Source organism: Zafaria cholistanensis, from assembly GCF_008580665.1.
Lineage (GTDB): Bacteria > Actinomycetota > Actinomycetes > Actinomycetales > Micrococcaceae > Zafaria > Zafaria cholistanensis.
The window spans coordinates 1-115343 of the sequence record NZ_BKDJ01000004.1 but is presented as its reverse complement, the minus strand read 5'-3'; the positions used below and the strand labels follow the sequence as shown (position 1 = coordinate 115343).

Annotated in this window: 104 protein-coding genes, 3 tRNA genes, 1 pseudogene and 1 riboswitch (1 of these 109 running past the window's edge); of the genes and pseudogenes, 84 read left to right on the top strand and 24 right to left on the bottom strand. The window is 71.4% G+C overall.

Annotated elements, in window-relative coordinates; translation table 11 throughout:
* Both NCCP_RS05530 and NCCP_RS05525 read left to right on the top strand, forming a co-directional pair.
* Positions 1-543: the 3' portion of an alpha/beta hydrolase gene (locus tag NCCP_RS05530; protein WP_149956241.1), read on the top strand. It extends 519 nt beyond the left edge of the window; the window shows 543 of its 1062 coding nt (coding positions 520-1062); the start codon falls outside the window, past its left edge; it ends in the stop codon at positions 541-543.
* A gap of 59 nt (positions 544-602) precedes the next feature.
* Positions 603-1286 (top strand): alpha/beta hydrolase, encoded by a 684-nt coding sequence (locus tag NCCP_RS05525; protein WP_149956240.1) that lies wholly within the window; start codon positions 603-605, stop codon positions 1284-1286.
* A 54-nt stretch (positions 1287-1340) separates the two neighbouring features.
* Here NCCP_RS05525 and NCCP_RS05520 read toward each other — a convergent pair whose 3' ends face one another.
* Complete coding sequence (locus tag NCCP_RS05520; protein WP_216364662.1) at positions 1341-1562, bottom strand: RNA-binding S4 domain-containing protein; 222 nt, start codon at positions 1560-1562, stop codon at positions 1341-1343.
* A gap of 337 nt (positions 1563-1899) precedes the next feature.
* On the opposite strand from NCCP_RS05520, the gene NCCP_RS05515 reads away from it, so the two are divergent.
* Both NCCP_RS05515 and NCCP_RS05510 read left to right on the top strand, forming a co-directional pair.
* Positions 1900-2874 carry a DMT family transporter gene (locus NCCP_RS05515; protein WP_149956238.1) on the top strand — a complete coding sequence of 325 codons (975 nt, stop codon included), beginning with the start codon at positions 1900-1902 and terminating at the stop codon, positions 2872-2874.
* Complete coding sequence (locus NCCP_RS05510) at positions 2859-3479, top strand: nucleotidyltransferase family protein (protein WP_225873694.1); 621 nt, start codon at positions 2859-2861, stop codon at positions 3477-3479. The genes NCCP_RS05515 and NCCP_RS05510 overlap by 16 nt, the downstream gene beginning before the upstream one ends.
* Before the next feature lie 136 nt (positions 3480-3615).
* Here the strand turns inward: NCCP_RS05510 and NCCP_RS05505 are convergent, their stop codons facing one another.
* Positions 3616-4242, bottom strand: a complete 627-nt coding sequence (locus NCCP_RS05505; RefSeq protein WP_225873703.1) for a YoaK family protein — start codon at positions 4240-4242, stop codon at positions 3616-3618.
* Between the two features lie 166 nt (positions 4243-4408).
* On the opposite strand from NCCP_RS05505, the gene NCCP_RS05500 reads away from it, so the two are divergent.
* The 7 genes from NCCP_RS05500 to NCCP_RS05470 all read left to right on the top strand — a co-directional run bounded on the left by NCCP_RS05500 (position 4409) and on the right by NCCP_RS05470 (position 12846).
* Positions 4409-5497 (top strand): acetamidase/formamidase family protein, encoded by a 1089-nt coding sequence (locus tag NCCP_RS05500; RefSeq protein WP_149956236.1) that lies wholly within the window; start codon positions 4409-4411, stop codon positions 5495-5497.
* Positions 5494-7146 (top strand): AtzH-like domain-containing protein, encoded by a 1653-nt coding sequence (locus NCCP_RS05495; protein ID WP_225873693.1) that lies wholly within the window; start codon positions 5494-5496, stop codon positions 7144-7146. The genes NCCP_RS05500 and NCCP_RS05495 overlap by 4 nt, the downstream gene beginning before the upstream one ends.
* A gap of 107 nt (positions 7147-7253) precedes the next feature.
* Positions 7254-8012 (top strand): LamB/YcsF family protein, encoded by a 759-nt coding sequence (locus NCCP_RS05490; protein WP_149956234.1) that lies wholly within the window; start codon positions 7254-7256, stop codon positions 8010-8012.
* Between the two features lie 11 nt (positions 8013-8023).
* Entirely contained in the window at positions 8024-9661 is a 1638-nt protein-coding gene (locus tag NCCP_RS05485; RefSeq protein WP_149956233.1) for a 5-oxoprolinase subunit B/C family protein, read from the top strand.
* A gap of 71 nt (positions 9662-9732) precedes the next feature.
* Positions 9733-11478: an acetyl/propionyl/methylcrotonyl-CoA carboxylase subunit alpha gene (locus NCCP_RS05480; RefSeq protein WP_149956232.1), complete on the top strand. Its 1746-nt coding sequence runs from the start codon at positions 9733-9735 to the stop codon at positions 11476-11478.
* Between the two features lie 76 nt (positions 11479-11554).
* Positions 11555-12241 carry a GntR family transcriptional regulator gene (locus NCCP_RS05475; protein WP_225873692.1) on the top strand — a complete coding sequence of 229 codons (687 nt, stop codon included), beginning with the start codon at positions 11555-11557 and terminating at the stop codon, positions 12239-12241.
* Positions 12242-12342: 101 nt separating this feature from the next.
* On the top strand, positions 12343-12846 hold the full coding sequence (locus tag NCCP_RS05470) for a universal stress protein (RefSeq protein ID WP_308655500.1): 504 nt from the start codon (positions 12343-12345) through the stop codon (positions 12844-12846).
* A gap of 177 nt (positions 12847-13023) precedes the next feature.
* Here the strand turns inward: NCCP_RS05470 and NCCP_RS05465 are convergent.
* A pseudogene (locus tag NCCP_RS05465) lies at positions 13024-13638 on the bottom strand (aspartate/glutamate racemase family protein); the annotation flags it as partial.
* The gene (locus NCCP_RS05460; RefSeq protein WP_216364661.1) at positions 13635-15215 is read right to left on the bottom strand and encodes an NCS1 family nucleobase:cation symporter-1; all 1581 of its coding nucleotides are present in this window, start codon (positions 15213-15215) and stop codon (positions 13635-13637) included. The pseudogene NCCP_RS05465 and the gene NCCP_RS05460, both read right to left, overlap by 4 nt.
* A gap of 277 nt (positions 15216-15492) precedes the next feature.
* On the opposite strand from NCCP_RS05460, the gene NCCP_RS15425 reads away from it, so the two are divergent.
* The 5 genes from NCCP_RS15425 (at position 15493) to NCCP_RS05440 (ending at position 19625) form a co-directional block, all read left to right on the top strand.
* Positions 15493-15789 (top strand): 2-oxo-4-hydroxy-4-carboxy-5-ureidoimidazoline decarboxylase, encoded by a 297-nt coding sequence (locus NCCP_RS15425; protein WP_263970128.1) that lies wholly within the window; start codon positions 15493-15495, stop codon positions 15787-15789.
* Positions 15701-16030, top strand: a complete 330-nt coding sequence (locus tag NCCP_RS15420) for a 2-oxo-4-hydroxy-4-carboxy-5-ureidoimidazoline decarboxylase (RefSeq protein ID WP_263970127.1) — start codon at positions 15701-15703, stop codon at positions 16028-16030. Before NCCP_RS15425 ends, NCCP_RS15420 begins: the two co-directional genes overlap by 89 nt.
* A gap of 97 nt (positions 16031-16127) precedes the next feature.
* Entirely contained in the window at positions 16128-17372 is a 1245-nt protein-coding gene (locus tag NCCP_RS05450; RefSeq protein WP_149956229.1) for a pyridoxal-phosphate-dependent aminotransferase family protein, read from the top strand.
* Positions 17369-18673: an allantoate amidohydrolase gene (locus NCCP_RS05445; RefSeq protein ID WP_225873691.1), complete on the top strand. Its 1305-nt coding sequence runs from the start codon at positions 17369-17371 to the stop codon at positions 18671-18673. The genes NCCP_RS05450 and NCCP_RS05445 overlap by 4 nt, the downstream gene beginning before the upstream one ends.
* Before the next feature lie 52 nt (positions 18674-18725).
* Complete coding sequence (locus NCCP_RS05440) at positions 18726-19625, top strand: MurR/RpiR family transcriptional regulator (RefSeq protein WP_149956228.1); 900 nt, start codon at positions 18726-18728, stop codon at positions 19623-19625.
* A gap of 46 nt (positions 19626-19671) precedes the next feature.
* Here the strand turns inward: NCCP_RS05440 and NCCP_RS05435 are convergent, their stop codons facing one another.
* On the bottom strand, positions 19672-20910 hold the full coding sequence (locus NCCP_RS05435) for an acyl-CoA dehydrogenase family protein (RefSeq protein ID WP_149956227.1): 1239 nt from the start codon (positions 20908-20910) through the stop codon (positions 19672-19674).
* Positions 20911-21413: 503 nt separating this feature from the next.
* Here NCCP_RS05435 and NCCP_RS05430 point away from each other — a divergent pair.
* Positions 21414-22628 carry an acyl-CoA dehydrogenase family protein gene (locus tag NCCP_RS05430; protein ID WP_225873701.1) on the top strand — a complete coding sequence of 405 codons (1215 nt, stop codon included), beginning with the start codon at positions 21414-21416 and terminating at the stop codon, positions 22626-22628.
* 132 nt (positions 22629-22760) lie between these two features.
* On the opposite strand, the gene NCCP_RS05425 is transcribed toward NCCP_RS05430, so the two are convergent.
* The 6 genes from NCCP_RS05425 to NCCP_RS15085 form a co-directional block, all read right to left on the bottom strand.
* Positions 22761-23675 carry a MetQ/NlpA family ABC transporter substrate-binding protein gene (locus NCCP_RS05425; RefSeq protein WP_149956226.1) on the bottom strand — a complete coding sequence of 305 codons (915 nt, stop codon included), beginning with the start codon at positions 23673-23675 and terminating at the stop codon, positions 22761-22763.
* A 171-nt stretch (positions 23676-23846) separates the two neighbouring features.
* Positions 23847-24563, bottom strand: coding sequence for a methionine ABC transporter permease (locus NCCP_RS05420; RefSeq protein ID WP_216364660.1), 717 nt, complete (start codon positions 24561-24563; stop codon positions 23847-23849).
* Complete coding sequence (locus NCCP_RS05415; protein WP_149956225.1) at positions 24554-25624, bottom strand: methionine ABC transporter ATP-binding protein; 1071 nt, start codon at positions 25622-25624, stop codon at positions 24554-24556. The genes NCCP_RS05420 and NCCP_RS05415 overlap by 10 nt, the downstream gene beginning before the upstream one ends.
* 247 nt (positions 25625-25871) lie before the next feature.
* On the bottom strand, positions 25872-27065 hold the full coding sequence (sfnG, locus tag NCCP_RS05410) for a dimethylsulfone monooxygenase SfnG (RefSeq protein ID WP_149956224.1): 1194 nt from the start codon (positions 27063-27065) through the stop codon (positions 25872-25874).
* Positions 27066-27182: 117 nt separating this feature from the next.
* Positions 27183-27277: riboswitch (SAM riboswitch) on the bottom strand.
* Between the two features lie 205 nt (positions 27278-27482).
* Positions 27483-27617: a hypothetical protein gene (locus tag NCCP_RS15415; RefSeq protein ID WP_263970125.1), complete on the bottom strand. Its 135-nt coding sequence runs from the start codon at positions 27615-27617 to the stop codon at positions 27483-27485.
* Positions 27617-27991 carry an ABC transporter substrate-binding protein gene (locus NCCP_RS15085; protein WP_216364659.1) on the bottom strand — a complete coding sequence of 125 codons (375 nt, stop codon included), beginning with the start codon at positions 27989-27991 and terminating at the stop codon, positions 27617-27619. The genes NCCP_RS15415 and NCCP_RS15085 overlap by 1 nt, the downstream gene beginning before the upstream one ends.
* Positions 27992-28217: 226 nt before the next feature.
* Here NCCP_RS15085 and NCCP_RS05395 point away from each other — a divergent pair, with 226 nt between their 5' ends.
* From NCCP_RS05395 to NCCP_RS05385, 3 genes are all read left to right on the top strand, one after another.
* The gene (locus tag NCCP_RS05395; protein ID WP_149956222.1) at positions 28218-29603 is read left to right on the top strand and encodes a glycine--tRNA ligase; all 1386 of its coding nucleotides are present in this window, start codon (positions 28218-28220) and stop codon (positions 29601-29603) included.
* Positions 29604-29709: 106 nt separating this feature from the next.
* On the top strand, positions 29710-30630 hold the full coding sequence (locus tag NCCP_RS05390; protein WP_149956221.1) for a GNAT family N-acetyltransferase: 921 nt from the start codon (positions 29710-29712) through the stop codon (positions 30628-30630).
* 14 nt (positions 30631-30644) lie between these two features.
* Positions 30645-31991, top strand: a complete 1347-nt coding sequence (locus tag NCCP_RS05385) for a YibE/F family protein (RefSeq protein ID WP_149956220.1) — start codon at positions 30645-30647, stop codon at positions 31989-31991.
* Between the two features lie 72 nt (positions 31992-32063).
* Here the strand turns inward: NCCP_RS05385 and NCCP_RS05380 are convergent, their stop codons facing one another.
* A complete protein-coding gene (locus NCCP_RS05380) occupies positions 32064-33101 on the bottom strand; it encodes an LLM class flavin-dependent oxidoreductase (protein WP_149956219.1) in 1038 nt (345 codons plus the stop codon).
* Positions 33102-33272: 171 nt separating this feature from the next.
* Here NCCP_RS05380 and dusB point away from each other — a divergent pair, with 171 nt between their 5' ends.
* The 12 genes from dusB (at position 33273) to NCCP_RS05320 (ending at position 46033) form a co-directional block, all read left to right on the top strand.
* Positions 33273-34457, top strand: coding sequence for a tRNA dihydrouridine synthase DusB (gene dusB / locus NCCP_RS05375; RefSeq protein WP_149956218.1), 1185 nt, complete (start codon positions 33273-33275; stop codon positions 34455-34457).
* A 34-nt stretch (positions 34458-34491) separates the two neighbouring features.
* Positions 34492-35847, top strand: coding sequence for a deoxyguanosinetriphosphate triphosphohydrolase (locus NCCP_RS05370; protein WP_149956330.1), 1356 nt, complete (start codon positions 34492-34494; stop codon positions 35845-35847).
* 55 nt (positions 35848-35902) lie between these two features.
* Positions 35903-38002: a DNA primase gene (gene dnaG / locus NCCP_RS05365; protein WP_149956217.1), complete on the top strand. Its 2100-nt coding sequence runs from the start codon at positions 35903-35905 to the stop codon at positions 38000-38002.
* A gap of 53 nt (positions 38003-38055) precedes the next feature.
* A tRNA-Asn gene (locus NCCP_RS05360) sits at positions 38056-38128 on the top strand.
* 165 nt (positions 38129-38293) lie between these two features.
* Positions 38294-38369 (top strand) — tRNA-Asn (locus NCCP_RS05355).
* A gap of 241 nt (positions 38370-38610) precedes the next feature.
* Positions 38611-39396 carry a phage holin family protein gene (locus NCCP_RS05350; RefSeq protein WP_149956216.1) on the top strand — a complete coding sequence of 262 codons (786 nt, stop codon included), beginning with the start codon at positions 38611-38613 and terminating at the stop codon, positions 39394-39396.
* A gap of 100 nt (positions 39397-39496) precedes the next feature.
* Positions 39497-40117: a CDP-alcohol phosphatidyltransferase family protein gene (locus NCCP_RS05345; protein WP_149956215.1), complete on the top strand. Its 621-nt coding sequence runs from the start codon at positions 39497-39499 to the stop codon at positions 40115-40117.
* Positions 40105-41013 (top strand): DMT family transporter, encoded by a 909-nt coding sequence (locus tag NCCP_RS05340; RefSeq protein ID WP_149956214.1) that lies wholly within the window; start codon positions 40105-40107, stop codon positions 41011-41013. Before NCCP_RS05345 ends, NCCP_RS05340 begins: the two co-directional genes overlap by 13 nt.
* 68 nt (positions 41014-41081) lie before the next feature.
* The gene (locus NCCP_RS05335; RefSeq protein ID WP_149956213.1) at positions 41082-42275 is read left to right on the top strand and encodes a glycosyltransferase; all 1194 of its coding nucleotides are present in this window, start codon (positions 41082-41084) and stop codon (positions 42273-42275) included.
* A 231-nt stretch (positions 42276-42506) separates the two neighbouring features.
* Positions 42507-42580, top strand: a tRNA-Ile gene (locus NCCP_RS05330).
* A gap of 353 nt (positions 42581-42933) precedes the next feature.
* Positions 42934-44688, top strand: a complete 1755-nt coding sequence (locus NCCP_RS05325) for an SH3 domain-containing protein (RefSeq protein ID WP_149956212.1) — start codon at positions 42934-42936, stop codon at positions 44686-44688.
* A gap of 73 nt (positions 44689-44761) precedes the next feature.
* Positions 44762-46033, top strand: coding sequence for a glycosyltransferase (locus NCCP_RS05320; RefSeq protein ID WP_149956211.1), 1272 nt, complete (start codon positions 44762-44764; stop codon positions 46031-46033).
* On the opposite strand, the gene NCCP_RS05315 is transcribed toward NCCP_RS05320, so the two are convergent.
* Positions 45998-46546, bottom strand: a complete 549-nt coding sequence (locus tag NCCP_RS05315; protein ID WP_225873690.1) for a murein hydrolase activator EnvC family protein — start codon at positions 46544-46546, stop codon at positions 45998-46000. The two genes, NCCP_RS05320 and NCCP_RS05315, sit on opposite strands and share 36 nt — an antisense overlap.
* 694 nt (positions 46547-47240) lie before the next feature.
* Here NCCP_RS05315 and rpsB point away from each other — a divergent pair.
* The 6 genes from rpsB (at position 47241) to NCCP_RS05285 (ending at position 52261) form a co-directional block, all read left to right on the top strand.
* The gene (gene rpsB, locus NCCP_RS05310; RefSeq protein WP_149956209.1) at positions 47241-48080 is read left to right on the top strand and encodes a 30S ribosomal protein S2; all 840 of its coding nucleotides are present in this window, start codon (positions 47241-47243) and stop codon (positions 48078-48080) included.
* A 120-nt stretch (positions 48081-48200) separates the two neighbouring features.
* On the top strand, positions 48201-49040 hold the full coding sequence (gene tsf, locus NCCP_RS05305) for a translation elongation factor Ts (RefSeq protein WP_149956208.1): 840 nt from the start codon (positions 48201-48203) through the stop codon (positions 49038-49040).
* A 167-nt stretch (positions 49041-49207) separates the two neighbouring features.
* Entirely contained in the window at positions 49208-49960 is a 753-nt protein-coding gene (gene pyrH, locus NCCP_RS05300) for a UMP kinase (RefSeq protein WP_149956207.1), read from the top strand.
* A gap of 77 nt (positions 49961-50037) precedes the next feature.
* Positions 50038-50595, top strand: coding sequence for a ribosome recycling factor (frr, locus tag NCCP_RS05295; RefSeq protein ID WP_149956206.1), 558 nt, complete (start codon positions 50038-50040; stop codon positions 50593-50595).
* Positions 50595-51554, top strand: a complete 960-nt coding sequence (locus tag NCCP_RS05290) for a phosphatidate cytidylyltransferase (RefSeq protein ID WP_149956205.1) — start codon at positions 50595-50597, stop codon at positions 51552-51554. Before frr ends, NCCP_RS05290 begins: the two co-directional genes overlap by 1 nt.
* A 122-nt stretch (positions 51555-51676) precedes the next feature.
* Positions 51677-52261 (top strand): DivIVA domain-containing protein, encoded by a 585-nt coding sequence (locus NCCP_RS05285; protein WP_149956204.1) that lies wholly within the window; start codon positions 51677-51679, stop codon positions 52259-52261.
* Positions 52262-52380: 119 nt separating this feature from the next.
* On the opposite strand, the gene NCCP_RS05280 is transcribed toward NCCP_RS05285, so the two are convergent.
* The 4 genes from NCCP_RS05280 to NCCP_RS05265 form a co-directional block, all read right to left on the bottom strand.
* Entirely contained in the window at positions 52381-53844 is a 1464-nt protein-coding gene (locus NCCP_RS05280) for a sodium/solute symporter (RefSeq protein ID WP_149956203.1), read from the bottom strand.
* On the bottom strand, positions 53841-54161 hold the full coding sequence (locus NCCP_RS05275; protein WP_225873689.1) for a hypothetical protein: 321 nt from the start codon (positions 54159-54161) through the stop codon (positions 53841-53843). The genes NCCP_RS05280 and NCCP_RS05275 overlap by 4 nt, the downstream gene beginning before the upstream one ends.
* Positions 54162-54289: 128 nt before the next feature.
* Positions 54290-55003, bottom strand: coding sequence for a LytR/AlgR family response regulator transcription factor (locus NCCP_RS05270; RefSeq protein ID WP_149956202.1), 714 nt, complete (start codon positions 55001-55003; stop codon positions 54290-54292).
* Positions 55004-55089: 86 nt separating this feature from the next.
* Complete coding sequence (locus NCCP_RS05265) at positions 55090-56307, bottom strand: sensor histidine kinase (protein WP_414727703.1); 1218 nt, start codon at positions 56305-56307, stop codon at positions 55090-55092.
* Positions 56308-56538: 231 nt separating this feature from the next.
* On the opposite strand from NCCP_RS05265, the gene NCCP_RS05260 reads away from it, so the two are divergent.
* The 5 genes from NCCP_RS05260 (at position 56539) to NCCP_RS05240 (ending at position 62838) form a co-directional block, all read left to right on the top strand.
* The gene (locus NCCP_RS05260; protein ID WP_149956201.1) at positions 56539-56940 is read left to right on the top strand and encodes a DUF485 domain-containing protein; all 402 of its coding nucleotides are present in this window, start codon (positions 56539-56541) and stop codon (positions 56938-56940) included.
* Positions 56941-57002: 62 nt separating this feature from the next.
* Entirely contained in the window at positions 57003-58559 is a 1557-nt protein-coding gene (locus NCCP_RS05255; protein WP_216364667.1) for a solute symporter family protein, read from the top strand.
* Positions 58560-58896: 337 nt separating this feature from the next.
* Positions 58897-60156 carry a pyruvate dehydrogenase (acetyl-transferring) E1 component subunit alpha gene (gene pdhA, locus NCCP_RS05250; protein ID WP_225873688.1) on the top strand — a complete coding sequence of 420 codons (1260 nt, stop codon included), beginning with the start codon at positions 58897-58899 and terminating at the stop codon, positions 60154-60156.
* Complete coding sequence (locus NCCP_RS05245) at positions 60153-61214, top strand: alpha-ketoacid dehydrogenase subunit beta (RefSeq protein WP_149956199.1); 1062 nt, start codon at positions 60153-60155, stop codon at positions 61212-61214. Before pdhA ends, NCCP_RS05245 begins: the two co-directional genes overlap by 4 nt.
* The gene (locus NCCP_RS05240; protein WP_149956198.1) at positions 61198-62838 is read left to right on the top strand and encodes a dihydrolipoamide acetyltransferase family protein; all 1641 of its coding nucleotides are present in this window, start codon (positions 61198-61200) and stop codon (positions 62836-62838) included. Before NCCP_RS05245 ends, NCCP_RS05240 begins: the two co-directional genes overlap by 17 nt.
* Before the next feature lie 141 nt (positions 62839-62979).
* Here NCCP_RS05240 and NCCP_RS05235 read toward each other — a convergent pair whose 3' ends face one another.
* On the bottom strand, positions 62980-63444 hold the full coding sequence (locus tag NCCP_RS05235) for a GNAT family N-acetyltransferase (RefSeq protein ID WP_149956197.1): 465 nt from the start codon (positions 63442-63444) through the stop codon (positions 62980-62982).
* Between the two features lie 348 nt (positions 63445-63792).
* Between NCCP_RS05235 and NCCP_RS05230 the strand changes: the two genes are divergently transcribed.
* Genes NCCP_RS05230 through NCCP_RS05210 form a run of 5 tightly spaced genes read left to right on the top strand, consistent with a single transcriptional unit; the run spans position 63793 to position 70119 of the window.
* Entirely contained in the window at positions 63793-65400 is a 1608-nt protein-coding gene (locus NCCP_RS05230; protein WP_149956196.1) for a carboxyl transferase domain-containing protein, read from the top strand.
* Positions 65401-65402: 2 nt separating this feature from the next.
* A complete protein-coding gene (locus NCCP_RS05225; RefSeq protein ID WP_149956195.1) occupies positions 65403-67583 on the top strand; it encodes an acetyl/propionyl/methylcrotonyl-CoA carboxylase subunit alpha in 2181 nt (726 codons plus the stop codon).
* 1 nt (position 67584) lies between these two features.
* Complete coding sequence (locus NCCP_RS05220; RefSeq protein WP_149956194.1) at positions 67585-68748, top strand: acyl-CoA dehydrogenase family protein; 1164 nt, start codon at positions 67585-67587, stop codon at positions 68746-68748.
* A 13-nt stretch (positions 68749-68761) separates the two neighbouring features.
* On the top strand, positions 68762-69262 hold the full coding sequence (locus NCCP_RS05215) for a MaoC family dehydratase (protein WP_149956193.1): 501 nt from the start codon (positions 68762-68764) through the stop codon (positions 69260-69262).
* Positions 69259-70119, top strand: coding sequence for an HpcH/HpaI aldolase/citrate lyase family protein (locus NCCP_RS05210; RefSeq protein WP_149956192.1), 861 nt, complete (start codon positions 69259-69261; stop codon positions 70117-70119). The genes NCCP_RS05215 and NCCP_RS05210 overlap by 4 nt, the downstream gene beginning before the upstream one ends.
* Before the next feature lie 9 nt (positions 70120-70128).
* Here NCCP_RS05210 and NCCP_RS05205 read toward each other — a convergent pair whose 3' ends face one another.
* Complete coding sequence (locus NCCP_RS05205; RefSeq protein WP_149956191.1) at positions 70129-70851, bottom strand: TetR/AcrR family transcriptional regulator; 723 nt, start codon at positions 70849-70851, stop codon at positions 70129-70131.
* 132 nt (positions 70852-70983) lie between these two features.
* Here NCCP_RS05205 and dxr point away from each other — a divergent pair, with 132 nt between their 5' ends.
* The 8 genes from dxr (at position 70984) to NCCP_RS05165 (ending at position 80792) form a co-directional block, all read left to right on the top strand.
* The gene (gene dxr, locus NCCP_RS05200; protein WP_149956190.1) at positions 70984-72216 is read left to right on the top strand and encodes a 1-deoxy-D-xylulose-5-phosphate reductoisomerase; all 1233 of its coding nucleotides are present in this window, start codon (positions 70984-70986) and stop codon (positions 72214-72216) included.
* A complete protein-coding gene (locus NCCP_RS05195) occupies positions 72213-73565 on the top strand; it encodes a M50 family metallopeptidase (protein ID WP_149956189.1) in 1353 nt (450 codons plus the stop codon). The genes dxr and NCCP_RS05195 overlap by 4 nt, the downstream gene beginning before the upstream one ends.
* A gap of 107 nt (positions 73566-73672) precedes the next feature.
* Positions 73673-75451: a hypothetical protein gene (locus NCCP_RS15195; protein ID WP_149956188.1), complete on the top strand. Its 1779-nt coding sequence runs from the start codon at positions 73673-73675 to the stop codon at positions 75449-75451.
* A gap of 135 nt (positions 75452-75586) precedes the next feature.
* A complete protein-coding gene (locus NCCP_RS05185; RefSeq protein ID WP_149956187.1) occupies positions 75587-75886 on the top strand; it encodes a YciI family protein in 300 nt (99 codons plus the stop codon).
* Positions 75887-75994: 108 nt separating this feature from the next.
* Positions 75995-77161, top strand: coding sequence for a flavodoxin-dependent (E)-4-hydroxy-3-methylbut-2-enyl-diphosphate synthase (gene ispG, locus NCCP_RS05180; RefSeq protein ID WP_149956186.1), 1167 nt, complete (start codon positions 75995-75997; stop codon positions 77159-77161).
* Entirely contained in the window at positions 77115-78026 is a 912-nt protein-coding gene (locus NCCP_RS05175; RefSeq protein ID WP_172627307.1) for a GNAT family N-acetyltransferase, read from the top strand. Before ispG ends, NCCP_RS05175 begins: the two co-directional genes overlap by 47 nt.
* A gap of 136 nt (positions 78027-78162) precedes the next feature.
* The gene (locus NCCP_RS05170) at positions 78163-79980 is read left to right on the top strand and encodes a proline--tRNA ligase (RefSeq protein WP_149956185.1); all 1818 of its coding nucleotides are present in this window, start codon (positions 78163-78165) and stop codon (positions 79978-79980) included.
* A gap of 5 nt (positions 79981-79985) precedes the next feature.
* Complete coding sequence (locus NCCP_RS05165; protein ID WP_172627314.1) at positions 79986-80792, top strand: sulfite exporter TauE/SafE family protein; 807 nt, start codon at positions 79986-79988, stop codon at positions 80790-80792.
* Between the two features lie 10 nt (positions 80793-80802).
* Here NCCP_RS05165 and NCCP_RS05160 read toward each other — a convergent pair whose 3' ends face one another.
* Positions 80803-82077: a hypothetical protein gene (locus tag NCCP_RS05160; protein ID WP_149956184.1), complete on the bottom strand. Its 1275-nt coding sequence runs from the start codon at positions 82075-82077 to the stop codon at positions 80803-80805.
* A gap of 106 nt (positions 82078-82183) precedes the next feature.
* Between NCCP_RS05160 and rimP the strand changes: the two genes are divergently transcribed.
* From rimP to NCCP_RS05120, 8 genes are all read left to right on the top strand, one after another.
* Positions 82184-82756 carry a ribosome maturation factor RimP gene (gene rimP / locus NCCP_RS05155; protein WP_149956183.1) on the top strand — a complete coding sequence of 191 codons (573 nt, stop codon included), beginning with the start codon at positions 82184-82186 and terminating at the stop codon, positions 82754-82756.
* 1 nt (position 82757) lies between these two features.
* Positions 82758-83759 (top strand): transcription termination factor NusA, encoded by a 1002-nt coding sequence (gene nusA / locus NCCP_RS05150; RefSeq protein ID WP_149956182.1) that lies wholly within the window; start codon positions 82758-82760, stop codon positions 83757-83759.
* 216 nt (positions 83760-83975) lie between these two features.
* A complete protein-coding gene (locus tag NCCP_RS05145; protein ID WP_308655496.1) occupies positions 83976-84305 on the top strand; it encodes a YlxR family protein in 330 nt (109 codons plus the stop codon).
* A gap of 153 nt (positions 84306-84458) precedes the next feature.
* Positions 84459-87356, top strand: coding sequence for a translation initiation factor IF-2 (gene infB, locus NCCP_RS05140; protein ID WP_149956181.1), 2898 nt, complete (start codon positions 84459-84461; stop codon positions 87354-87356).
* A 166-nt stretch (positions 87357-87522) separates the two neighbouring features.
* On the top strand, positions 87523-87978 hold the full coding sequence (rbfA, locus tag NCCP_RS05135) for a 30S ribosome-binding factor RbfA (protein WP_149956180.1): 456 nt from the start codon (positions 87523-87525) through the stop codon (positions 87976-87978).
* 187 nt (positions 87979-88165) lie between these two features.
* A complete protein-coding gene (gene truB, locus NCCP_RS05130; RefSeq protein ID WP_149956179.1) occupies positions 88166-89074 on the top strand; it encodes a tRNA pseudouridine(55) synthase TruB in 909 nt (302 codons plus the stop codon).
* A gap of 55 nt (positions 89075-89129) precedes the next feature.
* Positions 89130-89504, top strand: a complete 375-nt coding sequence (locus NCCP_RS05125) for a hypothetical protein (RefSeq protein ID WP_149956178.1) — start codon at positions 89130-89132, stop codon at positions 89502-89504.
* Positions 89501-89998 carry a hypothetical protein gene (locus NCCP_RS05120; protein ID WP_225873686.1) on the top strand — a complete coding sequence of 166 codons (498 nt, stop codon included), beginning with the start codon at positions 89501-89503 and terminating at the stop codon, positions 89996-89998. The genes NCCP_RS05125 and NCCP_RS05120 overlap by 4 nt, the downstream gene beginning before the upstream one ends.
* A 30-nt stretch (positions 89999-90028) precedes the next feature.
* Here the strand turns inward: NCCP_RS05120 and NCCP_RS05115 are convergent, their stop codons facing one another.
* A complete protein-coding gene (locus NCCP_RS05115; RefSeq protein WP_149956177.1) occupies positions 90029-90589 on the bottom strand; it encodes a DUF937 domain-containing protein in 561 nt (186 codons plus the stop codon).
* 217 nt (positions 90590-90806) lie between these two features.
* On the opposite strand from NCCP_RS05115, the gene NCCP_RS05110 reads away from it, so the two are divergent.
* The 6 genes from NCCP_RS05110 (at position 90807) to NCCP_RS05085 (ending at position 98685) form a co-directional block, all read left to right on the top strand.
* Positions 90807-91754, top strand: coding sequence for a bifunctional riboflavin kinase/FAD synthetase (locus tag NCCP_RS05110; protein WP_149956176.1), 948 nt, complete (start codon positions 90807-90809; stop codon positions 91752-91754).
* 24 nt (positions 91755-91778) lie between these two features.
* On the top strand, positions 91779-92576 hold the full coding sequence (locus NCCP_RS05105) for a class I SAM-dependent methyltransferase (protein WP_225873685.1): 798 nt from the start codon (positions 91779-91781) through the stop codon (positions 92574-92576).
* 126 nt (positions 92577-92702) lie between these two features.
* Positions 92703-92972: a 30S ribosomal protein S15 gene (rpsO, locus tag NCCP_RS05100; RefSeq protein WP_149956175.1), complete on the top strand. Its 270-nt coding sequence runs from the start codon at positions 92703-92705 to the stop codon at positions 92970-92972.
* A 281-nt stretch (positions 92973-93253) separates the two neighbouring features.
* A complete protein-coding gene (locus NCCP_RS05095; protein WP_149956174.1) occupies positions 93254-95485 on the top strand; it encodes a polyribonucleotide nucleotidyltransferase in 2232 nt (743 codons plus the stop codon).
* 49 nt (positions 95486-95534) lie between these two features.
* Positions 95535-96908 (top strand): M16 family metallopeptidase, encoded by a 1374-nt coding sequence (locus NCCP_RS05090; protein WP_149956173.1) that lies wholly within the window; start codon positions 95535-95537, stop codon positions 96906-96908.
* 265 nt (positions 96909-97173) lie between these two features.
* Positions 97174-98685, top strand: a complete 1512-nt coding sequence (locus NCCP_RS05085) for an alanine/glycine:cation symporter family protein (RefSeq protein ID WP_149956172.1) — start codon at positions 97174-97176, stop codon at positions 98683-98685.
* Positions 98686-98704: 19 nt separating this feature from the next.
* Here the strand turns inward: NCCP_RS05085 and NCCP_RS05080 are convergent, their stop codons facing one another.
* Positions 98705-98992 carry a MoaD/ThiS family protein gene (locus NCCP_RS05080; protein ID WP_149956171.1) on the bottom strand — a complete coding sequence of 96 codons (288 nt, stop codon included), beginning with the start codon at positions 98990-98992 and terminating at the stop codon, positions 98705-98707.
* Positions 98993-99002: 10 nt separating this feature from the next.
* On the bottom strand, positions 99003-100136 hold the full coding sequence (gene moaA / locus NCCP_RS05075; protein WP_225873684.1) for a GTP 3',8-cyclase MoaA: 1134 nt from the start codon (positions 100134-100136) through the stop codon (positions 99003-99005).
* A 127-nt stretch (positions 100137-100263) separates the two neighbouring features.
* On the opposite strand from moaA, the gene NCCP_RS05070 reads away from it, so the two are divergent.
* The 10 genes from NCCP_RS05070 to NCCP_RS05025 all read left to right on the top strand — a co-directional run bounded on the left by NCCP_RS05070 (position 100264) and on the right by NCCP_RS05025 (position 107407).
* Positions 100264-100659, top strand: a complete 396-nt coding sequence (locus NCCP_RS05070; protein WP_149956170.1) for a TOBE domain-containing protein — start codon at positions 100264-100266, stop codon at positions 100657-100659.
* A 71-nt stretch (positions 100660-100730) separates the two neighbouring features.
* Positions 100731-101453: a substrate-binding domain-containing protein gene (locus NCCP_RS05065; RefSeq protein ID WP_149956169.1), complete on the top strand. Its 723-nt coding sequence runs from the start codon at positions 100731-100733 to the stop codon at positions 101451-101453.
* Positions 101450-102268: a molybdate ABC transporter permease subunit gene (locus NCCP_RS05060; protein ID WP_225873683.1), complete on the top strand. Its 819-nt coding sequence runs from the start codon at positions 101450-101452 to the stop codon at positions 102266-102268. The genes NCCP_RS05065 and NCCP_RS05060 overlap by 4 nt, the downstream gene beginning before the upstream one ends.
* A 176-nt stretch (positions 102269-102444) precedes the next feature.
* Positions 102445-103743: a molybdopterin molybdotransferase MoeA gene (locus NCCP_RS05055; RefSeq protein WP_149956168.1), complete on the top strand. Its 1299-nt coding sequence runs from the start codon at positions 102445-102447 to the stop codon at positions 103741-103743.
* The gene (moaC, locus tag NCCP_RS05050) at positions 103740-104321 is read left to right on the top strand and encodes a cyclic pyranopterin monophosphate synthase MoaC (protein WP_149956167.1); all 582 of its coding nucleotides are present in this window, start codon (positions 103740-103742) and stop codon (positions 104319-104321) included. The genes NCCP_RS05055 and moaC overlap by 4 nt, the downstream gene beginning before the upstream one ends.
* Positions 104318-104818, top strand: coding sequence for a MogA/MoaB family molybdenum cofactor biosynthesis protein (locus tag NCCP_RS05045; protein WP_149956166.1), 501 nt, complete (start codon positions 104318-104320; stop codon positions 104816-104818). The genes moaC and NCCP_RS05045 overlap by 4 nt, the downstream gene beginning before the upstream one ends.
* Positions 104808-105305: a molybdenum cofactor biosynthesis protein MoaE gene (locus NCCP_RS05040; protein ID WP_149956165.1), complete on the top strand. Its 498-nt coding sequence runs from the start codon at positions 104808-104810 to the stop codon at positions 105303-105305. The genes NCCP_RS05045 and NCCP_RS05040 overlap by 11 nt, the downstream gene beginning before the upstream one ends.
* Before the next feature lie 167 nt (positions 105306-105472).
* Positions 105473-106051, top strand: coding sequence for a hypothetical protein (locus NCCP_RS05035; protein ID WP_149956164.1), 579 nt, complete (start codon positions 105473-105475; stop codon positions 106049-106051).
* Positions 106052-106188: 137 nt separating this feature from the next.
* A complete protein-coding gene (dapB, locus tag NCCP_RS05030; RefSeq protein ID WP_149956163.1) occupies positions 106189-106947 on the top strand; it encodes a 4-hydroxy-tetrahydrodipicolinate reductase in 759 nt (252 codons plus the stop codon).
* Positions 106948-106951: 4 nt separating this feature from the next.
* Positions 106952-107407, top strand: a complete 456-nt coding sequence (locus NCCP_RS05025) for a hypothetical protein (protein ID WP_149956162.1) — start codon at positions 106952-106954, stop codon at positions 107405-107407.
* 57 nt (positions 107408-107464) lie between these two features.
* Here the strand turns inward: NCCP_RS05025 and NCCP_RS05020 are convergent, their stop codons facing one another.
* Positions 107465-108709 (bottom strand): heparan-alpha-glucosaminide N-acetyltransferase domain-containing protein, encoded by a 1245-nt coding sequence (locus NCCP_RS05020; RefSeq protein ID WP_149956161.1) that lies wholly within the window; start codon positions 108707-108709, stop codon positions 107465-107467.
* 93 nt (positions 108710-108802) lie between these two features.
* Between NCCP_RS05020 and dapA the strand changes: the two genes are divergently transcribed.
* The 4 genes from dapA to pgsA all read left to right on the top strand — a co-directional run bounded on the left by dapA (position 108803) and on the right by pgsA (position 115272).
* The gene (gene dapA, locus NCCP_RS05015) at positions 108803-109720 is read left to right on the top strand and encodes a 4-hydroxy-tetrahydrodipicolinate synthase (protein ID WP_149956160.1); all 918 of its coding nucleotides are present in this window, start codon (positions 108803-108805) and stop codon (positions 109718-109720) included.
* Positions 109721-109735: 15 nt separating this feature from the next.
* Positions 109736-111439 carry a ribonuclease J gene (locus NCCP_RS05010; RefSeq protein WP_149956159.1) on the top strand — a complete coding sequence of 568 codons (1704 nt, stop codon included), beginning with the start codon at positions 109736-109738 and terminating at the stop codon, positions 111437-111439.
* Between the two features lie 212 nt (positions 111440-111651).
* On the top strand, positions 111652-114597 hold the full coding sequence (locus tag NCCP_RS05005) for an FtsK/SpoIIIE family DNA translocase (RefSeq protein WP_149956158.1): 2946 nt from the start codon (positions 111652-111654) through the stop codon (positions 114595-114597).
* Positions 114598-114708: 111 nt separating this feature from the next.
* Complete coding sequence (gene pgsA, locus NCCP_RS05000) at positions 114709-115272, top strand: CDP-diacylglycerol--glycerol-3-phosphate 3-phosphatidyltransferase (RefSeq protein ID WP_225873699.1); 564 nt, start codon at positions 114709-114711, stop codon at positions 115270-115272.
* Positions 115273-115343 lie beyond the last annotated feature (71 nt).

The window sequence follows — 115343 nt, the reverse complement described above, 5'->3', positions numbered from 1 at the left end:
GGCGACCACACCGAGGAGGCGCCCACCTCTCCGCGGGCCGTCTACCGCACCCTCTACGTCCATGCCGGCTTTTCCTCCGGGCGGGAGGATGCGTGGCTTGAGGCCATGCTTTCCACCGCTACCGGAGAGGCCAACTATCCGGGCGATTCGAGGCCCTCGGAGCATTGGCCGGGCTTCGCCCCCGGCAACCGCGGGGTGCTCAATGCGCTGGCCCCGGCACACTTTAACGTCTCCCCGATCGTGGAGGTGGAACCGAAGCCGCCGATCCTGTGGATCCACGGCGACTCGGACGCCGTCGTCTCCGATGCCTCGCTCCTCGACATCAACCAGCTGGGCAGGCTCGGGGTTGCCGAAGGCTGGCCGGGGGAGGAGGAGGCGCCGCCACAGCCCATGGTGGCCCAGACCCGCGCCGTTCTCTCCCGCTACCGGGAACGCGGCGGGGCCGTGCGTGAGGTCCTGTTGCCCGGATGCGGCCATTCGCCGCACCTGGAGTTCCCCGAGGACTTCCTGGTGGCGCTGCTGTTCCACCTTGGATTGCACTAGCCGGGGCACCGGCCCCCCAAGGTTTATCCTTCAACTAACGGTGTGGTTGAATTGTGGGCATGTCTCAGACTCCCTGGAATCCCGTCGTTCTCTGGTCCCGCCCCGAAGCAGCACGGGCCGGCACCCCGCTGCTGGTCATGTTCCACGGCTACCTCTCCAACGAGCAGGACCTCATGGGGCTGGCCCCGCTGCTGCCCCAGGAATTCACCCTCGCCTCGGTCCGCGCCCCGCAGCCCCTGGGCCCCGGCCACACCTGGTTCCCGCTGATGCACGAACCGGACTTCTCCGTGGAGAAGGTCACCGCCTCCGTGGGGGACGTCTGGGCCTGGCTGGACACCGTCAAGGGCAACCACTCCTCGGTCACCCTGCTGGGGTTCTCCATGGGCATGGCCGTGGCCACCTCGGCCCTGCGCCACCGCCCGGCGGAGGTTGCCGCTGTGGTGGGCCTGTCCGGTTTCGTGATCCCCTCCGGAGGCAACCCGTTCTTCGACGACGAGGCCACCAAGGCACTCCGTCCGCCGGTCTTCTGGGGGCGCGGTGACGCCGACTTCGTGATCACCCCGGACAAGGTGGCCTTCACCCACCAGTGGCTGGACGGGCATGCGTCCGCCACCAAGGCCGAATACCCCGGCATGCAGCACAACATCAACCAGGAGGAGATGGAGGACGTCCGCTCCTTCCTGCGCGAACACGTCCTGGGACGCGCGCAGGTCCTGGACGGGGCGGCGACGCCGGACAGCTAGCGGGACCGGCAGGTGCCCGGCCGGGCGGTTCCCGCCGCCCGGCGCAGGGCACGCCTATTGGGCCTCGACCACCACGGACTCGCCGTTGACCTCAACGGTGTCGCCCGGGCGGACCTGGCGCCCGCGGCGGGTCTCGATCTCGCCATTGACCTTCACCAGGCCGTTCTCGATGAACTCCTTGGCCTGGATGCCGTCCTCGGCGAGCGAGGCGAGTTTCAGCAACTGTCCCAAGCGGATGGACTCGTCGCGGATCTGGATGGGGAACGGTGCACTCATGCCCCCCATCATCCGCCAGCCGCGGCCCGCCTCCCAATTCCGGCTGGTGTTCCAAGCCCGCCACCCTGCCGGACTTCCCGACTTTCGGGCTTCCCCACTTTCGGTGTGGGCGCCGGCCCGCGCGTCCCGGGGGTGCCCCCCGCAGGGTGTATAGATGGAAGGGCAGGTCCCGCGGTCGCGGGTCGCCCCCGAGGAAGGATCCGTCGTGAAGCCGCGCCCGCCCGCCGCCGCCGCACTGCCAGCCGCCGCACTGCCAGCCGCCGCATTGCCAGCCGCCGTTGCCGCCTCCCGGCGTACCGGCTCGCGCCCGCACCCGCACCCGCCGCAGGCCTGATCCATGGCCTCCACCACGAAGATTCCGCTGCCCCTGGGGATCGCCCTGGGACTGGTTGCCGGCATCGCCATACCGGGCCAGTCCCGGATCAACGGGCAGCTTGCGCTGGAGATGGGGGACGGCCTGGGTGCGGCCCTGCTGAGCTTCAGCGTGGGCCTGGTCCTGATGGCCGTCCTCTCCCTGGCCCTGCGCCGGGGCCGCTCGGGGCTGGCGCAGCTGCGCCACGCCGTGCGCGAGCGCCGCTTCCCGCTCTGGTATATGGCCGCCGGCTGCGTCGGCGCCTACTTCGTCCTGGGCCAGGGGTTCGCGGCCCCGTTCACCGGGCTGGCCCTGTTCACGGTCGCCAACGTCACCGGACTCACCGTCAGCGGGCTGCTGGTGGACCGGCTCGGCATCGGCCCGGGCGGGCGCAAGGACATTACCGGCATCCGTATCATCGGTTCCGTGCTCACCGTCGGGGCCGTCGTGTGGACCGTTTCCCCGCGCATGGGCGGGGAAGCCGGGGACGGCCCCCAGGGCCTGCTGCTGCTTCTGCTGCCGCTGACGGCCGGGTTCCTGATGAGTTTCCAGCAGGCCATGAACGGCACCGCCACCGTGCACTACGGCACCCCCCTCACCGCCACCCTGGTCAACTTCCTCGCCGGCTGGATCGTGCTGCTGGCCGCGTGGCTGGCCCTCGTCGCGCCCGCCGGGTGGCCCCGGGCCCTGCCGGATGCCTGGTGGTACTACCTGGGCGGGCCGTTGGGGTGCATTTTCATCGGGCTCGGGGCGGTCGTGGTCCGCCACTTGGGGGTGCTGCTGGCGGGGCTGTCCATGGTTTCCGGGCAGCTGCTCGGTTCGCTGGCGCTGGACCTGGTGTTCCCCGCGCCCGGCAGCGTGGTCACCGGGGTCACGGTGCTGGGGACCGCGCTGACGCTGCTTGCCGTCTCCGTCGCCGCGCTGCCGGCCGCCGCACGGATGCCGTGGGAGCGCCGGTAGGCCCCGGATCCGGCCGGCCCGTCACCGGGGTGCTGCTTGCCGCAGGGCCGGGAACGCGGCTGGGCCGCGGCCCGAAGGCCCTGCTGGCCAGCCGGGGCGTCCCGCTGGTGTCCAGGCTGGTGGACGAGTTGCGCGCCGGAGGGTGCGCCGGCGTCGTCGTGGTGCTGGGGGCGCGGGCCGCCCGGGTGCGCGCCGAGGCCGACCTTGCCGGCTGCACCATCGTGGAGAATCCGCTCTGGTCCGAGGGCATGGGCGGCTCGTTCCGCACCGGCATTGGGGCGGTCCCCACCGGACGCGACGTGCTGGTGGCGCTGGTGGACCAGCCGGGCCTGGACCGCGCGATGGTCCGGCGGCTGCTGCAGGCCCACGTGCCCGGCCGGGTGACCGCCGCCGGATTTGCCGGCGGCACCGAAGGCCTGCGCCGGGGCCACCCCGTCCTGTTCGCCGCGGACGCGGCGCGGACCGCAGCGGCGGCGGCGGAGGGCGACGCCGGAGCGCGGGGCTGGCTGGCACGGAACCCGGGGATCGTGGACCTGGTGGACTGCTCGGACCTGTCCGACGGCGGGGACGTCGACACCGCCGCGGACCTGTGGAGGCTGGGCTAGCTGCCAGGCCCCGTGCGCATCCGCCCGCACACCCGCCCGCACACCCGTCCGCACACCCGTCCGCACACCCGTCCGCACACCCGCCCGGGCACCCCCCCGCGTACCGCCCCCGGCGGGTTGATTCAGCGGCCGGGAACTACGCCCTGGCGTGGCGGTGTCCAATGCCCGCGCACACCAGGCATACCGCCGCCGCGGCAACCAGGCCCGCACCCAAATGGACGTTCAGCAGCACGGCTCCAACGCCCGCGCCCGCCAGGATCAGCACCACGGCCAGGACGCGCCGCCCCCACAGGTCGCCGCGGCCGCCGGCCAGGCGCGAATCCATGGACAGGCCGGTGATGGTGGAGGTGACCACCACGGTGGTGACGTCCTTGACCCCGAGCGCGCGGGCGGCGGCGGCCTGCAGGCCCATGACCGCCCCCAGAAGGGTGGTGACGGAGAGCAGCGCAGGCTCCGGAGGATCATGCCAGACCATGAGGCCCAGGCCCAGGGCCAGCACCACCGCTCCCACGGCCGCGAGCAGCCAGGTGGTCGCCCGGGTCCACTCTCCGGTGCGGCCGCGCAGGGCGCGGCCGCCGGCCACGGCGCCGGCCATGAACGCAACAAGCGCCAGGACCGGACCCAGTACAGGCAGGTCGTCGGCGCCGGCCAGGCCCATGCCGAGGATCACGACGTTGCCGGTCATGTTCGCGGTGAACACCCGGTCCAGTCCCAGGTAGCCCACGGCGTCGATGATGCCGGTGGAAAAGGTCAGGGCCAGCATCAACTGAAGATGGAGGCGGGGCAGGTCGCGCACGCGGCGCCGGGGAACGGAAATAGTTTCAGTCACCGTTTCATCGTAGGGTTGCTGATGAAACATTCATTGCACCGTTTCGTAACAGCCACGTAAAACATCCTCCCTAGGCTGGCGGGCAACCGAAGGAGAACCGATGACCACCATCCTGCAGCCGGGGGAACACCTTCCCGCCGGGGCCCCCTACCTGCCCTCCGCCGCAGGCAACGTGCTGTGGGGCAGGCTGCCGTGCGCGGCCGACGCCCCCGTGCTCAAGCTCGAGCCCGGCACCGAGGCGGTCATCGACACCATCAGCCACGAGGGCATCCTCGAGGACCAGGGCCGCGACCCGCGCGCCTTCTTCGCCACCCACGGGGTGGACGGGGAACAGGTGCTGCGCGACGCCGTGGCGCTCGCCGCCGGCGACTGTGCCCGCGACCCGGGCACCGACGGCCCGCACGTGGTCACCGGCCCCATCCACGTCGCCGGCGCCCGTCCTGGGGACCTGCTCAAGATCACCGTCGCGGGGCTGGAGCGGCGCGTGCCCTACGGCGTTGTCTCCAACCGGCACGGCCGCGGCGCGCTGCCCGGGGAGTATCCGCGCGGGCCCGGCAATGTCAGCGTCTTCGCCGGCGTCGAAGACACCCCGCGCGGGGCCTGCGGCACCATGGCCCCGTTCGCCGGCGCCGGGCGCAGCATCCGCTTCCCGCTGCGCCCGTTCCTGGGCACCATGGGCGTCGCCGTTGACGCGGACACCCGCCCGCACTCGGTTCCCCCGGGGCGGCACGGGGGCAACATCGACATCAACCTCATGGTCGAGGGCGCCTCGCTGTACCTGCCGGTGCAGGTCGAGGGCGCGCTGGCCTATGTCGGGGACCCGCACTTCGCCCAAGGCGACGGGGAAGTGGCCCTCACCGCGATGGAGGCGAGCCTGCGCGCCCGGCTCCGGTTCGACGTCGTGCCGCGCGAGGACGCGCTGCGGCTCTTCGGTGACCAGCTGGGCCCCGTGGCCGAGACCGCCGACTACCTGGTGCCCACCGGCATGGACGAGGACCTGGACCTGGCCGTGCAGGATTGCGTGCGCGCGGCGGTGGCGCTGCTGCAGGCACGCTGGGGACTGGATGCCGAGCATGCCTACGCCTACCTGAGCGCGGCGACGGACTTCAACATCTCCCAAGTGGTGGATTTGGTGAAGGGCGTGCATGCACGCATCCGCATCGAGGACTTCGCGGAGGTGGCCAAGTGAGCGCCGTCCACCCGCGCCCGGCCGCGCAGGAGGCGGGAGCCCCCGGCACCCCGACCCCCGGCACCCCGACCCCCGGCACCCCGGCTCCCGGCACCCCGACCCCAAGTACCGCGATCCCCGGCCTGATGGAGGCGTTCTGGGAGTACGAGCGCGCCCTCATGGAGAACGACCTGCCCGCGATGGACGCGCTTTTCGCACCCGGGTCGGACACGATGCGCGGGGACAGCAGCGGCCTGCTGGTGGGCCACGAGGCGATCAGCGGTTTCCGCGGCACCCGCGGCGGCGCCCCGAAGCGGCGGATCGTCGCCACCGAGGTCCGCGCGCTGGGGCCGGAGCATGCGGTGGTCGTCGCCGTCACCGAACTGCTCAGCGGCGGCCGCGGCCAGCAGACCCAGGTTTGGGTGCGGAACGGGGGCACGTGGCAGGTTGCCGTGGCGCACGTGGCTGTCAGCCCGCCGGCCTTTGACCGGCGGGTCTGGCGCGTGGTGGGGGATCCGCTGGTGCCCCCGGCCGCCCCGGGGATCCTGGACGGGGAGACGGTCGCGGTCAAGGACCTCTACGCGGTGGCCGGGCAGCGGGTGGGTGCCGGCAGTCCGGCGCACCTGGCCCAGGCCGTCCCGGAAACCACGACGGCGGCGGCGGTCGCGGCGCTGTTGGGGGCCGGAGCGTCCGTCAAGGGCATGGCCGCGACCGACGAGTTCGCGTACAGCCTGGCCGGAACCAACACGCACTACGGCACCCCGCCGAACCCGAAGGCGCCGTTCCGGATCAGCGGAGGGTCCTCCTCCGGATCCGCGTCGGCAGTGTCGCTGGGGCACGCAAGCATCGGGCTGGGCACGGACACGGGCGGGTCGGTCCGCGTGCCCTCCGCCTACCAGGGGCTGTGGGGGATCCGCACCACGCACGGAGCCGTGTCCACCGAAGGCCTGGTGCCCCTGGCACCCAGCTTCGACACGGTGGGCTGGATGGCCCGGACCCCGGAAGTGCTGGAGGCGGTGGGGCGGGTGCTGCTGCCGGCCGCCGCTCCGGCGGCCGCGTTCCCGGGGCTGCGGCTGGTGCCGGGCCTGCTGGACCTGGCGGATGGCGATGTGGCGGCCGCGATCCGGGCGGCCCTGGACCGGTGGGAAGCGGACGGCCCCGCCGGGCGGATCGAGCCGGCCGGGCCCATCGATCCGGACCGGCACCGGGCGTGGCTGAAGGCGTTCCAGGCCATCCAGGGCCGGGAAGCATGGGCCGCCCATGGGGAGTGGGTTGGGCGGCATGGGGACCGGCTGGCTCCGGATGTGGCCGGGCGGTTCCGGCTGGCGGCGGCCTGCACCGCCGAACAGGAAGCCGCCGCCCGCCAGCTTGCGGCCGAGGCGCGCGCGGCAGTACGCGCCCTGGTGGGCGACGGGATCCTCGTCGTTCCCTCGGCGGCATCCGTGGCACCGCTGGCCAGGGACTCGGCCGCCGGGGGAGAGGCCATCGAGCGCCAGCGCCAGCGCACCCTGCTGCTGACCTGCCTGGCCGGTCTCGCGGGACTGCCGGCGGTGAACGTGCCGCTGGAAACCGCGGAGGGCCTGCCGTGCGGGGTGTCCCTGGTGGGGGCGGCGGGCTCGGATACGGCACTGCTGGCCTGGGCGGGCCGGCTCCCGGGCGCCGCGCCCTGAGCAGCGGCTCCGGGGACGCCTCCGGGCGGCCCGCGCTCAATATTGTTGAACAATCCCGGTTTCTCGTGCATCCTTGAGGAACAGCACGCCACGAGACAGGGACCACCATGCCATTCATCGACCTGAACAGCGACGTCGGAGAATCCTTCGGCAACTGGAGCATGGGCGACGACGCCGCGATCTTCAGGTCCGTCTCCAGCGCCAACGTGGCCTGCGGCTTCCATGCCGGAGACCCCTCGACCATCGCCCGGACGTGCCGCGACGCGGTCGCGGCCGGCGTCGTCATCGGAGCCCACGTGGGCTACCGGGACCTGGCGGGCTTCGGGCGCCGGTTCCTGGGCTGTTCCCCCACCGAACTGGCCGACGACGTCCTGTACCAGATTGGCGCCCTCGAGGCCCTGGCCCGCGCCGCGGGAGGACAGGTGCGCTACGTCAAGCCGCACGGGGCCCTGTACAACGCCATCGTCCACCACCAGGCGCACGCCCAGGCCGTCGTTGACGCGGTGAAGGCGTTCGGGGCGGACCTGCCGCTTTTGCTCCTGCCCGGGTCGGTCGCCCTGGCCAGGGCCGAGGCCGCCGGCCTGCGCGGGGTGGCCGAGGCGTTCGCGGACCGCGCCTACAACCCCGACGGAACCCTGGTCTCCCGCCGCGAGGCCGGAGCGGTGCTGCACGACGCCGCAGAGGTCACCGCCAACATGGTCCGCCTCGCCACGGAGGGCACAATCATTGCCCGTGATGGATCGCGGATCGAGACCTCCGCCGAAAGCATCTGCCTGCACGGGGATACCCCGGGGGCGGTGGCGATGGCGGCCTCCGTGCGTGCCGGCCTGGAGGCCGCCGGCGTCGGCATCCGGAGCTTCGTATGACCCGGCTTCGTATGAGCCACCCTGTCCGCTGGGCCGGAACCCGCTCCCTGCTGGTCGAACTGCCCACGCTGGAGGCCGTGGTGGCCCTGCACGGAGCGCTGGCCGATCACCCGCTGCCGGGCCAGGTGGAAGTGCTTGCCGCCGCCAAGACGGTGCTCGTCCGCTTCGCCTCCCGCGCGGCCGCGCTCTCGGGCCGGGCGGCCATCGACCGCCTCGAGGCCGCCCCGGCACGGGCACGGGCCGGGCGCACGGTGGAGATCGACGTCGTCTACACCGGCGAGGACCTCGCCGAGGTGGGCCGCCTGACCGGCCTGGGCCCCGAGGGCGTGGTCGCCGCACACACCGGCCGGCTGTGGACCGCGGCGTTCGGCGGTTTTGCCCCGGGGTTCAGCTACCTTGCCGGGGGCGATCCCGCCCTGGAAGTCCCGCGCCGGGACACCCCCCGCACCGCAGTCCCCGCCGGCTCCGTGGCCCTTGCCGGGCGGTTTTCGGCGGTCTACCCGCGCCGTTCCCCGGGGGGCTGGCAGCTGATCGGCCATACCGGGCAGCCCATGTGGGACCTCTCCCGCGAATCCCCCGCCCTGGTCATGCCCGGGGACCGGGTCCGCTTCATCGCGGTCCGCGAGGAGATCAGCATCCCGGGGGAGGCGCCCGGGCGGGACGGCGCCGACCGCCCGGCGGAACAGGCTTCCGCCGAACAGGACCCCGCGGCGGGGACCCTGGAGGTCCTCGACGCCGGCCTGCAGTCCCTGGTCCAGGACCTCGGGCGCCCCGGACTGGGGGACCTGGGGGTCAGCGCTTCGGGCGCGGCCGACGCGGCCTCCGCGCGCCAGGCCAACCGCCTGGTCGGGAATGCCCCCGGCGCGGCGGTCATCGAAAACCTGCTCGGCTCACTTCGGCTGAAGGCGCACGGGGACCAGGTCCTGGCCGTGGCGGGGGCCCGCGTGGAACTGGAGATCGTCCCCGCGGTGGCCGGCCCGCCGCGCCACCCCGGCCAGGACGCGCCCTTTGCCCTGCTGGACGGGGAGACGCTGCGCCTCGGTCCGGCCACCACGGGGCTGCGCCCCTACATCGGCGTCCGGGGCGGCCTGGCAGTTGCCCCGGTGCTGGGCAGCCGGTCCACCGATGCCATGTCCGGGCTGGGCCCGGCCCCCCTTGCCCCGGGCATGCACCTGCCGGTGGGACCGGCCCGGCCCGGCCAGGCCGTCGGGTCTGCCGAGCCGTCCGCCCTGCGGGTCGCCCCCGGCGCCGTGGCCGTTCTCCGCGTGGTTCCGGGACCGCGCGATGACTGGTTCGGCCCGGAGGGACTGTCCCGGCTCACCGGCCAGGAGTGGCTGGCCGGCACCGAGTCCAACCGCATCGGCCTGCGCCTGGGCCTGGGCGAGGGGGCACGTCCGCTGGAACGCGTCCGTGGCGGGGAACTGCCCAGCGAGGGGGCCGTGGCCGGATCGCTCCAGGTCCCGCCGTCGGGCCTTCCCGTCGTGTTCCTCGCCGACCATCCGGTGACCGGGGGCTACCCGGTGATCGCCGCCGTCGTCCCGGAGGACCTGCCCGTAGCCGCCCAACTGCCCCCGGGCACCGCCATCCGCTTCCACCTGGTGGACCCGGACACGCTGGAACCGGTCACCACCCCCGCCACCACCCCCTGAACCTCCGCCCCCCTGAATCTGAGCCGCCCACCATTCCCGGTGGCCATCCGGCCCGTCCCGAAGGAACCCCCATGAAGAAGGTCCTCATCGCGAACCGCGGCGAAATCGCCGTCCGCATCGCCCGTGCCTGCGCCGACGCCGGCCTGCTCTCCGTCGCCGTCTACGCGGACCCCGACGCCGACGCCCTCCACGTGCGGCGGGCCGACGAGGCCTACGCACTGGGCGGCTCGGCCCCGGCCGACACCTACCTGGACATGGGCAAGATCATCGCGGCCGCCCGGCGCTCCGGCGCCGACGCCGTCCATCCCGGCTACGGCTTCCTCTCCGAGAACGCCGACTTCGCCCAGGCCGTGCTCGACGCCGGGCTCACCTGGATCGGCCCGACCCCGGAGGCCATCCGGCTGCTGGGCAACAAGGTCACCGCACGCGAGGTCGCGGTGCGGGCCGGGGCCCCGCTGGTACCGGGCTCCGACGGCCCCGTCGCCAACGCGGCCCAGGCCCGTGCCTTCGCCGAGGAGAACGGCCTCCCGGTCGCCATCAAGGCGGCCTTCGGCGGGGGAGGGCGGGGACTGAAGATTGCCCGCTCCCTGGACGACGTCGAGGACGCCTTCGAGTCGGCCGTGCGCGAGGCCACCGCCGCCTTCGGCCGGGGGGAGTGCTTCGTTGAACGCTTCCTTGACAAGCCACGCCACATTGAGGCGCAGGTCCTGGCCGACACCCACGGCAACGTGGTGGTGGTCGGCACCCGGGACTGCTCGCTGCAGCGGCGCCACCAGAAGCTCGTGGAGGAGGCGCCGGCTCCCTTCCTGACCCCCTCGCAGCGCGAACGGATCCATGCCTCCGCCAAGGCGATCTGCCGCGAAGCCGGCTACCACGGCGCGGGGACCGTCGAGTACCTGCTGGCCGCCGACGGAACGATTTCCTTCCTCGAGGTCAACACGCGCCTGCAGGTGGAGCACCCGGTGACGGAGGAGACCACCGGCGTGGACCTGGTCCAGGAGCAGTTCCGGGTCGCCGCCGGCGGGGAACTCTCCTTCACGGCGGACCCGGAACCCCGGGGCCATTCCTTTGAGTTCCGCCTCAACGCCGAGGACCCGGCCCGCGGCTTCCTTCCCGGACCGGGCACCATCACCGCTTTCGAGGCGCCCACCGGGCCTGGACTGCGCATCGATTCGGGCGTGCGCACCGGGTCGACCATCCCCGGCCACTACGATTCCCTGGCAGCCAAGCTCATCGTCACCGGCGCCACCCGCGCCCAGGCCCTGCGCCGGGCGCGGACCGCGCTCGATGAAATGGTCATCGAGGGTGTCCCCACGGTGCTTCCCTTCCACCGCGCCGTGGTCCGCGATGCCGCCTTCGCCGGGGAGGACGCGCTGGGGATCTACACCACCTGGATCGAGTCGGAGTTCGCGGAACCGCTGGCCGCCTCCCCCCAGATCGCCGCAGCCCCCGAATCCGGACGGAGCGAACTCACGATCGAGGTCGACGGCAAGGCCGTGCGGCTGGGGCTTCCGGCGAAGCTGCTCGGGGCGCTGCTCCGGGGCGGCGGCGCCGCCCCGGCCGCGGATTCCGCCCAGGATCCGTTGCTGGACCCGGCGCAGGACCCCGGCGCCCTCACATCGCCCATGAGCGGAAACATCGTCAAGTGGGTCGCGGAGGAAGGCGCGGTGGTCGAGGCGGGAGATCCGCTGCTGGTCCTGGAGGCGATGAAGATGGAGACCACCATCAGCGCACACCGTGCCGGCACGCTGGCGCGGGGCAATGTGCAGGCAGGCGCGGCGGTGGCCCGCGGCGACGTCCTGGCCGTGATCTCCTAGCGCCGGACCCGGCCTTTCCGGCCGACCGGATTCGAACGGGCCCATCGGATTGGAACGGGCGCACTAGATTGGAGCCATGCCGACCGACAGCGCATCCCAGGGCATGTCCACGCCCGAGCACGCCACCCACGCCCACACCGGGGCGTGGGTGGCCGGTGTGCTGCGCGCCCGGATCGCGGACGGCCAGCTGCTGCCGGGGGCCAAGCTTTCCGAGCAGGCGCTGTCCGAATCGCTGTCGGTTTCCCGCAACACGCTGCGCGAGGCCTTCACCGTGCTCGCGGGCGAGGCAGTGGTCACCCGCATCCCCAACCGCGGGGTCTTCGTCGCCTCGCCCGGTCCCGAGGAGATCCGCGAGATCTACCGCGTCCGGCGCATGATCGAACCCGCCGCCGCCCTGTGGTCCACGGACCTGGACCTGGAGGGGCTGGAGGGCATCGTGGGGCAGGCGCGCGCGGCCAAGGCCAGCGGGGACGTGGTGGCGATGGCCAACGCCAACCAGGAGTTCCACCAGGCCCTGGTGCGCGCCAGCGGCAGCGTCCAGCTCCAGGGCCTGATGCGGCAGGTGCTGGCACAGATGCGGCTGGTGTTCCACGCGATGGTGGACGCCCCCGACTTCCACACGCACTACGTCGAGCCCAACGCAGAGTTCGTCTCGATGCTGCGGGCCGGGGACCGGCGGGGTGCCGCTGAACACCTGAGGGCCTACCTGGACCGGGCCGAGGCCGAACTGCTGGGCCACCTGGCCGCCCGCGCCCGACCGTAGGAGCCGTTGCGGGGGGCCGGTCCGCCCGGGGTATCGAATCATCCGGGCCGGGCGGGGACAATAGGCCCAGAGGAAGGCTTCACGGGCACCGGGAGGTAGCTGTGGCGGACAGAGTGCCCCCAGAGCCCGTGCGCCGGGTGCCGGGGCCCCTGGTGGTCGGGGTCATCCCCAACCAGCACCCCGAAGTGGTGCTGGAGGCGCGGGCGCTGTCCCAGGCCCTGGGCCGGCCCATCATCTTCGCCTACGTCGAGCCCGGCAGCTACCTGGTCGAATGGAACATGGAACCGGACACCGAGTACCTGTCCCTGCATCCACGGGAGATGGACGGGGACATCGGCGCGGACGTTGCCCTGATCCTGGCCAACCTCTGGAAGGCCATGGAGGACGCTGAGCTGCCCTGGCGGCTGCGGGTCCTGGCCGGCGACCCGGCCAGGGCGCTGGCACGGCTGGCCCGCGAATCGCGTGCGTCGATGATCATCGTCGGCACCAGGGAACCCGGCGTGGGCCCGATGGTCTCGGAGTTCCTGGGCGGATCCACCGCGGCGCACCTGGCCGAGCAGCAGACCCTTCCCGTCCTGGTCGTTCCCGTGGCGGCAACCGAATAGGGCCCCCGGCCCCGGGGATGAGGTCCGGGCCCGGGGAAGGAGGTCCGGCCGGTCAGGCGAGCGTGAACCCTTCCAGCGCCCCGTGTAGCGCTTGGGCCGGGGCCGTGCGAACTCCCCGCGCTTGCCCGTGGCCAGGCGCATCCGCACCAGCGACTCCGCCAGCAGCGTCGCGGCGGCCACGCCGTCCACCACCGGTGCCCCGATCTCCTGCGACATCGCATGGCACAGGTCCGCCATGCCCGCGCAGCCCAGCACCACGGCGTCGGACCCGTCCGTCTCCAGGGCCCGCGCCGCCAGCGCCGTGATGGTCCGGGCGGCGTCCGACGCCGGATCCTCCAGGTCCAGCACGGGGATCTCGCAGGCGTGGTAGCCGGCGCAGCGCCCGGCCAGCCCGTAGTGCCCGGCCAGGTCCCTGGCCCGGCCCACGGTCCGGCCCAGCGTGGTGACCACGCTGAAACTGCGGCCCAGCAGGGAGGCGGCATGCATGGCGGCCTCGGCGATCCCGACGACCGGCCCGGAGGCGAGCTCGCGCGCGGCCTCCAGCCCCGGGTCCCCGAAGCAGGCGATGACATAGGCGTCGAATCCCCCGGCCTCCCCGGCGGCAATCTCCCGAAGCAGGCCGGGAACGGCCAGCGCCTCATCGTAGTGGCTCTCGATCGAGGCCGGGCCCATGGCGGGACTGACGGCAACCACCTCGGTGCCCGGCCCGGCCACGGCCCGCGCGCAGGCCCCGATCTTCTCCGTCATCGACCACGTGGTGTTCGGGTTGATGACCTTGATGCGGATGGTCACTGCGCGGCCGACCCGTCCACGACCGATTCCTCCGCGAGGGAAGGCACGCGGATCATCGGGTTCGCCTTCTCCAGCACCGCCAGGGCCGCGAATCCGAGCCCGCAGCCGATGAACCAGCTGTAGTCGCTGATCCAGGTGGCATCCACCGCGGTGGCGCCGGTGTCCAGCAGCAGCTTGGGCAGGATGACGGCCAGGACCGCCGGAATGCCCCCGATGGCCGTGGCCCAGAGGGCGTTCGGGTTGTAGCCTTTGGCAAACCAGTAGCTGCCGGATTCGCGCATGGTGTAGAGGTCGTCCACGACCACGCGCTGGCGGGCGGCGAGGTAGTGGCCGGCGATCAGCACGCCGAACAGCGGACCAATGAAGCCGCCCAGGATGCCCAGGGAATAGTGGATGGCGTCCGCGTTGGAGTACCAGTTCCACGGGGTCAGGACCACGGAGCCGACGGCGGCGATCATGCCACCCATGCGCCAGCTGATTTTCTGCGGGGCGACGTTCGAGAAGTCGAAGGCCGGGGCGATGAAGTTGGCGACGATGTTGATGCCCACGGTCGCGATGACGAAGGTCAGGCCGCCGAGCAGGATCGCAAACGGGGTGTCGATGCGGTTGACCGTCTCGATCGGGTCGGTGAGCAGTTCGCCGAACACCGGCACGGTGGCGGAAGCGGTGATGACGGTCAGGAGGGAGAAGAACAGGAAGTTCACCGGCAGGCCCCAGAAGTTGCCCTTCTTCACCGACCGGAAGTCCCTGGCGTAGCGGGAGAAGTCGCCGAAGTTCAGCATGGGGCCGGAGAAGTAGGAGACCACCAGCGCGACCGCGGAAACCATCACCGGGATGGAGGCGGCGAAGTCCATCGGCTCGCCGCCGGAGAGGTTCAGGTCCACGTTCTCCCAGCCGGCCTGGGTCACCAGGTACACGGCCAGCACGATCATCACCAGGTACACGGCCGGGCCGGCCCAGTCGATGAAGCGGCGGATGGACTCCATGCCGCGCCAGAACACGAACGCCTGGGCGACCCAGAGGATTCCGTAGGCAAGGTAGCCCAGGGCCGACAGGCCCAGGAAGCCGTACTGCCCGGCGTCGTAGAGCGGGGCCAGCGACGGCCAGAACTTCAGGAACACGATCACGAGCGCCTCGGAGGCGAGGTAGGTCTGCACCCCGTACCAGGCCACCGCGATCAGGCCGCGGATGATCGCCGGGATGTTCGCGCCGCGCACGCCGAAGATGGAGCGGTTGATCACCGGGTAGGGAACGCCGGTGACCTGGGAGGGCTTGGCCACCAGGTTCACGAAGACCTGCACGATCACGATGCCCGCCACCAGCGCGGCCAGCACCTGCCAGCTGGCGAGGCCCAGCGCGAACAGGCTGCCCGCCGTCACGTACCCGCCAACGCTGTGCACGTCGGACATCCAGAACGCGAAGATGTTGTACCAGTTCCACTTCTTTTCAGCCAGGGGCGCAAGGTCCTCGTTGGTCAGGCGCGGATCGTGGACGGCCGCGGATCCGAGGCCCGGTGCGGGCCGGTCCGACGACGGCGGCAGGGCGCCGCGGGATTGCTGGGCGGATGGTGCGGACATCGTGTGCTCCCAAGAACAGGGGCCGGCGGCGGTGTTGTTGGGTCCAACGCTATGGAACATTCGTTTCTCAATTGTTTCAATGCTGGAAACGATGTTTTACATCCGTCTCTTGGAACGTGAGTTACGGGGTGTTAACAGTGCGGAAACGGCGGGTTCAGCCGGTGCGCCTAGCCTGCAGGGGAGAGGGGGCGCCCGGCGTCCCGCAGCGATGCTCTGCAGTGACGCCCCGTACATGACGCCCTGCAGCGGCGTCCCGGAGGGGCAGGATGGATGGCGCATGGACCTGGAAACCTTTAACGCCGCCGGGCGCGCGGAGGTGCTGGGGCTTTTGGCCGCCTGTGCCCCGATCCCGCGCTGGTGCGCCGCGCTCGCCGATGCCCGGCCCTACGCCGGGACGGCGGCCCTGCTGGAGCGCGCGGCCCGGCTGGCCGAGGCCTGGACCGATGCCGAAGTGGACGCCGCATTGGCCCGCCACCCGCGGATTGGTGAAAGGATCCGGACCTCGGGGGCCGAGGCCGCCCTTTCCCGCAGGGAGCAGGCCGGGGCCGGGCTGGAGGGGGGGCAGGCTGGATGAGGCTTCGGCGGCCGCATGGCTGGCCGCCAACCGCCGGTATGAGGAACGCTTCGGCCGCATTTTCCTTATTCGCGCGGCAGGACGGACCGGCGCGGACATGCTCGCCCGGCTGCATGAGCGCCTGGGCAACGACCCGGCGACCGAGGCCCGGGTCCGGGCCGGACAGCTGGCCGAGATCGCGCTGCTGCGCCTGGAGGCGCAGGTGGCCGCGCCTTCTTCCGCCGCGACGTTCCAAGATTGAAATACCTTAGAAACAATCGTTTCAGTATGCTGGGGGGACCGAGGAACAGCACCACCGGGCCGGACCCCCGGCCCCCAACCCGCTGAGGGAGCATGGCATGACATTCGAGCAGATCAACCCGCCGCAGAGGCTCCTGATGGGTCCCGGACCCATCAACGCCGACCCCCGGGTGCTGCGTGCCATGTCCGCGGCCCTTGTGGGGCAGTACGACCCGGCCATGACCGGCTACATGAACCAGACCATGGAACTCTACCGGGAGGTGTTCAGGACGCGGAACCGCCAGACCTTCCTGGTCGACGGAACCTCCCGGGCCGGCATCGAGGCCGCGCTGGTGTCCCTGGTCGAGCCCGGGGACACCGTCTTGGTGCCGATCTTCGGCCGATTTGGCCACCTGCTGAAGGAGATTGCCGAACGCTGCGGGGCCCGGGTGGCCGTCCGCGAAACCGAATGGGGCCAGGTGTTCACTCCGGCCGCCATCGAGCGGGCCATCATCGAAACCAGGCCCAAGCTGCTGGCCCTGGTCCAGGGGGATACCTCCACCACCATGAACCAGCCGCTGGAGGAGATCGGCGCCCTCTGCGCCCGCCATGGGGTCCTCTTCTACACCGATGCCACCGCCTCGCTGGGCGGCAACGCCTTCGAGATGGACGCCTGGGGCGTCGACGCCGCCACCGCCGGCCTGCAGAAGTGCCTCGCCGGGCCCTCCGGCAGCGCCCCGATCAGCCTCTCGCCGCGGGCCGTGGAGGTGATCAACGGCCGCCGCCATGTCGAGGCCGGCATTGCCGACGGCACCGCCGGCGTCGGAACCCGCATCGCGTCCAACTACTTCGACCTCGCCATGGTGATGGACTACTGGGGCGAGCAGCGCCTGAACCACCACACCGAGGCCACCAGCATGCTTTATGGAGCCCGCGAATGCGCGCGCCTGCTGGTCGCCGAGGGCCTGGACAACGCCGTCGCCCGGCACAGGCTGCACGGCGACGCAATGCTCGCCGGCCTGCTCGGCATGGGGCTGGAAACCTTCGGCGACACCGCGCACAAGATGAACAACGTGGTCGCGGTCAGGATCCCCGAAGGCATCGACGGCGACGCGGCACGTACCGCCCTGCTGATGGACTACGGCATTGAGATCGGCACCAGCTTCGGCCCCCTGCGCGGCAAGGTCTGGCGCATCGGCACCATGGGCTACAACGCCCGCAAGGACGCCGTGATGCTCACCCTGGCCGCGCTGGAGCAGATGCTGCGCACCGCCGGAGCGCGGGTCGTGGCCGGCGGAGGCATCGGTGCGGCCCGCGAGGTCTACGCGGACGCGGCGGCAGTTCCTGCCGGAGCCGCCTCGTGAGCGGCCCGCGGGCGCTGGGGGCCCCGCAGGCCGGAACCGCGGCGGCGGGAGGCACCCCCGGACCCACGCCGCGGTCGCTGGAGGCGGCCGCGCGGATCATGGCCCGGTGCGAGGAACTCGCGGCCATCAGCGCCATGGACGGGGGCATTGAACGCACCTACCTGACCCCCGAGCACGCCGCCCACAACGCGCTGGCCGCCGGGTGGATGGCCGAGGCCGGCCTCGCCACCTGGCAGGACGCGGCCGGCAACCAGTGCGGGCGGCTGGAGGGCTCGGTCCCCGGGCTGCCGGCGCTGCTGCTGGCCTCCCACCTGGACACCGTCCCCGACGCCGGGAAGTACGACGGCATCCTCGGGGTGCTTATCGCCATCGAGGCCGCGGCCCGGCTGCGGGAGCGGGCCCGCGAGCTGCCGTTCGCGATCGAAACGGTGGCGTTCGGCGACGAGGAGGGCACCCGTTTCGGGGCCACCCTGCTGGGCAGCCGGGCGCTGGCCGGCACCTGGAACCCCGACTGGTTCGGACTCAAGGACGCGCACGGCACCACCCTGGAGGAGGCGTTCCGCGCCTTCGGGCTGGACCCGGGACGCGTCGGGGAGGCCGCCCGCCGGCCCGGGGACCTGGCCGGATACCTGGAGGTCCATATTGAACAGGGGCCCCGCCTGGAGGAGGCCGGCAGGGCGCTGGCCGCCGTGACCTCGATCGCCGGGGCCCGCCGCTTCCACCTGACGGTCACAGGGGAGGCCCGGCACACGGGCGGTACCCCCTACGCGAAGCGCCGCGACGCACTCATCGGGGCCAGCCGGGCCGTGCTGGACATCGTGGCGATTGCCCGGGCCGAGGGGGCCATCGCCACGGTGGGGCAGTTCCAGGCCTTCCCGGGAGCGGTCAACGTGGTCCCGGGGCGGGTCGAGTTCAGCCTGGACCTGCGCGCCCGCTCCGACGGGCTGCGCGACCGTGTATGGGGCCTGGTCCGGGAGGCGGTGCAGGCCTTCTGCCGCGGCCGCAACCTGGAGCTTTCCGTGCGGGAGATCCACTCCGCGCCCACGGTGCCGTGCGCGCCGAGGCTCATGGAGGCCGTGCGCGCCGGCATCCGCGCCACCGGGGATGCCGAACCGATGGAGCTGTACTCCAAGGCCGGGCACGACGCCATGGCGGTGGCGGCGGTGACCGACATGGCCATGCTTTTCGTCCGCTGCGAGGACGGCATCAGCCACGCCCCCGACGAGAAGGTCGCCCTCGAGGATGTGGCGGTGGCGCTGGATGCGTTCGAGGCCGCGGTGCTGGCCGCGGCCCGGGGGTGACCCGCGGCATCGCGGAAGGGCGGAGGGTCCGGAGGCGGATAGGGTTTCAGGCATGACGATTGAGACGACGGACGCGGAGCAGCAGGGCGCTGCCTCCACCCGCACCGACGCCCGGATCGACGTCCGGATCGATGCCCGGTACGCCGGGCTCTCCCCGCAGGAGCGGGTGGTGGCGGATTTCCTGCTGGAACACCTGGGAGACCTGGCCGTTTTCAGTGCGGCGGACATCAGCCGGGACACCGGAGTGTCCAAGGCCACGGTGTCCCGGCTGTTCCGCAAGCTCGGCTTTGCCGACTTCAAGGAGGTCAAGGACCACACCCGGGCCATGCGCGGCCAGGGCGTCCCGCTGGCGTCGCCCTCGCGCACCGGTGCCGCGGGAACCCCCGACGCGCTGGGCCTGCACGCGGCAAAGGAACGCGAAAACCACGAGCGGCTGGTTGCGCTCCTCGCCGACGGGCGGCTTGACGCCGCCGTCGACCTGCTCGCCGGCGCCCGGAACCTGCTGGTGGTTGGCCTGCGCAACAGCTACCCGGTGGCCCTGCACCTGCACCAGCAGCTGATCCAGATCCGCAGCGGCGTCCGCGTCGCGCCCCAGCCCGGCCAGACTTTGGGCGAGGAACTCGCCGGGGTGGGCAAGGACGACGTCGTCGTGCTGGTGGGATTCCGCCGCCGCCCGGCGCTCTTCGACCGGCTCGTGCGCCTCCTGGCCGCCTCGCAGGCCGACGTCGTCCTGGTGGGGGACGGGACGGCGCGCAGCTACGCGGCCTCCGCCTCCTGCTGGATCGAATGCCCCATCGACAGCGACGGGGCATTCGACAGCTACTCCACCGCCATGGCCCTGGTGGGCCTGCTCGCCAACGGGGTCCTCAACCGCCAGGTCTCCACCGGCCGGCGCCGGATCAGCACCATCGCGTCCGCCTACGACGGCCTGGGGGAACTCGAGGAGTCCTAGCGCCGGCGGCGTGGGGTCCGGCGGCGTGGGGTCCCGACGACGGAGCTCAGGTGTACCAGGAGGGCTCCGGCAGGCGGCCCAGCAGCTCGTACTCGCCGACCTCGCGGCGCTTGTAGGCCACCGGATCGTGCAGGGAATGGGTGCGGATGTTGCGCCAGAAGATGTCCAGGCCCACCGCGTTGGAGGTGGCCCGGGCGCCCGTGACCTCGAAGACCCGGTTGGCGGTGTCCAGCGCGGCGCTGATGGCCACCTGCTTGGAGGCGGCGATCCGCACCGCCAGCCGCCCCCGGGCCGCGGCGGAGACGGACTCCCGCGGGGCATGCAGGAGTGCGGAGAGCTCGGCATCGGCGGCGTCGGCGAGCGCCTGCGCCGCCCACAGCCTGGAGCGCAGGTCGCCGTAGGCCTCCAAAATGTAGGCCTCCTCCACGGCGGTGCCTTTCGGGTCCGTGGTGTACGGCCAGGCCCGGGTGGTGCTGCGCGTATAGCCCGCGGCCGTGGCCAGGGCGCCCTCGGCGATGCCCAGGTAGATCGCGGTGAAGATCTGCTGGACCAGCGGCACGTTCAGGGTGTTGTACACCAGGGGCCGGAACTCCTTGTCCACGAAGCCTGCCGCCGCCGACCAGTCCACTTCGACGCCGCTAATGGTGGCGCCTCCGGACTCGGACAGGCGCTGGCCCAGGTTGTCCCAGTCGCCGGGGAACCCGATGCCGGCCTGGGCGGTGGGCACGATGGCGAACACGTGCTCTCCGGTGGGCAGGGCGCCTTCGAGGACCAGCAGGTCGGAGACCCGGGCGCCGGTGGTGAACGACTTGGTGCCGTTGTAGACCAGGGTATCCCCGCGGTCCTCGATGGCCAGGTCGTTGTCGCGGGGGTTGACGGCCCCGCCGAAGAACAGGTTTTCGCGGGTGTAGAGCTCCTCGACGGCGGCGATCTGCGCATCCGTTCCCACCAGGCGGGCGGCCCATGCCCAGAGCAGGTGGTAGCCGAGCAGCTGACCGATCGAGGCGTCTCCGGCGGACACGGAACGGATAACCCGCAGCGCCGTGGTCCAGGACTGTCCGCCGCCGCCGTGGGACTCGGGGCCGAGCAGGACGGTCAGCCGGGAATCCTTCAGCAGCCGGACCTCCGGGTGGGGGACGGCGCCGGCACGGTCCCGCTCGACCGCATCCAGGGCCAGGATCGAGGCGACCTCCTCCGCGCGGGCAATCCAGGCCTCCGCGGTGGCCGGAGTGGGCTGGCCTTCCCACGGGGATGCGTGGAGGGCTTCGGTCAGGGTGATGGTCATGGCGCGTTCCTTGCACTCGGTGGCGGGTGGGTGGTGCTCGAGGAGATGTTCCTCCAGACAAGCCCGGCGGGGCCGGTTGGGAACCGAGCGTAGGGTGCCCTCCGCCGGCGGCGGAAGCGCCCGCGGCGGCAGTGACGGGTTGCGTCCGAAGGAGTCCTCCGATGACGCCGGACCCCTCCTGTGGGGACGCCGCGGACCGCGAACAGCGCAACATGGCGTCACGGGGCTTCACGGCCTGTCATGTCCGCCGGGGACGGGTGCGGCGCGGCCGGGGCCCGCCTAGCCTCGTCGAGACGGACCGGGAACGGAACCGGTCCGGCCAGACCACCCAACCCGCCGGAGGCACCGTGACCCAGCAGATCCACCCCGTGCAGCAGATCCACGCCCTACAGCAGATCCACCACGTCCCACGAAGCCAGCAGGACCCGCAGGGCACGCTCGCGCGGGAGGGCCGTGCCGCTGCCGCCGTCGCGCATACCGCCACGGAGACCCGCACCGTCCCGGTGTACGAAGAGCTGGCGGGACGGTTCCGCCCCATTTTTGACCGCATTGCCGAGGGCGCGTCCTTACGGGAACGGAACCACGTGCTGCCGGACGCGCAGATCCGCGAGCTTGCCCAGGCGGGCTTCGGGGCGCTGAGGGTCCCGGCAGGGGATGGCGGCTTCGGCGCCACGCTGCCGCAGCTGTTTGCGCTGCTGACCGAGCTGGCGGCGGCCGACTCGAACATCGCCCAGGCCCTGAGGGGCCACTTCGCGTTCGTGGAGGACCGCCTGGTCGCCGCCCCCGGCCCGGAACGGGACCGGTGGCTGGAGCGCTTCGTGCGAGGCGAGCTGGTGGGCAACTCCTGGACCGAGGTGGGCGCCGTGAAGATCGGCGAGGTCGCCACCAAGGTGGTGCCGGCCCCGGAGCTGGGCGCGGGCCGGTTCCGCATCAACGGCACCAAGTACTACTCCACCGGCAGCATCTACGCCGACTGGCTGGACACCTACGCCGAGCGCACGGACACCGGAGCCCGCGTCATCGCCGCGGTCAGCGCCCACCAGCCGGGCGTCACCCACCACGACAACTGGGACGGCTTCGGCCAGCGGACCACAGGCTCAGGCACCTCCACCTTCGTGGACGCCGTGGTGGAGGGGGAGAACCTCATCGACTTCGACACCCGCTTCAAGTACCAGACCGCCTTCTACCAGGCCGTGCTGCTGACGGTCCTGGCCGGCAGCGTCCGGGCAGCCCAGCGCGAGTTCTCCGGCGAGGTGCGGACCCGCACCCGCACGTTCAGCCACGCCGCCGCCCCGCTGTGGCGCGAGGACCCGCAAATCCTGCAGGTCGTGGGCGAGCTGGCCGCCGCGGGCTTCGCGGGGGAGGCGGTCGTGGAGCGCGTGGCCACCGCGCTGCAGGGCGCCTACGAGGGGGCGCTGGCCCTGCGCGCGGGCAGCATTGGCCCCACGGAGGAGGAACGGCTCAACGACCTCGCCGAACTGGCCTCCGCCGAGGGGCAGGTCGCCCTGACCCCGCTGGCGGTGGACGCGCTCTCGCACGCCTTCGACGCCCTGGCCGCTTCGGCCACCTCGGTGGAGAAGAACCTGGACCGGCACTGGCGCAACGCCCGCACCGCCGGAAACCACAACCCGTGGGTGTACAAGGCGCGCCTGGTCGGGGACCGCTCCGTCAACGGCACCGAGCTGCCGCGGGTATGGGCGATCGGCGCGTCCCGGTAATCCCCACCACCCGGGCAGGATTGTGCCGGGCAGGGCCCTGCTGCCCCGGCAGCGGGCCGACAACGACGGCGGCTGCGCACCCCCGAAGGGTGCGCAGCCGCCGTCGTGCATCCCGTCCCTGCCGGGTTGTCCCTACTGGGCGTCGAGCGGGATCAGCAGGTCCTTGACTGCCGGATCGGTGCGCAGGAACTCCTGCACGGCCGGATCCTGGAAGGCCCTGACCAGGTTCTTGACGTTCTCGGTGTCCTTGTACTCGGATCCGATGGTCAGCTGGCCGGCGAACTCGTCCGGTGCCGGCGGCGCGAAGATCTGCTTCTCCAGGTCTACCTTGGCCGCGACGTAGTACTCGGTGTAGCCGACGGCCGCGTCCAAATCCGGCAGCGAGCGGGACTGCGCCGCGAAGTCCAGCAGCTTGAACTGCAGGTTCTTCGGGTTCTGGGCGATGTCCTTCTGGGTCGCCTCCCACTTGTTGATGCCGTCCTTGAGCACGATCAGTCCGGCCCGCTCCAGCAGCCACAGGCCCTGGGCCTCGTTGGCCGGGTCGGAGTACAGGGAGATGGTGGCCCCATCCGGGATCTCCTCGACCGAGGCGTACTTGTCGCTCCAGATACCGAAGCCCCAGCGGAACACCGGCGTGGCGGCCTCCTCCTTGAAGTCGGGGTTGGCCTCGAGGACCTGGGCCAGCCAGAGCTTGTGCTGGTAGATGGTGCCGGCAACCTCGCCGGTGGAGACGGCGCGGTTCAGGGTGGTGGAGTCGGCCAGGCCCTTGAACTCGACCTTGATGCCGTACTTGGGGGCGACTTCCTCGGCCACGAAGTTCACCAGCGCCTGCTCGGCGTGGTTGCCCTCGGCGGTGACGACGGTGAGCGTGGCGCCCGCGACCTCGTTGGGCGACTTCGCTCCGGAGCCGGCGTTGAGGGCAACGGCGGCGGCGACCGCGGCCGCGACGGCGATCCCGCCGGCGGCCCACGGCCACTTCCGCTTCTTCCGCAGGGTGAAGCCGTGTCCTTCGGGGCCGGTGGCGGTCTTGTCCTGGGTAATGGTCATGGGGGTTCCCTTTCAGGGGTCGTTTAGGGGCAGGGCTGGTTTTTTAGGGGCAGGGCTGCTTTAGGGCAGGGCTGGTTCAGGGGCAGGGGCAGGGGCAGGGGGCGGCGGCGGCGGCAGGTGCCGCCGCGGGTTTTCCGGGGTGGGTTCGGGGAGGGGGCCGGCGGGCCGGGCCTAGCGCCGGCGCAGGTGCGGGGTGGTGGCCCTGACCAGGCCGTCTCCGAGCAGCTGGACCGCCGTCACCAGGGCGATCAGCAGGACGACCGTGGCGATCATGACGGTTTGGTCGAAGCGCTGGTAGCCGTAGGTCACCGCGACGTATCCGATGCCGCCGGCGCCGATGGTTCCGGCGATGGCCGAGTATTCGATCATGGCGATGGTGTTGATGGTCAGGCCGCCAAGGATTGCCGGGAACGCCTCGCCCAGCTGCGCGGAGCGGATGATCTGCAGCGGCGAGCCCCCGGAGGCCCGGGCGGCCTGGGTGACCGAGCGCGGCACCTCACGCAGGCAGTTCTCCACCAGCCGGGCGAAGAAGGGGATGCCGGCCAGTGACATGGGCACCACGGCGGCGGCGATGCCGATGTTGGTGCCGGTCACGAACCGGGTGAACGGCACGATCGCGGCCATCAGGACCAGGAACGGCAGCGAGCGGCCGATGTTCACGATCCAGCTGAGCACCCCGTAGACGGCCTTGTTCTCGAACAGCCCGCCCGGTGCCATGTTGTGCAGGCAGACGGCGGTGGGCGTGCCGGCGAGCACCACCACCAGCATGACGATCCCGACCATGGCGAGCGTCTCGCCCAGCGCGGGGACGAGCAGCGCGGGAAGGTCCGCGATCGGGGTGTCGGCCAGCGTGCGCACGATGACGGCGGAGGGGAGAGTTACGCCCACAGCGCTGCCTCCTTCCGGGTGGTGGTCAGGGTGGGTTCAGCAGGGGGAGTCTCCGGTGCCGTACCGCGGGTGGCGTGGTGGGTGGGGCGCAGGACCGCGCGCAGGCCGTGCCTGGCAAACGCTGCCTCGACGCGGACCGCATCGGGGGCCACCAGGCCGACCGTCGCGTTGCCGGTGCTGGTTCCGCCGATATTTTGGATGGTTGCCGCCAGCAGGGCCGCGGGTTCGCCCAGGTCCGCCGAGACGCGCTGGAGCCAGTCAGCGGGGACGGCGCGCGAATCGTACGTGACATGCCAGGCACGCGCGCCGGCCCCTGGGTCTGCCGGGCTGAGCCGGGGTTGCAGGGCACGGCCCAGCGCCGAGTCGTGGTCGGTCAGCAGGTCCACCAGGCGGCCCTGCTCCACGATCCGGCCGCGGTCCAGCCGGGCGGCTGAATCGGCCACATGCAGGACGGTGTCCATCTCGTGGGTGATGAAGACGACCGCGAGGTCCAGGTCGTCGCGCAGCTGGCGCAGCAGGGACACCACCGAGCGGGTGGTCTCCGGGTCCAGGCCGGAGGTGGCCTCGTCGGAGAGCAGCACGGAGGGGCGCAGCGCCAGCGCGCGGGCGATGCCGACGCGCTGGCGCTGCCCGCCGGAGAGCTCGAACGGGTAGTGGTGGGCGCGGTGGGACAGGCCCACGCGCTCCAGCAGTTCGGCCACGCGGGCCTTCGCCTCCGCGGGGGTGACGCCGAGGTATTCCAGCGGCAGCGCCACGTTCTCGGCCGCGGTGCGGCGGGAGAGCAGGCTCGCGGACTGGAAGACGGTGCCGATGCGGCGGCGGGCGACGCGAAGCCTGTGCTCGGGCAGGCCGGAGAGGTCCTCGCCGTTGACGACCACCTGCCCGGAGGTGGGCCGCTCCAGCAGGTTGATGCATTGGGCGAGCGTGCTCTTGCCGGCCCCGGAGGGGCCGACGACGGCGAGGATCTCGCCGCTGGCGACCTCGACGTCGAGGCGGTCCAGGACGGTGACGGCGTCCGGGCCGCGGCCGTAGACCTTGGTGAGTTGCTTGAGGCTGATCATGGGGATGCTTTCCGGTGTGGAGGGCGCGGGGCCCGGGCGTTGGAAACCGATGGGTCCGCCCCGCCCCTGCGGGAGGGCGCCCAGGGCGCGGCGGCGCAGGATAGGGCAAGGCCGGGCAGGGCGGGGCAAGGCCGGGCAGGGCAGGGCAAGGCCGGGCAGGGCAGGGCCGGGGTAGAGCAAGGGCAAAGCCAGGGCAGGGCCGGGGTAGAGCAAGGGCAGGGCAGGCGGGGCGGGGCCCGCCCGGCCGCTAGGCGGGGGACCCTTCCAGGGTGGCGGGGAGCAGGTCGGTGTTGAGTTCGGTGCCGTTCCTGCGGGCCAGGTCCGCCTCCAGTTCGCGCACGATCGGCAGCACGTCGCGGCCGAAGGCGGCTACCTCCTCCTGGAAGTGGAGGTAGCCGGTCAGGAGCAGGTTCACGCCGGTCTTCTTGAACTCGATGATGCGTTCGGCGATCTGTTCGGGGGTGCCGATCAGGCCGGTGCGGAACCCGTCGTTGTATTGGATGAGGTCCTCGAAGGTGGAGTCCTCCCACATCCCCTTGCCGTCGCGGGTGGACTGGCCGGCCTCCTTCACGGCGGCGGCGAAGCCCTCGACGGCGGGACGGTGGGCCTTGGCGATGATCTCCCGCAGGGTCTCCGTGGCCTCGGCCTCGGTGTCGCGGGCAATCACGAACCCGTTGATCCCGAAGCGCGGCCGCGCGGGGGCGGTGCGGGCCCCGGAGGCGGCCGCGGCCAGCACTCCGGAGATGTTGCCGGCGAAGCCCTCCAGGTCCCGGCCGTTGGAGAAGTACCAGTCGGCGGTGCGCCCGGCGGCGGCCTGCGCCGCGGTGGAGTTTCCGCCAAAGAAGATCTCCGGGTGTGCCCGGCCCGGCAGGTCCAGCGGGGCCGGGGAAAGGGTGAAGTCGGAGATGTCGTAGTGGCTGCCGTGGAAGGAGAAATCCTTTTCGGTGAGCAGTCCGCGCAGGATGGAGATGAATTCTTCGGTGCGCACGTAGCGTTCGTCGTGCTCCAGCCAGGGCAGGCCGAAGCCGGTGAACTCGGATTTGAGCCAGCCGGAGACGATGTTCACCGCGGCCCGGCCGCCGGAGATGTGGTCGGCGGTGATCAGCCATTTGGCCAGCACCCCGGGGTGCCACATGCCCGGGTGCACCGCGGCGATGACCTTCAGCCGTTCGGTGGCCCCGAGCAGGCCCAGCGTGAATGCGGTCGCCTCGTGCTGCTTGTCCGCGCCGTAGGACGCGGCGTAGCGGGTCTGCGAGAGCGCGTATTCGAACCCGGCGTCCTCCGCGATGCGGGCCAGCTTCCTGTTGTAGTCGAAGTCCCAGCCGGTGCGCTGCTCAATGGTGGAGACCACCAGCCCCCCGGAGACGTTGGGGACCCAGTAGGCGAACTTCAACGGCGTCTGCAGGTCGGCCGCGGGGGAGACGGGGGTGTTGGTGCTCATACTCGAATTCCTTGGGGGACGGCGCCGGAGGGCGTGGTACAGGGAATCCCGGACAACGGCGGCCGGCGGCACCGGGAGGAAACCGGCGCCACCACGGCCGAAGAAAAGCTTGCGCCTTCCCCATCGTTTCTGGCGGTAGCACCTTTCCGGCGGAGTCCGGAAGGTTGCTGCGGCGTCAGGGAGCCAGATCTCTCAGCCGCTCGGGATGGTCGCTCCAGTATGGCAACAAAGCGCCAATCCATCAAAGAATCTTTTTTCAAATGCTACGAAATGTGGAGCCCATCGAATAATCGACAGGTGTATGCCGGAAATGCCGACGGCCGTTTCCCTCGCCGCTCCCGGTTACGCCAACCCGGAGGGGAGGGCGGGTCACCGTCATCCCCTCCCGGGGATTCCTGCCCATGGCGCGGGCGAAGGCTATTTCAGGTCCGGGTTTTCCGCGTAGACCTCCTCAAGCAGGGTGGTGTCGAAAAGGTCCCCGACCGTGAGGTCGTAGCCGGCCAGCTTGAGGATCTCGACGTTGTCCGCCATGAGCTGGTCCGACATGGACATCAGGCCGTTGGCCCCGGTTCCGCGGTGGACACGAGCTTGTTCTGCTCCTGGGCCTGACGGATCTCCTTATCCATCTGCAGGCCCAGGTCGGCCCCGTACTCCTCGACGGCCAGCCGGGCGGACTCTTCGGGATCGGCCACGGCGTCCGTCCAGCACTTGATCATCGTGACCAGGAAGCCCTTGAGCGCGTCCCGGCGGGTCTGGATGTTCTCCTCGGTGGTCACCAGCGACTCGGCCATGAACGGCAGGCCGTTGTCCGCCAGCGGAAGGTTTTCGACGTCGTGTGCGCTGGCCGGGGCGCTGGTGGACCCGGTGGAGGCGTGGCTGCGTACCGGCCCGTCGCGGGCCTGGCACACACTGGTGGCCGGGCGCATGCTGGTGGAGAACGGGGAGCCCGTCGCCGCCGCGCTGCCGGAGGTGCTGCGCCGCCACCGGGCCGCCGCGGCGGCGATGCAGAACCTCGCGTGAGTGCCCGGGCCGGGCGCGGGGGCCGCCCGGACCCGGGACGGATGCGGGGCCCGCTCCGCCGCCGCGCTAGGCTGGGAGCGTATGTTTTGGCACGGACCGCAACCAGCGGCCTCGTTCACCCATGGAGTTGAAATGGCACCCCAGTCCAAGCTCGACCAGGTAATCTCCCTCGCCAAGCGGCGCGGCTTCGTTTTCCAGGCCGGTGAGATCTACGGCGGTTCCCGCTCGGCGTGGGACTACGGGCCGCTCGGCACGGAGCTGAAGGAAAACATCAAGCGCGAGTGGTGGCAGACCTTCGTGCGCGGACGCGAGGACATGGTGGGCCTGGACTCCTCCATCATCCTGCCCAAGGCCGTGTGGGAGGCCTCCGGCCACGTCGCCACCTTCACCGACCCCCTGGTCGAGTGCACCTCCTGCCACAAGCGCCACCGCCAGGACCACCTGATCGAGGCGTTCGTCGCGAAGAAGAACCGCGAGCCGCAGGACGGCATGAGCGAGATCGCGTGCCCGGACTGCGGCACCAAGGGACAGTGGACCGAGCCGCAGCTGTTCTCCGGCCTGGTCAAGACCTTCCTGGGTCCGGTGGACAACGAGGCGGGCCTGCACTACATGCGCCCGGAGACCGCCCAGGGCATCTTCGTGAACTTCAACAACGTGCTCACCGTTTCCCGCAAGAAGCCCCCGTTCGGCATCGGCCAGATCGGCAAGGCGTTCCGCAACGAGATCACCCCGGGCAACTTCATCTTCCGCACCCGCGAGTTCGAGCAGATGGAGATCGAGTTCTTCACCGCGCCCGAGGAAGCCGACCACTGGTTCAGGGACTGGGTCGAGGCCTGCTGGAACTGGTTCATCGACCTGGGCATCCGCCCGGAGAACATGCGCCGCTTCGAGGTCCCCGAGGACGAGCGCGCGCACTACTCCGCCGGCACGATCGACTTCGAGTACAAGTTCGGCTTCCAGGGCTCGGAGTGGGGCGAGCTGATGGGCGTGGCCAACCGCACCGACTACGACCTCTCTTCCCACACCAAGGCCTCCGGGACGGACCTGTCCTTCTTCAACCAGGCCACCGGCGAGCGTTTCACCCCGTACGTGATCGAGCCCTCTTTCGGCCTGACCCGCTCCATGATGGCGTTCCTGGTGGACGCCTACGTCGAGGACGAGGCCCCGAACGCGAAGGGCGGAGTGGACAAGCGCACCGTCCTGCGCCTTGACCCGCGCCTGGCCCCGGTCAAGGCCGCGGTGCTGCCGCTGAGCCGCAACGAGGAGCTTTCCCCGAAGGCCAAGGAGCTCGCCAACCGGCTGCGCAAGCACTGGAACATCGAGTTCGACGACGCAGGCGCGATCGGCCGCCGCTACCGCCGCCAGGACGAGATCGGCACGCCGTTCTGCATCACGGTGGACTTCGACACCCTGGAGGACAACGCGGTGACCATCCGCGAACGCGACTCCATGTCCCAGGAACGCGTCTCCCTGGACAAGGTCGAGTCCTACCTGGCCGCCCGCCTGGTCGGCGCCTAGCCAACCGGCGGGGGCCGCGGCCCCCACAGCACTCCCGAAGGCCGAGCCTGTCGAGACCTTCTCGGCAGGCTCGGTCCGTTCCACCCCCAACATGTTCGGAGAAGCCATGAGCAACCTGACCTACCGCCCCTGGCGGGACGGCGACGACCTCGCCCTGCTGCAGCTGTGGGGGGACCCGGCCACCCCGCAGGCGCATGTGGACCGCACCATGCTGCGTGCCTCCAGCGAGGACCCGTGGGCCCGCTGCGTGGTGGGCGAGGACCAGGGCGTGCCCGTTGCAGCCGCCGTCGTCTTCGAATCCAGCCTGCACCCGGACCGCCTCTGGTTCTACGCCGAGGTCGCGCCGGAGCACCGCCGCCAGGGTGTCGCCACCGAGATGGCGAACCTGCTGCGCGCGGAGGTTCCGCCGTCGGGCGTCACCGCGCTGAAGTCCCGGTACACCTTTGCCGCGGGCGCGGACGACGGCGGCGCGGCCGCCGGCTTCGCCGCGTCGCTGGGCCAGGTGCCGATCCAGCGCGCCCGCGACGTGGTGGTCGAACCCGAGTCGCTGAAGCTGCCGGTGTTCGACGACGACGGCCTCACCCTGGAGGCGGCGGCCACCGGCTCGGTGGAGCTGACCCGGCTGGTGGCCGACTTCTACAACGCCCTGCACGGGTGGGACCGCGCGGAAATGACCCTGGGCCGGGCCCAGACCATGCTGCTGGGCGACTCCACCGGCGCCAAGGGCGCGGTGGTGCTGCGCGACAAGCCCAAGGACAAGGGCGGGAAGATCCTCTCCTTCGCGCTCAGCTACGAGCCGGCACGCGTGGACGCCCCGGCCGACGTGCTGCTGGGCTGGGATCCGACGCTGCCGGAGGCCGAGGCGCGCGAGGCCGTCCGCGGCCTGCTGGCGATGCTGGTCCACCAGTACCCGGTCAAGCTGGAGGTGGACGACTCGATGGTTCCGCTGGCCGGGCTGGTGGACGAGCTGGTCGCCACCGGGCACGCGACGGTGGTTACCACGACCACCATCGTCGCCACCGCCTAAGGGCGGGCGCCACCATGGGACACAGCCACGCCCACGCCCACAGCCACGCCCACGCCCACAGCCACGCCCACAGCCACGCCCACGCCCACGGCCACGACGCGCCGGCGCTGGATCCGCTCCAGCGCCGGCGCGCCCGGGCCATCCTGGCCGCCATCCTGCTCCCCGTGGCCCTGGTCACCGGCGTCGGGATGGCCCTGCTCTGGCCGGCCGCGGGGGCTGACCGGGTTTCCCTGAATGATCCGTACTCGACGGCGGCCGGCGTCGTCTTCGCCACCGGCACCGTCCAGCGCACGGTGACCGAGACCTGCCCCTCCGCCGGGAACACCGCGGCCGCCGGCGGCACCCCGCAGCAGTGCGAGGTCTCCTACGTGGTGCCCTCCGCGGGAGGCACCGCGATCCCGGTGGAGGTCCCGCCGGAGATCGTCGCCTCGCGCGGGGTCCAGGCCGGGGACGCGGTGCGCTACCTGGACCTCAGCGGGGCCGACACCGGCTCGGCAGCGCCGTACGTGTTCGTTGACTTCGTGCGCACCGCCCCGATCCTGCTGCTGGCGGTGGTGTATGCGGCGGTGGTGTGCATGGTGGCGCGCTGGCGCGGCTTCCGCGCCCTGCTGGGGCTCGCCGGCGCGTACGCGGTGCTGTCCACCTTCATGCTGCCGGCCCTGGTGGAGGGCAAGCCCCCGCTGCTGGTGGGGCTGGTGGGCTCCACGGTGATCATGATCGCGGTGCTGTACTTCGCCCACGGCTTCTCCGCGCGGACCTCCACGGCCCTGATCGGCACGCTGTTCGGACTGGCTGTCACGGCCCTGCTGGCCGCATGGGCCACCGACGCCGCCTACCTGACCGGCGTCGGGGACGACACCGCCTACGCACTGATCAACGGCGTGCCCCAGCTGCAGCTGTCCGGCGTGATCCTGTGCGGGCTGCTGGTGGCCGGGCTGGGCGTGCTCAACGACGTCACCATCACACAGTCCTCCGCGGTGTGGGAACTGGCCGAACTGTCCCCGAACTCCAGCGCGGGCGAGCTGTTCACCTCCGCGATGCGCATCGGCCGGGACCACATCGCCTCCACCGTCTACACGATCGCGTTCGCCTACGCCGGTGCCGCGCTGCCGGTGCTGATCCTGGTGGGGCTGTACGACCGCTCGCTGCTGGATTCCCTCACCGCGGGGGAACTCGCCGAGGAGGTGGTGCGCACCCTGGTGGGCTCGATCGGCCTGGTGCTGGCGATCCCGGTCACCACGGCCGTGGCCGTCGCCGTGGTCAAGGCCGTCGGCCCCGGCAGCGGCAGGAGCGGTTCCGGCGGACGGCGCAGCGCCGGGCGCGCGCCGGAGGTAACGGACGGCGCACGCCACGGCGCCTGATTCCGGTGCCGCGGGACAGCCCGATGCCGGCGGGACGGGTTTCGTTGGGACGGGTTCCGGGGGGACGGCCCGCTACGGATGGCCCTTCCAACCCAGGTCGTGGGCGACATTCGCCAGCTTCTCCATCAGGTCGGTGCAGTAGTCGATGCCGAACTGGCTGGGCAGGGTGAACAGCACGTAGTCGGCCGCGCTTACGGCGTCGTCCTCGGCCAGGCGGTCCGCGACCTCCGCCGGCGGGCCGGTGAAGGACGGCCCGGAGCGCGCCGGCCCGCCGTCCAGCTGCCCCACCGCGTCCCCGGTTTCGCCCGGCCGGCCCGCCGGGCCGCCGCTGTCCCCGCCGGCCAGCGGCAACACGGTGCGCACCACCGCGGCCTGCCCGCCGGTGTCCCGCCCGGAGGCCGCGTAAGCCTCCCGGTAGGCGGCGATCTGGTCCGCCTGCTGGATGTGGAACGGGCGTCCGTCGTCCTGCAGCATGAGCGTGGAACTGACCAGGTTCATGCCCTCGGACCCGGCGTACACCCCGCCTGATCGGGACCCGGCGCCCCACCAGATCCGCCGCTCCAGTCCCGGGGACAGCGGCGCCACCGGCAGCCGGGCCGGCAGGCCGTGGGTCATCAGCGGGTTGGACACCGCCAGGCCCGCACCGGAAATGGCCTTGCGGAACAGGGCCGCCCGCTCGCGGGCCACCTCCGACCAGGTCTGCCCCTCCTCCAGGAAATACCCAAACCGTTCCTGCCCGTCCGCGGCCGGCTCCGGGGAGCCGCGTCCGATGCCCAGCTGCAGCCGGCCCCGCCCCGAGGACCCGCGGCTGAGCTGGTCGACGATGCCGGCTTCCTCGGCCATGTACAGGGGGTTTTCGTAGCGCAGGTCCACCACGGCAGTGCCCACGTCGATCCGCGTGGTCCGTGCGGCCATGGCCGCCAGCAGGGGGAACGGGGCCGAGAGCGAATGGGAGAAGTGGTGCACCCGCACCCAGGCGCCGTCGAACCCGTGCCGCTCCGCCGCGACCGCCAGCGCCACCGTCTGGCGCACCGCCTCGCCGCCGTCGGGCACCCGGGCCCGCGGGGCGTCGCTCCAGTGGCCGAAAGACAGAAAGCCGATCTTCTTCATGGCCGCACATCCTTTCCGGCTCGATCCTCCCGCACCCGGCCCCGCCGCGGTAGTGCGCGGAGGCCCCGGACCGCGCGGAGCCTCCGCCCGGGGCGCCCTGCCGGACACGCGAGGGTCCCGGTTCCCACAGGGCGCGCCCCGCGATTTGCCGACCTTTGAGACAATGGAGGGGTGACCGCTAGCGCCCCCGCCTCCTCCGCCCCTGCGAAACTCGAGCTGCCCCCGCTGAAGCTGGGCAACCTGACCATCGACGTGCCCGTGGTGCTGGCGCCGATGGCGGGCATCACCAACAAGGCCTTCCGCCGCCTGTGCCGCGAGTACGGCGGCGGCCTCTATGTGGCGGAGATGGTGACGTCCCGGGCCCTGGTGGAACGCAACAAGGAATCGATGCGCATCATCTCCCACGACGAGGACGAGCCGGTGCGTTCCGTCCAGCTCTACGGCGTGGACCCGAAGACGGTCGGCGCGGCGGTGCGCCTGCTGGTGCAGGAGGACCGCGCGGACCACATCGACCTGAACTTCGGCTGCCCGGTCCCCAAGGTCACCCGCAGGGGCGGCGGCTCGGCGCTGCCGTGGAAGACGGAACTGTTCCGCTCCATCATCAAGGCGGCCACCACCGAGGCGGCCAAGGGCGGGATTCCGCTGACCATCAAGATGCGCAAGGGCATCGACGAGGACCACCTGACCTTCCTGGACTCGGCCCGGATCGCGCGCGACTACGGGGTGGCGGCGGTGACGCTGCACGGGCGCACCACCAGCCAGTTCTACTCCGGACAGGCCGACTGGAACGCCATCGCCGAGCTGCGCGCGGCCCTGCCGGACGTGCCGGTGCTGGGCAACGGGGACATCTGGAGTGCCGAGGACGCGCTGCGCATGGTCGAACAGACCGGTGTCGACGGCGTGGTGATCGGCCGCGGCTGCCAGGGCCGCCCGTGGCTCTTCGGGGACCTGCAGGCCGCCTTCGAAGGCAGCGGGACCCGCTACCGTCCCGGCCTGGGCAAGGTCGCCGAGACCTTCTACCGGCACGCCGAGCTGCTGTGCGACTACTTCGGCGACGAGGGTCAGGCGCTGCGCGACATCCGCAAGCACGTGGCCTGGTACTTCAAGGGCTACACCGTCGGCGGCGAACTGCGCGCGGCGCTGGCCGCGGTCCCAACGCTCGCGGTGCTGCGCGAGCTGCTGGCCCAGCTGGACCACACCGCCCCCTACCCGGGCGCGGACGCGGAGGGCCCGCGCGGGCGCGCCGGTTCCCCCAAGCGCCCGGCGCTGCCGGACGGATGGCTCGCCAGCCGCGAGATGGACGAGAACCACAGGGCGATGATCGCCGCCGCCGAGCTGGATGTCTCCGGCGGATAGGGAGCCCATGAACGGATCACAGGATGGACTGCTGATGAACGGACCACTGGGCGCGTCCCGAACCGCGTCCCCGGACACCAGGGCCAAGGTGATCCCCGGCTACACCTCCTACGACGAGGAACGCTGGGTTCCGGAGCCGCCGAAGAAGCCGTACCGGACCAGCTTCGAGCGCGACCGCGCCCGCGTGCTGCACTCCTCGGCGCTGCGCCGGCTGGGGGCCAAGACGCAGGTGGTGGCCCCGTACTCGGACGACTTCGTGCGCACCCGGCTGACCCACTCGCTGGAGGTCGCGCAGGTGGGCCGTGAACTCGGCGCCACCCTGGGCTGCGACCCGGACGTGGTGGACACCGCCTGCCTCTCCCACGACCTGGGCCACCCGCCCTTTGGCCACAACGGGGAAAAGGCCCTGGACGAGCTGGCCGGGGACATCGGGGGGTTTGAGGGCAACGCGCAGACACTGCGCCTGCTGACCCGGCTGGAGACCAAGACGTTCCGGCACAACGGCAGCTCCGCGGGCCTGAACCTGACCAGGGCGACGCTGGACGCGGCCTGCAAGTACCCGTGGCTGCGCGCGGACGCCCCGCTGAACGCCACGGGCGAACCGACCAAAAAGTTCGGCGTCTACGAGGACGACCTTCCGGTGTTCTCCTGGCTCCGCTCCGGAAACCACGACGGCCGGTTTGGTCCGCGTCCGGAGGCGCGGCAGAAGTGCGTGGAGGCCCAGGTCATGGACCTGGCCGACGACATCTCCTACTCCGTCCACGACGTCGAGGACGCGATCGTGGCCGGACGCTTCCAGCTGCGCTGGATCAAGGACCCGGACCAGCGCGCCCGCGTCATCGACTGCACCCGGCGCTGGTACCTGCCGGGGGAGGCGGACGAGGCCATCGACGCGGCCCTGCGCCGGCTGGAGGCCACCGAGGAATGGGTGCCGCACGCCGACGGGTCCCGCCGGTCCATGGCTGCCCTGAAGGACATGACCAGCCAGTTCATCGGCCGGTTCTGCCAGGCGGCGCTGGACGCCACCCGCGCCGAGTACGGAACCGAGCCGCTCACCCGGTTCAACGGGAACCTGATCGTCCCGCTGGCGACCGAGCATGAGATTGCCGCCATGAAGGGCCTTGCCGCCACCTACGTCATGACCTCCGACGAGCGCCAGCCGGTCTACCAGCGCCAGCGCGACGTCCTGTCCGAGCTGGTGGCGCTGCTGGAGGAGACGGGAGACCGCTACCTGGAGCCGCTGTTCGCCGCGGACTGGCGCGACGCGCGCGACGACGCCGGCAAGCTGCGCGTGGTCATCGACCAGGTTGCCTCCCTCACCGACGCCTCCGCGCTGGAATGGCACGCCACCCTGGTCCAGGGACACTCCTTCAGCGTCAACCGCTTCTGAGCCCCGCCCCCGGCGTGCCGGGGGCGGTTTGGAGGCCGGGACTAGACTGGGGGCCATGGCCGGACTGATCAAACGCGAAGACATCGACGAGGTCCGGGCACGCACCGACATCAAGGAAGTCGTCGACGGCTACGTCACGCTGCGTTCGGCCGGCGTCGGCTCCTATAAGGGACTGTGCCCCTTCCACGACGAACGCAGCCCCTCCTTCCACGTCCGCCCGCAGGTGGGGACCTACCACTGCTTCGGCTGCGGGGAGAGCGGCGACGTCATCTCCTTCGTGCAGAAGATGGACCACGCCACGTTCAGCGAGACGGTGGAGCGCCTGGCCGCGCGCATCGGCTACGAACTGCGCTACGAGGACGGCGGCCACGGCCCCAACAAGCAGGAAGTCGGCCGGCGCCAGCGGCTGCTGGACGCGCACAAGCTCGCCGAGGAGTTCTTCCGCGGACAGCTCGCCGGTGCCGAGGCGGAGGCGGGCCGCCAGTTCCTCGCCGAGCGCGGCTTCGACGGGGACGCTTCGGCGCTTTTCGGCGTCGGCTACGCGCCCAAAGGCTGGGACGGGCTGCTCAAGCACCTGCGGAACAAGGGTTTCCGCGACGAGGAGCTCAAGCTCACCGGCATGTTCTCCGAGGGAAACCGCGGCATCTACGACCGTTTCCGCGGCCGCCTCATCTGGCCCATCCGCGACCTGACCGGGGCCACGATCGGTTTCGGGGCCCGCAAGCTGTTCGAGGACGACCAGGGCCCCAAGTACCTGAACACCCCCGAGACCCAGCTCTACAAGAAGTCGCAGGTCCTGTACGGCGTCGACCTGGCCAAGCGGGAAATCACCAAGAACCGCCAGATCATCGTGGTGGAGGGCTACACCGACGTGATGGCCTGCCACCTGTCCGGAGTGGGCACCGCCGTGGCCACCTGCGGCACCGCCTTCGGTGCGGACCATATCAAGATTGCCCGCCGGCTCCTCCAGGACGACGGTACCGGCGGGGAGGTGGTGTTCACCTTCGACGGCGACGCGGCCGGGCAGAAGGCGGCGCTGCGCGCCTTCGAGGAAGACCAGCGCTTCATCGCCCAGACCTACGTCGCGGTCGAGCCCGGCGGCGCCGACCCCTGTGAGCTGCGCCAGCACCGCGGGCCGGAGGCGGTCAAGGAACTCATTGCCGCAAAGCGTCCGCTCTTTGAGTTCGCGATCCGCGTGGGCCTGAAGAGGTTCGACCTCAACACCGTCGAGGGCCGGGTCCAGGCGCTGCGGGCCTCGGCCCCGATCATCGCCGGGATCCGCGATTCGGCCATGCGCCCGGCCTATGCCCGCGAACTCGCCGGCTGGCTGGGAATGGACATGGAGGACGTCCACCGGGCGGTGGGGGCGGCCGTCAAGCGCGCCCGCGGGGAAGCCGGCCACGGCGGCGCCCCCGGAAACGGCAGGGCCGGGGGAAACGGCCGGCCCGTTGGGAACGGCGGGGCCCCAGGCCAGGGTGCCGGGCCCGCCCAGGCCGTCCAGGCGCGCTCCGGCGGGGGCACGGGCGTGGCGCTGCGGGACGGCCACGCGGGCGACCGGCACGAAGGCGGACACAGCGGCTCTGGACACAGCGGCTCGGGGCACGGCGGCTCCGGGCACGGCGGCTCCGGGCACGGCGACGCCGCCGGCCCCGACGGCATGCAGGCCCCGCCCCGGCCCGCTTTCCAGCGTCCGGATCCGCGCGATCCGGTGGCCCGCATGGAACGCGAGTCGCTGGAGGTGGTCCTGCAGCAGCCCGGCATGCTGACGGGGGAGCAGTGGCAGGCCTTCTACGCGGCGCGGTTCGTGCATCCGGCGCACGCTGCGGTGCACGACGCCGTGCGGGCCGCCGGTGCCGGCGGCGCCACCCCGTCCCAGTGGGTGGAGGTGATCCGGCAGCAGGTGCCCGAGGAGCTGCGGGCGTTCGTGTCCGAACTGGCGGTGATGCCGCTGCCGGCCAACAGCATGGAGGCACTCACCCGCTACTGCCGGGACATCATGAACCGGCTCTTCGAACTGCAGATCAACCACCGCAAGGCGGAGAAGATGGGGCAGCTGCAGCGCATGGACCCCGCCGCGGACCCCGAACTTTTCCAGGCGATCAACCGGGAGCTGCTGGAGCTGGAGCTGCAGCGGCGGGCGCTGCGCGCGGAGTAGGGCGCCGATTTCACATTCGGGCGCCGGGTTGTGTACAGTTTCATGCGTTGCCTTCCCCCGTAGCTCAATTGGCAGAGCATTCGACTGTTAATCGAAGGGTTACTGGTTCGAGTCCAGTCGGGGGAGCTTTCGAAAGGGCCCCGCACCGCATGGTGCGGGGCCCTTTTGTCTGTGCCCCTTCGGGAAGTCCTTCCCCAGCGGCGGCGGGCAGGGGTGCCGGTGGGCAGCGGTGACGGCAGGACCCGATTTCGGGATTGGGGACCTTTCCTGATAGAGTTCTTATCGCTTCATTCCCCCGTAGCTCAATTGGCAGAGCATTCGACTGTTAATCGAAGGGTTACTGGTTCGAGTCCAGTCGGGGGAGCCAAAGCACGAATCCCGTCCCCGGTGGGGGCGGGATTCGTTGCGTTCGGGGGCGTTTTGGGCGCCTCCCGGGCCGCTCGCCCGCCCCTCCGCGCGGGGGCCGGTCCGGGGCGGCCGGGCATCCGCCGGGGAGCCGCCTTCCCGGAGTCCCTGGCGGCGCTGTGCCTGGCGGCCACGGGCGAGTCGGCGAATGGTAATTTGGGGTGTGGCGGCCCGCCCGGGCCGGCAGAAGATGGAGGCTGACCATGGCAGAAACCGGAACGGACCGGCCCACAGTGTCGACCGCGGGGGCCCCCTCGTCCCTGATCGAGCAAGTACGGCTGGCCTCCCGGCTGTTGCCCGGCCAGCTCAAGGACGAACTTCAGCTGGCCACCACCCAGCTCAAGGCCAAGGGCATCAAGGCCGGCGTCGCGGCCGCCCTGGCCGCGGGCGCCCTGGTCTTCGTGTCCTTGATGGTCGTCGCGCTGCTGGTGGCCGCCATCATGGGCCTTGCCACAGTGATGCCGGCCTGGCTGGCTGCGCTGCTCGTCGCGGCCCTGTTCCTGCTCCTCGCGGGCACCCTGGCCCTGGTGGCCGTTTCCCGCTTCAAACGCGCCCAGCCGCTGCTGCCGCAGGACGCCCTCCGCGGCCTGCGCCACGACCTGGGCGTGATCCGGGAGGGATCGTCCTTCGACCCGGCCAGCCTGGACGTGGAGAAGCCGGCGAAGCAGGCGAAGCCTGCCGGGGAGGCCGCCCGGCCCGAACCGGTGCCCTACGGCGAACTGCTCCGCCGCTCCGCCGTCCGCCGCGACCAGCTGGCCCTGCTGCGCGACGACCTCGGCGCCAAGCTCGATCTCAAGGCCCAGGCCAGGCACGGGCTGCACAGGGCTTCCACGGCCGCGGAGGCGGGCTTTGACCGCGTCGCCGCAACCTTGGGCCCGGCAGGGCAGAACGCGGGCAAGGCCCTGCGCGAGCGGTGGCAGCCGCTGGCGGTGATGGCCGCCTCGCTGGCCGCCCTCGTGGTCTTCCTGCGCAGGCTCCTGCGTCCGTAGGGCGCCGGGCCCTGCCGGCACCCGGCGGGGCCCGGCGTCGTGCACCATGGTTAATAACGGCCTGAAGGCCGCGCCCGAACGAACGGAAGGGGGGAACGTCGTGCGGATCATCGGAGCGGGACACCGCGACGACATCGAGTACCGCGTACTCGACACGTTCTGGACGGCCCCGAACCTCATCACCGTGGCGCGCTTCCTGCTGGTGCCCCTGTTCGTATGGCTGGTGTGGACCGCGCAGTACGGATGGGCAACGGCGGTGCTGGCCTTCCTCGGCTCCACCGACTGGGTCGACGGGTACGTTGCACGGCGGTTCAACCAAATCTCCACGGTCGGCAGGTGGCTCGACCCGCTGGCGGACCGGGTGTCGCTGATCGTCGTCGCCGCGACGATCGTGCTGGCCGGGCTCGCGCCCGCCTGGCTGGTGTACGCGATCGTCGTTCCGGACCTCGTGCTGATCATCAACTCCCTGGTCCTGTTCCGGGGCAGTCCGGACCTGCCCGTCACCACGCTGGGCAAGGTCCGCACCGCCATGCTGCTGGCCGGCACGCCCCTGCTGCTCTTCGGCCACGTCGAAGGCGTCGCCGGCGCACGGATCGACCTCCTGGCCACCGTGGTCCTGGCCGCGGCATGCGCGCTGCACGTCATTGCCGCCGTCCAGTACTTCATCCAGGCCCGGAAGAAGGCCAAGGTCCTGCGCGCCGGAGAAGCATGCCCTGGGTAGCGGTCGGCTGCGCCATCGCAGCCGCCTTCTTCCTGGCCTTCGGGACGCAGCGCCAGAGCAGTGCGGTACGCGCCGCGAGCGGCGGACTGAGCGTCGGTTCGCGCGGCATGATGCGGCTTTTGGGCAATCCGCGCTGGGTCTTTGGGCTGTCGCTGATGGGCATCGGGATGGCGCTGAACGTCTATGCGCTGGCGCAGGCCCCGCTGACCGTGGTCCAGCCAATCGGCGCAATCGCCCTGGTCATCACCACGGTGGTCAATGCCCGGGACCAGGACATCCGGATCAACCGTCCCACCGTGCTGGCGATCGTCGCGTGCATGGCCGGCAGCATCGGCTTCGTGGTGCTGGCCATCAATGTCACGGCCACCAACCACGAGGTGTCCCGCGGGCAGGAACTGGTGATCGTCCTGCTGCTGGCCCTCGCGGTCCTGGTCTTTGGCGGCCTGGAGGTGGTGTTCCGCCACCGCCTGAAGGCAATTTTCCACATCCTCGGTGCCGGTGTTCTGTTCGGCTTCGTGGCGGTCCTGGTGCGCACCATTTCCGTCGCCATGATGGGCCCCAACGGGCTGTCCCTGGCCAACGTGACCTGGTACACCGTCCTGGCGATCGCGGTGGCCGGGCTGCTGGGGACCTACTTCGTGCAGAACGCCTACTCCGGCGGCCCGCCGGACCTGGTGATCGCCGGGCTGACCGTCATCGACCCGATGGTGGGCATCGCGATCGGCATCGGAATCCTCGGCGAACTGCGGCCCGATGTGCACCCGGTCATCGCGATCTCCATGGCTGCCGCCGCCCTGGTTGCTATCGTGGGTGTCGTTGCCTTGTCCCGGCACCATCCCGACGTGCCGGCACGGCAGCGGGAACAGCGGCAGGACCACGAGGTCTCCGGGGGATAGGGCAGGACCCGCATCGCGGTCCGCGGCCGCCTGCGGCCACACAGACAACAACGAGGAGCCCCCAGCACGTGACCGGTGAGAGACCACTGAAGATCCTGATTGCCGCGGACACCTACCCGCCCGATGTCAATGGTGCCTCCGTTTTCTGCTACCGGCTGGCCACGGCGATGGCCAAGCGCGGCCATGAGGTCCACGTCGTGGCGGCCAGCAATGTTCCCGGACCCGGCTTCACGCTGGCGCAGCCGGAGGCCATGGTCCACCGGCTGAAGTCCCACGCTGCACCCACGCACGAGACCTACCGGGTTTGCCTCCCCCACACGGCGAAGAAGGGGGTGGCCCGCCTTCTCGATGACCTCCAGCCGGACGTGGTGCACGCCCAATGCCACTACATGGTGGGCCAGGCGGCGCTGGCCCAGGCCCGCCGCCGCGGCATCCGCACGGTCGCCACCAACCACTTCATGCCGGAGAACCTGGATCCGTTCCTGCCCTTCCCCGGCTGGCTCAAGCGGATCATTGCCCGCAACTCCTGGCGGGACATGGGCCGGATCATGGGCAAAGCCGACGTGGTCACCACCCCAACGCCCCTGGCCGCCCGCGCCATGATGAGCCACGCCCGCCTGGACAAGGTCCTGCCGCTGTCCAACGGAATCGACTCCGGCCACTACGAGCCGGTGCCGGGGGAATCCATCGACAAGCCGGACTGGCCAACCGTCCTATTTGTGGGCCGGCTGGCCGTGGAGAAGAACATCGATGTCCTGATCAAGGCACTGGGACGCATGACCGCGAGCCCCCAGGCCCACCTGGAGATCATCGGCGGCGGAGAGCAGCGCGAACCGCTCGAGCGGCTGGCCGCCGGCTTGGGCCTGGCCCATCGCGTGCACTTCCGCGGCCACGTCGACGACGACGAGCTGCGCCGCGCCTACCTGCGCAGCGACGTCTTCTGCCAGCCGGGCACCGCCGAACTGCAGTCCCTGGTCACCCTGGAGGCCCTGTCCGCCTCCAAGCCGGTGGTGCTGGCGGATGCGATGGCGTTGCCCCACCTGGTGGACGAAGGGGTCAACGGCTACCTTTTCCCGCCCGGGGACGCCGAGGTGCTGGCGCGCAGGCTGGACGCCGTGCTGGCGCTGGACGACGCCGCCAGGGCCGCCATGGGCGCCGCGGGGCACCAGAAGGCGATGTCCCACAGCCAGGACAGGACCATGGAAACCTTCGAGAAGATCTACCGCGGCGCCGCCGCGGACGATTTCCTCACGACGCACTGAATGACACGGCGCAGTGAATGACACTGCGCAGTGAATGACACTGCGCCCTGAATGTCACTGCGCGCTGAATTTCCCTGCGCACCGGTTTCGGCCTGCGCGGGTTTCCGGCGGGCTGCCGGCCTTCCGGCCGCCACCCGCGCCGCGCAACACACCGGGGACCTGCTTTTGGGCTAGGATTGCAACGCCGCCAAGGGCCGCCAGGCGCCGCCGGGTGCGGCGCGGACTGCGTGCGGGGCGATAGCTCAGTTGGTCAGAGCAGGGGACTCATAATCCCTTGGTCCCGGGTTCAAGCCCCGGTCGCCCTACAGGTGCGGAAAACCCGCCGGATCCCTCGGGACCGGCGGGTTTTCCGTTCCCGCGCACGCGCCGATTTGCGATTCCGCGTGTGTCGCCGCCGTTTTCCGCCTCCGGGAGGACCCCGGCCCCCGAGCCACCGCGCCCCGGCAGGGCGGGTCCTGCGCCGGACTTCGACACCCGTCCGGTAGGGTGAGGCGCACGGGCCCAATGTATGCCCGGGGCTGTCCGCAGCCCCACTCGACAACAGCCGTGGACTCTTTCGCTGTTCATGTGGCATGTGTGACTATTGGGGTAATTGTTGTAGTGCGGGGCCGTCGCCTGGAGACAGGGCCGCCCCCGCACGCCCATGGGGGGATAACTGATGGCTTCAAAGCCGGTTCCACTTGCCAAAATTTGGTCCACCACGCTGGCAGCCGCGGTCCTGGCGGCCTCCTGCCTTGTTGCCGCCCCGGCGGCGGCCTCGACCCGGGCCCTGGCCGCGCCGGCCGCAGTCGGGGCAGGGGCATCGGTGGCTGCCGCCGGCGGCAGCATTTCGTCGCTGCCCCTGACCACGCGGTGGGCCATGCCGCTCAAGGCCGGGTCCTACAACTATTCCTCGCCCAAGGGGCCCCGCTGCGTTCCCGTGCAGGGCGGCAGCACCGAGCACCTGGGCCAGGACCTCTCCGCGGCGGACGGCACAGCCATCTACGCGGTGGGCGACGGCGTCGTCACCCGGGTGGCCAACCCGGTCAACGGGGCCTCGGGCCAGATCGTGGTCGAGCACAACGTGGGCGGACGGCGCGTGTTTTCCGGGTACTACCACATGTGGACGGCCAGCAAGTACGTCAGGGTCGGGCAGAAAGTAAAGGCCGGCCAGAAGATTGCCCTGGTCGGCAGCTCGGGCCCGTCGACCGGGGCGCACCTGCACCTGGACATCTGGTACGACGCCTGGTACTCGAACGGCACGGCCATCGACCCGGTGCCCTTCCTGAAGTCCCGCGGGGTGGACCTCAAGGGTGGGGCGAGGGTCGTCTACAACCTCACCACTCCCTCCACCTGCACCTACTACGCGGCCACCACCCTGAACCTGCGCTCCAGCGCCAGCCTGGCCGCGCCGGTGAAGGTCGTGCTGCCGCACGGCACCAAGGTCACCAGCTGGCCGGGCGCCTACAGCAACGGGTTCGTGCGGGTAAAGGCCACGGTGAAGGGCGTGGCCTACTCCGGGTGGGCGTGGCACCCCTACGTCACCCCCTCCGATCCCACGGGCAGGCCCGTGGCCCTCACCACCGCGAACCCGACGCACAAGGCGACGGCAAACCTGAACATGAGGGACCTCGCCAGCACCTCGGGCCAGCGGCTGCTCGTCATCGCCACGGGCGGGAAGGTCAAGGTGACAGGGACCAGCGGAACCTGGAGCAAGATCACCTACGGCACCAGGACCGGCTGGGTCAGCACCGCATACCTCGCCAAACTCCCGGCCGCCTCCTCCGGATCGTCCTCGGGCTCCTCGGGTTCGTCCTCCGGTGCGGCCGACACGACCGGCTCGAACGTCGACAAACTGCCGGCCCCCACCGAAAGGAAGGCCTCGGGCACGGCGCTGGCCACCTCGAAGCAGACGATGCGGGCGTCGGCCTCCACCAGCGCCAAGGCCGTCAAGACCGTCCCGTCCGGCGCCGTCCTCTCACTGAAGGCCACCGCCGGCACCTGGTACAAAATCGCCTACGGCGGCAAGACCGGCTACCTCAGGCAGTCCGCGGCCACCAAGGTCCAGCCGGCCTCCGGCCTGGGAATGATGAAGTCCAAGCAGGTCCTGCGTTCCTACGCCTCCACCTCCGCGGCGGCGGTCCGCACTGCGTCCGCGGGCACCGCCGTCACGCTCAGGGCCGCCGCCGGGGACTGGTACCAGATCAGTCAGCGCGGCCAGGTTGGCTGGGTCAGGAAGTCCACCGTCACCAAGGGCAGCAAGTCCGCGACCACCGCCGGCGTGCACCTGCGCACGGGGGCCTCCACGTCCAGGAAGTCGCTGACGGTCCTGAAAAAGGGGACGGTGGTGTACATCGTCGGCAAGTCCGGGACATGGCGGAAAACGGTGGCCGGCAGCAGGGTCGGCTGGGTCCACGGCGACTACCTCAAGTAGGCCCGCTGGCCTGTTCCCGGCCGGACACGTGACCAGTGCCCGGCAACCCTGCCGCATGCGGCACACTGGACACGTGCATGTAGCGATGTTTCTTGACCAGCACCCGGACACCTTGGGCGGAATGCAGACCTCGGTTCGGCTGCAGCGGCAGTTCCTTGAGGCCGCCGGGCACCGGGTGACCCTGGTCTCGCCCGCCCAGCGGGGCCGGCATCCCGCGGACAAGGGAATCGTGGAACTGCCTGCGGTTCCGCTGGGGCCGGGGGAGTACTCCCTCTGCGTTCCCGGCAAGGCCACCGACCGGGCGCTCCACCGTGCCATGGCCGCCCGGCCGCCGGTGGACGTTGTGCACGTGCAGGCCGACTTCTGGCAGGCCATCATCGGATACCGCTTCGCCGCGGCGGTCAGTGCCCCGGTGGTGCACACGATGCACAACCGCCTCGACGTGGGCATCGCGGCCACCCTGCCCTTCCCCGGACTGGTCCAGAGCGGTCTCGGGGTGCTCCAGCGCCGGTTCCTGGACACGGGCCTGCCGGCGGCCCGCGACGCGTGGACGTACCTGGCCCGCTTCACCGACCGGGCTGAGAGGGTGACGGCCCCGTCCTCCCACTTCGGCCGGCTCCTGCAGGAGCGGGGGGTTTTCGACCACGTCGACGTCGTGTCAAACGGCCTTGACGACGCGATCGCCCGGGAACTGCTCGCGACACCGAAGCCCGGCCCCCGGGCCCGTCCCCGGCTGGCATGGGTGGGGCGGTTCAGCGCCGAGAAGCGCCTGCTTCCCTTCCTCGACGCGGTAAGCCGTTCCGGGATCGACGCCGAAATCCACATCTTCGGCGACGGGGGCCAGCGCCGCGCGGCTGAAGCCCGGGCCGCCGGCATCTCCCCGGCGGAGGTTGTGTTCCGGGGCAAGGTGCCCTACCGCCGGATGCTTGCCGAACTGCGCGAGGCCGATGCCCTGGTCCAAACCTCCCAAGGATTCGAGACGCAGGGCATGACGGTTTTCGAGGCGCTGGTGCTGGGAACACCGTCGCTGCTCAGCGACCACCGGATCGCCGCGGACCTGCCGGCAGGAAGCCACTGGACCACGGGGGGCGACTCTGTCGAGGCCCTGGCCGCCGCCCTGGCGCAGGCCGTCACGGAACTGCGCCAGGGGACCGGGCCGGTCCTTGGCGGCGCAGGTTCCGGGCACTTCCTGCAAAGCCGCCAAACCGCGGCCATGGTGGAGGTCTACCGGCAGGCGATGTCCGGGCACGACGCCCGTGGACGTTCCGGGGCCGGGTTCCTGTCCGCCCGCCGCCCGGCCACGAGCCACTCATCGCCCGTCCTTGGGGACCGGCAGCAACACTGACGGCCGGCGGTCGGCGACGGTGTCCAGAGGATCGATGTACACCCCCTCCAGCCGCAGCCCCCAGTGGACGCACCGGCCCCCGCAGTGGCCGCCGGCCCCGACCCTGCCTACGGCCGCGCCGGCGGGCACAGCGGTCCCGGCGGGCGGGGTCCCGTCCACCGGCTCGAAGCTGGAGAGCAGTCCGTTCCCGTGGTCGATCGTCAGCACCGGCCGGTCCACCACCGTGCCCGCAAAGGCCACGGTCCCCGCCGCCGGGGCCCGCACCGTGTCCCCGGCGGCCGCCTCCAGGTCGGCACCGCGGTGTCCCGCGAGCCAGTCATGCGCGGGGGGATCGAATGCCTTCAGGACGGCGGGCGGTGCCCCTCCCCGGTCCGCCACGGGCCACGACCACGCACCGGCGGGCCGCCGGCCGTCCCCAATCGAACCGCCCCCGCCAGGACCGGAGCCGATCGAACCGGACTCGATCGAACCGGACTCGATCGAACCGGACTCGATCGAACCGGACTCGATCAAACACGGCCCCATCGAACAGGTACCGCCCGGCCCGACCAGGGACACGCCAGCTGCCAGCGGCCCGGGCACCCGCCTTCCGCCGTCGGGCGGCGGGCCAGACACGACCGCCGCGGCCAAGGCCACTGCTGCGGACCAGGCCGCGGCCGCCCTGTACCCATGCCGGCGGCCGGCCCGACTTCCGGCCCGGCCTCCGGCCCGATCTCCGGCGCGGGTACCGGCCACCCCGCCTCCAGTTCCCGGTTCCCATGCCCCGCAGCCCCTGATCCGGTCCTTCATGGCACCATGCTGGACCGGCCCGCAGGACCGGGGCGCCGCTGCCGCGCGGGGTGTGGGCCCCGGGCCCCGCGGGCCGCGGAAACGCCGCTTGTGGAGGAGGCAAAGCCGGTCCGGGACCCGCATCTGCCTGTAGTACACTTGGTACCGCAGTTCCGTGTGTGGCTCCTCCGTGTCCGGAGTGGCCGCGGACGGAACCGACTCCGCGCATCACGCACCCACCCCGCACCCGCCTTGGCGGTTCCGCGGGCTGGGCCGCGCAGCCTTCGGTCCGGTATTACCGGTCCGGCTGCGGGGAACGGGCAACCGGCGGCGGGATGCCAGGGGCACCGTCCACAAGGGACGGAAGCCGTCAACCGACAAAAACACAGGCAGTTACCGCGGCCCGAAGGGCCGGTCCGCCACTGCCGGAAGGAGCGACATGCCCGTCGTTACCATGCGCCAGCTGCTCGACAGCGGTGTCCACTTCGGCCACCAGACCCGCCGTTGGAACCCGAAGATGAAGCGCTTCATCTTCACCGAGCGCAACGGCATCTACATCATCGACCTGCAGCAGTCGCTGTCCTACATTGACCGCGCCTTCGAGTTCGTCAAGCAGACCGTTGCCCACGGCGGCACCGTCCTGTTCGTCGGCACCAAGAAGCAGGCCCAGGAAGCGATCGCCGAGCAGGCCACCCGCGTCGGCCAGCCCTACGTGAACCAGCGCTGGCTGGGCGGTATGCTGACCAACTTCCAGACCGTCGCCAAGCGCGTCCAGCGCATGAAGGAGCTCGAGGAGATCAACTTCGAGGATGTCGCCGGTTCCGGCCACACCAAGAAGGAACTCCTCCTGCTGCAGCGCGAGCTGACCAAGCTGCAGTCCAACCTGGGCGGCATCCGCAACCTGACCAAGACCCCGTCGCTGATCTGGATCGTGGACACCAAGAAGGAGCACCTGGCGGTCGACGAGGCCAAGAAGCTGGGCATCCCGGTTGTCGCCATCCTCGACACCAACTGCGACCCGGACGAGGTCCAGTTCCCGATCCCGGGCAACGACGACGCCATCCGCTCCGTCAACCTGCTCACCCGCGTGATCGCCGACGCCGTTGCCGAGGGCCTCATCGCCCGCAGCAACAAGGCCGCCGGCAACGCCGAGGCCCCGGCCGAGCCGATGGCCGAGTGGGAGCGCGAGCTGCTTGAGGGCTCCACCGAGGCCCCGGCTGCCGCCGAGGCTCCGGCTGCCGAGGCTCCGGCCGCCGACGAGGCTCCGGCCGCCGAGTAGCAAACCCAAACCACCGTTTCGGCGGGCCGCGTGCGGCCCGCCGAAACGGCCAGACCGGGGACGTGCCGTGCGGCACGTCCCCGGCGCAGCAGCTAAGAACGACTCAGAACGGGGTTACACATGGCGAACTACACCGCCGCTGACATCAAGGCTCTCCGCGAGCGCACCGGCGCTGGCATGATGGACGTCAAGAAGGCTCTCGACGAGGCCAACGGCGACGCCGAGAAGGCCATCGAGATCATCCGCATCAAGGGCCTCAAGGGCGCCACCAAGCGCGAAGGCCGCTCCACCGCCGAGGGCCTGGTTGCCGCCAAGGTCATCGACGGCACCGTGGGCGTCATGGTTGAGGTCAACTGCGAGACCGACTTCGTGGCGAAGAACGACAAGTTCATCGCCCTGGCCGACAAGGTCCTCGAGGTTGCCGTCTCCTCCGGCGCTGCCGACCTGGAGTCCCTGCTGGCCAGCGACGTCGACGGCAAGACCCTGGGCGACTACGTCGTCGAAGAGGGCGCCGTGCTGGGCGAGAAGGTCGTGGTCCGCCGCGTCGCCCGCGTCGAGGGCACCACCGTCGACGCCTACCTGCACAAGACCTCCAAGGACCTCCCGGCTCAGGTCGGTGTCCTCGTGGCCGTTGACGGCTCCGGCGCCGAAGCCCAGACCGTCGCCCACGACGTTGCCGTGCACACCGCCGCCATGGCTCCGACCTACCTGAGCCGCGAGGAGGTGCCGGCCGAGACCGTCGAGAACGAGCGCCGCATCGCCGACGAGACCGCCCGCGCCGAAGGCAAGCCGGAAGCCGCCCTGACCAAGATCGTCGAAGGGCGCCTCACCGGCTTCTTCAAGGAGATCGTCCTGGTCGACCAGGCCTTCGCCAAGGACGCCAAGAAGACCGTCGGCAAGGTGCTCGAGGAGGCCGGCGTTCAGGCTACCGCCTTCGCCCGTTTCCGCGTAGGCTCCTAAGCGAAATACGACGGCGGGAGGCCTCGTTTCACCCGCCGTCGCAGGTTTGAGGGGGTGGCCACCAGATGGTGGCCGCCCCTTTTTCCTGCCACAGATCCCCCTCCCATCCCTGACATACAGATCCCACAGCACGACGGCGGACCGACCGGACCGCGACAGGAGGCACCATGGAAGCCACGCAACAGACCCTCGAAAACACGGTTCCGGATGAGGTCGGCGGACGCCGCCGCGTTCTGCTCAAGCTCTCCGGCGAGGTTTTCGGTGGCGGCAAGCTGGGCGTGGACCCGGTCACCGTGCGCGGGGTCGCGGAGCAGATTGCCGCGACGGTCGGCAAGGTCGAGGTCGCGATCGTCGTGGGCGGGGGCAACTTCTTCCGCGGCGCCGAGCTGAGCCAGTCCGGGATGGACCGTTCGCGGGCGGACTACATGGGCATGCTCGGCACGGTGATGAACTGCCTGGCGCTGCAGGACTTCCTGGAGCAGGCCGGCGTGGAGACCCGCGTGCAGTCGGCCATCAGCATGGCCCAGGTGGCCGAGGCCTACATCCCGCGGCGCGCGATCCGCCACATGGAAAAGGACCGCGTCGTGATCTTTGGCGCCGGCGCCGGGCTGCCTTACTTCTCCACGGACACCGTGGCCGCCCAGCGCGCGCTCGAGGTGCGCGCCGACGTCGTGCTGATGGCCAAGAGCGGGGTCGACGGCGTCTACACCGCCGACCCGAAGAAGGACCCGGACGCGGTCAAGCTGGACCGCCTGACCTACGACGAGGCCCTCCTGAAGAACATCCGCGTGATGGACCAGACCGCGATGACCATGTGCAAGGACAACAAGCTGGACATGGTGGTCTTTGGCATGGAAGGCGAGGGCAACGTGACCCGCGCGATCCTTGGCGAGACGATCGGCACGGTCGTCACGGTCTGACGGCCGTGGCATAGGATGAAGGCAGAGCCCGGAACCATCCCGGGGCACCGCGCGCCCCGGACCCTGAAGGAGACACTGTGATTGACGAAACCCTGCTGGAAGCAGCGGACAAGATGGAACGCTCCATCGAGGCGGCCAAGGAGGACATCGCGACGATCCGCACCGGCCGCGCGAACCCGGGCCTGTACGCGAAGGTGATGGTGGAGTACTACGGCACCCCCACCCCGCTGCAGCAGCTGGCGTCCTTCGCGACCCCGGATGCGCGTACCATCCTGATCACCCCGTACGACGCCACCGCGCTGCGCGACATCGAGAAGGCCCTGGGCGACTCCGAGGTTGGAGCCAACCCGTCCAACGACGGCAAGACCATCCGCGTCGTCATGCCGGAGCTGACCCAGGAGCGCCGCAAGGAGTACGTGAAGATCGTCAAGGGCAAGGGTGAGGACGCCAAGGTCGCGATCCGCAACCTGCGCCGCAAGGCCAAGGACGCGATCGACAAGCTGGTCAAGGACGGCGAGGTCGGCGAGGACGACGGCGCCCGTGCCGAGAAGGAACTCGACGCGCTGACCAAGAAGAACGTGGACACCATCGACGAGCTGCTCAAGCGCAAGGAAGCCGAGCTGCTGGAAGTCTGATGAACGGGACGACCCAACCGGAGGAGAGCCAACCGGAACCGGGCACAGCGCGGGAGGCGCCGGAGGGGAGCGGGTTCCCCACCGGCGCCTCCCGGCGTTCCCTGCGGACGTCCCGCCCCGGGGACGGGGCCGGCGGCGCCTCCTCTTCCCGGGCCGGCCGCGACCTGCCTGCCGCTATCGGCGTCGGCGTGGTGCTGATCCTGCTTGTCCTTGCCGGCCTGCTGTTCGTGCCGCTCGCCTTCGTGGCCACCGTGGCCGTCTTTGGTGTCTTCGGCTGCTGGGAGGTGTCCCGCGCGCTCTCCACCGCCAAGGCTGATGTGCCGCCGGTCCCGCTGGCCGTGGGCAGCGTGGCCCTGCCGTTCGCCGCCTACTACGGCGGCGAGGAGGCGATCGCCTTCGCACTGACCGGCACCGCCGCCCTGGTGATGCTGTGGAGGCTCTTCGAGGGGGGAGCCGGGGCGCTGCGCTCGATCCTGGCCTCCCTGTTGACCATCCTGTGGATCCCGACCCTGCTCAGCTTCGGGGTGCTGCTGTTCAACGAGCCCAACGGCGCCCTGAAGGTGGCGACCCTGCTGCTGCTGGTGGTCGCCAACGACACTTTCGGATACCTCGTGGGCGCTTCCCTGGGAAAGCACCCGATGGCGCCGAAGATCAGCCCGAAGAAGTCCTGGGAGGGCTTCGCCGGATCGGTTGCCGGAGCCGTGGTTGTCGGAGTCCTGGCCGCGGTGTTCCTGCTGCACCAGCCCTGGTGGGCCGGCCTTGTCCTTGCTGTCGCCACGGTGGCGGCCGCAACGGCGGGGGACCTGTCCGAGTCGATGCTCAAGCGCGAGCTCGGCATCAAGGACATGAGCAACATGCTTCCGGGCCATGGCGGGGTCATGGACCGGCTGGATTCGATCGTGTTCGCCACCCCGGTGGCGTACATCCTCTCGGTCCTGCTGCTGCCCGGCGCGCTTTGAGCCGCGCTGCCCGGAACGGTACCCGCCCCCGCGTATGATGGGGGCGGCGGGCCCTCCGGCCCGCCCAGTCCCAACCGCATACCCGCCCAGGCCGGAGTGCCGCCGATCCACCAAGGAAGTCAGTGAGCCAGGAGAACGCCCAGAAGACGCCGCCCCCCTTCGAACGGGTTGGCCCGCAGGAGTTTGGCTACAACGTCAAGCAGGTGGAGCACTTCCTTGCGCGGGCCCGCGCGACGTTCAACGGGACGGACGACGATTCCACGGTGGTGACCAGCCACCTGGTGCGCCGCACCGCCTTCGAACCGCAAAAGGGCGGCTACAACGCCCGCGAGGTCGACAGCGCGCTGGACCGCCTCGAGGACGTCTTCGCCCAGCGCGAGCGCGACGCGCTGATCCAGACCGAAGGCGAGGAGGCCTGGCTCCAGCAGGTCGGCCGGCTCTCGTCGATCCTCCGCGGCCGCCTGCACCGGGAGCCCGGGGAGCGCTTCCGACGCCCCAGCCGCCGCGGTGTCCCCAGCTACAACGTCGAGGACGTCGACGACCTGTGCGAGCAGCTGATCGGCTACTTCGAGGAAGACATGCCGATGAGCGTCGATGCGATCCGCCGCGTGACCTTCCGCGAGGCCAAGGGCCAGGACGGCTACGAGGAAAGCCAGGTGGACGCGTTCCTGGACCGCGTGGTCGAACTCATGGCCTCCATCGACTGACCTGCGCGCCTGCGCTGCGCCGTGCCGGTTCCCCTCCGGGAGCCGGCACCGCCTTTTTGTGCGCCGGCCGGCGGTGCGGCCCGCGGTGCCCGCCCCCGCCTGCCTGCCACCCCGCCCACCTACCGCTCAGGGGTGTGCAGCCGAGCCATGACGCGGTCGATGGCTTCCTCGCCGCGTGCCCGGGTGGCCCGGGAGACGCCGACCATCACTGCGAAGGCCAGCGGAACGGTCCAGGCGGCGGGCCTGGAGAACAGCTCTCCGGCCGGCGGCGGCAGTTGGGGGAACGCGGCGGCGCAAAGCAGCGCCGTGCCGCAGGCCAGCGCACCGGTCACCATTCCGGCCACGGCGCCGGCGGAGGTCAGCCCGCGCCACCAGATCCCCAGCAGCAGCAACGGGCACAGCGTGGAAGCGGTAAACGCGAAGACCGCGCCCACGGAGCCGGCCAGCGCGTTGCTGCCGCTGGCCAGGGCCAGCAGCAGCGGAACGGTGCAGGAAAGGACGGTGGCGATGCGGAAGCCGCGCACGGTGCCGTGGAACAGGCCCTGGCTGATCACCCCGGCCACCGAGACGACCAGGCCCGAAGACGTGGACAGGAACGACGCGAACGCCCCTCCCAGCACCAGGGCCCCCAACAGGTCCCCGGCGGTCCCGCCCAGGACGCGGGCGGGCACCAGCAGCACGGTCGCGTCGGCGGTTCCGGCCCCCGGCAGGTCGGCGGCGAAGGTCCGGCCGAGGATGCCGAACGCGATCGGAAACAGGTAGAACAGGGAAAGCAGCCCCACCACGAGCACCGTGGTGCGCCGGGCGGAGGGTCCATCCGGGTTGGTGTAGAAGCGCACCAGCACGTGGGGCAGGCCCAGCGTGCCCAGCAGCAGGGCCAAAATCAGGGAGATGGTGCCGTACAGCCCGAATCCGGTCATCATCGCGGGCCCCGGTCCGAAGGCCGCGCCGTCCGCGGTGGGGGAGATGCCCTCGGAGCCCAGGCGCAGCAGCACGAACACCAGCGGGACCGCCAGGGACACCACCTTGAGCCAGTACTGGAAGGCCTGGACAAAGGTAATCGAACGCATTCCGCCGGAGAGGACGGTCACGCACACCACGGCCATGACCAGGCCGGCTCCGGCCCAGCCCGGCGCCCCGGCGGCGATCTCCAGCGCCAGCGCGGCCCCATGCAGCTGCGGGACGATGTACAGCCAGCCCACCACGACGACGAGGGCGCCGGTGGCGGTCCGGGCGGCGCGGCCACCGAGGCGGATCTGCGCGAAGTCCGGCAGGGTATAGGCACCGGAGCGGCGCAGCGGGGCGGCCACGAAGAGCAGCAGCATCAGGTAGCCGGCGGTGTAGCCGATGGGGAACCACAGCGCGTCCTGGCCGGCGAGCACGATCAGCCCGGCGACCCCGAGGAAGCTGGCGGCGGAGAGGTATTCACCGCCGATGGCGGAGGCGTTCCACCAGGGGCGCACGGTGCGCGAGGCGACGTAGAAGTCGTCGGTGGTGCGCGAAATCCGCAGCCCGTTGATCGCGATCAGGGCCGTGGCGGCGCAGACGGCGGCAATTGCGGCCAGCGACAGCGCCGTGTTCATTGGCGGGCGATTTCCCGGTAGCGGGCCTCGTTGCGCGCCGCGGCCCGGTTGAAGAGGACGGCCGTGACCACCAGCAGCGGGTAGACGCCGATCCCCAGCGCGATCCACGGCAGCGGTACGGTGAACAGCCGCAGCCCGTGGATATCCGGCCACAGCGCCAGCAGCAGGGCCATGCCCACCAGGACCACCACGAAGCCGAGCGCGACGGACACCGCCAGCCGCAGCTGCGAGCGCACCAGCGAGCGCACGTAGAAATTGGCGGCCGGGTCCGGTGCCCTGGTCCGCGGGGGTGGCAGGGCGCCGGCCGGTGCGGTCACGCGCACCCTGGGGGGCGGGACCGGCGTCTCCGAATCCGTGGGCGTGAAGCCCTGCTGCGGCAGGGGGCGGGGCGGATGGGGGCCGGGCGGGGTGGGATCCGCCGGCGCGGGACCGTCTTCGCCGCCGGTCACAGCGGGCGCACCCGGCTGGCGTCCAGCCGTCCGCGCAGCTGGGGCAGGGCGCGCCGGCTCACGGGCAGCTCGGTGCCCTCGACGACGACGGACGCCTTGCCTCCCTGCAGCCTGACCCGGTCGATCCGGTCCATCGCCACCAGGTAGGACCGGTGGATCCGCACGAAGCCGGACGCCCACTGCCGTTCGAGGTCGTTGAGGGGAACCCGGATCAGGTAGCTCGCTCCTCCGGTGTGCAGGCGCGCATAGTCCCCCTGGGCCTGGATGTAGCGGATTTCGTCGCGCCGGATCAGCCGGGTGGTGCCACCCTGGTCGACCGTGACAAGTTCGGGTTTTTCGCTGGGCTCCTCCACCAGTTCGCAGAGCCGGCGCACCGATTCGGCGAGCCGTTCGGGCCGGACGGGCTTGAGCAGGTAGTCGACGGCGGCGAGGTCGAACGCCTCGAGCGCCTGCGCCTCGTCGGCGGTGACAAAGACGACGGCGGGGGGCCGGGTAAAACGCGAGACGGCGCGGGCGAGGTCCAGGCCGGAGAGGGCCGGCATGTGGATGTCCAGGAAGAGCGCGTCGACGGGGAATTCCTCCAGCGCACGCAGCGCCTCGGCTCCGGACATGGCCCGGTGAATCCGCCCGACCCGCCGGTCCTGGGACAGCAGGTAGGCAAGCTCCTCGACGGCGGGCGCTTCATCGTCCACAACCACCACGTTGATCATGGTTCCCAGTGTAGGAGCCGAGGGCCCCGGCCCGAGCGAAGCGAGGGGCGGGAGGCTCCGCAACGGTAGGAGCCGAGGGCCCCGCCTCAGGACTGGGGGCCCGCGGTGGGGCCGCCGTTCCCGGGACGCGTCTTGGGCACGCGCAGCGTGATGAGGGTGCCGGCGCCCGGCGCGGTGTCCACCACCAGGCCGTGGCCCTCGCCGTAGACCTGGCGCAACCGCACGTCGACGTTCCGCAGCCCCACGTGCAGGCCCTCGGTGGTTCCGGCCAGGACCGAGCGCAGGGTTTCCGGGTCCATGCCGACGCCGTCGTCCTCCACCGTGATCTCGGCGTAGTTGCCGCTGTCGTGCGCGGCGATCGTCACCAGTCCTCCGCCGTCCTTGGATTCGAGGCCGTGCCGGACGGCGTTCTCCACCAGCGGCTGCAGCGACAGGAACGGAATCTCCGTCCCCAGGACCTCCGGGGCGATCTGCAGCCGAACCCGGATCCGGTCCCCGAACCGTGCCTTCTCCAGCAGCAGGTAGCGGTCGATCGCCTGCAGTTCCTCCGCCAGGGTGGTGAAGTCCCCGTGCCGGCGGAAGGTGTAGCGGGTGAAGTCGGCGAACTCGACCACCAGGCTGCGGGCCCGTTGCGGATCGGTGTTGATGAAGGAGGCGATCGCGTTGAGGCTGTTGTAGATGAAATGCGGGCTGATCTGCGCGCGCAGGGCCCGGACCTCGGCCTCGGCCAGCTGCGTGCGGGATTCGTCCAGCTCGGCCAGCCCCACCTGCGCGGCGACCCACGCCGCGACCTCGGTGACGGCCCGGACCTGGGCGGCATCCGCCCCCGTGGTGTAGGCGCCCACGGCGCCGGCCGCACGGCCCTGGACGATGATGGGGGCGAACACCGCGTGGCCCGCATCCAGCCGGCGCACCACGGTGTGGCGCGCCGTCAGCGCCGCCGCGGCCAGGTCCATGGGGCTGGAGGGGCTGGGGCCGGAGGGATTGGGGCTGGAGGGGGCGGGGGAGAGCGGCGCGCCGTCGGTGGCCAGCACCTGCGCGGTGTCCGTGATGACGAGGGTTTCGCACCCCAACAGCCCGCGCAGGTGCCGGGCGGCCCTGGCGGCTCCTTCGGGGGTGAGCCCGTGGCGCAGGTGCGGAGCAGCCAGGGAGGCGGTGTGCAGGGCCTCGAAGGTGGCCCTTCCGGCGGCGGTCCCCAGGTCACGGCTCGAACGCACCCAGCGCGCCACCAGGAAGGCGACGACGGCGGTGCCCACCACGGCAATCGTCGCAATCAGGGTGGCCTGCACGGCCATTGGCATCATGGGGCCAGCCTAGCGAGCGGCTTTGTCCCGGGGACCCGGGAAGCACCTGTTCCCTGCCGGCGAAGCCGCCGTTCGTCGCCCGCAGCCCACCGCTCGGCGCTGCTTCCCCGCCGTCCGGCGCACCAGCGGCGCCGCCCGGCGGAGGGCTGGTGTGAAGTGCTTCACACGGCGCGGCCAAGCAGCCAAAGTGATGTGCATCACCCTTGCCGATGTCCCGTTCTAGGAGGAACCATGGGCAGCATCCCCTCTCCCGACGTCCGTCCGGAGGTCCCCCCGGGCGGCCATGGCGCGCACGCCGCCCCCGTCCCCACCGGGGAGGACTTCCGCGAGACCCAGGCGAGCCCCGAGTTCCAAGAGGTCCGCCGGACCCACCGCGGGTTCGTCTTCCCCATGACGGTGGTCTTCCTGGTCTGGTACTTCGTCTACGTCATCCTCGCCGCCTACTTCCCGGCGTTCATGTCCATCAAGCTGGCCGGCAACGTCAACGTTGGCCTGGCCCTTGGCCTGCTCCAGTTCGTGTCCACCTTCGTCATCACCGCCGCCTACGTGCATTTCGCCAACAAGAAGCTCGACCCCAAGGCCACGGCGATCCGCCTCCGCCTGGAGGGCGCGCAGGAAGGGGACGCCAAGTGAACGCCCTGATCGTCAACGCCGCGGCCACCGAAACGACCAAGGTCGGCGACCCGCTGATCAACATGCTCATCTTCGGCCTGTTCGTGGGCGTCACCCTGGTGGTGGTGCTGCGGGCCAGCCGCAACAACAAGACCGCAGCCGACTACTACGCCGGCGGGCGTTCCTTCAGCGGCGGCCAGAACGGCACCGCGATCGCCGGGGACTACCTCTCGGCCGCGTCCTTCCTGGGCATCGTCGGAGCCATCGCCATTAACGGGTACGACGGGTTCCTGTACTCGATCGGCTTCCTGGTTGCCTGGCTGGTGGCCCTGCTGCTGGTCGCCGAACTGCTGCGCAACACCGGCAAGTTCACCATGGCCGACGTCCTCTCCTTCCGCCTGAAGCAGCGCCCGGTGCGCATCGCCGCCGCCATCAGCACCCTGGCGGTGTGCCTGTTCTACCTGCTGGCCCAGATGGCCGGCGCCGGCGGATTGGTCTCCCTGCTGCTGGGCATCGATGACAGGGTGGGGCAGTCGGTGGTCATCACCGTGGTGGGCGCCCTCATGATCCTCTACGTGCTGGTTGGCGGCATGAAGGGCACCACCTGGGTGCAGATCATCAAGGCCGGCCTGTTGATCGCCGGAGCGTTCACCATGACCATCTGGGTCCTGGCCCTGTACGGGTTCAACTTCTCCGCCCTGCTGGGCGACGCCGTCGCCAGCGCCGGCACCGAGGCTATCCTGAACCCCGGCCTGCAGTACGGGGCCAACGCCACCACCAAGCTGGACTTCCTCTCCCTGGGGCTGGCCCTGGTGCTGGGCACGGCGGGCCTGCCGCACGTGCTGATGCGCTTCTACACGGTGCCCACCGCCAAGGAAGCGCGCCGTTCGGTGGTCTGGGCCATCTGGCTCATTGGCGGGTTCTACCTCTTCACCCTGGTGCTCGGCTACGGGGCCGGCGCACTGATCGGCGCGGACCGCATCAAGGCCGCCCCCGGCGGCGTCAACTCGGCCGCACCGCTGCTGGCGTTCGAGCTGGGCGGCCCGCTGCTGCTGGGCGTCATCTCCGCGGTGGCGTTCGCGACCATCCTTGCGGTGGTGGCCGGCCTGACCATCACCGCGGCCGCCTCCTTCGCGCACGACATCTATGCGAGCGTGATCGCCAAGGGAAAGACCACCCCGAAGCAGGAGGTGAAGGTCGCCCGCCGCACCGTGGTGGTGATCGGCGTCCTGTCCATCGTGGGCGGCATCGGCGCCCAGGGCCAGAACGTGGCCTTCCTGGTGGCGCTGGCCTTCGCGGTTGCCGCGTCGGCGAACCTGCCGACCATCATCTACTCCCTGTTCTGGAAGAAGTTCAGCACCCAGGGTGCAGTGTGGTCGATGTACGGAGGCCTGGCCGCGGCGCTGGTGCTGATCGTGTTCTCCCCGGTCATGTCCGGGAACCCGACCGCGATGATCCCGGACGCGAACTTCGCGATCTTCCCGCTGAAGAACCCCGGCATCGTCTCCATTCCGCTGGCGTTCTTCCTCGGCTGGCTGGGCACCGTGCTGGACAAGCGCGTCGAGGACCCCATCAAGCAGGCGGAGATGGAGGTTCGCTCCCTGACCGGCGTGGGTGCCGAGAAGGCAGTCGAACACTAGCGCACCGGACAGGCCCTCCGGTGCCGGCTTCACCGACACGGGAGGGGACCCGGGTCCCGGGCATGTCCCGCAGGCGAGGACGACGGCGGCAGGAAACTGCCGCCGTCGTCCTCTTGTGTACGCATCCCCGGTGTCCCGTCTCCGGTGTCCCCGCAGGGGCGGGACCGGACGCGCAGGCCCGGCCCAAACCGGCCCGATTCCCGCGGGGAAACGGTGGTTGTGCCGGTCCCGGCCCGTGGGTATCGTCACGGGTAGGCCGCGGCAATGGCGCCGCGGACCCGCGCGGACACCGCCCGGCCCACCGGTGGGCGGGGTCCGCGGGACAACGATGCAAAGGATGCCGACCGTGTCCCTACTCGATTCCACCCCTCCTGCCCCCGGCAGCGACGACGACGTCCTGCGACTGATCGGGCCCACCGGCGAACGGACCGCAAGCCCCGACCTCGATCCCTGGGTTTCCGACGTGGACGACGCCGCGCTGGTGCGCCTGCTGACCGACATGGCCGTGGTGCGGCGCGTGGACCTCGAGGCCACGGCCCTGCAGCGCCAGGGCCAGGTGGGCCTGTGGCCCCCCCTGCTGGGCCAGGAGGCCGCCCAGATCGGCTCCGCGCGGGCGCTGCGCACGGACGACTTCATCTTTCCCTCCTACCGCGAAACCGGGGTCGCCTACTGCCGCGGCGTGGACATGCTGGAGGTCCTGCGCCTCTGGCGCGGCGCCGCCCTGTCCGGCTGGGACCCGATGGAATTCGGCATGGGCACGGCGCAAATCGTGATCGGGGCGCAGACCCTGCATGCGGCCGGCTACGCCCTGGGGACCAGGCTGGACGGTTCGGATGCGGCCACCATCACCTACTTCGGCGATGGCGCCACCAGCCAGGGCGACGTTAACGAGGCGATGGTTTTTGCCGCCAGCTTCCAGGCCCCCGTGCTGTTCTTCTGCCAGAACAACCACTGGGCCATCTCCGAACCGGTTCGGGTGCAGGCCCACGCGCCGCTGGCCGGCCGGGCGGCCGGCTTCGGCATCCCGTCAGTGCGGGTGGACGGCAACGACGTCCTGGCCTGCCTGGCCGCGACCCGGCGCGCGCTGGACCGGGTCCGCTCCGGCAGCGGCCCCGCGTTCATCGAGGCGGTGACCTACCGCATGGGCCCGCACACGACGGCCGACGACCCCACCCGCTACCGCGACCCCAACGAACTGGACCTGTGGAAGGCCAGGGACCCGCTCGCCCGCGTGGAGGCCTACCTGGTTTCCCGAGGCCATGACCCGGAGGAGCTGCGGGCGCAACTGCAGCGGGCGGCCGACGAGGTCGCCGCACGGCTGCGCCGCGAGGTGGTGCGGCTGCCGGACCCCGGCCCGCTGGACCTTTTCGAGCACGTCTACGCGGCCCCCCACGAACAGCTCGAACGCGAGCGCCGCGAGTACGCCCTGTACCTCGCCCAATTTGAGGACCAGGCCCAATTTGGGGACCAGGCCCAATTTGGGGACCAGGCCCGCACCGGGGACGACGCCCGCACGGGGAAGAACCCCGACGGCGGCCCGGGGGCTCCGGGCGGTGCGGCACCGAGTGCGGCCCACGGCACGGAGGTGGCCCGATGAGCGGGATCACCTTCGCCAAGGCCCTGAACGAGGGCCTGCGCCGCGCCATGGAGCGGGACCCCAAGGTGGTCCTGATGGGGGAGGACATCGGCCGGCTGGGCGGGGTTTTCCGCATCACTGACGGGCTGCAGAAGGACTTCGGGGAGCACCGGGTCCTGGACACCCCGCTGGCCGAGTCCGGCATTGTGGGCACCGCCGTGGGGCTCGCCTATCGGGGATACCGGCCCGTGGTGGAGATCCAGTTCGACGGCTTCGTCTACCCCGCCTTCGACCAGATCGTCGCCCAGGTCGCCAAGCTGCACTACCGCACCCGCGGCAGGGTCGTGATGCCCCTGACCATCCGCATCCCCTTCGGCGGCGGCATCGGATCCCCGGAGCACCATTCGGAGGCTCCGGAGGCCTACTTCGCCCACACCGCGGGGCTGCGCGTGGTCAGCCCGTCCAACCCGCAGGAGGCCTTCACCATGATCCAGCAGGCCATCGCCTGCCCGGACCCGGTGGTGTTCTTCGAACCCAAGCGGCGCTACCACGACACCGCCGAGGTGGACCTGGACACCGAGCCCGCAACCGATCCCCGTGTCCTGCCCATGGGTTCGGCCCGGGTGGTGCGCCCGGGCACCGACGCCACCCTGGTCGTCTACGGGGCGATGGTCAAGACGGCCCTGGACGCCGCCGCGGCAGCCGCGGATGAGGGCACCAGCATCGAGGTCATCGACCTGCGCTCGCTGGCTCCGCTGGACTCGGCGGCCCTGGAGGCTTCGGTGCGGCGCACCGGGCGGCTGGTGATTGCCCACGAGGCCCCACGCACCGGCGGCTTGGGGGCGGAGATCGCCGCGACGGTCACCGAGCGCTGCTTCGACTACCTGGAGCATGCTCCGGTGCGGGTCACCGGCTTCGACATCCCCTACCCCCCGGCCAAATCGGAGCGCCACCACCAGCCGGACCTGGACCGGATCCTCGACGGGGTCGACCGGGTGCTCGGCCGCCCCAACTCGCTCAGCGGCGTCCCGGGGAACGTCGCGGAAGCCCAAGGAGGGGGAGATGACCACCGTGCGTAAGCTGTTCCGGCTGCCCGATCTTGGAGAAGGCCTGACCGATTCGGAAATCGTTGCCTGGCGGGTCGCGGTGGGGGACTCCGTCGCCCTGAACCAAACCCTGGCGGATGTGGAGACGGCCAAGGCCGTCGTCGAACTGCCTTCGCCCTACGCCGGTACGGTGGCCGAACTCTTCGCCGATCCGGGCGCACTGGTGGAGGTGGGCAGCCCGCTGATCGCCTTCGACGTCCCGGACGAGGCGGGCGAGCCCGGCACCGCCGCGCGTCCCGGCAGTGCCAGTCCCGGCAGTGCGGCTCCGGACAGCGCCGATCAGGGGGGTGCCGGCCAGGGCAGCGGGAGTGCCGCCGGAACAGGCCCGTCCGGTGCCGGCGGAACCGCTCCCGCCGGGCGCCGGCCCACGCTGGTCGGCTACGGGGCCGAACCCGAGCCCACCGGCCACCCGGTGCGCAGGCCCCGCCGGGGCCGGCCCGCGGCAACGGGGGCCGCCGCGGGGCAACCGCCCGCCGGGCAGGCCCACGCCGGACCACACCTCCAGGGGGACCGGGGGGCCGTCCCCGGCGGCGGGCCGGAGGGTCCGGAATCGGAAGGCGGCCCGGGCGAGCGTCCGCGGTCGACCCCGCCGGTGCGCAAGCTGGCCCACGACCTCGGCGTCGACCTCTCCACGGTCACCGGGACCGGGGACCACGGGCTGATCACCCGGGCCGACATCGAGGCGGCGCACCACGCGGCGGTCCGCGGCGCCGGAGCCGGGCACCCCGGTCCCGGACAGGCCGCTCCGGAGAAGCCCCTGCCCGAACAGGTAACGCCCGGACAGGTAACGCCCGAACAAACCCTGCCTGAACAGCCCCTGCCCGGACAGGCGGCCTCCGGACAGGTCGCCTCCGGACAGCTCGCGGCGGCCCCGCCCCGGACGTTCGGCGGGCGCCCGCGGGAGGAGCGGATCCCCATCCACGGGGTGCGGATGCGCACGGCGGCCGCGGTGTCCGCCAGCGCGTTCACCGCCCCGCACATCACTGAGTTCCTCACCGTCGATGCCACCGCGGGCATGAAACTGCTGGGCAAGCTGCGCCAGCATCCGGCGTTTGCCGACGCCAAGCCGACACCGCTGGCCCTGGCCGCAAAGGCGGTGTGCCTTGCCCTGGAACAGACCCCGGCGCTCAATGCCCGCTGGGACCAGGGCGCGGGACAGATCGTGCGGTTCAACTACGTGAACCTCGGCATCGCCGCAGCCACCCCGCGCGGGCTGCTGGTGCCCAACATCAAGGACGCGCAGGCGCTGGGGCTGGCGGATCTGGCACGGTCGCTGGCCGGACTGGCGGAATCGGCACGCGCGGGGACCACCACCCCGCATGAGCTCACCGGAGGCACCTTCACCATCACCAACGTGGGAGTCTTCGGCGTCGACGCGGGCACGCCCATCCTCAATCCGGGAGAGGCGGGGATCCTCGCGCTGGGCCAGGTGGCCCGCCGGCCCTGGGATCACCGCGGCAAGGTCGCCCTGCGGGACGTGGTGACGCTGAGTCTGTCGGTGGATCACCGGGTGGTTGACGGGGAGGAAGCATCACGCTTCCTGGTCGACGTCGGCACCATTCTTTCGGACCCCGCGATGCTCATCGCAATGCTCTGACCCGGATGGCCCTGCGCTGGCCTGGATGACGATGCGCCGGCCCGGATCACGGTGACCCGGGCCCGCTGCGGCGCAACGGCGGCCGGCGCCCTCCCTGAGGAAGGCGCCGGCCGCCGGGGTGCTTCGCGCGGGGCAGCCGCGCTAGGCCAGTTCCATGATGTATTCCTTGACGACGGCGGCGCGCGCGTTGGCGAAGCCGTCGGCTTCGCCAACCACGACGAAACCGCGGCGCTCGAGGATCTTTTGGGAGCCGATGTTGTCGGTCACCACCCGCGCCCGGATGGGACGGGTGCTGAATTCGGCGAGGAACGCGTCCACCGCCGCAGTGGTCAGGCCCTGGCCCCAGAAGCGCCTGCCCGTCCAGAAGCTGATCTCCTGGCAGCCGTCGTTGGGGTAGGCCAACACGGAACCCACCACCTCGCCGTCGTGCTCGATGGTGCGCACGGTGATCTGGGGATCGTCCAGGAGCTGCTGCCAATGGAGATTAAAAACCCCGCGGTCGGCAGGGTTCTTGGCGGAGAAGGCTGCCATTTGGTTTGCTTCCGGGTCCTGTTGGAACTCGAAGAAGCGGTCCAAATCGGCGGGCTCCACGGGGCGAAGCTTCACGGTTGATACCTCTCTGTCACGACGGCGTGCTGGACACTAGCGTACCGGTGCGCACAAGGCCGCCCATGCCATGTCCTCCAGGAGTCGTTTGCGCCGGGCCGCAGCCACACCAGCTGCCCGGCCTGGCTGCGGCCGGAGGGGGCATCCGTCACGGCATCCTCCCGGGCGCGGCGGGTCACTGTTTTCGCGGGTTTCCACCGGGGATCCATTTACTGGACATTGCGCGGGGCCCTTACTAGCCTCGGGTCCAGTTAGCCCGCGTTAACCGGGTGTCCGCCGCGGCCCATCCTCACGCCGCAGGACACGGTGCGGGCACGGCAGGCGGGGTGGGCCAACGGGAAGGCTGCAATGCGGACCTTGACGTCGCGGGTGGAACCGGCAGGGGAGGCGTTCCGTGCCAACGAGGCCGCCCAGCGCGCGCTCGCCGCCGAGCTGCGCGAGCGGTTGGCCGCGGTGGCGCGCGGCGGGCCGGAAGCGGCCCGGCAGCGGCACCTCGAGCGCGGCAAACTGCTTCCGCGGGAGCGGGTGGACCGGCTGCTGGACGACGGCTCGCCGTTCCTGGACATCGCACCGCTGGCGGCCGAAGGGATGTACGGCGGGGACTGCCCGGGGGCGGGACTGATCGCCGGGATCGGACTGGTCCACGGCCGCCACGTCATGGTGGTGTGCAATGACGCCACCGTGAAGGGCGGAACCTACTACCCGCTCACTGTGAAAAAGCACCTGCGGGCGCAGGAGATCGCGCTGGAGAACGCCCTGCCGTGCGTGTACCTGGTGGATTCGGGCGGGGCGTACCTGCCCCTGCAGGACGAGGTCTTCCCGGACCGCGAGCACTTCGGGCGCATCTTCTACAACCAGGCCAGGATGTCGGCGCGCGGCATCCCGCAGGTCGCCGCGGTGCTCGGCTCCTGCACCGCCGGCGGGGCCTACGTGCCGGCCATGAGCGACGAGACGGTGATCGTGCGCAACCAGGGCACGATCTTCCTCGGCGGGCCGCCGCTGGTGAAGGCGGCCATCGGGGAAACAGTGACGGCGGAGGAACTGGGCGGCGGGGACCTGCACACGCGCGTCTCCGGGGTGGCGGACCACCTGGCCGAGGACGATGCGCATGCCCTGGCGATCGTGCGGGACATCGTCGCCACGCTCCCGCCGCCCGCCCGCCCCGCCTGGGACGTGGCGGACCCGGTGCCCCCGGCAGTGGAGCCCGGCCAACTCTACGGCGCGGTGCCCGCCGACGTGAACGTCCCCTACGACGTGCGCGAGGTGGTGGCCCGGCTGGTGGACGGTTCCGTTTTCCACGAGTTCAAGGCCGCCTGCGGCCCCACCCTGGTCACCGGGTTCGCCCGGATCCACGGGCATCCGGTGGGCATCGTGGCCAACAACGGCGTGCTGTTCTCCGAATCCGCGCTCAAGGGCGCCCATTTCATCGAACTGTGCGACCAGCGGGGCATCCCGCTGCTCTTCCTGCAGAACATTTCCGGATTCATGGTCGGCCGCGAGTACGAGGCCGGAGGCATCGCCAAACACGGGGCCAAAATGGTCACCGCCGTCGCCACGTGCCGGGTGCCGAAGCTGACCGTCGTCATTGGAGGTTCCTTCGGCGCCGGCAACTACTCGATGTGCGGGCGCGCCTACGCGCCGCGTTTCCTGTGGATGTGGCCGGCGGCGCGGATCTCCGTGATGGGCGGAGCCCAGGCCGCCTCCGTGCTGGCCACGGTCAAGCGGGACCAGGCCGAGGCTTCCGGCGCGACCTGGACCGCGGAGCAGGAACGCGAACTGACCGGGCCCATCCGCGCGCAGTACGAGGAGCAGGGCAGCCCCTACCATTCGACCGCACGCCTGTGGGACGACGGCGTCATCGACCCCTCGGACACCCGCCGCGTCCTGGGCCTGGCCCTGGACGTGGTGGCCCGCCAACCCCTGCCGGAGACCTCCTTCGGCATCTTCAGGATGTGAGCATGCCAGCGCCCCCGTTCGACACCGTCCTGGTCGCCAACCGCGGCGAGATCGCCTGCCGGATCATCCGCACGCTGCGCGCGCTGGGGATCCGCTCGGCGGCCGTCTACACGGAGCCCGACGCCGGTGCGCGGCACGTGCGCGAGGCCGACCTGGCGCTGTCGCTGGGACCCGCGCCGGGAGGCTACCTGGAGATTGAGGCCGTGGTCGAGGCCTGCCGCCGGGCCGGGGCGCAGGCGGTGCATCCGGGCTACGGGTTCCTCTCCGAGAACGCGGCGTTCGGGCAGGCCCTGGCCGCGGCCGGGATCGTGTTCATCGGCCCGGACGCGCAGGCGCTGGAGGTGATGGGGGACAAGATCAGGGCCCGCCACCAGGTTGCGGCGCACGGCGTGCCGGTGGTTCCGGGCGCGGGCGAGCCCGGAATGACCGACGAGGAGCTGATGGCCGTGGCGGGCACCGTCGGGTACCCGCTGCTGGTCAAGCCGTCCGCCGGCGGTGGAGGCAAGGGCATGGTCGCCGTGGCCACCCCCCGGGAGCTGCCCGAGGCCCTGGCCGCAGCCCGGCGCACCGCGCGGGGCGCTTTTGGCGACGACACCCTCCTGCTGGAACGCCTCATCAGTTCACCCCGCCACCTGGAGGTCCAGGTCCTCGCGGACCGGCACGGCACCACGCTCCACCTCGGCGAGCGCGAATGCTCGCTGCAGCGGCGCCACCAGAAGGTGGTCGAGGAGGCCCCGTCCCCGCTGCTGGAATCGCTGCCGGACGGGTCCCTGATCCGGGACCGGCTTGGGGCCGCCGCGGTCGCGGCGGCCCGCTCGGTCGGGTACGTCGGGGCCGGGACCGTCGAGTTCCTGGTCTCCGCCGACGCCCCGGGGGAGTTCTTCTTCATGGAGATGAACACCCGGCTGCAGGTGGAGCATCCGGTGACGGAGGAAACGGTCTGGCTCGGGGACGAACCGCTGGACCTGGTCGCCTGGCAGGTCCGGATCGCAGCCGGGGAGCCGCTGGAGGTCCCGCAGTCCGACGTCGAGCAGGTGGGCCACGCGGTGGAGGCCCGGGTCTACGCGGAGGACCCGTCCAACGGCTTCCTGCCCTCGCCGGGCATCGCCTACGGGGTGCGCGAGCCCTTCGGGGAGGGCGTCCGCGTCGATTCGCTGCTGGAGGAGACCACCCCGGTCCCGGAGCACTACGACCCCATGCTGGCGAAGATCGTCGCCTGGGGCGAGGACCGGGAGACCGCGCTGCGCCGGCTGGACGAGGCCCTGGCCCAAACGGTGGTGCTGGGGGTGCACACCAACCTGGAGCACCTGCGCTTCCTGGTCACCGATGCGGACGTGCGCGCCGGCCGGCTGGACACCGGGCTGATCGAACGCCGCGGCACCCAGCCCGGCCGGTGGGTCACCGAGGAGCAGCTGGCCGCCATCGCGGCCCGGTACCTGGAGGCGGAAGACGCCGGCGGGCAGCCTCCCGGGTACCTGCACGACGGCGGCGGGAACGGCACCGGAGGGCACGGCGGGAGCTGGGACCTTCGCGACGGCTGGAGGCTGGGGACCCCGCGCCCGCGCCTGCTCACGCTCGAGACGCGCGACGGCAGCCGCGACGTGGCGGTGTTGGGCACCCCCGGGGCCGCGGGCACCGACTATGTGCTGGAGATCGACGGCACCGTCCACCGGGTGGCCCCGGCGGAGGCCTACGACTCCGACACGGCCACGGTGAACGGGCGGCGCTTCCCCCTCTCGATCGGACTCCGCCAGGACGCATGGCTGCCCGCCACGGCCGGGGGGAGGGGAACGCCGGGGGCGGAACCGCCACCCGGCTACGGGGAGGCCTGGGTCTCGGCCGAGGGATGGAGCGCCAAGGTGCACCGGCCCACCCGCCGCGAACTGCTGGAACGCCGGCTTGCGGACCCCGGAAAGGCCGGCGGGGGCGCCCCGGCCGGGCCCGGCCCTGAAGTCCGCTCGCCGATGCCGGGCACCGTCGTTGCGGTCCCGGTCTCCAACGGGGACCGGGTCGAGGCCGGCCAGCTGCTGGTCGCCGTGGAGGCCATGAAGATGGAACACCGGCTGACCGCGGCGGTTGCCGGAACCGTGACGGTCCTGGCCGCCGTCGGAGACCCCGTCCGCCGGGACCAGCTCCTCGCCGTTGTCCATCCCCCCGCGGAGCTACCCCAGGAAGGCGGCTGACATGCCCGGATTCGAACTCGGTGAGGAATACCGCGACCTCGTGGAGATGGTCCGCGACTTTGCCGACCAGGTGGTCGCCCCCGTCGCGGCCCGGCACGACGCCGAGCACAGCTTCCCGTACGACGTCGTGCGCCAGATGGGGGAGCTGGGCCTGTTCGGGCTGCCGTTCCCCGAGGAATGGGGCGGCCAGGGCGGGGATTTTTTCGCCCTGGCCCTGGCCCTGGAACAGCTCGGGCGGGTGGACCAGTCGGTGGCGATCACGCTTGAGGCCGCCGTGTGCCTGGGGGCCATGCCCCTGTACCGCTTCGGCAGCCAGGAACAGAAGGAACGCTGGCTGCCGCAACTGGTTTCCGGGCAGGCGCTCGCCGGCTTCGGGCTCACCGAACCCGGGGCCGGAACCGATGCCGGGGCCACCCGCACCACCGCGCGCCTCGAGGACGGGCAGTGGGTCATCAACGGGACCAAGGAGTTCATCACCAACTCCGGCACCGACATCACCGAACTGGTCACGGTCACCGCGGTGACCGGAACCGCCACCGCAGCGGACGGCAGCACCCGCAAGGAGATCTCCACGTTCCTGGTCCCCGCCGGCACCCCCGGATTCCGGGCCGAAAGGGCCTACGACAAGGTCGGGTGGCGGGCCTCCGACACGCACCCGCTCACCCTGGCCGGGGTCCGGGTCCCGGAGGGCAACCTGCTGGGCGAACGCGGCCGCGGCTACGCCAACTTCCTGGCCACCCTGGACGAGGGGCGCATCGCGATCGCCGCGCTGGCCACCGGCGCCGCCCAGGGCTGCGTGGACGAAGCCGTCCGCTACGCCAAGACGCGCACCGCATTCGGTGCGGCGATCGGCACCTACCAGGGCATCCAGTTCCGCATCGCCCGCATGCAGGTGCGCGCCCACACCGCCCGGCTGGCCTACTACGCGGCCGCCGAGCGGATGCTGGCCGGCCGGCCGTTCAAGACGGAGGCGGCGATGGCCAAACTGGTGGCCGGGGAGGCGGCGATGGACAATGCCCGCGACGCCACCCAGGTTTTTGGCGGGTACGGGTTCATCAACGAGACCGCGGTGGCCCGGCACTACCGGGATTCAAAGATCCTGGAGATCGGCGAGGGCACCACCGAGGTCCAACTGATGCTCATTGCCCGCGGGCTGGGCCTGTGAGGAGGGGAAAACCATGGACCGCAGGATCGAGGAACGCGGGCTGTACTACGACGAGCTGGAGCCCGGCGCCATCTACGTGCACCGGCCGGGCCGGACCATTACCGAGGCGGACAACGTCCTGTTCACCACGCTGACGATGAACACGCAGGCGCTGCACCTGGATGCGGCCTTCGCCGCCACCCAGCCGTTCGGGCAGCGGCTGGTCAACTCGATGCTGACGCTCTCGACGATGGTGGGCCAGTCCGTGGGCCAGCTGACCCAAGGCACCGTCGTGGGCCAGCTGGGCGTCTCCGAGGCCGCCTTCCCGCATCCGCTCTTCCACGGCGACACCCTCTACACCGAGAGCGAGGTCTCGGCGCGGCGCCTCTCGGCCTCGCGTCCGGGGCAGGGCATCGTGGCCTTCCGCCACACCGGCCGCAACCAGGACGGCGTCGTGGTGGCTCAGGCCACCCGGACGGTCCTGATGTGGACGCGGGCCGGCCACGCCGCGGCCCGCGACAGGAGCCGGGAATGACCGGGTCCGATTCCCCGCCGGAGGACCCGGGGGCTTTTCCGTTCGGCGCGGGGCTGCTCTTTTGCCCGGGGGACCGGCCCGACCGCTACGCCAAGGCCGCTGCCCGGGCGGATGCGGTCATCCTGGACCTCGAGGACGCGGTCGCGCCTGCGGACAAGCCCGCGGCACGCGAGGCGGTCGCGGCCAGCCGGCTGGACCCCGAACGCACGCTGGTGCGGGTGAACCCCGCCGGCACCGCGGACTTCGCCGCCGACCTCGCCGCCCTGAGCACCACCGCCTACCGCACCCTCATGCTTCCCAAGGCACAGGACCCCGGCGACGTGCGCGCCCTGGCCGGGTATGGAGTGGTGGCGCTGTGCGAGACCGCCGCCGGCGTGCTGCACGCGGCCGCGCTGGCGGCGGAGCCGAACACGCTCGCGCTGATGTGGGGCGCGGAGGACCTTATCGCCTCGCTGGGCGGAACATCGAGCCGGGAGGACGGGGGCGCCTACCGGGCGGTGGCCCTGCATGCCCGTTCCGCGGTGCTGCTCGCCGCGGCGGCGCAGGGGAAGGCAGCGGTCGACGCCGTGTACCTGGACCTGGAGGATGCGGCCGGGCTGGAGGCGGAGGCGCGGGACGCGGCGGCGTCGGGCTTTGCGGCAAAGGCCTGCATCCACCCCGGACAGGTGGGCATGGTGCGTGCCGCGTTCGCCCCCGACCCGGCGGAAGCGGCCGCCGCGCGGGCCCTGCTCGATGCGGCCGCCGGGCAGGCGGGGGTGTTCCGCTTCAACGGGCGGATGGTCGATGAGCCGCTGCTGCGGCATGCGCGCGCGGTGCTCAGGCGGGCCGGGCACTCCGCCACGGACGGGCCGGCCTGAAGGGTCCTGCTACCCGGCGTGCCTGCCCCCGCCCGGCCGGCCGGGGGCTTCCGGCCCCGAAGGCTGCCTGGCGCCGCCGGCATTCGGCTCAATGATGCCGTTGGCGTACAGCTCCATCAGCACCGGTCCCATCCGCCGCAGGGTTTCGGCGGAGTACGGCACGGTGCCGAAATGGCGGGCCAGGTGGTCGGCCAGCAGCAGCGGCGCCATGGCGTGCATCGCCAGGACCACCGCGAGGACATCAGGATCCGACGTTGCCTTCCACCGCATCCCGGCCGGGTCCCTGGAGATCCCGGCCTTGGCTTCCTTGACCAGCCGGTCGAACATGCGCCCGCCCGAGCGGGACCCGTCCGTCACCTGGCGGGCAATGAAGCGCAGGCGGCTCTCCAGCTTCGGGTCGTCCAGCAGCCGGGCCGCGGCCTCGGCCGGGCCGTGGCCCCCGAGATTTTCCTCGAGGATGGTCCGGACCACGTAGTCCTCGCAGTCGACGGCCAGGGAATCCTTGGAGATGTAGTGGTGAAGGAGCAGGGACGTGCTCACCCCGGCGGCCTCCGCGATGGCCCGCGTCGGTGTGCCCGCCACGCCGCGGACCCCGAAGAGATCGATGGCGGCCTCCAGGATCCGCTGGCGCACGTCTTGTGCACCGGCCCCCGAGGGGCCGGCCGCGGGTATGCCTGCCGGGGAAGTGCCGGCATCGGGTCCCCTGCCGGCTGCACGGTTCTCTTCGCTCACGCCATCAGGTTAGGCGCGGAGCCCCACCTCGGCAACGGCAGCGGGCGGCACAAGCGGTCAGGGGATCGCCTGGCCGGAAGGGAACAGCCGGGCCGTCAGGGAACAGCCTGGCCGGCGGGGGATAATCGGGAGGTGACTTCCCGCCAGAACCTCCCCTTCACCCCGCCCCCCACGGATGCCCGCCGCCGCGTGGTCCTGCTCGGATCCACCGGGTCCATCGGCACCCAGGCCATCGAGGTGGCCGACCAGGCCCGGGAACGCTTCGAGGTCGTCGCGCTCTGCGGCGGCGGAAACGTCGGCCTGGTCGCCGAGCAGGCCGTGCATACCCGGGCGGAGGCCGTGGGCATCGCCCGCGGCACGGCCGGGGAACTGCGCGCTGCCATCGCCGCGCGGGCGGCGGCCGCCGGTGCCGCCGGCTATGCGCCGGAGCTGTTTGCCGGCCCCGGCGCGGCGGCGGAGATCGCCGCCTGGCCGGGAGCCGACGTCGTGCTCAACGGCATCACCGGATCCATTGGGCTGGCACCCACCCTGGCCGCCCTGGACGCGGGCCACCTGCTGGCCCTGGCCAACAAGGAGTCACTGATCGTCGGCGGCGACCTGGTCCGGCGCGCGGCCGCGCCCGGCCAGCTGGTCCCGGTGGACTCCGAGCACTCCGCCCTGGCCCAGGCGCTGCGCGCCGGCACGCCGGAGGAGGTCGCCCGGCTGGTGGTCACCGCCTCCGGCGGCCCGTTCCGCGGCTGGGACCGCGGGCGCCTGCGCGCGGTGACTCCCGCGCAGGCGCTCGCCCACCCCACCTGGGACATGGGCAAGGTGGTCACCACCAACTCCGCGACCATGGTCAACAAGGCCCTGGAGGTCATCGAGGCCCACCTGCTGTTCGGCATCCCGCTGGAACGCATCGAGGCCGTGGTCCACCCGCAGTCGGTGGTGCATTCGATGGTGGAGTTCATCGACGGTTCCACGATCGCCCAGGCCTCGCCGCCGGACATGCGCCTGCCGATCGCCCTCGGGATGGGGTGGCCGGCCCGGGTGCCCGGCGCCACCGCCCCGTGCGACTGGTCCGCCGCCGCGGCGTGGACCTTCGAGCCGCTGGACGAGGAGGCCTTCCCCGCCATCCGCCTGGCCAAGCAGGCTTCCGCCGCCTCGCCCACGCACATGGCCGTCTACAACGCAGCCAACGAGGAAGCCGTGGAGGCCTTCCACGCCGGGCGGATCGGCTTCCTGGACATCGTGGATTCGGTCGCCGCCGTGGTGGAGGAGTACGACGCCGGTGCCGTGGCGGGCACCGAACTGACCGTGGGTGCGGTGCTGGCCGCCGAGGACTGGGCACGAAACCGCGCCCACGAACGTTTGGGGCTTCTGTGACCGTTTTGCTTTTCATCCTCGGTGTCCTCTTCGTCGCCCTTGGCGTTGCCGTCTCGATCGCCCTGCACGAGGTGGGGCACCTGGTGCCCGCCAAGCTGTTCAAGGTGCGTGTGCCGCAGTACATGATCGGTTTCGGGCCCACCATCTGGTCCCGCAGGCGGGGCGAGACGGAGTACGGGTTCAAGGCGCTGCCGCTGGGCGGGTTTGTCTCGATGATCGGCATGTACCCGCCGGCCAGGGACGGCGAGGAGGTGCGCCAAACCAGCACCGGCATGTTCCAGCAGCTGGCCAACGACGCCCGCAGGGCCTCCGCCGAGCAGCTCCAGCCCGGTGACGAAAACCGCATGTTCTACAAGCTCCCGGTCTGGAAGCGCGTGGTCATCATGCTGGGCGGCCCCGCCATGAACCTGCTCATCGGCACCGTCCTGATCGGCGTGCTGATCACCGGCTTCGGCACCCTGCAGTCCACCACCACGGTCTCGGAGGTCTACCGGTGCGTGGTGCCGCTGGACCAGCAGGAGCAGCGCTCGGGAACCGGCGACGGCTGCCGGGCCGGGGACCCGCAGGCACCGGCCTATGCCGCCGGCCTGCGCCCCGGGGACGTCATCACCTCCTTCAACGGCCAGCGGCTTGGCGAGGCCGACTGGCAGGTCCTGACCGAAATGATCCGTGCCGAGGCGGGCCACGAGGTCGCCGTAACCTACCTGCGCGACGGCACCGAGCACGCCACCACCATCACCCCGCTGCTCACCGAGCGGCCCCAGCTGGACATCAACGGCAACCCCGTCGCCACGGCGGACGGGACCATGGCCACCGTCCAGGCCGGCTTCATCGGCATGGGCGCCGAAGCGCGCCTGATCCGGCAGCCGGTCACCGAGGTTCCGGCCATGGTGTGGGAGAACGTGACCCACGTGGCGGCCATCGTCCTGGACCTGCCGGCCCGCCTGGTCGCCGTTGGACAGGCAGCCTTCTCGGATGCGCCGCGCGATCCGGACGGTCCGGTCTCGGTGGTGGGCGTCGGGCGCATCGCCGGGGAGGTCAGCGCCATGGAGGACGTTCCGGTGGAAAACCGGGCGGCGACCCTGGTGGGCCTGGTGGCGGGGCTGAACATCGCCTTGTTCGTCTTCAACCTGATCCCGCTGCTGCCGCTGGATGGCGGGCACATTGCCGGCGCCCTCTGGGAAGCGCTGCGCCGCGGTGTCGCTAGGGTGTTCCGCCGCAGGGACCCGGGCCCGGTGGACATCGCGAAGGCGCTGCCGCTCACCTATGTGGTGGCGACGCTGCTGCTGGGCATGGGCGTGCTGCTGATCTACGCGGACATCGTCAAGCCGGTCAACCTCTTCGGCTGACCGGGCCCTGTTGCCCCGGGCGGGCAGGTTTGGTTGGCTGGGGGATGCACCACGCCGTGCCCGCCGCCCGCCGGCGGTCCGGGCGCGGTCGCCACGAAGGGATCCCGATGACGCAGACGCCCGACCGCACGCTCCACCCCCGCCCGCGCACGCTCCCGTGGGTCCTGGTTGGGCACCACAGTTCCGGGCACCGCAGCTTCGGGCACCGCAGCTTCGGGCGCCGGGCGGGCCGCGCGCTCGCGCTGGCCGTGGCGGGAGCGCTGGCGCTTGCCGGCTGCACCGGCCCTTCAGGGTCCGGGCCGGTTGCTGAGGCCACCGGCCCGGAAGGACTCCTTCCGCCGGCGGCCGGGGATGGACGCCTGGCTGTCCCGGCGGCCCGGGACGCGGGATACGTCCGTATCTCCGGGACCCCTGCCGCCGCCGCGGTGGCAGCCAGCCGCACCTTCTTCGCCACCGCCCGCGTTGCGGTCCTCGCCTCCGAGGCGGACGGCGCCGTGGTCCAGGCCGCGGAGCGTGCCCGCGCCCTGGGCGTTCCCCTGCTGCTGGTTCCCGGACGGACAGCACCGCCCGAGGCGAGCGAAACCGGGGCGGCCAAGGACGGCACTACCGCGGAGGACGGCAGCACCGCGGAGGACGGCAGCACCGCGGAGGACGCGGAGGAAGGCTCCGCCCCGGAAGGCGCGGAGGACGGGGCGGGTGCCCGGGCCGCGGTGGCCGCGGAACTTTCACGGCTCGGCGTCGGGTCCGTCGAGGCCTACGGGGTGGAGGACACGTCCTTCCTCCCCGGCATCAGCGCCGCCGCCCCCGGCAGCACCCGCCTCCCGGAGGCCGCGGCCCCCGCGGGGGGCCGCGCCGCCGTCGTGCACCTGAAGGATCCGGGCAGGCCGGGCGCGGCCGGACTCGCCGCCGTGGCGGCGACCGCCCAGGCGGCAGGGGCGGAAGTGGCGGAACTGGCCACCGCCGATCCGCGGGCCGAACGGAACCGGGCCTTCTTCGCCGAACGCGCGGGAGGGCTGGTGGTCGCCGCGGGGGACGGGTTCGGCAGCGCCGAGGATTTCGCGTCGACGGCGGCCACCGCAGCGGCCGGAACCGAACTGCCCGGCGGAGGACAGCTCCTCTTTCCGCAGCGGCGGATGGTGGCGCTGTACGGCCACCCCGGGACGCCCTCGCTGGGCCTGCTGGGGGAGCAGGACATCGAGGCATCGATAGCCCGGGCCAAAAAGCTGGCCGCCGAATACCAGCCCTACAGCGACGAGACCGTCCAGCCGGCCTTCGAGATCATCACCACCGTGGCGACCGCACATGCCGGCCCGGACGGAAAGTACTCCGCCTACACCGCGGTGGAGAAGCTGGAACCGTGGATCGACGCGGCCGCGGAGGCCGGTGTCTACGTGGTGCTGGACCTGCAGCCCGGGCGCAACGACTTCCTGGTGCAGGCCAAGCGGTACGAGGAACTGCTCAAGCGCCCGAACGTGGGCCTGGCGCTGGACCCCGAATGGCGGCTGGGGCCAAACCAGCGGCACATGGTCCAGATCGGGTCCGTCGAGGCGGCAGAGATCAACAAGGTGTCGGCCTGGCTGGCTGGGCTGGTCCGCGAGCATGCCCTGCCGCAGAAAATGCTCATCCTGCACCAGTTCCAGCTGGGCATGATCCGCGACCGGGCCAGCCTGGAGACCGGACACCCCGAACTGGCGCTGGTCCTGCACGCGGACGGGCACGGAACCCCCGGCCAGAAACAGGACACCTGGAACGCCCTGCGCCGCGGCCTGCCGCCCGGAATCCGGATGGCCTGGAAGAACTTCATCGACGAGGACAAACCCACCTTCAGCCCCAAGCAGACCTACTCGGAGGTCGGACCCAAGCCCTGGTTCGTCTCCTACCAGTAGCCGATGGCCGCAGCGCCTCCCGGGCTCCCGACGCTCGCTGGCGCTCGCATCGGGTCCCTCGCCCGGTAGCGCCTCCCGGGCTCCCGACGCTCGCTGGCGCTCGCATCGGGTCCCTCGCCCGGTAGGCTGGGGGCCATGAGTGTCTTCGCCGTTGAATACGTTTACGCCCCCGGAACCGAGGCCGGACGGGACGAGCACCGTCCGGGCCACCGCGCCTTCCTCACCTCGCTCAAGGAGAGCGGCAACGTCTCCCTCATCGCCTCCGGTCCCTACGCCGATGGCAGCGGGGCGCTGCTGATCTTCGCCGCCCCCTCCGAGGAGGACCTCGCGGCGGCCCTGGCCCGCGACCCCTTCAACGCAGAGGGTTTTGTTGCGGCCCTGCGCATCACCGGCTGGATCCCCGCCTCGGGCGAACTTTCCCACTACGCCCAGTAGGGCGCAGCCGCTCCCGGCAGCGGAGGGTCCCGCCCTCCGCTGCCTGTCCCGCCTCCCGGGGGGATAATTGGACTACAACCCTTCCACGCACCACCCACGGAGGAAAACTTGACCCCGGTCAGCCTCGGAATGCCGTCCGCCCCGCCGCCCGTCCTCGCGCCCCGCCGCAAGACGCGCCAGATCCAGGTCGGACCGGTCGGCGTCGGCTCCGACTTCCCCGTCAGCGTGCAGTCGATGACCACCACCCCCACGACGGACATCAACGCCACGCTGCAGCAGATCGCCGAGCTGACCGCCGCAGGCTGCGACATCGTCCGCGTGGCCTGCCCCTCGGCCGACGATGCCGAGGCGCTGCCGATCATCGCCAAGAAGTCACAGATCCCGGTCATCGCCGACATCCACTTCCAGCCAAAGTATGTCTTTGCCGCGATCGACGCCGGCTGCGCCGCCGTGCGCGTCAACCCCGGCAATATCCGCAAGTTCGACGACCAGGTCAAGGAAATCGCGCAGGCGGCCAAGGACGCGGGCACGTCCATCCGCATCGGCGTCAACGCCGGCTCGCTGCACCCGGACCTGATGAAGAAGTACGGCAAGGCCACCCCGGAGGCCCTGGTCGAGTCCGCGGTGTGGGAAGCCTCGCTGTTCGAGGAGCACGGCTTCCACGACTTCAAGATCTCCGTCAAGCACAACGACCCGGTGATCATGGTGCGTGCCTACGAGCTGCTGGCCGAACGCGGCGACTGGCCCCTGCACCTGGGCGTGACCGAGGCGGGCCCGGCCTTCCAGGGCACCATCAAATCCGCCACCGCCTTCGGAGCGCTGCTCTCCAAGGGCATCGGGGACACCATCCGCGTGTCCCTGTCCGCACCGCCGGTGGAGGAAGTCAAGGTCGGCAACCAGATCCTCCAGTCGCTGAACCTGCGCCCCCGCAAGCTGGAAATCGTCTCCTGCCCCTCCTGCGGCCGTGCCCAGGTGGACGTGTACACGCTGGCGGAGCAGGTGACCGCCGGACTCGAGGGCATGACCGTTCCGCTGCGCGTGGCCGTCATGGGCTGCGTCGTCAACGGCCCCGGCGAGGCGCGCGAGGCCGACCTCGGGGTCGCCTCGGGCAACGGCAAGGGGCAGATCTTTGTTAAGGGCGAAGTCATCAAGACCGTGCCTGAGGACCAGATTGTTGAAACACTGATTGAAGAGGCGATGCGCATCGCCGAGGAAGCGGGCGACGGAGATGGCGAGGATCCTGTCCAAAGTGGCCCCGTGGTTACCGTCAGCTAGCAGGGGACGGCGCGACGGCGGGGAACGGCTCAGCGCCACCGTGCGCGTCCTGGCGGACGAGGACACCCAGGCCCTGCGCGCGCTCGTCGCCCGGGATCCGGTGGCCAACGTCTTCCTCGATGCCCAGCTGGACTGCACCGGCACGGCCGCGCCCACCGGCAGCGGCGGCATGGTGGTGGGACGGTTCGATGGCGAACGCCTCGAATCGGCCTGCTGGGTGGGGGCGAACCTGGTTCCCGTCCAGGCCTCGGCCGGGGCCGCGGCGGAGATTGCCGCCGCGCTGCTGCCGCTGGGCCGCAGCTACTCCTCGATCTTCGGGCCCGCCGAAGCCGTCCTGGCCCTGTGGGAAAGGCTGCGGGAGGGAGGGCAGCGGGCCTTCGACGTGCGTTCGTCCCAGCCGCTCATGGTCCTGGACCGGGCCCCCGACATCCCGCCGGCCCCGGGCCTGCGGCTGTCCACCGAGGCGGACTACGACGCCGTCCTGCCCGCCTGCTCGGCGATGTTCGAGGAGGAGCTGGGCTACTCCCCGCTGACCGGCGGAGGCTCCTACTACCGGGCCCGCGTCCGCTCGCTGATCCGCCAGGGACACTCCTTCGTGGACCTCGACGAGACCGGCCAGGTGCTGTTCAAGGCGGAACTGGGAACCGTGTCACCGCGCGCCACGCAGATCCAGGGCGTCTGGGTGGCGCCGGCCCACCGCGGGCGCGGCCTGGCCGCGCCCTACATGGCCGCGGTCGCCGGCCGCGCCCTGGCGGTGGCCCCCGTGACCAGCCTGTACGTCAACGACTACAACGCGCCCGCGCTGGCCACCTACCGCCGGGTGGGATTCCGCCAGACCGGAGAGTTCGCCACCGTGCTGTTCTGAGCGCGCAGGGCCCAATGGCGCCGCGACCGCGGCGCCATTGGGCCCTGCGCGCGTGCGGCGGGTAAATTTGGAGGCGATCCCCCCGGGGAAACCCTCTCCCAGTGCGGCGCGATGCCGCGGAAACGGATAGACAAGCGTGGTCCTACGACTTTCCACACTATTCCTGCGCACCCTGCGCGAAGACCCGGTCGACGCCGAGGTCGCCAGCCACAAGCTGCTGGTGCGTGCCGGCTACATCCGCCGCGCCGCCCCGGGTATCTACACCTGGCTGCCCCTGGGGCTGCGCGTGCTGGCGAAGGTCGAGGCGATCGTCCGCGAGGAGATGAACGCGATCGGGGCCCAGGAAGTGCACTTCCCGGCACTGCTGCCGCGCGAGCCCTATGAGGCGACCGGCCGCTGGACCGAATACGGCGAGGGCCTGTTCCGGCTCAAGGACCGCAAGGATGCCGACTACCTGCTGGCCCCGACCCACGAGGAGATGTTCACCCTCCTGGTCAAGGACCTGTACAGCTCCTACAAGGACCTGCCGGTTACCCTCTACCAGATCCAGAACAAGTACCGCGACGAGGCCCGCCCCCGGGCCGGCCTGCTGCGCGGCCGCGAATTCATCATGAAGGACTCCTACTCCTTCGACGTCGACGACGCCGGCCTGGAGGCCTCCTACCAGGCCCACCGCGCCGCGTACCTGAGGATCTTCTCCCGCCTGGGGCTGGAGATCGTGCCGGTGTATGCGACCGCAGGAGCCATGGGCGGGTCCAAGTCCGAGGAGTTCCTGCACCCGACCGAGGTCGGCGAGGACACCTTCGTGCGCTCGGCCGGAGGCTACGCGGCGAACGTCGAGGCCGTGACCACCGTCGTCCCGGCGGAGATCGACTACGCCGGCGCCCCGGCCTTCGAGGTCAAGGACACCCCGGACACCCCGACCATCGATTCGCTGGTTGCCTGCGCCAACGCGATCGCCCCGCGCGCTGACCGGGAGTGGACCGCCGCAGACACCCTGAAGAACGTGGTGCTGGCCGTGACCCTGCCCACCGGCGAGCGCCAGCTCGTGGTCGTGGGCGTGCCCGGGGACCGCGCGGTGGACCTCAAGCGCATCGAGGCCAACATCGGTGCCCACCTGGCCGCGGCCGGCGAGCTCGGCGTCGAGGCCGCCACCGACGAGGACATCAAGAAGGTTCCGGCTCTGGTCAAGGGCTACATCGGTCCGGCCCTGGGGCTGGACGCCGCAACGCTGGGCGCCGAGTCCTCCAGCGGGATCCCCTTCCTGGTGGACCCGCGCGTGGTGGCCGGCACCACCTGGATCACCGGCGCCAACGAGCACGGCAAGCACGTCTTCGGCCTGGTGGCCGGACGCGACTTTGCCTGGGACGGCACCATCGAGGCCGTCGAGGTGCGTGCCGGCGACGAGGCCCCGGACGGGTCCGGGCCGCTGGAGACCGCCCGCGGCATCGAGATGGGCCACATCTTCCAGCTCGGCCGCAAATACGCGGAGGCGCTTGACCTGAAGGTGCTGGACCAGAACGGAAAGCTGGTCACGGTCACCATGGGTTCCTACGGCGTCGGCGTCACGCGCGCGGTCGCCGCCCTGGCCGAGTCCAACCACGACGACCGCGGCCTGGTGTGGCCGCGCAACGTGGCCCCGGCCGACGTGCACCTGATGGTCACCGGCAAGGGCGAAGAACTGTTCGCCGAGGCCGAGCGGATCGCCGCCGGCCTCGAGGCCCGCGGTCTCGAGGTCATCTTCGACGACCGTCCGAAGGTCTCCGCCGGCGTCAAGTTCGGCGACGCCGAGCTGATCGGCGTGCCGACCATCGCCGTCGTCGGCCGCGGCTTGGCCGAGGGGCTGGTCGAGGTCAAGGACCGGGCTACCGGAACCGCCGAGAACGTGGCGGTCGCCGACGTGGTGGAGACCCTCGTGGCCAGGGCGCGGGGCTGGGACCTGCCGCGCCCGTGAGCGAACTGCTGAATGGTTCCGGCCTGGAGAACCTCGAGGCCGGAACCATTCTGCTGGTGCTGGCGGCCGGGCTGGCCGCCGGGTGGGTCGACGCCGTCGTCGGCGGCGGAGGGCTCATCCAGCTGCCGGCCCTGCTGCTGGTCCCGGGCATCGCCCCGGTCCAGGCGCTGGCCACCAACAAGCTGGGGTCGATCTTCGGAACCACCACCAGTGCCGTGACCTACTACCGGCGTGCCCATCCGGACCTGAAAACGGCGCTGCCGATGGCTGCGGTCGCGCTGGCCGGAAGCTTCGCCGGGGCGATCGTCGCCACCCTGCTGCCGTCCGCGGTGTTCAAGCCGGTCATCCTGGCCGCCCTGGTCGCGGTCGCGCTGTTCACCGCGTTCCGGCCCACCGCCGGAGAACTGACCAGGCTGCGCCACCAGGGGCGGCGGCACTATGTCCTGGCCGGGGTCATTGGCCTGGTGATCGGGTTCTACGACGGGCTGATCGGCCCGGGCACCGGATCGTTCCTGATCATCGCCATGGTGGTCCTCCTGGGCTACAACTTCCTGGCCGCAAGCGCCAAGGCGAAGATCGTCAACATGGCCACCAACTTCGGTGCGCTGGTCTTCTTCCTGCCCAGCGGGCACCTGCTGTGGGGCCTGGGCCTGCTGCTGGGGGTGGCCAACATGGTGGGCGGCTACCTCGGTGCCCGCACGGCCGTGGGCCGCGGGGCCCGGTTCATCCGCATCGTGTTCCTGGTGGTGGTTGGGGCCCTGATCGTGCGCCTGGGCTTCGACGTCGCCCTGGAGTGGATGCCCGCGGGGTAGGAACGGGCGCTCAGGATGCGGCCAGGGCCGCCGAGAAGGACTCGGCCGCGAGGGCCGCGCGCAGGGTGCCGCCGGCCGCGCCGGCGGCGTCGCGCAGCAGGGCCGAGAGCTGTTCCTCCCCGGTAGCCGCCGAGCGCACCGGGTCCTTCGCGAAACCCGGGGGCAGCCGGTAGGCGGCCGCCCGCAGCGGCACGCACTCCTGCGGCAGGCGGGACTGGAGCCGCCAGCCCAGGCGCTCGCGGTCATCCGCCGCCTCCCAGGCTCCTTCCGCGGCGTCTCCCCGGGATCGGGCCCCCGCCACCTGGTAGGCGTAGGCGAGCCGGAACGCCGCATCCGTGGCGCCCGCGAGCGCGGCCTGGGCCTGGCACGTGCTCCCGGTTCCCGGGGAAGGAGCCGTCCCGCCCGAAGCCGCCGGCTCGTGGGGGGATACCGATCCCGCCGGGGCCGGCGCCGGGCCTGACCCCGAACCTGACCCCGCGCCGTTTTCGGTCTCGAACGCCAGCCAGGCCGCGCCGGCATCCAGCGGGACCTCCGGCAGCGCCTTCACCGCGGCTTGGCCACCCCCGGCCCGGGCCACCTCGCGGGCGGCCAGCGCCTGTTCGGTGCCGGCGGACAGCAAGGAGCGGGACAGCTGCTCCGGGGCATCCAGCGAGGCCGTCAGCAGGCTGTTCGCCGATTGGGCCAGCCGTTCGGCGAAGGCGGCCGGAGCCGCATGCGCCCCTGTCCCGGGACCGGGCGTTTCGGCAGCCGGAGCCTCGGACGCTTCCGGCGGGGCTGCATTGGGCGGGGCTGGACTGGGTGGGGCTGGACTGGGTGGGGCTGCGCCGGATGGAAGCCCTCCCGAGGGGGAGGCCCCGGAGGTGGGCTCGGGGACCGGGGAGGCGCCGGGTGTGAGCAAGTCGACATGCGCGGCCAGGACCTCCCGTGCGGCGGCCAGTTCGTCGGCGGGCCAGTGCGCCGTTTCCGCGCCCGCTTCCGCGTCTCTTTCCGGCTGGGCGGAGGGGGTGGCCGGTGCGGGCCCGGCGGCCAATGCGGTGGCCTCCTCCAGCAGCGAGGCCAACTGCGTCCGCAGGCTTTCCGCCGGGCTTCCGGCGGCGGAGGGTGCGGAATCGCCGGGGTTTCCGGCGGCGCCGCGGTCCACCGTGGTGCCCAGCCCGAGGACGACGGCGGCGACCAGTAGCAGTCCTCCGGCCCGGGTGGCCGCCTTCCCCGCATGCCGGGGACGCCGGGGACGCCGCGGCTGCGCGGAGGCGGGGGAGTGCGGGGAAGCGGGGGGAAGTGACATCGCCTTAGATCATCCCACGCCGCCTGCGCGGGGCGGGGCCGCCGCGACCAACCGCCCGGATCTTCGTTACTCTTGGAGGCACAACATCATCACGTGGGAGGAATACATGTCCGCCAAACCGGTAGACACCCAGCCCGAGGCCGAACGCCTCAAGAAGTATCTGGAACCCACCGTTGCCTCCCACGAGTTGTACCTCGAGGACGTCGAGGTGCGGATTGCCGGGCAGCATCGGACCGTGCACGTCATCGTTGACCTGCTCGAAGGCACCGGCGGCGTGGACCTGGACCGGATCGCCGAAGTTTCGCGCGCCCTCTCCGAGGCCCTGGACCAGGACCCGGGGGACCCGGGCTCGCCCTACGACCTTGAGGTCTCCTCTCCCGGCGTGGGCCGCCCGCTGACCGAGCCGCGGCACTGGCGCCGCAACGTCGGCCGGCTGGTCAAGGTGAACCTCGTCCAGGAAGACAACATCACCGGCCGGCTGACCGGGGTGACCGAAGACGGCATCGTCGTGGTCCCGGACCTGCCGGTCAAGAAGGGCATGAAGCCCAAGCAGGGCGAGCCCGTGGAAGTTGGTTTCGACCGCATCCGCCGCGGCAGCGTGGAGGTCGAATTCTCCCGTCCCGGCGAGCCGGAACCGGAAATGCTGGACATCGACGACGACGAGGCGGAGGAGGCCTGATATGGATATCGACATGAGCGCGCTGCGCCTGTTGGAGCACGAACGGGAAATCCCGGTGGACGTGCTGATCCCCACCATCGAACAGGCGCTGCTGGTGGCCTACCACAAGTCCCCGGGCGCCATCTCGCGGGCACGTGCCGAGGTGGACCGCAAGAGCGGGCACGTGACCATCTGGGCCACCGAGTTCGACGAGGACGGGGAGGCGATCGGCGAGTTCGACGACACCCCGAGCGGCTTCGGGCGCATCGCCGCCAGCACCGCGCGCCAGATCATCATGCAGCGCCTGCGCGACGCCGAGGACGACAACATCCTGGGCGAGTTCCGCGGCAAGGAAGGCGAGCTGGTCTCCGGCCAGATCCAGCAGGGACACAACCCCCTGATGGTCCAGGTCAACCTGGGCACCGTGGAGGCCCTGCTGCCCCCGCCGGAGCAGGTTCCCGGCGAGTCCTACAAGCACGGCAACCGCATCCGCGCCTACGTCGTGGACGTCCACAAGGGCCAGAAGGGCCCGTCCATCACGCTGTCGCGCTCACACCCGAACCTGGTCCGGAAGCTCTTCGAGCTGGAGGTCCCGGAAATCGCGGACAAGACCGTGGAGATCGTCTCGCTGGCCCGCGAGGCCGGTCACCGCTCCAAGATCGCGGTCCGGGCCAAGGTTCCGGGCGTGAACGCCAAGGGTGCCTGCATCGGCGAGATGGGTTCGCGCGTGCGCGCCGTCATGACGGAGCTGAACGACGAGAAGATCGACATCGTGGACTACAGCGACGACCCGGCAACGTTCATCGCCAGCGCCCTGTCCCCGGCCCGGGTGAACTCGGTGACGATCGTGGATGCCGCGACCCGCTCGGCCCGCGTGGTGGTTCCCGACTTCCAGCTCTCGCTGGCGATCGGCAAGGAGGGCCAGAACGCCCGCCTCGCCGCCAAGCTCACCGGCTGGAGGATCGACATCGTCTCCGACGCCCGGCTCCAGCAGCAGGCGATGCAGCAGCAGCCCCGCCAGTAGGGATCCAGGCCGGCGGCACCGGCACGACGGCGGCCTTCCGGCCCGCGCGGGCAACCCGCCCGCGCCCCGGAGGGCCGCCGTCGTCGTGCCCGGACAGGTCCTGCCGGTGCGGACGCGGCGCCGGCAGGGTGGGGTCGCCGGGGCGGGGCCAAACGCGGTAGACTGGTCTACGGTCCCAAATTGGGCCGGCAACCAGTCGCAGGAGATCTCCAGAACGTGAGCGTGCAGCACCAGCCGCAGCGAACGTGCGTCGGTTGCCGCCGGAAAGCGGACCAAAACCAGTTGATGCGGTGGGTCGCGGCAGCGCGGGACGGCAGGTATGCCGTCGTTGCGGATCCGCACCGTCGCATGTCCGGCAGGGGTGCCTGGTTGCACCCGACGCCGGAGTGTGCAGCCTTGGCCGTCAAACGCAAGGCCTTCACGCGGGCCTTCCGGGTTCCCGTGGAGTCCTCGACGTTCGATCCGGCAGTGCTTGCAGCGGGCGCGTCCCCGACGGGGACCGACGCCGACACGACCGTCCAACCTGAAAGCGGGTCAGAAATCTGATGGAAACCCGATGAGTGCCAAGCGATGAGCGCCCAACGATGACCACGTTGTTGAGCGCCTCCACCGGCAAGCCGACGCAAATCGCCGGCAGTCCGACCAAGAAAATAGACGGTTCGTAACCCAAGAAGAAGTGCGGACCGAGACAGGAGAAATGTGGCCAAGGTCCGCGTACACGAGCTCGCCAAGGAGCTCGGTATCTCTTCCAAGGATGCAGTCACCAAGCTGCAGGAACTGGGCGAATTCGTCCGTTCCGCCTCTTCCACGATTGAAGCACCCGTCGTCAGGAAACTGCGCGACGCATTCCCGGCCAGCGGGTCCGCCCCCGCTGCCCGGCCCGCCGCCTCCGGCGTGAAGCCTGGCGCCCCGCGTCCGGCCGCCGCGCCGTCCGGCATCAAGCCCGGCCCGAAGCCGCCGGCCAAGCCGGAACCGGCTGCCGCTCCCGAGGCCCCGCGTGCGGAAGCGCCGCAGGCCGAGGCCCCCCGCGCGGAGGCTCCGCGTGCCGAGGCGCCCCGCGCCGAAGCCCCGCGTGCCGAAGCCCCGCGTGCTCCGCGTCCGGCTGGTGGCGCCAAGCCTGGCGCGCCCCGTCCGGGCAACAACCCGTTCTCTTCCCAGCAGGGCATGCGCGGTGGCGACACCGACCGTGGCGGCGCGCCGCGTCCGGGCGCCCCGCGTCCGGCCGGTGCCGGCGCCGGCGGCCCGCGTCCGGGCGGCCCCCGTCCGGGTGGCCCGCGTCCGGGCAACAACCCCTTCGCCCCGCAGCAGGGCATGCGCTCCGGCGCGCCGCGTCCGGGTGGAGCCCCGGGTGCCGGTGGCCCGCGTCCGGGCGGTCCCCGTCCGGCCGGTGGCGCTGCCGGCGCAGGTGCCGGCGGCCCGCGTCCGGGCGGTCCGCGTCCGGCCGGTGCCGGTGCGGGCGGTCCGCGTCCGGGCGGTCCCCGTCCGAACCCGGGCATGATGCCCGGCCGCATTGAGCGTCCGGCCCCGGCCGGCGCAGGCCGTCCCGGTGCCCCGGGCCGCGGTCCGGCACGTCCGGGCGGAGCCCCGGGTGCCGGTGGCGGCACCGCCGGCGGCGGCGGCGGGTTCGCCAAGGGCGGCGGCGCAGGCCGCGGCCGTGGCGGGACCCAGGGCGCCTTCGGCAAGGGCGGCGCAGGCCGCGGCAAGCAGCGCAAGTCCAAGCGCGCGAAGCGCCAGGAACTGGAGCAGATGAGCGCACCGTCGCTGGGCGGCGTGAGCGTGCCCCGCGGCGACGGCACCACCGTTGTGCGCGTGCGCCGGGGCGCCTCCATCACGGACTTTGCGGACAAGATTGGCGCAAACCCGGCATCGCTGGTCACCGTGCTCTTCCACCTGGGCGAGATGGCCACGGCCACGCAGTCCCTGGACGAGGCGACCTTCGAGGTCCTCGGCGCGGAGCTTGGCTACAAGGTGCAGGTTGTCTCCCCGGAGGACGAGGAGCGCGAGCTGCTGGAGTCCTTCGACATCGACCTGGATGGCGAGCTGGAGGGCGAAGGCGACGAGGTCCTGGAGCCGCGTCCGCCGGTGGTCACCGTGATGGGCCACGTCGACCACGGTAAGACCCGACTGCTCGACGCGATCCGCAAGACCAACGTCCTGGCGGGCGAGGCCGGCGGCATCACCCAGCACATCGGTGCCTACCAGATCCACACCATCCACGAGGGCGAAGACCGCGCGATCACCTTCATCGACACCCCGGGCCACGAGGCGTTCACCGCCATGCGTGCCCGTGGTGCGAAGGTCACCGACATCGCCGTCCTGGTGGTGGCCGCGGACGACGGCGTCATGCCGCAGACGATCGAGGCGCTCAACCACGCCCAGGCCGCCGGCGTGCCGGTTGTCGTCGCCGTGAACAAGATCGACAAGGAAGGCGCGAACCCGGACAAGGTCAAGGGCCAGCTCACCGAGTACGGCCTGGTTCCCGAAGAGTACGGTGGCGACACGATGTTCGTGCCCGTCTCCGCGCTCCAGAAGACCGGCATCGACGACCTGCTCGAAGCCGTCCTGCTCACCGCCGACGCGTCGCTGGACCTGCGCGCCAACCCGGATAAGGACGCTCGCGGCATCGCGATCGAAGCCAACCTGGACAAGGGCCGCGGCGCCGTCGCGACCGTCCTGGTCCAGTCCGGCACGCTGGCCGTCGGCGACACGATCGTCGCCGGCCAGGCACACGGCCGCGTGCGTGCGATGTTCAACGAGAACGGCGAGCCGCTTGACGTGGCCCTGCCGTCCCGTCCGGTCCAGGTGCTGGGCCTGTCCTCGGTGCCGCGCGCCGGCGACACCTTCCTGGTGACCCCTGACGAGCGCACCGCCCGTCAGATCGCCGAGAAGCGCGAAGCCGCCGACCGCAACGCCATGCTGGCCAAGCGCCGCAAGCGCATCACGCTGGAGGACTTCGACAAGGCTGTGGCCGAGGGCAAGATCGACACCCTCAACCTCATCCTCAAGGGTGACGTCTCCGGTGCCGTCGAGGCGCTCGAGGACTCGCTGCTCAAGATCGACGTGGGCGAAGGCGTGCAGCTGCGCGTCATCCACCGCGGCGTGGGTGCGATCACCCAGAACGACGTCAACCTCGCCACCGTGGACAACGCCATCATCATCGGCTTCAACGTCCGCCCCGCCGAGCGCGTCGCCGAGCTGGCCGACAAGGAGGGCGTGGACATGCGCTTCTACTCGGTCATCTACTCGGCACTGGATGACATCGAGGCCGCGCTCAAGGGCATGCTCAAGCCGGAGTACGAGGAAGTCCAGCTGGGCACCGCGGAGGTCCGCGAGGTCTTCCGCTCGTCCAAGTGGGGCAACATCGCCGGATCGATCGTCCGTTCGGGCACGATCCGACGCAACTCCAAGGCACGACTGGTGCGCGACGGCAAGGTCGTCGCGGGGAACCTCACCATCGAGTCGCTGCGCCGCTTCAAGGAAGACGCCACCGAGGTCCGCACGGACTTCGAGTGTGGTATCGGCCTGGGGTCGTTCAACGACATCAAGGAAGGCGACACCATCGAGACCTACGAGATGCGCGAAAAGCCCCGCGCCTAAAGCGGGCGTGTCCCGGCCCGGGACAACGACGGCGGCGGGAGGCTTCCGCACGGAAGCCCCCGCCGCCGTCGTTCCCGGCCGGGAATTCCCGCGCCCCCAACTACCCACCCAGCCACGTTTCGGTACAGGCTGGTGTCAACACAGGCAAGCCAACGAAGGAGGGGTCATGGCTGACCCGGCACGCGCGGCACGACTCGCGCAACGCATCAAGGTGGTCGTCGCCCAGGCCTTGGGCAAGACCGTGAAGGACCCGCGGGTGGAGGCCATTACGGTCACCGACGCGCGCGTCACCAACGACCTGCAGCACGCCACCGTGTATTATACGGTGTTCGGCGACGAGGAAGCCAAGGCCGGCGCCCGCGCCGCGCTGGAAAAGTCCAAGGGCGTCCTGCGCAAGGAGGTCGGCCGCAACATCACCGTGCGCCTGACCCCGACGCTGGAGTTCGTCCCGGACGAGATCCCGGTCAACGCGTCCCACCTCGAGGAGGTGCTGCGCAAGGCCAAGGCCAAGGACGCCGAGGTTGCGGCCCTGGCCGCGGGCAAGGAGTACGCCGGCGAGGCGGATCCGTACAAGAAGGATGAAGCGGACGAAGACTTCGGCGGGGACGACCTCCGCGCCTAGCGTGTCCGGATCCGGGGGCCTGCGCCCCCGGAAGGCGTTCCCGCGCCGAACCGCTCCCGCAGCAACCCGCTCCTGCAGCAACCCGCAGTGCGCGGGCCCGTACGCCACGGGCCCGCGCATTTGGCGTATCCCCCTGCTTGCGCGGGGGCGGAAACGGGCGGCCCGTTGCGCGCCTATACTGGAGGGCGTGAAAAAAGGCCCCCAGAACGCCCCTGATTCGGTCGGCTCCGGACTCGTGATCGTCGACAAGCCCCAGGGCTGGACCAGCCACGACGTGGTGGGCCGCACCCGCCGCCTGGCCGGCACCCGCAAGGTGGGCCACGCCGGCACCCTGGACCCGATGGCCACGGGCGTGCTGGTCGTGGGCGTCAACAAGGCCACCCGGCTGCTGACCTACATCGTCGGTGTCTCCAAGACCTACACCGCCACCATCCGGTTGGGGGAGAGCACCGTCACCGACGACGCCGAAGGAGAGGTCGTGGAGCGGCGCATCGCCGCCGCGGTGACCGAGGAACGCATCCGCGAGGAGGTGGCCCGCCTGACCGGGGCCATCCAGCAGGTTCCCTCCAGCGTCAGCGCCATCAAGGTCAACGGCGAGCGGTCCTACGCCCGCGTGCGCGCCGGCGAGGACGTCACCCTCGCGGCACGCCCGGTGACCGTCCACCGCTTCGAGATCCACGGCATCCGCCGCGAGCGCGGCGGGAAGCTGCTGGACATCGACGTGACCGTCGAATGCTCCTCCGGGACCTACATCCGGGCCCTGGCTCGGGACCTGGGCGAGGCCCTGGAGGTGGGCGGCCACCTGACCGCCCTGCGCCGCACCCAGGTGGGCCCCTACCGGATTGGGCAGGCCCGGACCATGGAGCAGCTCGCCGGGGAGTTCACCATGCTTCCGCTGGAGGAGGCCGCCCGCGCGCTCTTCCCCAACCGCGAACTCACCGCCGAGGAAACGGTGGAGCTCTCCTTTGGGCGGCGCATCGGCAGGAACGCCGGCGAGGAGGTCACTGCGGCCTTCGCGCCTGACGGAACGCTGGTGGCCCTGCTGAAGAACAAGGGCGAGGCGGCCAAACCCGAACTCGTCTTCGCGACGGCCTGACCGTGCCCCGCCCCCCGGCACCCGACCCGAACCCCCGAAAGGAACGCCGAGACCCGTGATCGTCGACGGCTTCTTCATTGCCGGCGCCATCGTCTGCGCCCTCGCGCTCATCCTCGGCGTCGTCGCCGCGGTGATCCGCGACCATCCGGACGACTACGCGCTGCTGGCGGTCGCCGCCGTCGAACTTTTCCTGGTTGTCCACGCCGTGGCCGCCGCGGTGCGGCAGGCCGGCGGCCAGGCCATCAGCGGCGAACCGTGGGAGTTCTGGGGCTACGTGCTCACCGCCCTGCTGATCCCGCCGATCGCGTTCTGGTGGGCGGTCACCGACAAGACGCGGTGGAGCAACGTGGTGCTCGCCGCGGCCGGCGTCACGGTCTTCGTGATGCTTTACCGCATGGAACAGATCTGGGACGGAGCCCTTCCTTCATGAGCAACAACACCCCGCAGGCCGGCACGCCCCACACGGGCAGGAAGCGGCCCGCCTCCGCGCCGCGGGAGCAGGCGGGCGCGGCAGGACGCAGCAGCGGGCTGGGCCGGATCATTATTGCCGTCTACGGCGTGTTCGCGCTCTCCTCGACCGCGCGGGCCGGATTCCAGATCCTCACCGAGTTCGGGGAAGCGCCGCTGGCCTATTCGCTGAGCGCCTTTGCGGCCGTGGTGTACATCGTGGCGACCCTGGCACTGGCCTCGGGGAAGCCCCGCAGCTGGGCGGTGTCGCTGGCGGCCGTACTGATCGAACTCGCGGGCGTGCTGGTGGTGGGAGCCCTGGGCCTGCTGGTCCCGGAGCACTTCGCGCATCCCGCGGTGTGGACGCAGTTCGGCGCCGGCTACGGCTACGTGCCGCTGCTGCTGCCGCTGGTGGGCCTGTGGTGGCTGTACCTGCACCGCCCCCAACCGGCACCGCCGCAGGTGCAGCTGCCCTGACGCAACTGCCCCGGCGGGGCTGCCGGGGAACTACTTCCGGCCGAAAAGGGAGCCCAGGATCCCGCCCAGGTCGATTCCCTCCGGCCCGCCGGCCGCGGGGGACTGCCCGCCGGCCGCGGGGGACGGCCCGCCGAGCAGGCCCCCGAGCAGGCTGCCCAGGTCGGTCCCGCCGGCCTCCGCGGATTCCCTGCCTCCGCTCTTGGCCAGGAAGGACATCACCAGCGGGGCCAGCAGGGGCAGCGCCTTCCGCACCAGGCCGCCGAGGTCGAAGCCTTCCGGCGTCGCTCCGTTCAGCTGCGACTCCAGGGCGGTGCGGTTGCCGCCCAGGACGTGGCCCACGATCTTCTCGCCGTCCTGCTCATCCACCTGGTCCAGGTCCACGCCGCCCTCCAGCAGGGAGCCGTCGTGCTGGGCGATGGCCGATCGCAACGCGTTGGCCCCCTCCGGGGAGGAGGCGTTCGCCTGCATTCCCGCCAGCAGTGACGGCAGGGCGGCGTGGACCGCGGCCAGGGCGGTCTGCCGGTCGGTGCCGAGCTTGCCGGCGAGCTGGTCGATCGGGATCTGTCCGATGAAGTCCTGGATGGCGGGCATGGATGGTCCTCTTTCCCATTCGTTTCCTGCATCAGCTGGGCCTCCCGCCGCGCGTGCCGGAGGGCCCCTGGGCGCGATGCTAGCCGGGACGGCCACCCCGCGGTAGGGCCCGCAGGTGCCGCGGAGGCGGCCGGCCTGTCTTGGGACCGGCTCCGGATCGTCCATAATGGAACAGGCGTCCGCCGGCACGCCCGTCGAGTCCACGTGAAGGAGAACCGTGCATTACTGGAAAGGCCTGGATGCCGTCCCGGCCGGCTACGGACCGTCGGTCGTCACCATCGGGAATTTCGACGGCGTCCACCGTGGGCACCAGGAGGTGCTGCGCCGCCTGGTGCAGGCCGGGCGCGAGCGCGGCTGTTCCAGCGTGGCGATCTCCTTCGACCCTCACCCCTCGCAGGTGCACCGCCCCTCCGAGGCCCCGCCGCTGATCATGGGGCTGGAGGACCGCGTCGAACTGCTCGCCGAGACCGGCATCGACGCGCTGCTGATGGTGCGGTACACGCTGGAGTTCGCCGAGCATACCGCCGAGGAGTTCGTGCGGGAGTACATCGTCGAGGCCCTCGGGGCCAAGGCCGTGGTGATCGGCCATGACGTGCGCTTCGGCAAGGGCAACGGCGGGGACTACAACACCATGTGCCAGCTGGGCGACACCTACGGGTTCGACGTCCTGGGGGTCGACGACTTCGGCGACGACCGCCGCTGCTCCTCCACCTGGATCCGCGAGGAGCTGACCAACGGCGATGTGCGCAACGCCAACGAGATCCTGGGCAGGCCGCACCGCATGCGCGGGGAAGTGGTCCACGGTGCCGCACGTGGCCGCGAACTGGGCTTTCCGACCGCCAACCTCTCCACCGCCTCGGCCGGGATCATCCCTGCCGACGGGGTCTATGCCGGCTGGCTGATCGACCAGGCGGGGACCCGCTGGCCCGCCGCGATCTCCGTCGGCTCCAACCCGACCTTCGAGGGCGTCAGCCGCCAGGTGGAGGCCCACGTGATCGACCGTCCCCAGGAAGGGGTCGCGGACTTCAACCTCTACGGCCAGCAGGTCGTGGTGGAATTCGTGGCCCGGCTTCGCCCGATGGTCGCCTACCGCGGCGTCCAGGCCCTGATCGAGCAGATGCGCGAGGACGTGGACAAGACCCGCGCAGTGCTTGCCCGTGCCTGATTGATGCCCTGCCTGGTGTGACCCGTGCCTGATACGACCCTGCCCGATCCGGCCGTGCCCAACCTGCCCGGGCGTGCCTTCGCGCTCGAGGCCGGGCGCCGCAGCGCGCTGGGGGCCGCCTTCGAATCCGGGGGCGAGCACTACGACGCCGTGCGTCCGGGCTATCCGGCGGACGCCGTGGACTTCATGGTCCCCGCCGGCGCGGCTGACGCCGCCGACATCGGCGCGGGCACCGGCATCTTCACCGGGCTGCTCGTGGCCCGGGGCCTGCGCACGACGGCGGTGGACCCGTCTGCGGACATGCTCGCCGCGCTGCGCGCCCGGCTTCCGGGCGTGCCCGCCGTGCAGGGCACCGCCGAGGCGACCGGACTGCCGGAGGCGTGCGCCGACGTCGTCGTCTTCGCCCAGGCCTGGCACTGGGTGGATCCGCTCGCGGCAAGCACCGAGGCCGCGCGCCTGCTGCGCCCTGGCGGAACGCTGGCGCTGGTGTGGAACCAGCTGGACGTCTCCGTGCCCTGGGTGCACCGGCTCGCGCGCATCATGCATGCCGGGGACGTGCACCGCCCCGGGTTCGTGCCCCCGCTGGGCCCGGAGTTTGCCCCCTGGGAATCCCACGACACCTCCTGGGAGGACACCGTCACCCCGGAAGGGCTGGTGGAGCTGGCAAAGTCCCGCAGCTACTACCTGCGCGCCAGCGCGCAGGTCCGCTCCAAGGTGGAGGCCAACCTGCGCTGGTACCTGCACGAGCACTTGGGCCATGCCCCGGGGGAGCCGGTCGCCCTGCCCTACGTCACGCACGCCTGGCGGGCTGCCAAGGCCTGAGGAGCGGCGGTCCGCCGCGGGAGCGGGTGCTAGACTTGACGTTGGTGCCCGCTGCAGTCCGCGGTTGCGCGGCACCGCGCCGGCAACGGCACGCTCAATGTTCGCGGTACGTACCAAGGAGATAGTGTGGCACTGGACGCCGCTGTCAAGCAGGAAATCATCAAGGCCTACGCCACCCACGAGGGCGACACCGGTTCCCCGGAGGTGCAGGTCGCAGTCCTGTCCCGTCGCATCTCGGACCTGACGGAGCACCTGAAGACCCACAAGCACGACCACCACACCCGCCGCGGCCTGATGGCCCTGGTCGGTCGTCGTCGCCGCATGCTCGGTTACCTCAAGGACACCGACATCGAACGCTACCGTTCGCTCATCGAGCGCCTCGGCCTGCGTCGATAACATGACACGGGGGCGGCTCCTCCGGCCGGTTCAACCGGGTCCGGCGGGGCCGCCTTTAGTCTGGTGGGGGAGCAACTAGCCCCACGCAGCACCACCGCAACAACACACACAGGAGCAGCCAGCGCCACGGGCATTCGCGGTCCTCGGTAGTGGCCTACGGGACGGGACGGCACATGCCGGACGGACCCGTGGGTCTCGATCGAAGACCGGGTGCAACATCCGGGCGACCCGGAACCGGGTGCAGGCCGCCTCCGCAGAAACAGAAACGGAGGTGACTCTCAATGGAGGGTCCCGAAATCCAGTTCGCCGAGGCCGTTATCGACAACGGCCGCTTCGGCAAGCGCACCGTGCGCTTCGAGACCGGCCGCCTTGCCCAGCAGGCCGCCGGCGCCGCGATGGTCTACATCGACGACGACACCTCGATGCTTTCGGCCACCACCGCGGGCAAGCACCCGCGTGAGGGCTTCGACTTCTTCCCGCTGACGGTCGATGTCGAAGAGCGCATGTACGCCGCGGGCCGCATCCCCGGCTCGTTCTTCCGCCGCGAAGGCCGTCCGTCCACCGAGGCCATCCTGGCCTGCCGCCTGATGGACCGTCCGCTGCGCCCGGCCTTCGTCAAGGGCCTGCGCAACGAGGTCCAGATCGTGGTGACGATCCTGTCCATCAACCCGGACGACCTCTACGACGTGGTGGCCATCAACGCCTCCTCCATGTCCACCCAGCTCTCCGGCCTGCCCTTCTCCGGTCCGATCGGCGGCGTCCGCGTCGCACTGATCGACGAGGGCAACGGGGCCCAGTGGGTGGCTTTCCCGAAGCACTCCCAGCTGGAGAACGCCGTGTTCAGCATGGTCGTTGCCGGGCGCATCGCCGGCGACGACGTCGCCATCATGATGGTTGAGGCCGAGGCGACCGACAACGCCTGGACCCTCATCAAGGAGCGCGGCGCGACCGCCCCGACCGAAGAGGTCGTGGCCGAGGGCCTCGAGGCCGCCAAGCCGTTCATCCGCGTGCTGTGCGACGCGCAGGCCGACCTGGCCGCCCGCGCCGCCAAGCCGAGCGTCGAGTTCCCGGTCTTCAAGGACTACGAGGACGACGTCTTCGCCGCGGTCGAGGCCGCAGCCTCCGCCAAGCTGGCCGAGATCTTCACCATCGCGGACAAGCAGGCCCGCAACGACGCCGCCGACGACTTCAAGGCCGAAACGCTCGAGCGCCTCGCCGGGTCCGAGGAGGCCGGCTTCTCCGGACGCGAGAAGGAAGTGGGCGCGGCATTCAACGCCCTGACCAAGAAGGTCGTGCGCCAGCGCATCCTGCGCGACCAGGTCCGCATCGACGGCCGCGGCCTGACCGACATCCGCAAGCTCACCGCCGAGGTCGAGGTCCTGCCGCGCGTGCACGGCTCCGCGATCTTCGAGCGCGGGGAGACCCAGATCATGGGTGTCACCACGCTGAACATGCTGAAGATGGAACAGCAGATCGACTCGCTGTCCCCGGTGACGCGCAAGCGCTACATGCACAACTACAACTTCCCGCCGTACTCCACGGGCGAGACCGGCCGCGTCGGGTCCCCGAAGCGCCGCGAAATCGGCCACGGCGCCCTGGCCGAGCGCGCGCTCGTGCCGGTGCTGCCGTCCCGCGAGGAGTTCCCGTACGCGATCCGCCAGGTCTCCGAGGCCCTGGGGTCCAACGGCTCCACCTCGATGGGCTCGGTCTGCGCCTCCACGCTGTCCCTGCTCAACGCCGGTGTGCCGCTGAAGGCCCCGGTTGCCGGCATCGCCATGGGCCTGGTTTCCGACCAGGTCGACGGCCAGACCCGCTACGCGGCGCTGACCGACATCCTGGGCGCCGAGGACGCGTTCGGCGACATGGACTTCAAGGTCGCCGGCACCTCCGAGTTCGTGACCGCGATCCAGCTGGACACCAAGCTGGATGGCATCCCGGCCTCCGTGCTGGCCGCCGCCCTGAAGCAGGCCCGCGAAGCGCGCCTGCACATCCTCTCCGTGATCAACGCGGCGATCGACACGCCGGACGAGCTTTCCGAGTTCGCCCCGCGCATCATCTCCGTGAAGATCCCGGTGGACAAGATCGGCGAGGTCATCGGCCCCAAGGGCAAGATGATCAACCAGATCCAGGAGGACACCGGCGCGGACATCTCCATCGAGGACGACGGCACCGTGCTGATCGGCGCGACCAACGGCGAGTCGGCCGAGGCCGCCCGCGCGGCGATCAACGCCATCGCCAACCCGCAGGTCCCCGAGGTGGGCGAGCGCTACCTGGGCACGGTCGTGAAGCTGACCACCTTCGGCGCCTTCGTCTCGCTGACCCCGGGCAAGGACGGCCTGCTGCACATCTCCGAGCTGCGCAAGCTCGCCGGCGGCAAGCGCGTGGACGACGTCGAGGACGTCGTCTCCGTGGGCCAGAAGGTCCAGGTGGAGATCACCAAGGTCGACGACCGCGGAAAGCTCTCCCTGGCCCCGGTCGTGGCCGACGACGAGTCCGCGGACGCGGCCGAGTAGGCCAGCCAACCACATGGTGATGGTTCCTCTGCCGCTTAACGGCTCTGGAATGTCCCCGTCTCCGACGGGAGAGGGTGAGGCGCCGGAACCGGGCGTCCACGCTCCCATCGAGGACGGGGACCCCACGATCCTGCACGGGGAGGCCGGAGGGGCGCTGGTGCGCCGCTCCGTCCTCCCCGGCGGGGTCCGGGTGCTGACCGAGGCGATGCCCGGCCAGCGCTCGGCAACCATCGGCTTCTGGGTGGGCGTCGGCTCCCGCGACGAAGCCGACGGCCAACACGGCTCCACCCACTTCCTGGAGCACCTGCTGTTCAAGGGCACCAAGCGCCGCACGGCGCTGGAGATTGCCGCTGCCTTCGACGAGGTCGGCGGGGAGTCCAACGCGGCCACCGCGAAGGAGAGCACCTGCTACTTCGCGCGCGTCCTGGACGCGGACCTGCCGCTGGCCATAGACGTGATTGCGGACATGGTCACCTCCGCCGTGCTCGATCCGGAGGAGATGGAGCAGGAACGCGACGTCATCCTCGAAGAGATCGCGATGGACAACGACGATCCCGGGGACGTGGCCCACGAGAAGTTCGTGGCCGCCGTCCTGGGCGAGCATCCCTTGGGCCGGCCGATCGGGGGCACTCCCGAGGCCATCCTGGCCGTGCCGCGCGAATCCGTCTGGGACCACTACCGCCGGCACTACCGTCCGGACGAGCTGGTGGTCACTGCCGCCGGTTCGCTGGAGCACGACGACGTCTGCCGCCGCGTGCTTGAGGCGCTCTCCGCGTCCGGGTGGGAGCTGGAGGAAGGCGCCCGTCCCGCGGAGCGCCGCCCCACCAAGCCGGCCGAGATCCGCGGCCAGCACACCATCGACGTGTTCCGCCGTCCGGTGGAGCAGGCCAACATCGTCATGGGCTGCCCCGGGCTGGTGGCCAACGACGAGCGCCGCCACACCATGAGCGTGCTCAACGCGGTGCTCGGCGGGGGCATGTCATCGCGGCTGTTCCAGGAGATCCGCGAAAAGCGGGGCCTGGTCTACTCCACGTACTCCTTCTCCGCCGCCTATTCGGACGCCGGGTACTTTGGCATGTATGCCGGGTGCTCGCCGGCCAAGACCGGGCAGGTCATTGGCCTGCTGGGGGAGGAGCTGGAGAAGCTCGCCTCCGGGGGCATCACCGAGGAGGAGCTGCGCAGGGCGGTCGGGCAGCTTTCCGGCGGCACCGTGCTCGCGCTCGAGGATCCGGGCTCGCGCATGTCCCGCCTGGGGCGCGCCGAACTGGTCACCGGGGTCTTCCACGACATCGACGAGTCCCTGGCCCGGGTCAGGGCCGTGACGCGCGAGGACGTGCAGGCGCTGGCCCGCGAACTGGCGGACCGTCCGCGGACGGTCACCGTGGTGGGACCGTTCGACCAGCCGTCCGACTTCGGCCTGTAGCGGCGGGAACGCCGCACGGACCGTTGCATCAAGCAGTGAGGGCCGCCCCATGGGGCGGCCCTCACTGCTTGATGGCGGTTTCGCGCCAGCTTGCCCGGCTTCCCCGACTTCGCCAAGGCCGACGGCACCTCCGCTGCGTCCCCGCGGCCGCCCGGGGAAACAGGCCCTGCGACCCGGGCGGGTCTTGTGCTTAGTATGGGAGCGCCTGCGGCCCACCCCACATTCGGGGGCGGCCCGCCACCCCTGCTACCGGAGGTGTAACCGTATGGATTGGAATGCCGTGGAAACGTTCCTGGGAGACGTCGGAAGCGTCGTCTGGGGGCCTTTCCTGCTTATCCCGCTGCTGCTGGGAACCGGCCTGTACCTGACCATCCGCCTCGGCGGCCTGCAGTTCCTCAAGCTCGGCGCCGCGTTACGGCTGGGACTGCTCAAGCGCAGGGACGCCGGTGCCGAGGGGGACATTTCTCAGTTCCAGGCCCTCACCACGGCCCTGGCCGCCACCGTGGGCACCGGCAACATCGTCGGGGTCGCCACGGCCATCGGCATCGGCGGGCCCGGCGCGCTCTTCTGGATGTGGGTCACGGGCCTGGTGGGCATGGCCTCGAAATATACAGAGGCCTACCTGGGCGTCCGCTTCCGGGGGACGGACGACGCCGGCGAGAAATCCGGCGGCCCGCAGGTCTACCTTGAACGCGGCATCAGGGGAGGGTTCGGAAAGTTCCTGGCGCTGTTCTTCGCCATCGCCGCCACCCTGGCCTGCTTCGGCATCGGCAACATGACGCAGGGCAATTCCATTGCCCACAACATGGAGCGCAGCTTCTCGGTGCCGCTGTGGGTGACGGGCGCCGTGCTCGCCGTCCTGACGCTGCTGGTGCTGGTCGGCGGCATCAAATCGATCGGCCGGGTGACGGCCGGGCTGGTGCCGGTGATGATCCTCCTGTACGTCCTGGGCGCGCTCTATGTCCTCCTGGCCAACATCGGTGCGCTCCCGGCCGCGTTCGCGCAGATCTTCACCGACGCGTTCACCGGGACGTCGGCAGTGGGCGGCTTCGCCGGCTCAGCCATCATCATCGCCGTGCAGTACGGCGTGGCCCGCGGCATCTTTTCCAACGAATCCGGCATGGGATCGGCGGCGATTGCGGCGGCCGCCGCGCAGACTACCCACCCGGTGCGTCAAGGGTTGGTCTCAATGACCCAGACCTTCATCGACACGATCATCGTGGTCACCTGCACCGGCCTGGTCATCGTGACCACCGGCACGTGGAACCAGATCGACGCGGCGACCGGCCAGCAGATCTCGGCCGCCCTCATGACGGGTGAGGCGTTCACGCACGGGCTGCCCGGGGATTGGGGACATTGGATCGTGACCGTGGGCCTGGTCATGTTCGCCTTTTCGACCATCCTGGGCTGGGCCTACTACGGCGAACGGAACATCGAGCGACTCCTGGGCCGCCGCGCTGTCATGCCCTTCCGGGTGCTGTTCTCGCTGGTGGTGTACGTGGGCTGCACCGTGCAGTTGGGCGTCGTATGGAACTTCTCCGACGTGATGAACGGGCTGATGGCCCTGCCCAACCTGATCGGCCTTCTGATCCTCTCCGGAATGGTGGTCCGCGAGACCCGCCACTATCTTGCGCACGATCCCAGGCTCGAGGCGTCCAAGGAGGAGATCGAGGCGTTCATGAAGGGGCGGCCGGGCTGGACCGAATGGAAGTCCGGCAACGTGGTCGGTTCAAGCCACCACTACGGCCTCGACCGGGACGGCAGCCCCACCGGGTAGGCCCCGGAGCGGTGCCCGCTCAGCCCCCGGCGAAGGGGGGCAGCACGTCCACGGTGTCCCCGCCGGCCAGCGGACGGGTGCGGTCGCGCACGTTCACCTCGTTGACCAGGAAGCTGGAACGGCCCAGCACCCGCGCCAGCGGGGGAGCCCCGGGCGCCGGGGGGGCCTGCGCCGCCCCCAGGTGCGCGACCAGCGCGCCCAGCGTGCCGGCGTCGTACCCGTCGGCCGCAGCCAGGGACGCGAGCGGAACCACGCGCTCGGGCGTGCCCGCGGCCGCGGCTGCGGCGGCAAAGAACCTGACAGTCATCGATCCCACGCTAACCTCCAATGGCGCTCATGGTGCGTTCCGGCTGCACGAAACCCGCGTCGCCGAGCCCGGGACGGTCCATCCCGTGGGCCCGCGGCTTGGCCCACATGGCGTCCCGCCAGCGCCCGGCGATCTCCGCATCGGTGGCGCCCGAGCGCATCGGGCCGGCCAGGTCGGTTTCTTCGCGGGAGAACAGGCAGGACATCACGCGCCCCTCCGCGGTAAGGCGGGTGCGGCGGCAGTCGGCGCAGAACGGCTCGGTCACGGAGGCGATGATTCCCACCGTCCCGAGCACGGCCCCGGGACGGTCCTTCGAGGCCACCAGGAACCGTTCGGCGGGGGCGCCGTCGCGGGCCCGCGGGTCGGGGGACAGGACAAAGTCGCGGGAGAGCAGCGCGCGGGTCTCGGCGGCGCCGACCAGGTTCTCCCGGCGCCACCCGTGGTCCGCGTCCAGCGGCATCTGCTCGATGAAGCGCAGCTCATGGCCGCGCTCCAGGGCCCAGCGGACCAGCTCCGGGGCCTGGGCGTCGTTGACCCCGCGCAGCAGGACGGCGTTGATCTTCAGCGGGGACAGCCCGGCGGCCGCCGCGGCCTCGATCCCGGCGAGCGCGCGGTCCAGGAAGGGGCGCCGGGCCATGGTCGCGAAGGTCTCCGCGCGGAGGGTGTCCAGGGAGACGTTGATCCGGGTCAGGCCTGCCGCCGCGAGTTCGGCGGCCCGTTCGGCGAGGCCGACGGCGTTGGTGGTCAGCGAAAGCGGCAGGTCCGGGTGGTCCTCGCGCAGGCCCGCGACGATATCCGCCAGGTCCTGGCGCACCAGGGGTTCGCCACCGGTCAGGCGGACTTCTCGCACGCCGAGGTCGCGGACCGCGATGCGCACCAGGCGGCGTATCTCCGCGGCGGTCAGCAGGCGGTTGCGGGGCAGCCATGCCATGCCGTCGGCGGGCATGCAGTAGGTGCAGCGCAAGTTGCATTTGTCGATGACGGACACGCGCAGGTCGGTGGCGGTGCGGCCAAACCGGTCCAGCAGGCGCGGGTCTTCCGGCCGCCGCGGTCCGGGCCCGTCGGCGTGCCGGTTGGGGAGCCGGGGCATGCCCAAGGGCACCGCCGTGGCGGTGCTTCCCCGTGTCGAATCCGCGGCACCCATGGTATCGAGGGTAGACCACCCCGGAGGGGTCCGCGTGTGTCCGCGCCCACAGAACACCCGGCACGGGCGGCAAAAGGGGGCCAGAACGCCGGTTTGATCCTCAGATGCGGGCTATTAGCCTAGGAAGGTGACTCAAATGAGGATTTCTGAGGCGGCGGTGTTCCTGGGCGTCAGCGATGACACGGTACGTCGCATGGTGGAGGCCGGAGACCTGCCGGCCGCGCGGGACGCTTCCGGCCGTGCCGTCGTGGAGGGGGCGGACGTCGCTGCGCACCTGCGCCGACAGGGCGCGGCGCCGAAGGACCCCGCGCGGGTGGCCAGCTCCGCGCGCAACCGCTTCGTGGGGCTGGTGACCAGCGTGGTCATGGACAGGGTGATGGCCCAGGTGGAGATGCAGTGCGGCCCGTTCCGGATGGTCTCGCTGATGAGCAGCGAGGCCGTGCAGGATTTGGGCCTGGAACCCGGAAGCATCGCCACCGCCGTCATCAAGTCCACCAGCGTGATCGTGGAGACCGCCCCGTGACCGGCTCGCCCGCCGCGGCCGGACCCGGCCGCGGCTCCGGCCGCCGTCCTGCCCGGAGGTTGGTTTCCGGAATGGCCGCTGTGGCGGCGGCGCTTCTGGCGGCCCTGCTGGGAGGCTGCTCCGGTGCGGACCGGCCCTCCAGCCCGTCCGCCGCCATCGCGGTCTCCGCTCCCGCCTCCTTCGCCGATGTGGCACCCCAACTCGTGGCGGCGTATAAGGCTGCCGGGGGCGCGGGGGATCCGCAACTGAACCTGGGGTCTTCCGCCCAGCTAATCCAGCAGGCCAACGCCGGCCTGGTCCCGGACCTGCTGATTACCGCCGACACCCCGGCGCTGGAGGCGCTCGGGGATCCGGGGGCCTTCGAGCGCCGTCCGGACCTGGCGGCCAACGCGATCGTCCTGGCCGTACCGGCCGGGGGCAAGGTCCGTTCCCTGGCCGACCTCGCCGGGCAGACGGTTGCCGTCTGCGCCCCGCAGGTCCCGTGCGGCCGCGCCGCCAACGCCTACCTGAAAGCCCGGTCCGTGATGCTGGAGCATCCCACGGAGGAGGACAACGTCCGCGCCGTGCTCACCAAGGTCACCTCCGGCGCCGTGGCGGCCGGATTCGTCTACGCCACTGACGCGCGGGCCGCCGGCGATGCGGTGCGCACCATCGCGCTGGAGGGCGCGGAACCGAACATCTATCCGCTCCTGGTGCGGGACGGTGCCGGGGCAGGGGCCGTCGGGTTCGCCGACTGGCTGGCCGGCGGGACGGCGCGGGACATCCTCGCCGACGCCGGCTTCGGGACGCCGTGACCCACCGGTCCCTGTCCCGGCCCTTGCGGCGCGCCATCACCCCGGCCTGGCTGTGGATCCCGGCGGCCACCGCGCTGGCCCTGCTGGCCGGCCCGCTGCTGGCGCTGCTGGCCAACGCCCCCTGGAGCCAGATGCCGGCCCTGCTGGCCGAGCCCGCCGCCCGCACCGCCCTGGGCCTTTCGCTCGCCACGTCCGCCACCAGCACGCTGGCGTGCGTGGGGCTGGGGCTGCCGCTCGCCGTCGTCCTGACCCGCCTGGGCGGACCCCTGCTCCACGTGCTGCGCTCAATCCTGCTCATCCCGCTGGTGCTCTCCCCGGTGGTCTCCGGCATTGCCCTGCTGTACTTCTGGGGACCGCGCGGCGCCGCCGGTGAGCTGCTCGGCGGCCTGGGCCTGGGGGTGGGCTTCAGTCCCGCCGCCGTCGTGCTGGTCCAGGTGTTCGTGGCGCTGCCGTTCTTCGTGGTGGCCGCCCTCTCTTCGCTGGAGGCCGTGGACCCGGACCTGGAGCTCGCCGCCGCGAACGCCGGCGCCAACGCGACCCAGATCCTGCGCCACATCACCCTGCCGCTGGCCGCCCCGGGAGTGCTGGTCGGCGCGCTGCTGGCCTTTGCCCGCTCGCTGGGGGAGTACGGGGCCACGATCACCTTCGCCGGCAGCGTCGAGGGCCGCACCCGCACGCTGCCGCTGCAGATCGAGCTGTCGATGAACTCGAACCGTCCGGAACTGGCGCTGGGGCTGTGCCTGATGCTGCTGGCCCTCTACCTGCTGGTGCTCGGGGCGGCGCACTTGGGCAGCCGCAGCATCCTGCCGCGCTGAGTCCACGCGGCCCAGGAGCCCTCGCCGCCTCACGTTCCGCCTAACGTTCCGCCGAGCGTCCAGGCGACTCCCGCCCCTCGCTTCGCTCGGGCCGGGGCCCTCGCCGCCTAGCGTCCAGGCGACTCCCGCCCCTCGCTTCGCTCGGGCCGGGGCCCTCGCCGCCTAGACTGGGGCGCATGCTTCCAGAAGTCCGGCCGGCAACCTTCCGGCGCTCCGTCGCCGAGCACCAGGCCGCCGTGCGCACGCTGCTCGCCGGCCTGCCGGACGCGCTCGGGACCCAGACCGTGCCGCTCGCTGCCGCCCTTGGCCGCACCCTGGCCAGCGACCTGACGGCCCCGCGCCCGCTGCCGCCCTTCGCCAACTCCCAGATGGACGGGTACGCCGTGCGCGCCGCGGACCTGTCTACCGGCCCGGTTCCCTGGGCCACACTGCCGGTGGCTCCGCCCATCCCTGCCGGTACCGCCGCCCCGCCGCTGCCGCCGGGCCATGCGGCCCCCATCATGACTGGGGCCATGCTCCCGGCCGGCGCGGACACGGTGGTGCCGATCGAGGCCGCCGATCCGCCCCAGTTCCCGGCCTTCGTCGGCGGGGACGCCCCGTTCCGCGACCACACCACCGTCACGCTGCCGGCCTCCTTCGCCGCGGGAACCTACGTGCGGCCGGCGGGCAGCGACCTGCCCGCCGGGGCAACTGCATTGGCCGCCGGCACCCGGCTCGGGGCCGCCCAACTGGGGCTGGCCGCCGCACTGGGCCTGGCGGCCCTGCCCGTGCGCCGCCGCCCCCGCGCCCTGGTGCTCTCCACCGGAGACGAGGTGGCCGCGCCCGGAACCGAACTGGCCCCCGGGCAGATCCATGACGCCAACACCACCCTGCTCACAGCCTCCCTGGCCGAGGCCGGCTGGGACACCGCGACCGCAGGGATCTGCGCCGACAATGCCGCCGCCTTCGAGGCCGCGCTCGCCGACGCGCTGGCCCCCGACCCGGACGTGACCGACCTGGTCCTGACCAGTGGCGGCATCAGCCAGGGTGCCTACGAGGTGGTGCGCCAGGCCCTGGCCGGGCGGGGTATCGCCTTCGGTTCCGTCGCCATGCAGCCCGGGGGACCCCAGGGTGCGGGCCTGCTGGCGCTGCCCGGCACCGCCCCGGTCCCGCTGCTGGCCTTCCCCGGGAACCCGGTCAGCAGCTTTGTCAGCTTCGAGGTGTTCCTGCGCCCGGTCCTGTGCGAACTGCTGGGCGTGCCCCCGCGTCCGCTGGTCCAGGCACCCCTGGCGGTGGCCCTTGACAAGCCTCCCGGCAAGCTGCAGGTCCGCCGCGGAATCCTCGAGGACGGACGCTTCACCCCGCTGGGCGGCCCCGGATCGCACCTGCTCCACGCACTGGCCCACGCCACCGCCCTGGCCCTGCTGCCCCCGGGCCCCGGGCACCTTGACCCCGGGACCGACGTACCCGTACTCACGATGGGAGACCCCCAATGACACCCACCCCGGACACAGCCCCGGAAGGCAGCGGCCCGGACCGCGGCCCGGCCACCGGCCTCACCCACGTCCGCGCCGACGGCAGCGCCCACATGGTGGACGTCTCGGCCAAGCCGGAAACCTCCCGCGAGGCGACCGCCGAAGCCGTGCTCGCCACCCGCCCCGACGTGGTGGCCATGCTCGCCGAAGGCACCCTCCCCAAGGGTGACGCGCTGGCCGTGGCCCGCATCGCCGGGATCATGGCCGCCAAGAAGACCCCCGAACTGATCCCGCTGTGCCACCCGCTGCCGCTGGCCAAGGCAACCGTGGACTTCGAGCCGGACGCGGCTGCCGGCACCGTGCGCATCCTGGCCACCGTGAAGACCCGCGGGGTCACCGGCGTCGAAATGGAGGCACTGACCGCGGCCACCGTGGCCGCCCTGGCCCTCTACGACATGACCAAGGCCGTGGACAAGCACGCCGAGATCGGCAGCGTCCGCGTGCTGGCCAAGACCGGCGGCAAGAGCGGGGACTGGTCGGTCGCGCCCGTGCCGCTTGCCACCGCCGAGCACACCCCGCCCAGGGAAGGCACCGCATGAGCGGCTGCGAACCCTCCGCGGAGCCGCGCAAGGCCGCCATCCTCATCGCCTCCACCCGCGCCGCCACGGGCGTCTACGAGGACCGCACCGCTCCGGTCATCCGGGACTGGCTCCTTGAACACGGGTTCGAGGCGGACAACTCCGTCGTCGTCCCCGACGGCGAACCGGTCGGCGCGGCCCTGCGCGCCCTGCTGCTCACCGGTCCGCGCGTCATCGTGACCAGCGGCGGGACCGGCCTGTCGGCGGACGACCTCACCCCTGAAATGACGCTGCCGCTGCTGGAGCGCCAGCTGCCCGGGGTCATGGAGGCCATCCGCGCCGCCGGAATGGCCTCCACCCCGCACGCGGCGCTCTCGCGCGGCCACGCCGGCACCGCCGGGCACACGTTCATCGTGAACCTCCCCGGCTCCCCCCGCGGGGTCATGGACGCGCTGGGGGTCCTGGATCCGATCATCGGCCACATCTGCGACCAGTTGGAAGGCAGCCATGCCCATTGAGCCCCAGCCCACCGAAGCCCAGCCCACCGAAGCCCAGCCCACGGGGGCCCAGCCCGCTGGCCAGCCCGGCACCGTCGTCTTCGCCGGCGTCAGCGCGGAGCCCATCGATGCGGCTACCGCCTGGGACGCGGTGGAGACGGAGGCGACCGGCGCCGTCGTCACCTTCGCCGGCGTGGTGCGCAACCACGACGCCGGACGCCCGGTGACCCGGCTGGCGTACAGCGCGCACCCGACCGCCGGGCGGCGCATGGCCGAACTGGCCGCGGAGGTCGCCGCCCGCCATCCCGGCACCCGGCTGTGGGCCGCACACCGGGTGGGGGACCTCGCGATCGGGGACGCCGCGCTGGTCGCCGCGGCCGCCTCCGCCCACCGGGGCGAGGCGTTCGAGGCCTGCCGCGACCTGGTGGAGGCCGTCAAGGCCGGGATCCCGGTCTGGAAGGAACAGCACTTCGTCGACGGCGGCAGCGAATGGGTGGGCAGCGCCTGAGCGGATCCGCGGGGTCCCACGGGCCTTTAGCGGTTTCACCGGGTATTCACATGGACGGCACCTGCTGACCGATTCCGTTCGGCCTGCGTTCATCCTGCCGCCGGACAGTGGCCGTGCCGCACACGAGCCCCGTGGACCCGGCGGTTTCACAGGAGGGTTTTTCGTCCTTGTCCGGAGCGCGCGTCCTGTTCACGTCCTTCTTCAACCACCAGGTGCCGGCGGCCCGGCGGTGGGCCGAACGCGAGGTGGAGATCGTCGAGCTGCTGGCGCGTTCCGGCCTGGTCCCCGCCCTGGCGCCGGCCCCCGGCCCGTGGGGTATCCCGGGCGGGCAGCCCCTGCCGCGCACCCTGCCGCGCTACGACCAGGCCTCCTTCATCTGGCGCCTGGTCTCCAGCAACCACCGCGAGCATGCCCGGGGCATGGGCATGTTCGCCAGCCACTCCGAGGCCGCAGCCCATGCAGCCGAGGCGCAGGCTGTCGCCGGGGCCCTGACGATCGTGCCGCTGTGCAGGCCCGGCGACGGCTTCCATGGCTGGACCGCCGTCACCTCCGGCCAGCCGCTGATGTCCTGCGCGCAGTGGTATCCGAAGCCGGCGGAGCGGGACCGTGCCGCCGCCCTGGCCGTGGACCGCCTTCCGCAGGCGCGAATCATGGACAGGCCCCTCAAGCACGGTCAGCGGCCCCGACTGGCCGCGGGGCAGAACGGCATCCCCGCCGGTTCCGGTGCCGGCACCACCGGAAACTGACCCCGCACCGCCTGCCGGCGCGCGCTGGTCCGCCGCCGTCTACGCATACAACCACTCGAACGAGTATGTCCGCCCGGTGCAGGCGCTGGCCGAAGAGTATGCCGCGGGCGGCTCCCGGCGGCGCTAGGCTTGTGCCCATGACCCCACCACTTGCCGTCGCCGTCCTCGGCGCGTCCGGACGCATGGGCGCGGAGGCCGTCAAGGCCGTCTCCACGGCCGCAGACATGGAACTCGTCGCCTCCCTGGGCCGCCACGACCCGCTGGAGAAGATCCTGGAGGCCGGCGCCACGCACGTCGTCGACCTCACCGTCCCGGACAGCACCGAGGCCAACGTCCGCTTCGCCGTCGAGCACGGCCTGCACGCCGTCGTCGGCACCACCGGCTGGACGGATGCCCGGCGGGCGGACCTGGCCGCGCTGCTGGAGCGCCACCCGGGCACCGGCGTGCTGATCGCCCCGAACTTCGCGCTCGGGTCAGTGCTGGCCAGCGCGTTCGCCGCCACCGCGGCCAGGTACTTCGAGTCCGTCGAAATCGTCGAACTGCACCACCCCAACAAGGTGGACGCCCCCTCCGGCACCGCGGTGCGCACCGCCGAGCTGATCGCCGCGGCGCGTGCCGAGGCCGGCGTGCCCGCCAGCCCGGACGCGACCGAGACCTGCCTCGAGGGCGCCCGCGGCGCGGACGTGGACGGGGTGCGCGTGCACTCGGTGCGCCTGCGCGGCCTCGTCGCCCACCAGGAGGTGCTCCTGGGCGGGGCCGGCGAACAGCTGACCCTGCGCCACGACTCCTACGACCGCGCCTCCTTCATGCCCGGCGTGCTGCTGGGCCTGCGCACCGTCGCCTCCCGCCCCGGCCTGACCTACGGGCTGGACGGCTACCTGGAACTGGGGCGCTAGCCACGTGAAGACCAAGTTGTGGGTCGCGGGGATCCTGGCCCTGTTCGCTTTCTACCTGGTGGCATCCTTCGGCTCAGCCATGCGCTTCCTCACCGCCGCGGAGCCCATGGCCAAGGCCATCGGCGCGGCGGCGCTGCTGTTGCCGCTGGTGGGCGCCTGGATCCTGGTCCGGGAAGTGCTCTTCGGGGCGCGCTCGCAGAGGATGGCACGCATCCTCGAGGCCGAGGGGCTGCTGCCGGAAGACACCCTGCCGCGCACCCCGTCCGGACGCATCATCAAGGCCGCCGCGGACGAGGACTTCGTGCAGTACCGCCAGGAGGCCGAGGCGAACCCGGACAGCTGGCGTTCCCTGCACCGGCTCGCCCTGGCCTACGACGCCGCCGGCGACCGTCCGCGCGCCCGCAAGAGCATGAAGCGGGCGATCGGCCTCTTCCTCGCCTCGGCGGACGCCAAGGCCTGAGCGCACCCCCGCGGGTTCCCGGCAGGGAACCCGCGGACGCTCCTTCCGGCAGGGACGTCACGTCCGTTCCCTGATGCTCCCGCCGGCCGCAGCCCTGGAGGCCGCATGCACCGCGGCCTCCAGGGGGCCGCGCACCCCCGACCACTTGAGCACGATCCCGGCCAGCAGGGCGGCCACCACGAACCCCAGGTACACGGCCAGCCGCGGCAGTTCCGCGGTCAATCCGCTGAGCAGGTCCAGGGCCACCAGGTGTCCGACGTAGAGCGTCAGGGTGGCCGCCCCTGCCCCGGCCAGCGGCCACAGCAGCGCTTCGCCGAGTTGGCCCAGGGTCGCCTCCAGCGCGGCCGCGACCAGCAGGCAGCCGCCTAACACCGCCAGCGCCGTGCCCGCGGTATGGATCAGGTCCAGCGGGGAACCGGTGTGCGGGGAAGCCAGGGCAAACCACCACCAGCTCCCTTGTGCCCCGTCGAGCCCCCGGCCGGTGGCCAGCGCGGCCTCCAGGGGGCCTGCCCGCAGCCCGGTGGCGGCGCGCAGCGCGGCGTCTGCGCCCGGGAGGGCCACCAGTTCGGCGGAGGCCCAGCGGGCCGCCGCGGCCACCGCGGTCCCGCCGGCCAGCAGGGCTAGTGCCACCGGCGGCCGCGACAGGTTGCTGCGGCCCACGGCCAGGCCCACCAGCAGGAAACCCAGCCAGGCAACCACCGGGTAGTAGCCGGTCACGAAGAGGTCCGCCAGGACTGTCGCCGGATTGGCCAGGTCGGTGAAGGCGGGGGAGCCGCCGACGTCGGAAGGATCCACCCACGCCCGGGCCAGCGGCAGCAGCAGGAACAGCGCCACGGGGGACAGCAGCAGCCAGCCGCCGGCCCACCACGCCAGCCGCCGCACCGGCAGGCCCAGGAACGGAAGCGCCAGCAGGAACAGGACCCCGTAGTGCACCAGGATCACGGCCACGCCGGCGTCCAGCGAGCCCGCGGCCAGGCCGATCGCCGCCACCAGCAGGGCGCGCACGGCGATCCCGCGCCGGCTGCGGCGGAGGTGTTCGGGCGGGTACGGCCGCGCCCCGCCGGTAAGCAGGGCCAGCCCGACCCCGGCCAGCACCGCGAACAGCGCCGAGGCCCTGCCGGAGAACAGCAGGGCGGTCCACGTCGGCCCGGCGCCCCCGCCCGGCAGCGCCTGGGACAGGGGGAGGATGTGGGTGGCCATCATGCCCAGCAGGGCGATGCCGCGCGCGGCATCCACCCCGGACAGGCGCGGTCCCCGCACGCGGACCGGCGCGGGCGCGGGGCTGGTCCGGCGCCCGCTCACGCGGTCCCCGGCAACGTGCTCTTCGTCATGTTGCCAGCCTACGACGCCGCCCCGTGGCGCGGGCGCCGTCCGCGAAAGTGTAACGTTGGGGCCATGGCTGCTTCTGACATTCGCGCGCCCCGGACCGACTACACCTTCGGGACCCTGCTGACCGCCATGGTGACCCCCTTCGGGGAGAACGGCGAAGTCGACTACGACAGCGCCGCCGCCCTGGCCTCCAAGCTGGTCGACGACGGCTGCGACGGCCTGGTGGTCACGGGCACCACCGGCGAGACCTCCACGCTGACCGACGAGGAAAACCTTGGCATGTTCCGGGCCGTGGTCGAAGCCGTGGGCGGGCGCGCCAAGGTGCTGGCCGGCTCGACGACTAACGACACCCGCCACTCGATCAGCCTCTCGCAGCGTGCCGCCGAGCTCGGCGTCGACGGCCTGCTGGTCACCGCCCCGTACTACAACAAGCCCAGCCAGGCCGGCGTCCAGGCGCACGTGGAGGCCATCGCCGATTCCACCGACCTGCCGGTCATGGTCTACGACATCCCCGGCCGCGCCGGCATCGAGATCGCCACCGATACGCTGATCCGCCTGGCCGAGCACCCGCGCATCGTCGCGCTGAAGGACGCCAAGGGCGACTTCCTCGAAACCACCCGCGTGCTGGCAAACACCGACCTGGACGTCTACTCCGGCGACGACGGGCTGACCCTGCCGTTCATGAGCATCGGCGCCATCGGCGTCGTGTCCGTGACCGCCCACGTGGCGGCCGCCCAGTACCGCCGGCTGATCGACGCGGCCCTGGCCGGCGACTTCGCGACCGCCCGCCGCCTGCACTTCGAGCTGGACCCGGTCCAGCGCGCCGTCATGACCCACATCCAGGGTGCGGTCTCGGCGAAGACAGTTCTTCACTGGCAGGGTGTCCTGCCCAACGCCGTGGTCCGGCTGCCGCTGCTGGCGCCTTCGGAAGCGGAACTCGAAACCATCCGCGTCGACCTGCGCGAGGCCGGATGGGACCTCTAGAAAGGTAGCCACCCCATGACAGAAACCTCCCCGGGCCTCACCGACGCGCCCCGGAGCCTGCCCCCGCAGCTGAAGCCGGGAACCCTGCGCATCGTGCCGTTGGGCGGGCTGGGAGAGGTTGGCCGCAACATGGCGGTCTTCGAGATCGACGGCAAGCTGCTGGTCGTGGACTGCGGCGTGCTCTTCCCGGAGGAGTTCCAGCCGGGCGTGGACCTGATCCTGCCCGATTTCAGCTACATCCGGGACCGCCTTGACGACGTGGTCGGCGTGGTGCTCACGCACGGGCACGAGGACCACATCGGCGCGGTCCCGTACCTGCTGCGGCTGAAGCAGGACATTCCGCTGATCGGGTCCCGGCTGACCCTGGCGCTGGTCGAGGCGAAGCTGCAGGAGCACCGCATCCGCCCCCTCATGCTTACCGTCGCCGAGGGCCAGGTCGAGTCGCTGGGCCCGTTCGAGTGCGAATTCGTGGCCGTGAACCACTCCATCCCGGATGCTCTGGCGGTGTTCATCCGCACCGCTGCGGGCACCGTGCTGCACACCGGCGACTTCAAGATGGACCAGCTGCCGCTGGACGGGCGCATCACCGACCTGAGGGCCTTCGCCCGGCTCGGCGAGGAGGGCGTGGACCTCTTCATGCCCGACTCCACCAACGCCGACGTGCCCGGCTTCACCACGGCCGAAAAGGAGATCGGGCCCGTCCTGGAGAACCTCTTCGGGCGCGCGCAAAAGCGCATCATCGTCGCCTCCTTCTCCTCCCACGTGCACCGCGTCCAGCAGGTCCTTGACGCGGCAGCCCTGCACGGGCGCAAAGTCGCGTTCGTGGGGCGCTCCATGGTGCGCAACATGGCCATTGCCGCCAAGCTCGGCTACCTGCGGGTGCCCGCGGACATCCTGGTGGACCTGAAAAACGTTGGCGACCTGCCGGACAGCAAGGTGGTCCTGATGTCCACCGGTTCGCAGGGCGAACCCATGGCCGCGCTTTCCCGCATGGCCAACGGGGACCACCGCATCCAGGTGGGAGCCGGGGACACCGTGATCCTGGCGTCCTCGCTCATCCCGGGCAACGAGAACGCGGTGTTCCGCGTCATCAACGGCCTGACGCGCTTGGGCGCGGAGGTGGTGCACAAGGGCAACGCGAAGGTGCACGTCTCCGGGCATGCGGCCGCAGGGGAGCTGCTCTACTGCTACAACATCATCAGGCCCAAGAACGTCATGCCGGTGCACGGGGAGACCCGGCACCTGCTGGCGAACGCGCGCCTGGCCACCCAGACGGGCATCCCCGCACGGAACGTGCTGCTGACCGAGGACGGTTCGGTGGTGGACCTCAAGGACGGCGTGGCCGACCTGGTGGGCCAGGTGGAGTGCGGCTACGTCTACGTGGACGGCTCCAGCGTCGGGAACATCACGGACGACGACCTCAAAGACCGCCGCATCCTCGGCGAGGAGGGCTTCATCTCGGTGATCTCCGTGGTCAACCGGCAGACCGGGCAAATCGTCTCCGGCCCGGACATCCACGCCCGCGGCGTGGCCGAGGAGCAGCAGGTCTTCGAGGACATCAAGCCGAGGATCGCCGCGGCCCTCGAGGAGGCCGTGCGCAACAACCCGGACCACACCACGCACCAGCTGCAGCAGATCGTGCGCCGCGTGATCGGTTCCTGGGTCAGCCGCAAGCTGCGCCGCCGCCCGATGATCGTCCCGGTGGTCCTGGAGGCCTAAGTCTTTCGGAGGCCTGGTTTCCGGAGGTCCCGGCCTTCCCGGCTCCCGCCGGGGCCGGGGCCCGCGCTACGGCACGACGGCGGCCGCGGCGCCGTTCCCGGGCACGTCAGCCGCCTCCGCCGCAGTCCCGGCCACGGGTTCGGGCCGGCCGGCCCTTCCGGCACGGGCGGAGGTCTCCGGGTCCGGGCCGGTTTTCCGGTAGCGTAGCGGGTATGGCGACCCGTACCACCACCGGCCGGCCGAAGCCCGCAAACGGCAAGGCGGCCGGTTCCGCAGGATCGCGCAGCAAGTCCACCGGCACCGCTGCGCGCTCCGGAGGCACCCCTGCCCGGCAGTCCGCGCAGGCCTTCCCCCCGGACCTTCCCGCACCCCTGCGCGCCCTGCGCAGCGCCTGGATGGGCACGGCCCGCGTGGTGGCCGGGGCGTTCCGCAAGCTTGGCAACGACGTCCACCCGGACCCCGACCTCCGCCGTGACGGCACCGGCCTGTTCCTGGTCCTGGTGGCCGTGGCCGTGGCCAGCGTCGAATGGTGGGGCCTGCGCGGCCAGGGCTGGTTCGGCACGTTCATCCATGCCGTCTTCGGTGGCACCGTGGGCTTCATGGCCGTGGTGCTGCCGGCGGTCCTGGGGGTCGGGGCGTTCCGGCTCTTCCGCTACCCGGAGGACTACCGGGCCAACAACCGGATCGGGATCGGCCTGGCGCTGGGAACCGTGGCCGGGTCCGGGATCGCCCACGTCGTGGCCGGCCTGCCCACGCTGGCGGACCCTTTCGACGAACTGTGGGCCGGGGGCGGCATCGCCGGATTCCTGGTGGCGAACCCGCTTTCGGCGCTGGTCAGCCGCTGGGGAACCCTGGCGCTGATGGTGCTGCTGGTGCTGTTGAGCCTGATGATCATGACGGCTACCCCGTTCCGGCACATCCCCCTGCGCCTGCGCGAAGGCTACGAGCGACTGATGGGCCAGCCCGCCGGCGCCGTGCCGGAGGAAACGCTCCGCGGCGGCGCGGGCGGCCACGACCAGAGCTACCTCCACGAACACGAAATCCCCGCGCCCAAGCCCCGGAAGAAGCGCGGCCGCCTCTTCGGCAAGGACCGTCCGGAGGAGACCGCCGCCGACGCGGCGGCGGACGGATACGCGGACACCGAGGCCTACGAGCGCGCCGTCATCCGCGATGCGCTCGACGGCTATGGCCCCGACGGCTATGCCCCCGACGAGTCGGTGGAGACCTACCCCGACTACTCCGAACCGGCCGCCGCGTCCGCCCCGGCTGTCCCGCCGGGAGTGCGCCGTCCCACCGCGTCCGAAAAGGCCCTCCAGCAGGTGCGCGAGCGCGTCGGGCTGGCCGAGGCCGCGGAACCGGCCACCGAGGCGCTGGACACGGTCTCCGCCGCCGGGCTGGAGGCTGAAGGCCTGGGCGGAGCCGGACAGGAGGCGGCCAAGCCGGCTCCAAGCCCGGCCCCGCTGCCCCCCATCCCGCAGCGCACCGAGCAGCTGCAGCTCTCCGGGGACGTCACCTACACCCTGCCGCCCTCCGAATTCCTCCCGGCGGGCCCCCCGGCAAAGGAGCGCTCCGAGGCCAACGACGCCGTCGTCGAGGCCCTGACGGACACGCTCCAGCAGTTCAACGTGGACGCCCAGGTCACCGGGTTCAGCCGCGGCCCGACCGTCACCCGGTATGAGATCGAACTGTCCCCGGGCACGAAGGTCGAACGCGTCACTGCGTTGAGCAAGAACATTTCCTACGCGGTGGCCTCCTCCGACGTGCGCATCCTCAGCCCCATTCCGGGCAAGAGCGCCATCGGCATCGAGATCCCGAATGCGGACAAGGAAGTGGTCGCCCTCGGCGACGTGCTGCGCTCCAACGCCGCCCGCAAGACCGAACACCCGATGGTTATGGGCGTGGGCAAGGACGTCGAGGGCGGCTTCGTGGTAGCGAACCTGGCGAAGATGCCGCACATGCTCGTCGCCGGCGCCACCGGCGCGGGCAAGTCCTCGTTCGTGAACTCGATGATCGTCTCGATCCTCATGCGCGCCACCCCGGATGAGGTCCGCATGGTCATGGTGGACCCCAAGCGCGTGGAACTGACCGCCTACGAAGGCGTCCCGCACCTGATCACCCCAATCATCACCAATCCGAAGAAGGCCGCCGAGGCGCTGCAGTGGGTGGTCCGCGAGATGGACACCCGCTACGACGACCTGGCGAACTTCGGCTTCAAGCACATCGACGACTTCAACAAGGCAATCCGCAACGGCAGGGTGGTTCCGCCCGAAGGTTCCAAGCGGGTCATGAAGCCCTACCCCTACCTGCTGGTCATCGTCGACGAACTCGCCGACCTGATGATGGTCGCCCCGCGCGACGTCGAAGACTCGATCGTGCGCATTACCCAGCTCGCCCGTGCCGCCGGAATCCACCTGGTGCTGGCGACCCAGCGCCCGTCCGTGGACGTGGTCACCGGGCTGATCAAGGCCAACGTGCCCTCCCGCATGGCGTTCGCGACCAGTTCCGTCACCGACTCCCGCGTCGTGCTCGACCAGCCGGGCGCAGAGAAGCTGCTGGGCCAGGGCGACGCCCTGTTCCTGCCGATGGGTGTTTCCAAGCCGATGCGCGTGCAGGGCGCCTGGGTGACCGAATCGGAGATCCACCGGGTCGTCGAGCACGTCAAGGCCCAACTGCAGGCTGTCTACCGCGAGGACCTCGCGGTGGAGGCGCCCAAGAAGCAGATCGACGACGACATCGGAGACGACCTCGAGCTGCTGCTGCAGGCCACCGAACTGGTGGTCACCACGCAATTCGGCTCCACCTCCATGCTCCAGCGCAAGCTGCGCGTCGGCTTCGCCAAGGCCGGCCGGCTGATGGACCTGCTCGAATCCCGTGGAGTCGTGGGCCCTTCCGAGGGGTCCAAGGCCCGCGACGTGCTGGTCAAGCCGGACGACCTCCCGGCGGTCCTGGCGACCATGCGCGGGGAGGAGGCGCCGGCGTCGGCATCCGAGGCCGCTCCCCGGGAGGCGGCCCTGGCGGAGAACGCCAACGCAAACCACTTCGGAGTCGACCTGGTGGCCGAGGACCTGGAGTCCAGGACCCAGGCCATCGACTACTTCGACGGCGCCGACGGGGACGACGACGGCTCCGAAGACGCATGGAACCTGACCGGACGGTAGCCTGAGGACGTGACCGACCCGCTGGACAGCCCCTCCGAACCAAGTTCCTCCAAACCAAGCCCCTCCGAACCGACCCCCGCCGGCCGGGTTCCTGGCGAACCCGTTCCCACGCTGAACATCGCCAACGTCCTGACCACGCTGCGCATCGTGATGGTGCCCTTCTTCGCCTGGTTCCTGCTCGCGGACCAGCAGCAGTACGGGCTGTGGCGCTGGCTTGCCGTGGCGGTGTTCGCCGCCGCGGTGTACACCGACAAGCTGGATGGGGACCTGGCCCGCAGCCGCGGGCTGGTCACCAACTTCGGCAAAATCGCCGACCCCATCGCCGACAAGCTGCTGATGGGCGCCGGGCTGGTCCTGCTTTCCTGGCTGGGCGAGCTGTGGTGGTGGGTCACGGTGGTGATCCTGGTACGGGAACTGGGGGTCACCGCCCTGCGCTTCGCGGTGATCAAGTACGGGGTCATCGCGGCCTCCCCGGGGGGCAAGCTGAAGACCGTGCTCCAGTCCGCCGCGATCTTCCTTTACCTGCTCCCGTGGTCCCAGACGGTCCCGTGGGTGGGCACCATTGCCCTGGTGGTCATGCTGGGTGCCGTGGCGGTCACCATCTATACCGGCGTCGACTACGTGCTCGCCGCCGCCCGCCTGCGCGCCGCGGCCCGCAAGGGCGGCCGGGCGTGAGCCTGTCCGGCGCCGCCGGGGGCACCTCCGCCGGCCTGTCCGGCGCCGCCGGGGGCACCTCCGCCGGCCCG

Coding starts and splice junctions, on each gene's coding strand:
- NCCP_RS05525 (WP_149956240.1), top strand. CDS start 603: ATGTCTCAGACTCCCTGGAATCCCGTCGTTCTCTGGTCCCGCCCCGAA.
- NCCP_RS05520 (WP_216364662.1), bottom strand. CDS start 1,562: ATGAGTGCACCGTTCCCCATCCAGATCCGCGACGAGTCCATCCGCTTG.
- NCCP_RS05515 (WP_149956238.1), top strand. CDS start 1,900: ATGGCCTCCACCACGAAGATTCCGCTGCCCCTGGGGATCGCCCTGGGA.
- NCCP_RS05505 (WP_225873703.1), bottom strand. CDS start 4,242: ATGCTGGCCCTGACCTTTTCCACCGGCATCATCGACGCCGTGGGCTAC.
- NCCP_RS05500 (WP_149956236.1), top strand. CDS start 4,409: ATGACCACCATCCTGCAGCCGGGGGAACACCTTCCCGCCGGGGCCCCC.
- NCCP_RS05490 (WP_149956234.1), top strand. CDS start 7,254: ATGCCATTCATCGACCTGAACAGCGACGTCGGAGAATCCTTCGGCAAC.
- NCCP_RS05485 (WP_149956233.1), top strand. CDS start 8,024: ATGAGCCACCCTGTCCGCTGGGCCGGAACCCGCTCCCTGCTGGTCGAA.
- NCCP_RS05480 (WP_149956232.1), top strand. CDS start 9,733: ATGAAGAAGGTCCTCATCGCGAACCGCGGCGAAATCGCCGTCCGCATC.
- NCCP_RS05475 (WP_225873692.1), top strand. CDS start 11,555: ATGCCGACCGACAGCGCATCCCAGGGCATGTCCACGCCCGAGCACGCC.
- NCCP_RS05460 (WP_216364661.1), bottom strand. CDS start 15,215: ATGTCCGCACCATCCGCCCAGCAATCCCGCGGCGCCCTGCCGCCGTCG.
- NCCP_RS15425 (WP_263970128.1), top strand. CDS start 15,493: ATGGACCTGGAAACCTTTAACGCCGCCGGGCGCGCGGAGGTGCTGGGG.
- NCCP_RS05450 (WP_149956229.1), top strand. CDS start 16,128: ATGACATTCGAGCAGATCAACCCGCCGCAGAGGCTCCTGATGGGTCCC.
- NCCP_RS05440 (WP_149956228.1), top strand. CDS start 18,726: ATGACGATTGAGACGACGGACGCGGAGCAGCAGGGCGCTGCCTCCACC.
- NCCP_RS05435 (WP_149956227.1), bottom strand. CDS start 20,910: ATGACCATCACCCTGACCGAAGCCCTCCACGCATCCCCGTGGGAAGGC.
- NCCP_RS05425 (WP_149956226.1), bottom strand. CDS start 23,675: ATGACCATTACCCAGGACAAGACCGCCACCGGCCCCGAAGGACACGGC.
- NCCP_RS05415 (WP_149956225.1), bottom strand. CDS start 25,624: ATGATCAGCCTCAAGCAACTCACCAAGGTCTACGGCCGCGGCCCGGAC.
- sfnG (WP_149956224.1), bottom strand. CDS start 27,065: ATGAGCACCAACACCCCCGTCTCCCCCGCGGCCGACCTGCAGACGCCG.
- NCCP_RS15415 (WP_263970125.1), bottom strand. CDS start 27,617: ATGTCCATGTCGGACCAGCTCATGGCGGACAACGTCGAGATCCTCAAG.
- NCCP_RS15085 (WP_216364659.1), bottom strand. CDS start 27,991: ATGCGCCCGGCCACCAGTGTGTGCCAGGCCCGCGACGGGCCGGTACGC.
- NCCP_RS05395 (WP_149956222.1), top strand. CDS start 28,218: ATGGCACCCCAGTCCAAGCTCGACCAGGTAATCTCCCTCGCCAAGCGG.
- NCCP_RS05390 (WP_149956221.1), top strand. CDS start 29,710: ATGAGCAACCTGACCTACCGCCCCTGGCGGGACGGCGACGACCTCGCC.
- NCCP_RS05385 (WP_149956220.1), top strand. CDS start 30,645: ATGGGACACAGCCACGCCCACGCCCACAGCCACGCCCACGCCCACAGC.
- NCCP_RS05380 (WP_149956219.1), bottom strand. CDS start 33,101: ATGAAGAAGATCGGCTTTCTGTCTTTCGGCCACTGGAGCGACGCCCCG.
- NCCP_RS05370 (WP_149956330.1), top strand. CDS start 34,492: ATGAACGGACCACTGGGCGCGTCCCGAACCGCGTCCCCGGACACCAGG.
- dnaG (WP_149956217.1), top strand. CDS start 35,903: ATGGCCGGACTGATCAAACGCGAAGACATCGACGAGGTCCGGGCACGC.
- NCCP_RS05350 (WP_149956216.1), top strand. CDS start 38,611: ATGGCAGAAACCGGAACGGACCGGCCCACAGTGTCGACCGCGGGGGCC.
- NCCP_RS05340 (WP_149956214.1), top strand. CDS start 40,105: ATGCCCTGGGTAGCGGTCGGCTGCGCCATCGCAGCCGCCTTCTTCCTG.
- NCCP_RS05325 (WP_149956212.1), top strand. CDS start 42,934: ATGGCTTCAAAGCCGGTTCCACTTGCCAAAATTTGGTCCACCACGCTG.
- rpsB (WP_149956209.1), top strand. CDS start 47,241: ATGCCCGTCGTTACCATGCGCCAGCTGCTCGACAGCGGTGTCCACTTC.
- tsf (WP_149956208.1), top strand. CDS start 48,201: ATGGCGAACTACACCGCCGCTGACATCAAGGCTCTCCGCGAGCGCACC.
- pyrH (WP_149956207.1), top strand. CDS start 49,208: ATGGAAGCCACGCAACAGACCCTCGAAAACACGGTTCCGGATGAGGTC.
- NCCP_RS05290 (WP_149956205.1), top strand. CDS start 50,595: ATGAACGGGACGACCCAACCGGAGGAGAGCCAACCGGAACCGGGCACA.
- NCCP_RS05280 (WP_149956203.1), bottom strand. CDS start 53,844: ATGAACACGGCGCTGTCGCTGGCCGCAATTGCCGCCGTCTGCGCCGCC.
- NCCP_RS05270 (WP_149956202.1), bottom strand. CDS start 55,003: ATGATCAACGTGGTGGTTGTGGACGATGAAGCGCCCGCCGTCGAGGAG.
- NCCP_RS05265 (WP_414727703.1), bottom strand. CDS start 56,307: ATGATGCCAATGGCCGTGCAGGCCACCCTGATTGCGACGATTGCCGTG.
- NCCP_RS05260 (WP_149956201.1), top strand. CDS start 56,539: ATGGGCAGCATCCCCTCTCCCGACGTCCGTCCGGAGGTCCCCCCGGGC.
- NCCP_RS05255 (WP_216364667.1), top strand. CDS start 57,003: ATGCTCATCTTCGGCCTGTTCGTGGGCGTCACCCTGGTGGTGGTGCTG.
- pdhA (WP_225873688.1), top strand. CDS start 58,897: ATGCCGACCGTGTCCCTACTCGATTCCACCCCTCCTGCCCCCGGCAGC.
- NCCP_RS05245 (WP_149956199.1), top strand. CDS start 60,153: ATGAGCGGGATCACCTTCGCCAAGGCCCTGAACGAGGGCCTGCGCCGC.
- NCCP_RS05240 (WP_149956198.1), top strand. CDS start 61,198: ATGACCACCGTGCGTAAGCTGTTCCGGCTGCCCGATCTTGGAGAAGGC.
- NCCP_RS05230 (WP_149956196.1), top strand. CDS start 63,793: ATGCGGACCTTGACGTCGCGGGTGGAACCGGCAGGGGAGGCGTTCCGT.
- NCCP_RS05225 (WP_149956195.1), top strand. CDS start 65,403: ATGCCAGCGCCCCCGTTCGACACCGTCCTGGTCGCCAACCGCGGCGAG.
- NCCP_RS05220 (WP_149956194.1), top strand. CDS start 67,585: ATGCCCGGATTCGAACTCGGTGAGGAATACCGCGACCTCGTGGAGATG.
- NCCP_RS05215 (WP_149956193.1), top strand. CDS start 68,762: ATGGACCGCAGGATCGAGGAACGCGGGCTGTACTACGACGAGCTGGAG.
- NCCP_RS05210 (WP_149956192.1), top strand. CDS start 69,259: ATGACCGGGTCCGATTCCCCGCCGGAGGACCCGGGGGCTTTTCCGTTC.
- NCCP_RS15195 (WP_149956188.1), top strand. CDS start 73,673: ATGACGCAGACGCCCGACCGCACGCTCCACCCCCGCCCGCGCACGCTC.
- NCCP_RS05185 (WP_149956187.1), top strand. CDS start 75,587: ATGAGTGTCTTCGCCGTTGAATACGTTTACGCCCCCGGAACCGAGGCC.
- NCCP_RS05175 (WP_172627307.1), top strand. CDS start 77,115: ATGGCGAGGATCCTGTCCAAAGTGGCCCCGTGGTTACCGTCAGCTAGC.
- NCCP_RS05160 (WP_149956184.1), bottom strand. CDS start 82,077: ATGTCACTTCCCCCCGCTTCCCCGCACTCCCCCGCCTCCGCGCAGCCG.
- rimP (WP_149956183.1), top strand. CDS start 82,184: ATGTCCGCCAAACCGGTAGACACCCAGCCCGAGGCCGAACGCCTCAAG.
- nusA (WP_149956182.1), top strand. CDS start 82,758: ATGGATATCGACATGAGCGCGCTGCGCCTGTTGGAGCACGAACGGGAA.
- rbfA (WP_149956180.1), top strand. CDS start 87,523: ATGGCTGACCCGGCACGCGCGGCACGACTCGCGCAACGCATCAAGGTG.
- NCCP_RS05120 (WP_225873686.1), top strand. CDS start 89,501: ATGAGCAACAACACCCCGCAGGCCGGCACGCCCCACACGGGCAGGAAG.
- NCCP_RS05115 (WP_149956177.1), bottom strand. CDS start 90,589: ATGCCCGCCATCCAGGACTTCATCGGACAGATCCCGATCGACCAGCTC.
- NCCP_RS05095 (WP_149956174.1), top strand. CDS start 93,254: ATGGAGGGTCCCGAAATCCAGTTCGCCGAGGCCGTTATCGACAACGGC.
- NCCP_RS05090 (WP_149956173.1), top strand. CDS start 95,535: ATGTCCCCGTCTCCGACGGGAGAGGGTGAGGCGCCGGAACCGGGCGTC.
- NCCP_RS05085 (WP_149956172.1), top strand. CDS start 97,174: ATGGATTGGAATGCCGTGGAAACGTTCCTGGGAGACGTCGGAAGCGTC.
- NCCP_RS05080 (WP_149956171.1), bottom strand. CDS start 98,992: ATGACTGTCAGGTTCTTTGCCGCCGCAGCCGCGGCCGCGGGCACGCCC.
- moaA (WP_225873684.1), bottom strand. CDS start 100,136: ATGGGTGCCGCGGATTCGACACGGGGAAGCACCGCCACGGCGGTGCCC.
- NCCP_RS05065 (WP_149956169.1), top strand. CDS start 100,731: ATGGCCGCTGTGGCGGCGGCGCTTCTGGCGGCCCTGCTGGGAGGCTGC.
- NCCP_RS05055 (WP_149956168.1), top strand. CDS start 102,445: ATGCTTCCAGAAGTCCGGCCGGCAACCTTCCGGCGCTCCGTCGCCGAG.
- moaC (WP_149956167.1), top strand. CDS start 103,740: ATGACACCCACCCCGGACACAGCCCCGGAAGGCAGCGGCCCGGACCGC.
- NCCP_RS05045 (WP_149956166.1), top strand. CDS start 104,318: ATGAGCGGCTGCGAACCCTCCGCGGAGCCGCGCAAGGCCGCCATCCTC.
- NCCP_RS05040 (WP_149956165.1), top strand. CDS start 104,808: ATGCCCATTGAGCCCCAGCCCACCGAAGCCCAGCCCACCGAAGCCCAG.
- dapB (WP_149956163.1), top strand. CDS start 106,189: ATGACCCCACCACTTGCCGTCGCCGTCCTCGGCGCGTCCGGACGCATG.
- dapA (WP_149956160.1), top strand. CDS start 108,803: ATGGCTGCTTCTGACATTCGCGCGCCCCGGACCGACTACACCTTCGGG.
- NCCP_RS05010 (WP_149956159.1), top strand. CDS start 109,736: ATGACAGAAACCTCCCCGGGCCTCACCGACGCGCCCCGGAGCCTGCCC.
- NCCP_RS05005 (WP_149956158.1), top strand. CDS start 111,652: ATGGCGACCCGTACCACCACCGGCCGGCCGAAGCCCGCAAACGGCAAG.